Source organism: Aliirhizobium cellulosilyticum, from assembly GCF_014198105.1.
Classification (GTDB): Bacteria; Pseudomonadota; Alphaproteobacteria; order Rhizobiales; family Rhizobiaceae; genus Neorhizobium; species Neorhizobium cellulosilyticum.
This window is the reverse complement of sequence record NZ_JACIGW010000001.1, coordinates 57,672-173,014: the sequence shown is the minus strand read 5'-3', so window position 1 is coordinate 173,014 and position 115,343 is coordinate 57,672. Positions and strand designations below refer to the sequence as shown.

The following is a 115,343-nucleotide window of genomic DNA, read 5'->3' as shown; positions in this document are numbered from 1 at the left end:
TATCTGCCAACGGTTCAGACGATCGAGGATCGCGTTCTGGAGATGGAGCAGAAGATGCTCGCCAATTTCCTCGAACGTGAGCAAATCCGCCGCCTGTTCCGGCTGAGACGGCAACTGATCCTGTTCGGGCGCATTCTCGGACCGATGACGGAAGTGGCGGGCAAACTCGTCAATCTGGACCTGCCCTGCCTCGACAAGCACGCCAAGCCCTATTTCCGCGACGTTCTGGACCACTGCCGACGGGTGGAAAGCATGGTCGGCGGCCTTCGGGAAGTCATCACCTCGGTCTTCGAGGCCTCGAACCTTCTGGAACAGCAGCGCCAGGGCGTCATCACCAGGCAGCTTGCCTCCTGGGCTGCTATCCTGGCCGTGCCGACAGCTGTCGCCGGCATTTACGGCATGAATTTCGAGAACATGCCGGAGTTGAAGACCGAATACGGTTATTACGTCGTGCTTGCCGCAATCGTCCTCGTCTGCGGCGTGCTCTATCATCGCTTCAAGAAGGTCGGCTGGCTTTAGCTCCGGATCAATCCGGCGCGGCCAGGCGATAGCCGACGCCGGTCTCCGTCAGGATGTATCGCGGTTGGTCGGGCGTCGCCTCGATCTTCTGCCTGAGCTGGCGCACATAGACGCGCAGATACTGAACGTCGGTCAGCCCATCCCAGACATGCTCCAGCAGGAACCGGTGGGTCAGCACCTTGCCGGCATGCTGGACGAGAATGCGCAGGATGTCGTATTCCTTCGGCGATAGCTTCACGTCGCGGCCTGCCACCTTGACGATCCGCTTGACCAGATCGACCGACAGCTCACCGGTCTGGAAAACCGGCTTTTCGCCCTGCGCTTGCAGCCGGTGGCGTAGGGCCACGCGGATGCGCGCACCGAGTTCGCTCATCCCGAAAGGTTTCGTCACATAGTCGTCGGCGCCAAGTTCCAGCGCCTTGACGATGCCCGCCTCGTCAGTGCGGCTCGACAGGATGACGATCGGCAGCGTCATTCCCTCGCCGCGCCATTTAGCGAGCAGATCGTGGCCGGACATATCGGGAAGGCCGAGATCTAGAATGATAAGATCCGGCTTGTCGCTGACCGCCAGCTCCATGGCCACCTTCGCATTCATCGCCTCGCTGACGGCATAGGCCTGCGCGCTCAAGCCCACGCGCAACAGCTTGCGGATCGGCGGCTCGTCATCGACGATCAGGATACGTACGGCGTTTTCAGTCATTTTCGTCTCCCAAGATCGGCACGTCCATGGGAACCGGCATCCTGATGGTAAAGATCGCCCCAGAACGGTCGGACCGGTTATGCGCCCGGATCGTGCCGCCCATCGCTTCGACGAAACCGCGGCAGATGGCAAGCCCGAGCCCGGTACCCGCCCTTACCTGATCGCTTTTGCGCACCCGGTAGAAACTGTCGAAGATCCGCTCCAGGTCTTCTGGCGGCATGCCAGGCCCCTCGTCCATGACGGAGAGAAGGACGGCATTGCCATCCCTCTGCCCCCTTATGTCGATGACCGTGCCCTCCGGCGCATATTTGGCGGCGTTATCGATCAGATTGAACAGGACCTGCTCGAACAGCACTGGATCGACCTTCAGCATCGGCAGATCTGCCGGGATGCCAACCTCCACCGTGTGGCCCGATGCGATCTTCGCCGCCCGGCCAAGCGCCGTGCCCACCATGTCACCGGCGAAATGCAGGGCGTAGTTCGGCCGCATTGCGCCGGAACCGAGCCGCGTCATGTCGAGCAGGTTGACGATGAAGCGATTGAGCCGCTCGGACTCGTCGATGACGGTCGACAGAAGCTCCGCCCGCGTTTCTTCCTGCAATTGCGGTCCCAAATCCTTAAGCATGTCGGCCGAGCCCATGATCGCAGCAAGCGGTGTCTTCAGGTCATGGCTGATCGAGGTGAGAAGCGCAGTGCGCAGCCGGTCTGTTTCTGCCGCAAGCCTTGCCTTGTCGACATCCGACACCAGTTGCACCCGCTCGATTGCGAGAGCCGCCTGATCCGCCAGCGCATCGAACAGCCGCTGCTGTTCGGGCGTCAGAAGAGGCCCCTGACGATCGTTGTCGAGACCGATGACGCCGACCGCCTCACGACCGGTGCGAAGCGGCAGGTAGAGCCGTTTGGCGCCGGGCAGTGTGTCGGCTGCGCGGCCGGCGGGGCGATTGTGCTCCCAGGCCCATCTGGCGGCCGCGATATCGGCATCGACCAGCGTATCGTCCGGCGGATAGCCCGCTTTCACCGCGATCGTTCCACTCTCCGGCAAGAGGATGACAACCCTCACCTTCAACATTGAGGCGATCTGGAAGGCGGTAACCCACAGCACATCGTCCAGCGTGCCGGTGCTCGCAAGCTTCTTGGAGAAGAGATAGAGATCTTCCGTCGTACGCGCCCTTGCCCTGGCGGCAACCGCCTGCCGCTGAACCGCCGCCGTCAGGTTGGAGGCGACGAGCGCCACGCCGAGATAGAAGAGCAGCGCGATCACGCTTTCCGGATCGCGGATCGTGAATGTGTAGCGCGGTTCGAGAAAGAAGAAGTTGAAGGCGACGGCCCCGAGCAACGAAGCAAACAGCCCCGGCCCCAGCCCGCCCCGCACCGCCGAAGCAAGAACCGCCATCAGGAAGACCAGCGCAAGGTTGCGCACATCGAATGTCTGGTCGAGCGCAACGCCTGCAGCGATTGCCAGCGCAACGAAGACCGTGCTTTGCAGATAGTGTTTTACCCGGAAAGGTCTTGGCGCCTGCGCAACCTTCACACCGCGGTCTGCCTCACCATCCTTTTGATCACCGGAAATCACGTGGACGCTGATATGACCGGCATGCCGGATCAGGTCATGGGTGACGGAGGTTTGCCAGAACTGCCGCCAGCGCGGTTTTGCGGGCCTGCCGACAACGATATGGGTGAAATTGTTGGCATTGGCATAGGCAATGATTTCGCGTGACGGCGAAAGCCCCGGCAACGTGACAGCCTCGGCGCCAAGCTGCTGCGCCAGCCGCATGTTTGCCGCCAGCCGGTCCTTGTCCTCCTCCGAAAGCGCAGCATCCTGCGGCGTGTCGAGGTGCAATACTGCCCAGGGCGCCCTGAGCCTGTCGGCCTGCCTTCGGGCATAACGCACCAGGCTTGCACCATTGCGGCCGTGATCGAGGCAGACGAGCAGCCTGTCTCCCGCCGCCCACGGGCCGGAAATCGCATTCGCCTGCATGTGGTTGAGAAGTTGTTCGTCGACACGCTGGGCAGTACGCCGCAAAGCCAGTTCACGCAGCGCCGTCAGGTTACCCGGCGAAAAATAGTTCTCGATCGCCCGGCGCGCCGTCTTCGGCATATAGACCTTGCCGTCGTTGAGACGTTTGATCAGGTCGTCGGGGGTGATGTCGATGATCTCGACATCATCGGCCCGGTCGATGATCAGATCCGGCACCGTCTCGCGCACCCTGATGCGGGTGATCTGCGCCACGACATCATTGAGGCTCTCGACATGTTGGATATTGAGAGTCGAATAGACGTCGATGCCCTGCGCCAGCAGTTCCTGCACATCCATGTAACGTTTCGGATGGCGGCTGCCGCTGGCATTCGTATGCGCTAGTTCATCCACCAGAACGAGAGCCGGACGGCGGGCGAGGATGGCATCGAGATCCATCTCCTCGAGGCTCTGGCCGCGATAATCGATTTGTCGGCGGGCGATGATCTCGAACCCGTCGGTGAGGGCTTCGGTTTCCTTCCGTCCATGCGTCTCCACCACGCCGATGACGACATCGACACCATCGGCTTGCCGCGCCCTGCCGGACATCAGCATTTCATAGGTCTTGCCGACGCCGGGCGCGGCGCCGAGAAAGATCTTCAGCCGCCCACGCCCTTCCCGCTCCGCCCGCTGCAGGAGAGCATCCGGTGATGGTCTGTTTTCTGCGTCTCGGCCGTTCTCACGGGGGGCGTCGGGCATGAAATGCGGTCTCTCAGGATGGTGCTGCCCCTCACCCGGCCTCCGCTCCGCTCGGCCACCCTCTCCCCGCAAGCGGGGCGAGGAGGAACGGAGAGCTTGCGGCTTGGTCCTTCGCCCCGCTTGCGGGGAGAAGGTGCCGGCAGGCGGATGAGGGGCAAACGCCTGCATTCGTTACGTCTTAGAGCCATCCAGCGCCATGTTCAACGCCAGCACGTTGACCACCGGCTCGCCGAGGAAGCCCAGCTCTCGGACTTCGACATGCGCTTCGACCAGCGCCTTTACGCTCGCCTCGTCCATCTGGCGCGCCTTGGCCACACGCGCCACCTGGAAATAGGCGGCCTCCGGCGAGATATGCGGATCAAGGCCACTGCCAGAGGCGGTTACGAGATCAATGGGCACCTCGGCATTCGGGTTGGAAGCCTTGGCAGCCTCATAATCCGCCCTCACCCGGTCGATCAGTTTCTGGCTGGTCGGGCCGAGATTGGAGCCGGAGGACGAGGCAGCATTATAGCCGTCGCCTGCAGCCGAGGGGCGGCCGTGGAAATACTGATCGCCGGCAAAGCCTTGGCCGATCAGCGCCGAGCCGATCACCTGGCCGTCTCTCTCGATCAGGCTGCCATTCGCCTGCGCCGGAAAGATAGCCTGCGCCAAGCCCGTCATGGCGAAGGGATAGGCAAGGCCGGTAATGGCGGTGGTGGCCACGATCATGACGATGGCCGGGCGAAGTTGTTTCAACATGGTCGTATCTCCTTAAGCGAGGCCGAGCGTGGTGATCACCACGTCGATCGCCTTGATGCCGATGAACGGGACGACGATACCGCCGAGGCCGTAGATCAAAAGATTGCGGGACAGAAGCGCACCGGCGCCGACGGCGCGATAGGTGACGCCCTTCAAGGACAGCGGGATCAGAGCGATGATGATCAGCGCATTGAAGATGATCGCCGACAGGATGGCACTCTGTGGAGTGGCAAGGCCCATGACGTTCAACACGCCGAGCTGCGGATAAAACGCCAGGAACATCGCCGGGATGATGGCGAAATACTTGGCGATGTCGTTGGCGATCGAAAACGTCGTCAAGGCGCCGCGGGTCATCAGCAACTGCTTGCCGATTTCGACGATCTCGATCAGCTTCGTCGGGTCGCTGTCGAGGTCCACCATATTGCCGGCCTCGCGGGCTGCAACCGTGCCGGTATTCATGGCGACACCGACATCGGCCTGCGCCAGCGCCGGGGCATCGTTCGTGCCGTCGCCGCACATGGCGACCAGCTTGCCCTTGGCCTGCTCCTCACGAATGAGCGACAGCTTGTTCTCCGGCGTCGCCTGGGCGAGAAAATCATCGACGCCCGCTTCGGCAGCGATCGCCGCCGCCGTCATCGGGTTGTCGCCGGTAATCATCACCGTGCGGATGCCCATCTTGCGGAGTTCGGCAAAACGCTCACGAATGCCACCCTTGACGATATCCTTCAGGTGGATGACGCCGAGCAGCTTGCCGTCACGGGCAACGCCGAGCGGCGTGCCACCGGCCTTGGCGATCTCTTCCGCGATCGCCTGCAGCTCGCGCACGGTCTCCGACTGCGGGCTCGCAGCAATCGCCGTATTGCCGGCCACCGGCAACGTGCCACCATTGACATAGGCGAGCACCGCATCGACCGCGCCCTTGCGGATCTGGCTGCCGTCGAGATCGACGCCGCTCATCCGCGTCTGGGCGGTAAACGGAACGAACGTGGCCTTCAGGCCAGCCATATCGCGGCCGCGGATCGCGTATTTCTCCTTGGCAAGCACGACGATCGAACGGCCTTCAGGCGTCTCGTCGGCAAGCGAGGCAAGCTGCGCCGCATCGGCAAGTTCCTGTTCGGAAACGCCGCGCACCGGACGGAACTGGGTTGCCTGGCGGTTACCCAGCGTGATCGTGCCGGTCTTGTCGAGAAGCAGCGTATCGACGTCTCCGGCAGCTTCGACCGCACGACCGGACATGGCGAGCACGTTGAAGCGCACCAGACGGTCCATGCCGGCAATGCCGATGGCGGAAAGCAGCGCGCCTATGGTGGTCGGGATCAGCGTCACGAACAGCGCGACCAGCACGATGACCGGGATCGAGCCCCCCGCATAGGCCGCAAAGCTCGGGATCGTCGCGGTAGCCAGGACGAAGATCAGCGTCATGCCGGCAAGCAGGATATTGAGCGCGATCTCGTTCGGCGTCTTCTGCCGTTCGGCGCCTTCCACGAGCGAGATCATCCGGTCGATAAAGGTCGAACCGGCAGCAGCCGTGATCCGCACCCGGATGACGTCCGAGAGAACTTGCGTGCCGCCGGTGACGGCCGAACGGTCGCCGCCCGATTCACGGATGACCGGGGCGCTTTCGCCGGTAATCGCCGCCTCGTTGACGGAAGCAACGCCTTCGATCACCTCGCCATCTGAGGGGATGATATCGCCGGCCTCAACCAGCACGATATCGCCCACCTTGAGCGAGGTACCAGCGACTATTTTATAATCGCTGCCGTTGGCGCTGGTGACAAGCTTGGCCTGGGTTTCGGTCCGCGCCTTGCGCAGACTGTCCGCCTGCGCCTTGCCGCGACCTTCGGCGACCGCTTCGGCGAAGTTGGCAAACAGCACGGTGAACCAGAGCCAGAGGTTGAGCTGGAAGGAAAAACCGAGATTGTCGCCGCCGACGATAAGATCGCGCAGGAAGAGAACGGTCGTCAGGACCGACACCGTGGCCACGACGAACATGACCGGGTTCTTGGCGAGCGTGCGCGGATTGAGCTTGGTGAAAGCTGCGCCGATCGCGGGAATGAGAATGCGGCTATCGAGGATAGACGCGGATTTTGCCTGGCTCATGAAGAGGCTCCAGCTTTGATGAGGCGACCGATGGCCCTGATTAATCAGGGCCACACAGTCAGCCGTGTAGGATTTCGATGACGCAGACGATGGCGAGAATGCCCGCCATCATCGCGAGAATGGCATTGGAACCGCACCATCTCTGGCGCTCCCGGGAATTGCCCTGGACGTTCCCCTTGCCCCGCATCGACGAGGCAAGGTCTGATTGTCTGCGAAGGGCGTGACGAATGCTCATGTCGGATCTCCTTAGAACGTCTGTCCGGCGATCATCGCCAGATGCTCGACGATCGGGCCAAGTGCGAGTGCCGGGAAGAAAGTCAGGCCGCCGACGATCAGGATCGTGCCGACGAGAAGACCGACGAACAGGCCGCCATCGGTGGGAAATGTGCCGGCAGAGGCCGGAACCGTCTTCTTGCCGATCAGCGAGCCGGCAATCGCAAGTGCCGGGATGATGACCAGGAAACGCCCCATCAGCATCGCGATGCCGAGCGTCACGTTGTACCAGGGCGTGTTGCCGGTCAGCCCGCCGAAGGCCGAGCCGTTATTGGCCGCAGCCGACGTGTAGGCATAGAGGATTTCCGAGAACCCGTGCGGTCCACCGGTGCCTATCGAGGCGACGGCGGAGGGAAGCACGGTGGCGATCGCGGCAAAGACGAGCATGGCGAGCGGCAGGCACAGAACGGCAAGCAGCGCCATCTTCATCTCCTTCGCCTCGATCTTCTTGCCGAGATATTCCGGCGTGCGGCCGACCATCAGGCCGGCGACGAAGACGGCGACGATGATGAACATCATGATGCCGTAGAAACCGGCCCCCACACCGCCGACGACGACTTCGCCCAGCTGCATGTTGATGATCGGGATCAGCCCGCCAAGTGCGGTGAAAGAGCCATGCATGGCATTGACCGCACCGCAGGACGCAGCCGTGGTGATGACCGCGAACAGCGACGAAAGCACGACGCCGAAGCGGACTTCTTTGCCTTCCATGTTACCGCCCGACAGGCCCATTGCATGCATGATCGGGTTACCGGAAGCTTCAGCCCAATAGACGAAAACGACGCCAGCGAGGAACAGCACACCCATCGCGCCGAGGATCGCCCAGCCCTGACGCTGGTTGCCGACCATGCGGCCGAAGACATTGGTCAGCGCCGCGCCGATCGCAAAGATCGCCACCATCTGGATCAGGTTGGAGATCGCATCTGGATTTTCGAACGGATGCGCGGAATTGGCGTTGAAGAAACCGCCGCCATTGGTGCCGAGCATCTTGATGGCAAGCTGTGAGGCGACCGGGCCGAGCGCGATCGTCTGTTTCGCACCTTCCAGCGTCGTGGCTTCCACGTAAGCGCCAAAGGTCTGCGGCACGCCGAGAAAGACGAAGACCAGCGTCAGCAGAATGCAGAGCGGTAAAAGCAGGTAAAGCGTGGCGCGGGTCATATCGACCCAGAAATTGCCGACCGATTTGCCCGACGCGCGCGAGAACCCGCGGATCAGGGCAATCGCGATCGCGATGCCGGTCGCGGCCGACAGGAAATTCTGGACAGTCAGCCCCGCCATCTGGGTCAGATACGACATGGTGGCTTCGCCGCCATAGTTCTGCCAGTTGGTATTGGTGACGAAGCTGACGGCGGTGTCGAAGGAGAGTTCCGGCCCGACCGCGGCCATGCCGGCCGGGTTGAGCGGCAGCATATCCTGCAGGCGGAACAGGCCATAGAGAACCAGCACGCCGAGAAGATTGAACATCAGCATGGCGAAGGCGTAAGTCGTCCAGTGCTGCTCCTCACGCTCGCTGGTGCCGGCTAAGGCGTAAAGTCCCCGTTCAAGCGGAACGAGGACGGGGGAAAGAGGCGTACGCTCGCCGGAAAACACCCGCGTTATATAGGCGCCGAGCGGTTTGACGAGGAGAAGGACGATCCCGCAGAAGACGAGGATCTGAAGCCATCCGTTGAGGGTCATGGAGATAAACTTTCAGTTCCCGAAGGCTTGATCAGAAGCGTTCGGGGCGGATGAGAGCGTAGGTGAGATAGAGGGTGAGAAAGACGGTAACGGCACCGCCGAGCACATAGTCGAGTATCATCGCTCCCTCCTTCTAGAGCCTGTCGCAGGCGCGGGTGTAGGCGAAGCACAGGGCGAAGAAGACGATCGCCGTGCCGATTAAGATGAGGTCCAGCATGATCCGGGTTCCTTTGAACTGATCGAGACCAGACAAGCCGAATGGCGCCGTCCGGCAAGACGGCACCTCATGAGTGTCTGGCAGGGAGAGGATCTTTTGATCTCTCAGGGCCCGAATATGGCGCCGGAGCGCATAGGGGTTCGAGACGGACGGGAGAGCAAAGATATAGGAATTTTATAGGAATTTTCGAATGCGTCCGACGACTTGCCCCTCACCCTAACCCTCTCCCCGTAAACGGAGAGAGGGGACGTGCCCCATTGGCACGCTTGAGGAAAGCAGAGACGGCACGGCGGCGGTCCGGAGGACGGGACGGGGCAAGCGACCCGTCTCCGGTTGGTGCCGGTAGGCGGATGAGGGGCATCTGCGCGAAATGGCGCCTGCTCAGAACAGCGCCATCTCGAGCGCAAAGGCGACCCCGACAACAGCCAGCATCACCGCCATCATGCCAAGGATTGCATCCGAGCCACGCAATTGTCCGGAACAGATCAGGCGCTGCATATGGCCACGGGGGTAAACACATCCCCGCAGATACCGGAGCGGAAGAAACATGCCCTTACGCCCGGCCCGCAACACGGCTTGCCGCAGACAGCCGGCGCGGCTCGAAAGCCTCGCCCAGTGTCAGCGTCACATGCTCCGGCAGGCACCAGACGGCACCCGGGGTGTGGTCGCTTTCGAACATGGCGAAATGCACCGCCGAGGCGCGATCGGTGAAAAGCCCGCCGACCTTGCCCTGCGCGTCATTGACGATCCAGCGGCCACTCCTGTCACGACCGACAGTGAAACGGATGCCTGTCGCGGGAGGCTCCCGGTCGTTCATCGCAAACTTGCCCATATCATTCTCCTCAACCGACCATCACCGCGAGCGCCGCAATGGCGCAGAAACCGACGCTCAGGACGCCGATAAGGCGCAGGGCCATCGCAAGGCTCATGCCGGCAGCAGTGTCACCGGTGACAGGACGGGCCTGTGCCAGGCGGCGCTGTGCCTCGGCCTCGGTAAGGTGGAGAAGATTAATAACGCCCAGACGACCATACATGGGTCACTCCTTGTCGATCGAAGTTCCGCGCCAAAGGCTTACGGAACGGACATCGAATGCGATGCCTGATCGAAAGGTAGCGACTGCCTCATAGGCATTCGATTGGTGTGGAGACACCAAGAAATAGGGAAGTCATAAAGCCACCGCGACCGGATGGAACCGGCGCGGCGGGCAAATCGGAAGGCTCAGGCGTAGCGCGAGACTGCCAGATCGGTCGCGTCGATTTCCGGCTTCTTCCCGCTGACGATGGAGCTGATGACCTTGGCCGAGCCGCAGCTCATCGTCCAACCGAGCGTGCCATGCCCGGTATTGAGGAACAGGCCCTTCACCTTGGTCGCCCCGATCACCGGCGTGCCGTCCGGCGTCATCGGGCGCAGGCCGGACCAGAAATCGGCCTTGGAAACATCACCACCCGGGAAAAGATCGGCGACGGAATGTTCGAGCGTCGCGCGCCGTTTCTGGCCAAGATCGTTGGTATAACCCGAAATCTCCGCCATGCCGCCGACGCGGATACGGTCGCCAAGCCGGGTGATGGCGATCTTGTAGGTCTCGTCCATCACGGTGGATTCCGGCGCGCGCGAGGCATCAACGATTGGAATGGTCAGCGAATAACCCTTGACCGGATAGACCGGCAGCTTGATGCCGAACTGCTTGACCAGCATCGGCGAATAGCTGCCGAGCGCCACGACGACGGCATCACCACGCAGCGTCTCGCGATCGGTCACGACGCCCTTGATGGCGCCGCCCTCGACATCGAGCGCCTTGATATTGGTGCCGTAAAGGAATTTCACGCCCATTGCGGCGGCCTTCAGCGCCAGCGCATTGGTGAACTTGAAACAATCGCCCGTCTCGTCCTTCGGCGTCAGAAGGCCGCCGACGATCTTCTGTCGCACATGTTTCAGCGCCGGCTCGACGCGGATGCAGCCTTCCGGATCGAGCACTTCGTAGGGAACACCGTCCGCTGCCAGCGCCTTGACGTCCTTGGCCGATGCGTCGAGCTGCTGCTGGGTACGGAAGAGCTGAAGGGTGCCCTGCATGCGTTCGTCATAAGCGATGCCGGTTTCATCACGGACTTCGGCAAGCGAGATGCGCGCATAATCGGCGATCCGAAGCATGCGGCTCTTGTTGATTGCATACCGCTCGGACGTGCAGTTCATCAGCATCTGCGTCATCCAGGAGAGCATTGCCGCATCCATCTTCGGGCGCAGGATCAGCGGCGCATGCTGCATGAACAGCCATTTCATAGCCTTCAGCGGAATACCCGGTGCTGCCCACGGAGAGCAGTAACCGAAGGAAACCTCACCGGCATTGGCAAAGCTGGTTTCCAGCGCCGGACCTTCCTGCCGGTCGATGACCGTTACCTCATGACCGGCCTTTGCCAGCTGATAGGCGGATGTCACGCCGACAACGCCGGCTCCGAGAACGATGACTTTCATGGAATTCCCCGTTTTTTATCTGGTAAATGGCTAAAGATATTGGCGCTCGTAGCGCTGGCCGAGGCTGGTCAGCACCTCATAGGAAATCGTTCCGGCCGCTTGCGCAAGATCGTCCAGCGTCTGGTGCGGCCCGATCATCTCGACAAGACTGCCGAGCGTCAGCGCTTCTTCCGGCAGCGCGCTGATATCGACCGTCATGCTGTCCATCGAAACGCGGCCGACAATCGGCAGGCGGTGGTCGCCGAAATAGACCGCGCCCCGATCACTGAGGCTGCGCGGCAAACCGTCGGCGTAACCGGCTGCAATCGTCGCAAGCCGCATTTCGCGTGGTGCCACGAACGTAGCCCCGTAACCGACCTTTGTTCCGGCCGGTACGGTTCGCGTCTGAATCACCGCAATCTTCAGGCCGACGACGGGTTCCATAGGATTGGCCGCGGCCCCCATCGGATTGCCGCCATAAAGCGCAATGCCGGGACGCGCCATGTAGCCGTGATAGCTTTGCCCGAGAAAGATGCCGTTGGAGTTGGCAAAGCAGACTGGCAGGTCGGGAAATTCCTTGGCGATCCGCTGCATCTCCGCCAGCTGCTGATCGTTCTGCTCGCTCTCCACCTCATCGGCGGAAGCGAGATGGCTCATGATGAAGCGGATATCGACCAGCTCGTGATCGGCAAGTTCCGATTTCAGTTGTACCTGCTCGGCCGGCGAAAACCCCAGCCGCGACATGCCGGTGTCGAATTGCAGGGCGGCGGGCAGACGCTTGCCCAGCCCATGCGCGGCAGCCGACCAGCGCCGCAGCTGTTCGAGCGAGTTCAGCACCGGAACAACACCTGCTGCAGCACAGGCCAGCTCATTGCCCGGCTGCAGGCCATTGAGGACGTAAAGAACGGCGTTATCGGAAAGCACAGGCCTCACGGCTGCGACTTCCATAAAATGGGCAACGAAAAAGTCGCGGCAACCGGCCTTGTAAAGCGCTTCCGCAACCGGAGGGGCGCCGAGGCCGTAGGCGTCGGCCTTGACGACGGCAGCCGCTTTCGCCGGCGCAAGCACCTCGGCAAGTTTCAGATAATTGCGGCAGATCGCACCAAGATCGATCGTCAGATAACCGCAGGCCGCAGCAGCAATTCCCTGCGCCGCCGGCATGGTCATTCGCTCGTTCATTCACGCCCCTCTTTTTTAAGATGAGCATAATGAAATGATCGTTGAATTTCCTGCCGATCGATGGCAGGAAATTTCTCAAATGCAAATCTCTTGAAATTATCTTCGATATTTTGGAATAATATTCATGGCGACCATGGACCAGATCGACCGCAACCTTCTGCGCCTGCTGCGGCTCAATGCCCGCATGAGCAATGCGGCCCTAGCCGCGGAAGTGGGCCTGTCTCCCTCAGCTTGTCTTCGTCGCATCAGGCTGCTTGAGGAGGCCGGCGTCATTCGCGGATATACGGCGCTTGTCGATAACGACCAGAACGGCATCGCCGTCATCATCAACATCACGCTGGAAAGGCAGACGGAAGAGTATCTCAACCGCTTCGAGGCGGCCGTTCGCAAATATCCGGAAATACGGGAGTGTTTTCTGATGACCGGAGGCTCCGATTATCTTTTGCGCGTCGAAGTTGCCAATGCCGGAGAATTCGAGCGCATCCACAAGGAGATCCTGTCGGCACTTCCGGGCGTGCTGCGCATCCATTCAAGCTTTTCGATCCGCAACGTGCTGATGACGCGCAGCCGGAAAAGCCGGTAACCCCTACCCGAACGCGAAAACGCCGCCCGTGCAGGACACGGACGGCGTTTCGATTATCAACCTGATGGCGCTAGAAACGCCGGTTCGATCAGGGCTGCTTGCCGATATAGGCCAGGATACCACCGTCGACGTAAAGAACGTGACCGTTGACGAAGTCGGATGCCGAGGAAGCAAGGAACACGGCCGGTCCCTTCAGGTCCTGCGTCGTGCCCCAACGGTTTGCCGGCGTCTTGGCGAGGATGAAGGAGTTGAACGGATGACCCGGTTCGCGCAGCGGCGCGGTCTGCGGGGTTTCGATATAGCCCGGGCCGATACCGTTGCACTGAATGTTCTGCGAACCGTATTCAGAAGCGATGTTGCGCGTCAGCATCTTCAGGCCGCCCTTGGCAGCTGCGTAAGCCGAAACGGTCTCGCGGCCGAGTTCGCTCATCATCGAGCAGATGTTGATGATCTTGCCGCCACCGCGCTTGATCATACCCGGAATGACAGCCTTGGCGAGAATGAACGGAGCGGTCAGGTCGATGTCGATGACCTGACGGAAGTCCTTGACGTCCATTTCATGCATCGGAACGCGCTTGATGATGCCGGCATTGTTGACGAGAATATCGACTGAACCGAGGTCCTTTTCGATGTCGGCGATCATCTTCTGCACGCCCGGCTCATCGGTCACGTCGCAGATGTAGCCCTTGGCGTCGATGCCGGCAGCCTTGTAGGCTTCGAGGCCCTTGGCGAGGAAATCTTCGTTGATGTCGTTGAAGGCGATCGTGGCGCCGGCTTCAGCAAGCGCGCTGGCCAGTGCGAAACCGATACCGTAGGAAGCACCGGTAACCAGCGCGACCTTGCCCTTGAGCGAAAAGCTATCTGCGTAACTCAATATCTTAAATCCTTGCCTATATTGAAAGAAACCGGAGCGGCATATGATTGCCGCTCCGACGTAGACCGACTTAGCGCAGGTCGCTGATGGCGATGTGGTCCATGTCGTCGAAGGTCAGGTTTTCGCCGCACATTGCCCAGATGAACGTGTAGTTGGCAGTGCCGCAACCGGCGTGGATCGACCACGACGGCGAGATGACGGCCTGGTCGTTCTGCACGAGGATATGGCGGGTCTGATCGCCTTCACCCATCATGTGGAAGACGGCCTGATTTTCAGCAATGTTGAAGTAGTAGTAGATTTCCGAACGGCGCTCGTGGGTATGAGCTGGCATCGTGTTCCAGACATTGCCCGGATCGAGTTCGGTCAGGCCCATCGAAAGCTGGCAGGTTTCCAGAACGTCCGGATGGATGAACTGGTTGATGACGCGCTTGTTGGCCGTCGAATTGTCGCCAACCGGCTTCTTCTGGGCGTCGGCAATCGACAGGAAAGTCGTTTTGCAGACCTTATGGGCCGGAGCGGAGATCATGTAGAACTTGGCCGGGTTGGCCTTGTCCTTGCTCTTGAAGACAACCGACTTGTGGCCCTTGGTGACGTAGAGGCAATCCTTGAAGGCGAGATTGTAGACTTCGCCATCGACCTCGACAGAACCTTCGCCGCCAAGGTTGAAGATGCCGAGTTCGCGGCGTTCCAGCACGTAATTCGTGCCGAAATTCTTCATGCAATCGATGCCCTTGTCGAGCGGAACGGCTTCATTGACCGGCTTGCAGCCGAACACGACCATGCGATCGACGTGGCTGTAAGTGGCGACGATCTCGTCATCGGCGAAAACCTTTTCGATCAGGAATTCAGCGCGCGTTTCCTCGGTCGTATAGCGCTTGAAGTCCTTCTGGTTGGCCGAATAGCGGATGTCCATGATATTACTCCTCTAAGTATGATGGGATATGTACGGTGCAGGTCTATCAGGCCAGAAGCTTGATGACGACCTTGCGCACCTTACCGGGCGCCTCGGCGGCACAGCCGGGACGATGAATGTCGGTGGGATAGAACACGGCATATGCGCCGGCTCCGAGAAGAAGATCGGTTTCGTCGGTGACCTTGGAGTAGAACTTGACGTCCTTGCTCTCGAAGAGGTCTTCTTCGACCGTGTAATCGGCAGCAAGTGGTGCATAACCGATGATTTCGCGACCACTGAATACGAACTGGATGTCGATGTAGCGGGCGTGGGATTCTGGACGCTTCTCGGCCTTGGGGGCGGTGTCGTAGTCCTGGATCAGGGCGAAGATGGTATCGCCTTCGATATCGACACGTCCGGCAGGCAATGCAGCGATATCCGTTTCGGCCAGGAATTTGAGGCCTTTCTGGATGTTTGCCGGAAGAGTTGCGGCGTCGCGGTCGAGCGTGGCGAGATTGCTGAGATACATGACGTTATTCCTTAAATGAACTGGAAGGGGCCAGTGGCAAAGCACTGGCCCCGCTCAGAGCTTAATGGGCAACCTTTAGCTCGTCACCAGCCTCCGGCGCATCAGCCGCGACCGTTTCGACAACACCGCCGCGCTTCTTCATGTACTTGGCGTACATTCCGGTCAGGATCGGAACCAGGATAGCGGTAGTCAGGCATGCTGCGGCAACCAGCGAAGTGGCGGCGGCGGCGGCAGGCTTAAACTGCGGAGCCATTTCGGCGATGATCATCGGGTTGGCGACAGCAGCGCCGGCGGCCGACGAAGCTGCAAGACCGGCAGTACCATTACCGCCACCGATGAACTTGTCGGCAAGCATCAGCGGGATACCAGTGACGACGATGACGATGACGCCGAGCAGGATACCGCCAAGACCGGTCTGAGCGATGACGTGCAGGTCGATGCCGTTACCCAGAGCAAAACCGAAGAACGGGATCAGGGTGGTGACGCCGCCCTTGAAGAAGGCGCGCAGATCCTTATCGAGGTTGCCGAGGATGAAGCCGATCAGGAAGGGCAGGACTGCGCCGACGAACAGATGCGGTTCGAAGGTTGCAACACCTGCTGCACCGAGGATCAGCATCGAGACCAGCGGGCCCGATTCGATCGACATCAGGACGAAGGCGCCCGATTCTTCCTTGGTGCCGTATTGCTGCATGATCGCGGCGTAGAGACCACCGTTGGTCATATCCATTGCGGCGCAGATGGCCAGAGCCGAGAAGCCCATGAACAGGCCCGACTGCACGCCTTCGAGCGGCAGGAACTGAGCGGCGATGTAGGTGGCGCCCCAGGCAACGAGCGTCTTGACGACGACGAGGTTACCCGACTTGCGCAGAACCGTACCGGTTGCGCGAAGGTCGATAGAGGTACCCATGCAGAAGAACCAGACGGCCAGGATCGGCACGGTGCCGGCGATCAAACCATTGGTAAACGAACCGAAATAGCTACCGGCCCAGGGGAAGAAGGTCTTGCAAAGTGCGCCCAGGATGAGCGGCACGAGCATTAGTCCGCCGGGGACTTTATCAATTGCCTTTTTAATATTCATTTTTGTATTCCTCCTTAATAATGAGTTCGCTATTCCGCCGCGGTGATTAAATTGCCGCGGCTGGCGATCTCAGTTTTGAAGACGTCGGGTGTGGCGTCTTTCGGTATGATTGCACCATGGTGCTGTACGACCGCGCCTGCGACGACGTGGGCACGACGTGCTGCCTCCGCGGGTTCAATACCAAGGTTGCGGCCTAGAATATAGGTTGCTGAAAAACTGTCGCCGGCAGCAGTAGTGTCGACAACTTTCTCGACTTTGGTGGCTGGTACGGTTTCGACCTTACCGCCATGGATGAGCGTTGCAACGCCCGGCCCGTCCTTGATCACTACTTCCAGCTGCGGCATTTTTGCAAAATATTCAATGCCTGCTTCCATGGTCTGGGCAAGACCAAACACTTCGAGCTCCTCGATGGTGACGAGAACGCGGGTCGAAAATGCGATGACGCGTTCATAGGCCGCACGTGCATTTTCGATACCGCCCCAAAGCAGCGGACGATAGTTGCCATCGAAATCGACGGCGATGCCGGCACGTGCAAGTTCTTCCAGCCTCACGAGCAGACGCTCGCGGCTTTCCGGCTTCAACACGGCCAGACTGATGCCGGAGATGTAGACGCTCGTAAATCCTTCGAGTGCGGCAAGAAGTTCGTCGGAACCTGCCCCCTGGAAAGTTTCACGGGCGGCAGCCTCGCCGCGCCAGTAGAAGAAGCGACGCTCACCGGTTGGGTCCGTCTTGATAAAATAAAGACCGGGCCGCTGGCCTTTTCTGCGCAACACAAGATGATCGTCGACACCCTGGGAATTCCAGAACGCCGCCATGTCTTCGCTGAAAGGATCATCACCGATGGCGGTTATGTATGAGACGAATGATCCCAGACCCGCACCCAACCGTGCCATGTAGGCAGCAGTGTTGAAAGTATCACCTCCGAAAGCTTGCGTAATCGAGCCGTCCGGCTTGCGTTGCAATTCGACCATGCATTCGCCGATCGAAGCTACGCGTATTTCCAGTGGCATTTTGCCTCCCTTCCGCCCCCAAGGCGTGACGCTGTCCTGTAAAACTGGGGCGTGGATTAAGATTTCGTCCAGCGCTGGGCCGGACCATATTCACACTCATCAATTCCTACGTTGATCGGGATCAAACTTTGATGTCCACTACATTGGTAAGTTGCAGATGGAAGCCGCGGTCCTCTCAGGCTCTGTCTTAATGGGACCGCGGTTGGGAGGGCGCTTCACCAAATGCCGAAAGGCAAAGAAAGAGGAAGAAGACTAATGGGCATCCTTTCCCAAACAATCGTCCCCGCCGACGCTTGGGCCGGTTTTAAGGGCGACAAGTGGCGCGACGCCGTTGACGTCCGCGACTTCATCCAGAACAACTACAAGCCCTACGAGGCAGACGGCGCATTTCTTGCCGGCCCAACGCCACGCACCTTGAAGGTCTGGGAAACACTCGGAGTGCTCCTCGCTGAGGAACGCAAGAAGGGTGTTCTGGACGTATCTGCCGACCGTGCCTCGACGATCACCGCACATGATGCGGGTTATATCGCCAAGGACATCGAGTTGATCGTCGGCCTGCAGACCGACGCGCCGCTGAAGCGCGCCATCATGCCGAACGGCGGCCTGCGCATGGTCGAAAACGGCCTCGAGGCCTTCGGTTTCAAGCTCGATCCGTCGGTCCACGAAGTCTGGACGAAATATCGCAAGAGCCATAACCAGGGCATCTTCGACGTCTACAGCCCGGAAATCCTCGCCGCCCGCAAGTCCGGCGTCATCACCGGCCTGCCGGACGCCTACGGCCGCGGCCGCATCATCGGCGACTATCGCCGCGTTGCCCTTTACGGCACTGACGCACTGCGCGCCTTCCGCCTGAAGGACTTCCGCGCAATCGAGAACGAAGTCTTCAACGACGACGTCATGCGTCTGCGTGAAGAAATGTCGGAACAGTACCGCGCTCTCGACGAAACGAAGGAAATGGCCGCCAAGTATGGCTACGACATTTCCAAGCCGGCCACCAATGCCCGCGAAGCCATCCAGTGGACCTACTTCGCATACCTCGCAGCCGTGAAGGAACAGAACGGTGCGGCAATGTCGCTCGGCCGTGTCTCGACCTTCCTCGACATCTACATCCAGCGCGATATCGACGCAGGCGTCCTGACCGAAGAACAGGCTCAGGAACTGATCGACGACATGATCATCAAGCTCCGGATCGTCCGCTTCCTGCGTACGCCAGAGTATGACCAGCTGTTCTCGGGCGATCCGACCTGGGTTACGGAATCGATCGGTGGCGTTGGCGAAGATGGCCGTCCGCTGGTCACCAAGTCGAGCTTCCGCTTTCTGCACACGCTCTACAACCTCGGCCCGGCTCCTGAACCGAACCTGACCGTGCTGTGGAGCACCAAGCTGCCGGAAGGCTTCAAGAACTTCTGCGCCAAGGTGTCTGCCGATACCAGTGCCATCCAGTACGAAAACGACGACCTGATGCGTCCGAAATGGGGCGACGACTACGGCATTGCATGCTGCGTCTCGGCCATGCGCATCGGCAAGCAGATGCAGTTCTTCGGTGCCCGCTCCAACCTCGCAAAGGCCCTGCTCTATGCGATCAACGGCGGCGTCGACGAAAAGAGCGGTGCAGTCGTTGCCAAGGGCTTCGAGCCGATCACGGCTGACGTGCTCGACTATGACGAAGTCATGGCAAAGTTCGACAAGATGATGGACTGGCTGGCCAAGACCTACGTCAAGGCACTCAACACCGTTCACTACATGCACGACAAATACGCTTACGAGCGTATCGAAATGGCGCTGCACGACCGCGACATTCTGCGCACCATGGCTTGCGGCATCGCCGGCCTTTCGGTCGCAGCGGACTCGCTGTCGGCAATCAAGCATGCCAAGGTCAAGGTCATCCGCAACGAGGCAGGTCTGGCCGTCGATTACAAGATCGAAGGCACCTACCCTGCTTACGGCAACAACGACGACAGCGTTGACTCCATCGCAGTCTGGTTGACCGAAACCTTCATGAAGAAGATTGCGGCACAGCCCTACTTCTATCGTAACTCGATGCCGACCCAGTCGGTGCTGACGATCACCTCCAACGTGGTCTACGGCAAGAAGACGGGCAACACGCCGGACGGACGTCGCGCAGGCGAGCCCTTCGCACCGGGTGCAAACCCGATGAACGGTCGTGATACCAAGGGCTTCGTCGCTGCCGGCGCATCGGTTGCCAAGATACCCTACGACGCCGCCCTCGACGGAATTTCCTGGACGGCTTCGGCAACACCGGACTCGCTCGGTCGCACCAGCGAAGAACGTGCAAAGAACCTGGCAAATTGCCTTGATGCCTACACGGCAGCAGGTGGCTTCCATGTCAACGTCAACGTCTTCAATCGTGACACGCTCGTCCATGCAATGGAACATCCGGAACTGTATCCGCAGTTAACGGTTCGCGTGTCGGGATATGCGGTCAATTTCGTCAAGCTGACCCGTGAACAGCAGCTCGACGTCATCTCGCGCACGTTCCATTCAAAGATGTAACGTTTAGGCGTTAGGCTGGGCGCATATGGAACCCATATGCGCCCACGCTGTTAACCCGAAATCTATCTACAGATACGAGTTGCCCCATGGACATTCAACGAGCGATCACCCGCCCGCCGAAGGCGCATGCCCCCGCAGGCACCCACTCTTCGACGGACTTCGGCTACCTGCATTCCGTGGAAAGTGGTGCGGCCGTTGATGGACCGGGAATGCGTTTCGTATTCTTCATGGCCGGCTGCCTGTTCCGCTGTGTTTATTGCCACAATCCCGATACCTGGAAGCTGCATAACGGTCGCAAGATCACTCTCGATGACGCCCTGGCCGAAGTAAAGCCTTACGCGGGCTTCCTGCGGATGGCAGGTGGCGTGACCATATCGGGCGGCGAACCGCTGATGCAGGCGCCGTTCGTCGGCGAGATGTTCAAGCACTTCAAGAGCGAACTCGGCCTTCATACAGCACTCGATACACAAGGCTATCTTCATGCCTCGGTAGACGACGAGTGGTTTGATAATGTCGACCTCGTCCTTCTCGATATCAAGCACAGTGACCCCGAGGTCTATCAGCGCCTCACTGCACAACCGCTGCAGCCGACGCTCGACTTCGCCCACCGCCTGCAGCGGCTGCAGAAGAAGATGTGGCTGCGATATGTGCTGGTTCCCGGCTGGACCGACGGACATGACGACATAGCAAGGCTCGCCGATTTCGTTGCGAACCTCGGCTCGATTGTAGAGCGCGTCGAAGTTCTACCCTTCCACCAGATGGGTACGCAGAAATGGGCGCAGCTGGGAATGGATTATCCGCTCGCAGGAGCTCCGACGCCAACGCCGGAATCCACAGCTGAAGCAAGATCAATATTCGCGGAACGCGGGCTGACGGTCTTTTAGGACACGCAAGCATCGGGAAAGCGTTCCCAATTACATAAATGACAAGGAATACCAATATGATCGATATTCGCTCGCTCGTTCTCGTTGTGAACTGCGGCAGTTCTTCCGTTAAATTCGGCGTCTTCTCAGGTACCAACCGCGAGCCGCTTCTTTCGGCTCTGGCAGAAAACCTCGGACAGCCGGAAAGCCGGCTTGTTGTCAAGGAAAAGGGCGAGAAGACCGAAATGTCGCTCGACAGCGGCAGCCACGACGTTGCCCTGCAGAAACTCCTCGGCATTCTTGAGCAGAAGGGCTGGCTGAGCTCGATTGTGGCAGTCGGTCACCGCACGGTCCATGGCGGCGAGCGCTTCTCCGCATCCACGCTCATTACCGACGAAATCCTGCGCGAAATGGATGCGCTTTCCAATCTCGCTCCATTGCACAACCCGGCAAACATCCTCGGCATCAGGACCGCCATGGCAGCGCTGCCCAACGTCCCGCATGCAGCAGTCTTCGACACCGCCTTCCACACCACTATGCCACAGGCTGCCTTCACCTATGCCGTCCCGCAGGATTGCTACCGTAACCTCGGCGTTCGCCGTTACGGTTTCCATGGAACCAGCCACCGCTTTGTTGCAGCGGAAGCAATCGAGCTTCTCGGCCTCGACCCCAACGATCACGGCCTGGTTATCGCCCATCTCGGCAATGGCGCTTCGGCAACCGCTGTTCTGAACGGCAAGAGCGTCGACACGTCGATGGGTTTCACTCCGCTTGAAGGCCTTGTCATGGGCACCCGCTCCGGCGACATCGATCCGGGCGCACTCTTCCACATCGCCCGCGAGGACGGCCTGACGATCGACGAACTCGACACGCTGCTCAACCGCAAGAGCGGTCTGCTCGGCCTCTCCGGCCTGTCCAACGATTGCCGCACGCTGGAGAATGCAGAGAAGGAAGGCCATGAGGGCGCCAAGCTGGCTCTCGACGTCTTCGTCCATCGCCTGGCCCGTTACATCGGTGGCCTCGCAACCTCGCTCAACCGTCTGGATGCCGTCATTTTCACCGGTGGCATCGGCGAAAACTCGGCAACCATGCGCCAGCGGACGATCGAACGCCTGTCAGTTTTCGGTCTCAAGCTTGATGCGGACGCCAATGGCCAGATGTTCGGCGGACGTTGCGGCGTCATCACCGCGAAGGACAGCAAGGCAACCGCTGCCGTCATCGCCACCAATGAGGAATGGATGATTTCCCACGATACGCTGGAGGCCGTCGCAGCGTCCACCGCTGCGTAACAGTTTTTGCAGATCGCATTATTTCAACCAATTCATAATCACCGCGAACATACAGAAGGATAATTCTCAATGTGCGCACGTATAATTTTCCTTGCTGCGGCAGCACAGGACGTCGGCCTGACCTCGCTCTCGCTTGGCTTGGTGCGGGCACTGCAGCGAGACGGCATGAAGGTCGCCTTCGTCAAGCCGATCGCTCAGCCACGGTCTGAAAGCCGCGTCCAGAAGAAGGGCATCGATACGTCGAGCCACTTCGCCCGCACCCTGTGCATGACCAACTCTCCGGAACCGATCCCGTTCGAGAAGGCGGAAGAGCAGATCCGCAAGGGTGACCTCGCGGCTCTGCTTGAAGACGTAGCAACGATGACGGAAGCCCTGCGCGCCGATCATGACGTGGTTGTCGTCGAAGGCCTGATTCCGCTCGCCAGCGCACAGATCGCGCTTCGCCTCAACGTCGAAATCGTCCGCAGCCTTGGCGCTGACGTCATTCCGGTCCTGAGCGGCGTCGATTACGAGCCGAAGTTCATCGCCGAAACGGTCGCCTTGATTCATCGCCAGTATGCGCGTGAGGGAAATTCGCCGCTTCTTGGCCTGATGATCAACAAGATGAAGGTAGCTGCGGATCGCGAAAAACTGAAGGACGCTCTCGCTCCCTTCGGTCTCGCCTCGTCGACCATCCTCGGCGCGATCCCCTACGAGCCGAATCTGAACACGCCACGCCTGTCCGACCTCGTCTCGTCGCTTGATCTGAGCGTCGTGCAGGGTTCCAAGCTCGATGCCGTCCGGGTGCGCGAGATCGTCGTCGGCGCCCGTTCTGTCGAGAAGATGATCGACCGGTTGCGCCCCGAAACCCTGGTCGTCATGCCCGGTGACCGCAGCGATATCGCGCTTGCCTCGGCACTGGCTCACAGCCGTGGCGTACCGCTTGCCGGCCTGTTGCTCACCTGCGGCGCACCGCTTGCAACCCCGGTCGCAGACCTGATGGCCTCGGTCGGCTCAAACATCCTGCCGATCCTCTCCACCCCCGACGACACCTATGCAACGGCCTCGCGTCTGGCGCATCTGAGCTACCATGTCAGCCAGGATGACAGCCAGCACATGGAAAAGGTCATCGATTTCGTCGCCGAACATATCGACACGACATCGCTGCGTGACCGGATCGGCACCTCGACCGAAGCCCGGCTTTCGCCGCCGCGCTTCCGCAACCACCTGATCGAAGGCGCACGTCGCGCCAACAAGCGCATCGTTCTGCCCGAGGGTGAGGAACCCCGCACGCTGCAGGCTGCCGTCATCTGCCACCAGAAGGGCATTGCCCGCTGCGTCCTGCTCGGTCGCCCCGATGCCATCCAGATGATCGCCAGGGCCAAGGACATCGAACTACCCGCCGATCTCGAAATCCTCGACCCGGCCGCCGTGCGCGCCAACTATGTCGATGCCATGGTCGAACTGCGCAAGTCCAAGGGCATGACACCTCCCCAGGCAATGGCCCAGCTGGAAGACACCGTCGTTCTCGGCACGATGATGCTCGCCGTCGGTGAAGTCGACGGCCTGGTCTCCGGTGCGGTCCATACAACAGCAAGCACCGTGCGTCCCGCCCTGCAGCTGATCAAGACGGAACCGGGCCAGAGCATCGTCTCGTCGGTCTTCTTCATGCTGATGCCCGATCAGGTTCTGGTCTATGGCGATTGCGCCATCAACCCGAACCCGACGGCCGACCAGCTGGCCGAAATCGCCGTCCAGTCCTCCGATACGGCCAAGGCCTTCGGCATCGATCCGCGGGTTGCGATGATCTCCTATTCGACCGGCACGTCCGGCACGGGCGGTGATGTCGACAAGGTGCGCGAGGCAACCGAACTTGCAAAACAGCGCAAGCCGGACCTCCTGATCGACGGCCCGATCCAGTATGATGCGGCAAGCGTCGAAAGCGTCGGCCGTTCCAAGGCGCCCGACAGCCCGGTCGCCGGCCGCGCCAATGTCTTTGTCTTCCCGGATTTGAACACCGGCAACACCACCTACAAGGCCGTGCAGCGCTCGGCGGACGTCGTCTCCGTCGGCCCGATGCTGCAGGGCCTGCGCAAGCCCGTCAACGACCTGTCGCGCGGCGCGCTGGTTGACGACATCGTCTTCACAATCGCGCTCACTGCCATCCAGGCGGACCAGCAATCGGCGGGTGAAGCTGCTTCCGAGCCGGCACGGAAGGATGCGGTGAACGCATGAACATCGCACAACAGGACCCGGAGAGTCGGGACAAGATGACTTCGGCCTTCTTCAGAGGGCCGGAGGCTGGAGGCTCGCTGACACCCGACGCAATTGCCGTCGCGGCAGAAGAAATGGGCGTCAAGAAAGCCAGCTATGATACGCTGACCCTCCTGGGTCTTGCGGTTCTCGCCGGCGCCTTCATCGGGCTCGGGGCCATGTTTGCCACGACGACGGTCGCCGGGGCGGACGGAATGCTGTCCTACGGTCTCACCCGGCTTCTGGCCGGGCTTAGCTTCTCGCTCGGGCTGATCCTCGTCCTGATCGGTGGCGCGCAGCTGTTCACCGGCGACATGTTGATGGTCATGGCTTGGGCAAGCCGACGCATTGCAACCACGCGCATGGTCCACATCTGGGTCTTCGTCTGGTTCGGCAATCTGATAGGCGCCCTCGTCATCGCCGGCCTCGTCTTCTTGTCTGGCCAGTACACGTTCGGCGGCAACGCAATCGGTGTCGCTGCACTGCATTACGCAGAAGCCAAGTCTGCCCTTCCGGTCGTCGAAGCCTTCTCGCTCGGTATTCTCTGCAACATACTGGTCTGCTTGGCCGTATGGCTTTCACTGGCCGGACGCACGGTTGCCGACAGGATCCTTGCGATCGTCTTCCCGGTTACGGCCTTCGTTGCAGCAGGGTTCGAACACTGCGTCGCCAACATGTATTATCTCGGCCTCGGCCTGATGATCCGTTACGGTGCACCGGAAAGCTTCTGGACCGCCATAGGCCATGCGCCCGCCGAAATCCCGCTGAGTGGCGTCCTCACCAATCTAGCGGTCGTAACGGCTGGTAACTGGGTCGGCGGCGCTCTGCTCGTTGGTGGCGTCTATTGGTTCATCTACCGTCGTCCGGGTAAGCCCCACCACTGATCACCGATACCCGTGGCGCTGTTACACCCGCTCCAGCGCCACGGAGATTCCCTGCCCGACACCGACGCACATGGTTGCAAGCGCATAGCGCCCCCGGCGTCTGGCAAGCTCAAGCGCCGCAGTTCCCGAAATCCTTGCTCCCGACATGCCAAGCGGATGGCCGAGCGCAATCGCCCCGCCATTCGGATTGATATGGTCGGCATCTTCCGCGAGCCCAAGCTCGCGCAGAACCGCAATGCCCTGTGAGGCAAAAGCCTCGTTCAACTCGATCACGTCGAAATCCTCCGGTGAAAGCTTCAGCATCACGCAGAGCTTCTGCGTTGCCGGAACCGGCCCTATGCCCATGACACGCGGCGCGACGCCCGAGGCGGCCCCGCCCATGATGCGGGCAATCGGGGTCAGGCCATGTTTCTTCGCCGCAGCTTCCGAAGCAATGATCAACGCCGCCGCGCCGTCATTGACCCCCGAGGCATTACCCGCCGTCACCGTGCCACCATCCTGTTTGAACGGAGTTGCCAGTTTGGCCAGCGCCTCAATTGTCGTCGCCCGTGGATGTTCATCCTTCGAGACGACCACTACATCACCCTTGCGCTGCGGAATGACGACCGGCGTGATCTCCGCGGCAAGGTGACCATTTTCCTGAGCGGCTGCAGTTTTCGACTGACTGCGAAGCGCAAACGCATCCTGGTCCTTGCGGGAAACGCCATAGTCTTCCGCAACATGCTCGGCCGTCTCCGGCATAGAATCGATGCCGTATTGCCTTTTCATCAACGGGTTGACGAACCGCCAGCCGATCGTTGTGTCGTGGATTTCGGCATTGCGGGAAAAGGCGCTCTCGGCCTTGGGCAGAACGAACGGCGCGCGGCTCATGCTCTCGACGCCGCCTGCTATCATCAATTCTGCCTCTCCCGCCTTGATCGCACGGGCAGCGGCGATGACCGCATCCATGCCCGAACCGCAAAGCCGGTTCATCGTCGTGCCTGGGACGACAGCCGGCAGGCCTGCGAGCAGCGAAGCCATGCGGGCGACATTGCGATTGTCCTCACCTGCCTGATTGGCGCAGCCATAGATCACGTCATCGACCGCATTCCAGTCCACTGCAGCATTGCGCTCGATCAACGCCCTGATCGGGATGGCCGCGAGATCATCGGTTCTCACCGACGCAAGCGTGCCACCGAAACGGCCGATCGGAGTGCGGATATAATCGCAGATGAAGGCGTCAGGCATAGCGCAGCTCCCATGATGCAGAAGTCGCAGCCAACACCAACAATCGAAAAATTACAAGCTTCAAATAAATTGCCTGCGCATCCCGAATATCTGTTTCGCCACCCAACGCCCCAAGGGCTCTCAGTTGCCGCCATATTTAACCTTCAGCGCACCTTGAGATCCTGGCGGCTCGCGCAATCCATGAGGACTCGGGACCCAACAGCGCACGGGTTCTAGCCACCCGCTGATAATGAATTAATTATATTTCCGGCCTAAGTATCGGGACGGTAATCCTTTAGCCCTTTCAGCAGGGCTTCCGTACACACGGCGTGTCGGCTGCTCATGCAGCATGGGGCATTGTCGATCGCGACAATACAAGGGACAAAAATGACTGGTGCAACTGATCTGCGAGGCATTTTTTCGCGACCCGTCTTCTGGCTTTTCGCGGCTTTTGTCCCACTGATACTGCTCCTCATCTTGCCAATCGCTGCACCTATCGGTCCGATGTACTGGGATACCTATCTTTATCTCGATGCCGCACAACGGATCTGGATGGGACAGATCCCGAGCGTCGACTTCTCGACCCCGGTCGGCCCGCTCCCCTACTATCTCTTCGCCGGTGGATTGAAGCTGTTTGCGAATGCGCAGCCGCTGCTTCTGGCTCAATGGTGCATATTGCCGGTAGCGGCGCCGCTTCTCGCACTGGTACTTGCCAGGCTTTCCAGCCGTAACGTGGCTCAAGCTTTCGCGCTGCTTGTTCCCTTCCTCGTCTTTGCCACCTTCCCGTCGAATGTGGCCGCCTATCATCCGCTTCCGACGCTGGACGGTTTCGGCATCTACAACCGCCACGGCGTGATCTTTCTCTATGTGCTGACCAGCGGCCTCGTTTTCCTGAAAGACGGTCGCCGCATGGCGGTCTTGATCGCCGCAGCCATGCTGGCCTTGTTTCTGACCAAGGTGACGGGTTTTCTGGTTGGTGGGCTTTTCTGCCTCCTGGCGCTTTTGGCCGGCCGCATCTCGCTGCGTTACTGCATTCTGACCGTCCTGCTCTTTCTGATCCCGCTTGGCATCGCCGAACTCATGAGCGGTTTCGTATCTGCCTATATACGCGATATCATCGAGCTTGCCGGGATGAATGAGGATTGCCTGCTCCCCCGGTTCCTGACCGTCGCATCGCTGAAGCTTGACGTACTTCTTCCCGCGGGGCTTCTGGCGCTGCTGTTGATATGGCTGGACTGGACCCGCGCCGACAAAACGATCCGCTTCTTCGATCATAATTTCTGGTGGCTTTCGGTCGTCATCGCAGGCGGCTCAATCTATGAGACGCAGAATACCGGCAGCCAGGAATTCATCTTCATATGGCCGGTTCTGCTGATGATCTTCGAACGCATCAGGCTGCTTGAGCAGGGACCGAAAATGGCTTTCCTTGCGCTGGCCGCGTTCTGTGTCATCCCCACGTTCACCAAGGTGGCGCACAAGACGCTGCGCGCCGTGGTCGTTGCGCCGACCTATGAACGGCTGCACCTGCCGGACGTGAAAAACATGGCGCAGGTCTCCCAACGGCGGGAGATCATCGATCGGGCCGAATATCTGGAACCTCACTACGAGAATTTTGCCTCGGCCTACGCGGATCTTTCCGCCCACGGGCAGTTGCCGAGCTGGCAATATTATTCCGAACTCGACTTCCAGCTCTACTGGATCATTTCGGCCAACAGCCTGGTTAACTCCCTCAAGGCCTTCGAGGCGAAGAACAATATCCGGCTGGAAAGCCTGATGAACCTAGACTTCACCAACCCCTTCCCCTGGCTTCTGGATCGCGATGCAACCAGAAACATCCAGATCGGCGCAGATCCCCACCGCACCGTTCCGCCACTGACGGATAAGGCCATCCAGTCGATCCGGCAAACGGCAGCGGTCTTGCGCCCGAAATGCCCGCTGACGACCGGACGCCGTATGCTTTTCGACCATTACGCAGAAGCCCTGAAAGACCGGCAGGTCGTCGAAATTCATCCCTGCTGGGATCTCCTGCTCCACCCCGATATCCTGGCTGGAAAACAATAAAGGCCGGGCGCAAGCCCGGCCTTCCGTTTTCCCTGTATGAACGGCCTTACTTCACTTGGGCGGCGACGAAATCCTTGACGATGCGCACGATGCCGCGCGACATGACTTCGTCGAATGCCGTGATGAAATCATCCACATGGCGCTTCTCGCAGATGAGCGGCGGTTCCAGGCGGATGACGTTGCGATTGTATTCCGTGAACGCGACGAGCACGCCGTGATCGCGCAAGAGATGGCTTCCGATAAAGCCCGGCAGCGAGCCCTTCAGCTTGTCGTCCAGCATGGCGACGACCGGGCGCAGCACCAGCGGCATGGTTTTCGACAGGTCGTGGAATTCGATTCCGATCATCATGCCCTGACCGCGCACGTCTTTCAGCAGCGACGGGTAGCGGACCTGCAATTCCTTCAGGCGGGAAAGAAGGTAGTCGCCCGTATTCGCCGAATTGTCGATCAGGTGCTCGTCGTAAAGCACGTTCATCGCCTCGATGGAGGTGACGCAGGCTTCACCGATACCGCCGAAAGTTGCCATGGCATGGATCATCGCCGTCTTCGGCGTGCCGTAGGCCTTCATGTAGACATCGCGCTTGGCAATCATCGCACCCATGGCGGACTTGCCGCCACCGAGTGATTTGGCGAGCGCAGTCACGTCCGGCACGACGCCATGGTGCTCGAACGCATAGAACTTTCCTGTGCGGCCGAAACCACACTGCACTTCATCGGCAACCCACAGCACGCCATACTTGTCGCAAAGCTCGCGCAGACGCTGCCAGAAGGCGGTATCGGCCTGGATGATACCGCCGCCGCCCTGCACCGTTTCGAGCACAATCACGCCGATTTCCGGGTCCGTGCGGAAGGCCATCTCGATCGCGTCGATATCGCCGAACGGCACCTTCACCGTATTGTCGACCAGCTTGAATTCGCCGCGATAAAGCGAGCCGTCGGTGATCGACAAAACGCCCTTGGTCTTTCCGTGGAAGGAATTTTCCGCATAGACTATCTTCGGACGCTTCGGGCCGGCGGCGCGCTCTGCCACCTTGATCGCCGCCTCCATCGCTTCGGAACCGGAGGAGCCGAGGAACACCATGTCCAGCTCGCCCGGCGAGCAGGCGGCAAGATTATGCGCCAGCGCGGTTGCATATTGCGACATGAAGGCAATGGCGATTTCCTGGCGGTTCTCGTCCTGGAATTTCCGCCGCGCATCGAGGATGCGGGGATGGTTGTGACCCAGCGCCAGTGAGCCGAAACCACCGAAGAAATCGAGAATCTTGCGACCGTTCTGGTCGTAATAATACATGCCCTCGGCGCGCTCGATCTTCACCTTGTGAAAGCCGAGAAGCTTCATGAAATGAAGCTGGCCGGGGTTGAGATGGCGGGTGAAGAGATCGGTCATCTTCGCCACGTCGAGCGCCTTGGCCTCCTCGACCGACAGAAGCGCAGGCTTGGCGACCGGTTCGCGAGCAGGATTGGCAGAAATGTCGATCATCACTTCGTCATCGTGGTTGTTGAGGCTGATTGCATTGGCCATCGTAATTTCCTCTCAAGCTGCCTTGGCGTGGGCGACATTGTCCTGCGAACCGCCGGCAAGTCCCCTGCGATATTCGGAATAGGCGGCGATCAGCATGTCCTCGTCGCGATATTGCGGCACCCAGCCGAGCTCGCGCTCGCCCTTGGATACGTCGAGAACGCACATCTCGTCGGCGATCAGATACTGTTCCGGATCCATGATCGGCATGTTGATCAGGTCGAACAGATCAAGTGTCCGCTTCACCGCCCAGGCGGGCGTGGGCAAAAGGATCGACTTCGAACCGGCATGCTTGACGAGATCGCCCAGCAGTTTCCTGACCGGCGGCGGATTGAGCGAGCCGAGATTGTAGACCTCGTTCGGCACACCGGCATTAAATGCAGCATGAGCGGCCGACGCGCAGTCGAACACCGAAATGAACTGGTACGGGTTCTTGCCCGAGCCGATCATCGGCACCGGCAGATTGTTGTCGATCAGCTTGAACAGCTTGGACAGGATACCGAGGCGACCGGGACCGATGATCAGGCGCGGGCGGAACAGCGAGATGTTCATGCCGCGCTTGCGCCATTCGACTGCCAGTTCTTCGGTCTTCAGCTTGGAAAGCCCGTATTCACCGAGTGGCGCGACCGGGTGCTCTTCCGTCTGCGGCCAGACAAAGGTGTGGCCGTAGACCATGTCGGTGGTGAAATGGACGAGCGATTTCGCACCCGCCTGGTCCATCGCCTTGATGATGTTCTCGGTGCCATAATAGTTGACCGGGAAGAAGAAATCATGCCGCTTGGCGCGCACCTGCAGGGGCGACAGCATTTTTGCCGAAAGATTGTAGACCATGTCGTCGGCCTTGATGCCGACCCGGGCGATCGAGGCCGGATCGGTCACGTCGACGTTTTCGAAGCGGATCTCTCCATAATGCGGCAGATCACTCTTGGCGATATCCGCGACGATGACCTCGTGGCCTACGGCCTGCAGCCTCGGCGCGAGATGACGCCCTACGAAACCGTCACCGCCGAAAATGATATGTCTCATGGTTTAAATCCCCGTAGTTCTGTCGGTTCTAAATTGGGTTGGTCAGGAATTGGCGCGTTCGATGGATGCCGTCTGGTCCGATACTTCCCTGTGCCCGCTCTGCGCGATCAGCACCGTGCCGACGCAGATGAAGGCGATGCCGGCGATCTTCATCGCGCCAAGTTCTTCCTTGAACAGCAGCCATGCCAGAACCGCGACAGCGACATAGGCGAGGCTGAGGAAGGGATAGGCAAATGACAGATCGACCTTGGAGAGCACGTAGAGATGCGACGCCATCGAGATGACGAAGGTGGCAAGACCAAAAAAGACCCACGGATTGAAGACGATCTGGAAGATCCGCTGGATCATCGTGTCCGCCGAAAAGCTGATCGGGCCCAGCGACAGCATGCCCTGCTTCAAAAGCAGTTGCGCAGCCGCATTGGTCAGCACAGTGAAGAGGATGAACGGGATATATTTCATGGGCGTCCTCGTGGGTGATCCGTGGCAAGCGCCGTGCGGCGCCAGAAATCCGAGCAGAAGCTTTCGTCCCGAAGCTTTTCCAGTTGCAGCCATTCTGGAAAACCGGCCTTGAACACCTCGGCGCTCATGCGGCTGTCCTTGTAGGGATTGACCCGCCCGCCGGCCTCAAGCGTCATCCGGTCGAGAAGTGTCAGCAACTCAAGTGTCCGCGCGCCATGATTGGGAAAATCCATCGTCAGCGTGTAGCCGGGGCGCGGAAACGACATGAAGCCCGGTGAGGGCACATCGCCGAAACGCTTCAAGACGGTGAGGAAGGACGAAAATCCGGCCTTGCGGCTTGCCTCAAGCATCGCCGGAATGACCGTGCGCCCGGCCTCAAACGGAATCACGCTCTGGTGCTGGTAGAGACCACTCGGCCCATAAAGCCGGTTCCAGTCTCCAACACCGTCGAGCGGATAGAAGAACTTGCCGTAACCGGCCAGATGCGGGGCAGACTTGAGCCTGTTGACGGTAAAATAAGCCGTGTTGAACAGTCCGAGGCTTACTCTGTTGAGTGCCGAGAAAGGCAGCTCGAACGGAACGCTGACCTTCGCCTTCACACCTTCGGTGCGAAAATTGCCATTGTCGGCATGGTTGCCGGTAATCAGCACGCCACGGCCGGCCGATGTGCCGGATGCCAGCTGATCCAGCCAGGCGACGGAATATTCGTTTTCCTCGTCGGCATCTGCCGCGAGATCGAAATAGCCGTCGAGGCTGGAAAAGGCGGTGATCTTTTCGTTGATGTCGAGCGAGCCGACCTTCATCAGCTTCAGCCGTGCAGACAGGATAAGACCCGTTAGACCAAGCCCGCCGATCGTTGCCGAAAACAGGTCAGTATTTTCTGCGGCGCTGCATTGATAGGTATGACCGTCGGAACGCAGCAGTCGAAAACTTTCCACATGGCAACCGAACGTACCGCGACGGTGATGGTTCTTGCCGTGAACGTCATTGGCGATCGAACCGCCGAGCGTGACGAAACGGGTGCCCGGCGTCACCGGCAGGAAAAATCCGTGAGGAGCGATATGGGCAATGAGCTCTTCCAGCGAAATGCCCGCTTCCGCTTCGACCACGCCTGCCTCGGCATCAAGATTGAGTACCGACTTCTGTTGCCGCATCGGCACAAGCGAGCCGGCGTCGTTATGGCAGCTGTCGCCGTAGGACTTGCCGTTTCCAAACGCCAAAAGGTTGGACCTTCCGGCTGCGCCGCCGCGCAAGAGGCCAACCGCCTGTTCAAAGGCAATTGCCTGCCGGGAATGGCGATTGATACGGCCGAAACTGTCGAGGCTTGCCTGCATCACAACACACTTGCCGCGATGAAGAGTACGGCACCGGCCGCAATGATCAATTGGCTGCGCCAATCGGTTGCGATGAAGACGACCGGATCGTCGTCCAGCTCCTTGCGGTGGGCAAGGATCCAGATGCGGATGTTGATATAGAGCACCATCGGCACCAACGGCCAGATAACCCAGGGTTCGCTATAGAGCGCTCGGATGTCCGGGGACTGGATATAGAGGGCGAGAACCAGCGCAGCAGCGAATGCCGACGCCACGCCGCTCTGTGCAACGATGTGAATGTCTTCCGGACGATAACCGCGACCGGCGATACGGTCTCCCACATCGACCGTCGTGTAGCGTAGCTCGACATAGCGTTTGACCAGAGCCAGCGACAGGAAGAAGAACAGGCCGAAAGCGATCAGCCAGAAGGAAAGCGGCAGGTCGGTCGCCGCCTTGCCACCGAGTATCCGCAGGGCGTAGAGCCCTGCAAGGCAAAGCACGTCGATCAGCAACATCCGCTTCAAGGCCAGCGAATAGGCGGTCGTCACCACCAGATAGAGAACGATGACTGCCGCGAACTGCAATGGCAGCAGCGAGCAGATGGCAGCCGTCGCGACCAGCAGCAGCGCGGAAACCGTAAGGCCATAGGGAATGGAGATCGCACCGCTTGCGAAAGGCCGGTTGCGCTTCGTCGGATGCTGCCTATCAAGCGGAAGGTCGAGGATGTCGTTGATGATGTAGATGGCGGAGGCCGAAAAGGAAAATGCCACCATGGCCAGCGTTGTCGCAATGAAGGTCTGCGGCTCGACGACGGTGTGCGCAAGAACCGGAGAGGCAAAAACGAGAAAGTTCTTCAGCCACTGATGCACTCGCAGCATCTTGATATAGGTCTTGATACCGACGTACTTGGCATCGAAACGCATCGAGGCATGGGCTCTCTGATACCGGTCCGCGGCAGCATCGGGAGCAACGACGATTGCATTTCTCGCGCTCTGGAATACCGTGATATCTGCACGATCGTTTCCGGCATAATCGAAACCTTGCGATCCATAGAGTTTCGACAGCAACGCAGCTTTGTTATGCGCAGCAAGGTTGGTCGTTTCGTCCGTGTAATAGACAGCACTGAACAGGCCGAGATGAGCCGCAACGGCTTTGGCAAAAGGCTCCGCAGCTGCGGTGACCAGGATAAGTTCGCGCCCTCGCACCCGCTCTGCGCGCAAATAGGAAACGAAATCTTCGCGGTAGGGCAAATGGCTGGCATCAAGCGTCACGCGACGCGCGATTTCGGTCTTGAGACGTGCCTTGCCCGAAAGCAGCCAGATCGGCAGGAGAAACAGGTATAGGGGGTTTGCTCTTAAAAGCTGGAAAACGCTTTCCCACAACAAATCTGTCGAAATCAGCGTTCCGTCCAGATCAACCGCCAAAGGTATGTCAACGATGTTCTGTAGACGCACATTCATTGTCACAATGGTCCCTTTGCCGATAGTAGGAACGTCACCGCAACAGGGATGAAATAGCTTGGCGCCTCGTTGAGGCAGGCAGCTTTCCGTTGGCACATGACATCCGCCACAACCAAACATTGCGCTGCAGCTGACCGGAAAATATGCCGCAACCAAGAATCAGCAGTTAATAACATGCAGCCTTGCTTCGCTTTGGAGCGCGTTTTCTCAGTCAATTCCGATTAGGGTTTAGAATTCACTGGAAGGCGTTGCTAATGAAGCGTTACCTCGTTCCCGACAATTGTTCGGAAAAACGCGGTTACATTATCGGCCTTGCGTAACTTTGGCTCGTTTTACAACAACCGGGCCATTCACGGACAGAATTGTCGTAGGTTGAAGCATGGTTTACGATTCCCGCGATCCAGCTTGAACGCGGCATGTTGGTGAGCGTCGTAGCCACGAAATGCTCTAAGCGCGACTGACAAAGCGCCCGATCACGTCCATCAATGGCTTGGCCTTGTAATCGCGGTCCAGCGGAAGGGGACGGTTCGGGCTTCCGTCCTCGCGGGTAAACCACATAGGCACCCAGGTATAGCGATCGGTAATACCCCAGGTCAGGATCGCTGTTGGCCGGTTTACATCAAAAATTGCCTGGAGAAGATCGCTGGCTCGGCCGGCGATAACCTCGTCGCGCTGTTTTTCATCAGCAGGCAGGAGATTGTCGATAACATCGAGTTCCGTGACCAGCACATCGACATCCATCGCCTTCAGTTCGGCCACGAAGGCGGAAACGCCTTCCTTGTCGATCTCGTATTGCCCTTTCAGATGCCCCTGAAAACCGACGGCGTGGATCGGCGCGTCGCGATCACGAAGATCGCGAACAACGCGCAAAAGCGCATTCCGCCGGTTCTTGAACTGCTCACCGACACATTCGATATCGTACTCGTTGATCACGAGCTGAACCTTCGGATCGGCTTCCTGAGCCCGGCGAAACGCGGTTTCGATATATCCCTTACCCATGTTTTCCAGCCATAGATTGGGCCGCAGATAATCGGAACCACGCGGGTCCTCGGCGATCGCCTCATTGATGACGTCCCAGCTGGGAATCCGCCCCTTATATTGTCCGACAACGGTTCGAACATGTTTGCTCAGCGCTTTTTCGGCAGCCTTTCCGCCGCGAATGGAGGACGTCCATTCGGGCATCGCTGCATACCAGATCAGCGTGTGGCCACGCATCTTCATGCCGTTCTGGTCGGCAAAGGCGAGGAGCTTGTCACCTTCATAAAAATCGAACCGATCCTCTGAAGGCCTCACCGCCTCCCATTTCAGCCCGCCTTCAGGCACCACAAGCTGGCAATGATCCACGAGCGCGGTTCGGTACGCGAAGTCGTCCACGAGAGCATCGCCACGCACCGCCGAACCGTAGGCTATCCTGGGCGGTGGCGAAGCATGGGCGACAGGCGCCTGAAGTGCCGTATGTGCCGCAACAGCAAGACTTGCCTGAACGAAATCCCGTCTGCGCATGGACTTTCTCGCCTTGATCGGAGGGTAAGCCGCCATAGCGCGGCCACCGGCACGTCATGGGAAGCTAGCTGCCAGGCGTTATGATAATATTACCTTGCCCGACGAAGGTTCTTCACGGCCGGTTAACGTATATCGGTCTCCTGTTGAGATGAACCATGATGTCTCGCAGCACGACAGGACCCGTCATTTTGCGGCAAGCAGGAGCAATTTCACAAGGGAGAGCGTTGCCGGCCATGAATGCCGGCCGCGCGACATGGAGCGCTGGCTCCGTGATCCTGCTTTTGCTCCTTTGCTATTTCTGGATCGGCCTCACGCCATTTGCCCATTCGGATGGCAAGGGCGGCCTGCCTTCCACCGGCAACCTCCTGAACCAGATGGTGATCATAGTCCTGTTCACCATGGCGATTGCAAACCTGTGGCGCAATCCGGGCCGGAGCGCGCTCTTCAGCCCGCATGCGCTGCTGGTCTTGATACTTCTCTGGTTCTGCTTCGTCTCGCTATTGTCCTTCGATCCCGCAACGGCGTTTCGAAGGATCGTTTACGCGTTGCTCGTCTGCGGCTGCGCGAATGCAGCTTTACTGCTGCCGCGTGACAGCCGTGACTTTGCAAGAGTGCTTGCCACCGGCACGGTGGTGATCCTGCTGCTCAATTATTTCGCCGTGATAGCGATGCCCACCGTCGGCATCCACGGATCGAACGAAGTTGAAGCGGCCCTGGCCGGAGATTGGCGCGGAATTTTCGGCCACAAGAACGCAGCAGCGGCCGGCATGGTCTATCTGGTTCTGTTTGGTCTTTACCTGCGCAAAGCCTCATATCCGCGGCTAGGATCGATTATTGCGATCCTGGCCGTTATTTTTCTTCTTTTCGCCGGAGGAAAGACATCGACTGCGATGCTTCCTGCAGTTCTTTTGCTGAGCTGGTTATTCGAGCATTGCAGACCGCTGCGTGCTTTGCTCACGATCGGCCTCGTCATCGCGATGAACGTCATCCTCATCGGGCTTTCAAGCTCGCCCGCGACAAGTTCCATACTGGCAAGCGTCGGAATCGACGCGACCTTCACGGGTAGAAGCTCGATCTGGGCTTTCGCTCTTGCCCGCATCTCCGACGCCCCGATCATGGGTTATGGCTTCCAGTTGCTGTGGGGAAGCGAATTCCTGCGCGACATCACAACCGAATCCTGGGCCTTTCTCGCTGCCCATTCCCATAACTCATTCCTTGAAACACTTCTGAATGGCGGCTTTCCGGCTCTCATCCTGATGATCCTCTGGCTTCTCATCCTGCCGCTCAGGGATGCGGGGGAGGCCTTTGCCACGCAGAACGATGTGGGCCTGACGCGCCTTTTCCTGCGCATCTGGATCTTTTCGATCCTTCTGGCAGGCCTCGAAAATCTCTTCTTCGTCAACAACGGCCCTTTGTGGTTCACGATGCTCATCGCCGTGTTCGGACTGAGATTGCAGGCCGGCGCAAGCCTCCAGTCCCGGCAGTGATGTGGGCCGCACCCGTTAGCGCCACGTGATATTAACTGAAAGCCCAACATACATTTGTATTCGCTGATTTCCTTTCGTATTGAACCATCTGGTGATCAGCCTACGGACGCCCTCACAAGCGCGACAACGCCCCGGAGACAAAAGCGTGCAGGACGAAAGCAAAGCTTCGGTAGAAGCCGTCATTTGCATTCCGACCTTTCGCCGGCCGGACGGCGTGGCACGCACGCTTCAATCGCTGCTGGCGCAAAAGGGCGACCTGAGTTTCGCAATCGTCGTTATCGAAAATGACGCCGAAAAACCTTTAGGCGCCGCGGCTGCGCGCGAAACGCTCGACAGTTCCGACATCCCGTCTGCCGTCGTGATTGAATCCCGCCAGGGCAATTGCCATGCGATCAACCGCGCATTCGCAGAAGCACGCGAGCGCTTCCCCGCCGCCGATTACTTCCTGATGATCGATGATGACGAGATCGCAAGTCCCGACTGGCTGGCACATATGGTGTCGACGGCTCGCACGACCGGCGCCAGGATCGTTGGTGGCCCGGTCATCCGGCAATTCGACATACCGGTACCGCAATCCGTCAGCCAGCATCCCCTTTACGGCTTCATCGACGGGCCGAGCCGACAGGTACCGGCCATCCATGGCACAGGCAATTGCCTTATCCACCGCGAGGTTTTCGCACGGATGGAGCCGAACCTGTTCGACGTCGCATTCAACTTCCTCGGCGGCGGCGACATGGAATTCTTCGCCCGCTGCCGCGCCGCTGACTTCACTTTCTGGTGGTGTGAGGAAGCGGTCATTCACGAGACCGTCGCAGCCGAACGGACGACCCCCAAATGGCTGATGCGCCGTTCCATCCGCACCGGAAGCATCAACTACGTTATTGACGGCAAGCAGATGGCGAAACCTGCCGTTACCGCCAGGCTTCAGGCCAAGAATTTCATTTCGCTTGGCCTCAGCATTTTCAAGGCGATGGGGCTTCTGATCCGGACAAGGCGCCTTCTTCCTGCCAGCCATCCGGTGCTGATGTCGATCGGACGGATCACAGCAAGCTTCGGCTTCCTCCCGGTACCCTACAAGGCCAGTGAAATAAAGGCCGTCGAACGGCACCCGAACCTGAAGGCCGGCAATCACATCGCTGAAAACTGATCTCCAGTTCAGGTCATGCCGTGCGTTGTTTTACCGGCTCGGCCTCGGTCTCGGAGGACCGCTCTGGATGTTCAATGGCGTTCTGCGCCGTTAAAAGCGCCCGCCAGGCCAGAATAGCGATCACGATTTCCAGCATGTAGGTAGTCGCTATCACACCACTTACACTGGCGTAATACGCCGCCAGCGCCACAAGTCCGGCACCTACAATGTTAGAGACATTGAGAATTCGCGCCCGCACATTCTGCAGGCTTGATGCGCCGAGCGCTTCAAATGCGGTAGCGCTGATTGCGATCGGGATCACCGCCCAGCACAGGGCGTGCGTCATCCAGGTTAGCGAAACATATTCGTGGCCGAACAGAACCGGCAGCCACGGCGTGATGATCCAAACGAAGAGACCGGAGCAGATCCCGATTCCGGTCGTCAGAACCAGCATCTGCTTGGCGCGCCCCAGAACTGCGCCGATGCCGCTCAGGGCTGCAGCCGCATAGCTGGGATAGACGATCCGGTTCAGAGCTTCGACCGCCATATAGGATGCTTCGGTCAATCGACGCGCGATCGAATAGCTGCCGACGATTTCAGACCCGGCCACCGCGCTCAAGACGAGAATGTCGGCATTGCTGCGTCCGGCCTTGAAGAAGAACTGGCTGGCGAACATGATGCCGATCGGCACCTCTTCGCGAACGATCCTGAACTTCAGCCGGCCCAATCGGCGTATGGCTATCAGCGCAATGACCGCGACAACCGCATGCGCGCCAAAATTCCAGACCGCCCATTCCGCCACCGTCGTGATATTGAACACGAGGCAGCTGACGACAGCGGCGGCCATGCGCAGCACGGCAAACAGAAATTCGATCCTGTTGGCGACCGAAAAGCGCGAATGCGCGATGTAGCTGTTGGTTGCGAGCCAGATAATCTTCAACAGGATGATATTGGTGAAGAGTATCAGCGCCGTGGCGACAAGCGTCGTCAGCAGGTGATCCGAGACGGGAAACATCAGCGGGATCGCGATCATCCCGGCGATCACCAGCACCGCGCCCGAAACAAGATTGAGAATATGCACATGCCCGAGCATGTCGGGATAGAAGCCCGGTTCCTGCGCGACACGCCGCACCAGCGATTCTTGCGATCCCAGCCCGCAAACCTGAATGCCGAGATTGGTCAGCGCGGTGATCGTCGCATTGAGCGCGAACTGTTCATGACCGAGATGGCGGGCCAGCAGCGCGAAGGTCAAAAGCATGGTGACGCTCGACGCAAGCAGTGCCCCGCTCGATCCGACATAGGATCCGAGATGACGGGCGAACTGCCGGAATTCGTGCCTGGACCTCAATCCCACTCGTTATCTCCAACCGGCGGCCCTGATTTCGCCAGGGCCTGCATGCCGGTGCGGCTGTCTATCCACGGATAATCGCACCGGCCAGCACTATGCATGAACGGGATTAACGGAGCCTTAGGTCGAACCTTGGCAGTCTGGGCTCATCTGCCTCCGGAGCCATGATCATCGAATGACCGCCACTGTCAGTCTCGTGACACCAAGCTATTTTCGGGATTTCGAGTCATGCCGTCTCCTGTGTGATTCAATCGATGCTTTCGTTACCGGCTACGATCGGCACTATCTGCTTGTCGCCGATAGCGACCTCGAACTCTTCTCCCAACTCGGCAACGAAAAGCGGCTGGTGCTTCCCGATTCCGTTCTTCTGCCGGGCACGCTGCATGCGCTTCCGGGTTTTCTGAAATGGAAAGGGCGCCAATATTACTGGGCGCCCGGTATCGGACTGCCGGTCTATGGCTGGCACGTGCAGCAATTGCGCAAACTCGCGATGGCGCTTCTGCAATCCTGCGAACGGGTCATGTGTATCGACTCCGACAACTGCTTCGTGCGTCCCTTCGACGTGGGGAGATTTGCCGGCGATCTGCTTTCGCCCCTTTATGCCGATCTGGGCGGGGTGAACGAAACGCGCCCAAGCCACGTCCTCTGGCAGAAGAATGCCTACCGACTGATGGACACACAGGAACCTCCCCTGCCGGGTGACGACTATATCGGCCAGATGATCGTCTGGGATCGGGAAAGTCTGAACACGATCGTCGACAGGATAGAAGCCGTGACCGGCCTCCCCTGGTGGAAGGCGCTCTGCAAGGCCAGGGACTTTTCCGAATACATCCTCTATGGCGTCGGCGTTGCCGGCAATCCGTCACTGATGGGGCGTCATCGGATCGTCGAACAGAGCCTCTGCGCCACCTATTGGAGCGGGCCGGCGCTGGACGAAGCAGGCATCGGAAAACTGATCGACGCAATGGCCAAGGATCAATACGCCATCGCCATCCAGTCCCACACACGAACCGAGCCATCCCTGATCCGTCGTGTCGCCCTGACGCGTAATCTGTGGAGTTAGCCGGAGATTTCCATCGGTCGTGTCTTTGACTGACCGGCGCTCTCGACGCCCTCAAGTTTGCCGATGATTGCATACCAAAGCGATGCGATCTCGGCATCGATATTCAGCGGAGGCGGCACGCGTCCGATTACATCACGAATGGCATTTGCCATCGCACCGGCATCTGCATCATGCTGGCAGAGGACGATGTTTCCGTTTCCGATCAGGGATTGAAAAAGGGTATGGTGCTCAAGCCCCGCCGGATCGGCGGGCGCGTTGGTAACGACGATACGACCGCCCAATGCTGCCGCCAAAACGCTGCCGCGCCGCGCGGTCAAGCCTTCCGTAAACCTGTAGCAGAAGATGTCGACTTCGCGGCACGCCGCAAAAACCTCTTCATCGGTCGAAAGATAGCCCGTCACCATTACCCGGTCACCGAGATCCAGCGCCTCGACACGGGCGCGGAAATCCTCCTCGACATTGTCCATGCCCTTGATGAAGGAGCCGACAAAGGCAACCCCAACATCCTGCCCCTCGTCCACAAGCGCCCGAGCGATTGCGAGAAGTTCCGCGCAGTTCTTTTTGGGATAGATCGAACCGAACTGGCCGATGATCGTCCGTCCGCCGGCACGCAGCGCACGAATGGCAAGTGCCGCCGGACCGGCTTTCTCATGCCCGCTCGGCAAAAGATTGGGGGGGATCGGGATAACGGCGATCGCTTTTTTACCGACGGGATAACGGCTCCCCAGCCATTCCCGCCGGACCTCCGGAGCCGAAAAGAGAATGGCGTCGGCGAGCAGGATAACCGGCCAGAGGATCAGCCGCCGTTTCCAGTCGAGGCTCGCCCACTCGTGCAAAATGACGATCACCCGCTTGCGCTTCAGTTTTGCCAGTGCTGCCGTGGCGAATGGCTCCACCAGCCGCTTTTTCCAGGCAACGATCGGAAAGTTGAAAACGATTGCATCAGCTTCCGCCAGACGCTCCGACAAACGGCGAAAACTCCCGTCCATAACATCGCTGGAAGCGCGTGAACCAAGCTGGATGGCCAGGTTTCGGGTAAATGCCTCCACCCCGCACACGGTCGTTGCATCGGATCTAAGCACGAGATAGCGCGTCAATGTCGGCGATCCATCCAAATCGGGAAATTGCTCCAACCAGAACCGATAAATCTTAAACTTTTACGCCTAGTGTGAGGAACTATGTACCAATAACCGGTCCGTAGCGCGTTCTTCTGAGGCATGGTTTACCGCTTATTAGCGTAGATAGAGTTTCATTGGCCGCGAAAGGCAGGTCCGGCCCCATGTATGCCATGTTAAGACCACCCAAGTTTCTTCGGCGCGACGCAGATTCGAACAAGGCTCGCGATGACGAGGCTTACCATGTGCCTGCGCCTGGCCAGCGTTCCTTGCTTTCCTATCTTGGACCGAACGAAGAACTGCAGGCCGTCTCATCGCCGGCAAAGCTCGCGCCACAGCCGATGTCGCCATCGATAACATGGCCGGAAATCAGCACCGGAATGGCTATCAGCTGGCTTTGGGCCGGAAAATGGCTCGTTCTCCTGTGCATCATCCTCGGCGCTCTGGCGGGATATGGCTTTGGCAATTTCTCCGAAGCCAAATTCACCGTCGGCTCGCAGATCTTCATCGATCCGACCAATCTCAGGGTCATGAACGATGATATCTACGCTTCCAACAACCAGCTCGACATGCAGATCTATGATGTCGAAAGCAAGCTGCGGATACTGACTTCGGCAAACGTGCTCAACAGCGTCATCGATGCGCTTCATCTCGATCAGGATCCGGAATTCGGCGATACGAAATCCCCTGATGCGCAATCCGGCCGCCTGGACGCGCTGCGTTCGCTTGAAAAGCATGTCCTGGCAAAGCGCGAAGAAAACTCTTTCGTCGTCAATCTCGATGTCTGGAGCCAATCTGCACCCAAGGCGCTGGAAATCGCAAATTCGATCATTACCAACTTCCAGGACGAGTTGGTCAAAGCGCAGGCAGACGGCGCAGGCAGGGCCGCGACTGAGCTAACCGGCCGTCTCGATGCCCTGAAGAGTGAGGTCTCCAAAGCGGATGAAGCAGTTCAGCAGTTCAAGCGCGAACACAATATCCTTTCAAGCTCCGGCGAGCTCGTAAGCAGCATCGTCGCCAACCAGACCAACACCCAGCTCGTTGACGCCCAGGCCCGGGTCATTCGCGCTCGCAGCCGCTATCAGGAGCTTTCAACAGGAAGTCCGGACAATCGCTTGGACAGCGCATCAATCGAATCGCAGACGATGACCGCGCTGCGGACACAATATGCCGCGGCCAAGCGGGAACTCGACGCGCAATCTGCAGTCTTTGGTGCGAGGCATCCGAGAATCTCGGCAATGCGGCCACAGTTGGATGCCATCCAGGCGCAGATTACCGCCGAGCAGAACCGCATCCTAACGGCAGCTAGGTCGGAACTGGCTCAGGCTGAAGCCGCCCTGATGGCACAGCAAAATCAGGCGAATACGATGAAGTCGGTTGTCTTCGGTGACAATGACGCTCTCGTTCAGCTTCGTCAGCTCGAGCGCGAGGCGGAATCCAAGTCAACGATTTATCAGGCCTTCATGGCGCGTGCCAAGGAGATTGCCGAACGCCAGCAGATCAATACCACGAATGTCAGGGTGATCTCGCCTCCGACCATACCAAAAACCCGCAGCTATCCGCCCCGCACGCTTTATCTGACTGCGGGCGGCATGTTTGGCGGGTTTGTGCTGGGTTGCATGGCTGCCATGATCCTCGGCCTGGCGATGCTGATATTCAGGCAATCCGGGGAAGAGCGCCGGGCCTGAGCCGGTTCGTCGGCTAGGCGCTCGACGGGGTCGATGAGAGCGACCCAATCAGCAGCCGATACACCGCACACCTGAAGCAGAAATGAAAAAGGCGCCCAGAGGACGCCGTCTCAAATCGCGTAGACCATGTCAAACAGTCAGCGAATGCTATCGCGAATAACGCAGCAACGCATAAACCGCGACGGGATTTGTCAGCATGTATCGAAGCGTCAGACGCCTCGGCTCGTTATACATCCGATAGGCCCATTCCAGTCCCCGGCGTTGCATCCACATCGGCGCGCGCGGATTTTTGCCCGAGAGAAAATCGAATAACCCGCCAGATGTCTTGATCACACCGACGCCACGCAGCTTTTCCAGATTACGGCTGACGAATTTCTGTTCGAATGGAAAACCAAGGCCGATCCAGAGGATATCTGGGCGCTTGGCGCGGATATCCGCAACGACGTCTTCCTCTTCTTCCGGGCTAAAATAGCCATTGCGGCGCCCGACGAAGCGAAGGCGCGGATAGAGCTTCCGCATCGCGGCGACAGCCTTGGAATTGACCTCTTCACTTGCGCCTAGAAAATAAAAGCTAACGCTCTCATCCTGCGCCCGTTCGGCCACCGCATGTACAAGGTCGGTCGTCGCTACCCGTTCAGGCAGCGGTGTCTCGCAGAGAAGTTTCGAGCAATGAACCATCGGCATGCCGTCAGCATGGATCTGGTCTGCCTCCAGCATAAGCTGCATGAATTCGCGGTCACGAACGCACATGGCCAGAACCTGGCCGTTTGCTGAGGTCGAATAGAAGGGAAGATTATTCTGGCCTCGCGCGCGAAGCGCTTGTTCTATGAAGCCGGTCGCAGCCTGCTCCATAGTCGAACGCACGATAGGCAGCCCGCCCAGCATCACCTGGGGCCAGTCAGCCATCCTAGAGACATTTATGTCGTGCGCTTCAAGGGCCATAGAGAGCAAAGCAAAACATCCGCTGCGTTGTAAAGACGTCCTGTCTTCCACCCCATAGAACACAACACCGGCGTGCCATTCAAATACAAATGAAGGAAATGGTTACGATATATTTCCAGACATCCATTTAATACTTAAGTGAATTTTATTAAAATTGTATCATTCATAATAAGGACGGATTAAACCAGCTCCTGCGATCCTAATTGCGTTCATCCGCCTGATCACAACTCGCGGGACAGGCTACCCTGAGGGGATACGATCTCAGGTTACGACCACGACGCTCAACCCTGGTTTGCAGTACCTCACGAATCACTTATATATCTAGCGAATCTAAGTGCTTGGGAGAGTTTCTCCAGCCAATGGTGTCGCGTAGGCCGGTTCAGCTTTCGATTGTCGGTCTATGGAGACTAGATGCGTTCAGGTCGCACCATCAAACTTGGCCTCGTGATAACTGCGGCCGTCATCCAGACGGCCTGCAGCCAGACACCTGACAAGACTGCCGCCCAGAGACAGCAGGCCGCAAAAACGCAGATGCTTGCAGGATCAACGCTTCCCCCCTCGCCCGAAGTGACTGGATCGATAGCCAAGCCGGTACCGGTCACCGATATCGAGACTGCCGTGCGCCGGGTTGTCAGCTGGCATCCCTCGATCCAGGAGGCGGCCGGACGTATCAGGCAACAAAACGAGCTGATCGCGGACGCAAGATCGGGATATCTGCCGTCCATAGGAGGAGGGATCGACCTCGCCGCACAGAAAGGCGACAGCGGAGACTGGTCGCCGAGGTTTAATGCCACCGCCAGCCAGATGATCTACGACTTCGGAAAAGTGTCAGGTCGAGTCGAAGCGGAATCCGCCATATCCGGCGTCCGCCGGGCAGAATTTCTGGCCACTGTCGACGATATGATCCGGGAAACCGTACTTGCTTCCGTGGAGGTCATGCGCAACGCCAGGCTGGCCGCGATCGCCAGAGAACAGGTCCAGGACGTTTCTGCCATCGCTGAATTGGTAACCGCCAGAACCGATCGTGGCGCCAGCACGCGATCGGACAAGCTTCAGGCACAGGCCCGCATCCAGGCTGCACAGTCCACGGCGCTTGAGATCAACGCAGAAAAGCAGCGCTGGGAAGGCTCCCTGAACTCGCTTCTCGGCCAGATAAACGATGTGCGCCTGCGCCCGTCTTTCCCCTCCACCCTCAACAAGGCCTGCGCCGGTCCCGAACCAGCCTGGGAAACCGTTCCGACCGTCATCGCCGCCAAATCCCGCAAGCGCGAAGCTGATGCGCGCGTCAAGCTTGCACGCGCCGACATGCTTCCGACGATAGCATTGGAAGGTACGACCCGGATGAAGACTTGGGGTGGCGGCGACACTGATTACATGGTTGGCGTGACTATCAAGAGCGATCTCTATAACGGCAGTTCTTTCAGAGCCCGCCAGAACGCCGCCCGCTACGGTGCACAGGCAACAGAAGCAGCCATTGCGGTTGGAAAATACGACGCCCAGAGATCATGGATCCAATCGGCCTCTCAGGTAGGCAGCCTCAGCACATTGTTGAAGTCGCTCGGATCGCGGCAGACGATGATGCGTGAAACGCGAGATCTGTACCAGAAACAGTTTCTCGATCTCGGAACTCGAACACTGCTCGATGTGCTGAACGCAGACCAGGAGCTGCATTCCGCCCGTTTCGACGAGATCAACACCCGGTTCGATCTCTACAAGCTGAACGTCGAATGTGCCTATGCGGCTGGCAGGCTTCGCGACGCTTTTGGACTATCCTCGCCCTCCCCGGAACAAATCTCGGCAGACGCTCAGAAAGTACCGCTGCGCGCACCTCGAACCTGACTTGAATCTCACATTTTTCACAACTGCGTGACAAATGCATACCGAGATGATGCGCCCCCAAGCGCTGTCCGTCGCGTCACGGCACAGCCTCGCTTCATTTCAGGTCGCCCGTTTACCCTTCCTTAAGCCACAAAGACAAACATAAGCGACATCTAATTGAAGATTGCATGAATTACAGCAACTTCATTCTGGTGTGCTGCTAACGACATCCAACGAGCCGCGTCTGCCTGAACGGTGACGAGGAGCGGGAGAACTCGCCTACAAGGCGAGGGGCGGCGCACTGGAAAGGGCATGATGCCCGGCACCTCACAGGGAGAGTCAGATGGTCGCTGTAATACTGGATAAGGCAAGTGGGCAAACAACCACTGTAAACGAGAACAATATCGTCCTTTCCAAGCCAAGCACAGTCAAACTCTCCTTATCTCCCGATCAGATCACGGCCACCACACGCTCCGGCAACGATCTTATCATCGACGTCCGGAATGGGGCCGATATCCGTATCGAGAATTTCTATACTGGCGACGGCGCCGAACGTAGCGAACTCGTGCTCGAAGATCCCGCCGGCAATGTCTGGCAGGGCGAATATACCGACGAACTCGCCAATTTCGAGTTTGTCGAAGGTGCCCCGATCGACCAGCTGGCGGGTGCAGCGGCCGGTGCTGGCGGCGGCGGGGCTTCGGTGCTTGGCCTTGCAGCAGCACTCGGGCTCGGAGCCGCAGCAATTGGCGTCGGCGCCAGCTCTGGCGGCGGGAACTCCGATGATAGCGATTCCGACGCAGATTCGGATGCGGATGCCGACGCGGATGCAGATGCAGATGCTGACGCCGATGCCGATGCCGATGCGGATGCCGACTCGGACTCCGATTCAGATACCGAGGCACCAGAACCTCCGACCAATCTTTCCGTCAACGATGCCGGCACGACCCTGACCGGTCGCGGGGAACCGGGGGCGGAAGTCACCGTGACGAATGCGGCCGGTGTTGTGGTCGGCACCGGCATCGTCGGCGCAAACGGCTCGTTCAGCATCACTCTTGATCCCGCCCAGATCGATGGCGGCGAGTTGAGCGTCGTGCTGGAAGATGCGAGCGGAAACGTCTCCGATCCCGGAACCGCATTGTCCCCGGATTTGATTGCACCCGACGCGCCGACCAACCTTGCGATAGGCGACGGTGGCACAGTTTTGACAGGCAGGGGAGAGCCGGGAGCGACCGTAACGGTCCGAGATGACAATGGCGTAACCGTTGGCACCGGAACCGTGGGAGCGAACGGCACTTTCACGATAGACCTCGATCCGACACAGGACAATGGAGGAGAGCTTGAGGTTGTTCTCAAGGATGCAGCCGGCAATGCCTCGGAACCCGGCACGGTCGATGTAGACGATATCCAGGCACCGCCGCCGCCGACCAATCTCGGTGTAAATGACGACGGCACGGTGCTCTCCGGGCGCGGCGAACCGGGCGCGACGGTGACCGTGACCAACGCGGCCGGTGAAGACGTCGGCACCGGCACGGTCGCCGCCGACGGCACATTTGCAATCGACCTAGACCCGGCCCAGTTCGACGGTGGCGAGCTGGAGGTCGTGTTGACCGATGGCGCAGGCAATGCGTCCACCCCGGGCACGGTGCTTGCGCCGGATCCCGACGCACCCCCTGCCCCGACGGATCTGGATGTAAACGCCTCGGGAACAGTGCTTACCGGTGACGGACAGGCGGGGGCTCAGATCAGGGTTACCAATGCCGCCGGCCAGGTCGTCGGCACTGCGATCGTTGCAAATGACGGAACCTTCTCAGTCACGCTTGCGCCGGCCCAGATCGATGGCGGCGAGCTGCGTGTGATCCAGAGCGATGCCAACGGTACGTCGCAGCCCAGCCTAACGTCGGCTCCCGACCTGATCGACCCGGCTGCCCCCACCAATCTGGATGTAAACGACGCAGGCACTACGCTCACCGGCCGCGGCGAACCCGGAACGACGGTCACCGTCACCAATGCAGCAGGCGACGAGATCGGCACTGGGACGGTGCGCCCGAATGGCACGTTCACCGTCACGCTTGCCCCGGCACAGACAGATGGTGGCACGCTCGAAGTCACACTGACGGATACGGCCGGCAACACATCCCTGCCGGGAACGACCGACGCACCGGATTTGGCCGGCCCTTCCGCCCCGAGCAATTTGAGTATCAACGATGACGGCACGGTGCTGACGGGACGCGGAGAGCCGGGTGCGAAGATAACTGTGACGGATGCGGATGGTGTCGTGGTCGGCACTGTAACTGTCGGCGCGACCGGCAATTTCAGTATTCCGCTGAACCCGGCCCAGACAGACGGTCGCGACCTGCAGGTCGTTGCCGAAGACACTTCAGGAAATGACTCAGCGCCAGCTATCATAGCCTCCCCGGATCTTGTCGCACCCGACGCACCGACATCTCTCGACGTCAATGACGCCGGAACAATCCTCACCGGCCGCGGCGAGCCGGGAGCGACAGTGACAGTTCGCGATGCAAGCGGCGTGATCGTTGGAACCGGCACAGTTGCCGGCAACGGCAGCTTTACGATCAATCTTGATCCCACCCAGAATAATGGTGGCGAACTGAAGGTCGTGCAGCAGGATGCCGCAGGCAACGTCTCGGATCCAGCAACGGTAACGCTGGAGGATGACCAATCCCCGGCATCACCCGCCAATCTGGCAGTGAGCGACAGCGGAATGGTTCTGACAGGCCGAGGCGAGCCCGGAACCAAGGTCACGGTCACCAATGCGGCTGGCGATGTGATTGGCGAAGATACCGTCGACCCAGACGGCACGTTCAGTGTCGATCTCGATCCGGCCCAGCTGGACGGCGGCGAGCTGGATGTCGTTTTGACGGATGCGGCAGGAAACGCTTCCGCGCCCGGCACCGTGCTGGCACCGGATCCCGATGCACCACCAGCACCGACCGACGTGGACATCAATGGTACCGGCACGATACTCACCGGCGAGGGGCAACCCGGTGCAACGGTGAGGGTTACCAACGCCGCCGGCACGACGATCGGCACCGGAACCGTTCAGGGGGATGGCAGCTTCTCCATTACCCTCACCCCCGCACAGATCGATGGCAGCGAAGTGAGAGTGACGCAGACGGATGCCAACGGCACCTCGCAGCCGGCGCTGACGCTTTCCCCCGATCTGATCGATCCCGCGGCCGCGACCAACCTTGCTGTCAACGACGCCGGAACCACGCTGACCGGCCGCGGCGAACCTGGCACGACCGTCACCGTAACCAACGTGGCCGGGCAGCAAGTAGGCACCGGAACGGTGAACGGCAACGGCACATTCACCATCACGCTCGCCCCGGCACAGACCGATGGCGGCGATCTGACCGTCATTCTCGAAGATCGCGGTGAAAACCTGTCACCACCAGCAACGGTGACCACTCCCGACCTCGTTGCTCCGGAGGCACCGACCGGTGTGACAGTCAGCGGCGATGGCAGCCAGCTTTCCGGTCAGGGTGAAGCGGGAGCGACAGTAACCGTGAGAGATGCCAATGGAGTTATCATCGGCACAGGTGCGGCGGGCAGCGATGGCAGCTTCACCATCGACCTAACCCCCACCCAGGACAATGGCGGTCTGGTAACGGTTGTGCAGCAGGATGCTGCCGGCAATACGTCGCCGATAGTGACGGCAACCTCGCCGGATACAACCGGACCGGATCCCGCCTCGGACCTCGACGTCAATGCCGCCGGTACAGTCATAACCGGCCGCGGAGAACCGGGCGCTACCGTTACCATCACCAACCAGGCCGGAGATCCGGTTGGAACAGGCACGGTCGGGCCGAATGGCACATTCAGTATCGGGCTGACCCCGCCGCAAACGGATGGCGGCAATCTTGAGGTCATACTGACGGATGCTCAGGGCAACACGTCCGACCCGAGCCTTGCACCATCACCCGATCTCGTTGGCCCCGATGCGCCGACCGGCATTACTGTCGGCAATGGCGGCACGACACTGACGGGCCAGGGCGAAGCCGGCGCCACCGTCACAGTTACCAATGAAGCCGGAGATGTGGTCGGTACGGGCATAGTCGGGCCAACAGGCGCGATAAGCATCCCACTCAATCCTGCACAATCGGATGGCGGGGACCTGACTGTGGTCCTGACCGACGGCGACGGAAATGCATCGGATCCCCTCACCGTGACCGCACCGGACATCACCGAACCAGACCAGCCCGGAAATCTCGCCGTGAATGGCGCAGGTACGGTCCTGACCGGTTCAGGTGAAATCGGCACGACGGTAACGGTAACCAACGCAGCCGGCGATACGGTCGGCACCGGCACGATCGGTCCTGATGGAACGTTCACGATCGGTCTCAGTCCCGCCCAGATCGATGGCGGAGACCTGACCGTGGTCCTGACTGACGGAAGCGGTAACATCTCCGATCCGGGTACCGTCCCGACCACCGATGCGACGCCGCCTGCGGCACCGAGCGGCCTCAACGTCGAGGCAGGCGGCACGATCCTGAACGGCACCGGCGAACCCGGTGCCACCGTTGTCGTCACCAATGCCGCCGGCCAGCAGGTCGGCTCAGCAGAGGTCGGCACGGACGGTTCCTTCAGCGTGCCTCTCAGCCCGGCGCAGATCGACGGCGGCAATCTGCAGGTCGTCCTGACCGATGATGAAGGCAATTCATCGGCCCCGGGCATCATCACCTCCGTCGATGAAACGCCACCCGCCTTGCCGACCAATCTCAGCGTCAGTGCGGACGGAACGCAGATCACCGGCCGCGGCGAGGTCGGATCGACAGTGACGGTAACTAACGGAACGGATGAATGGACAGGCACGGTCGGCGCCAACGGCACCTTCACCATTCCGCTTTCACCGGCGCAGAATGACGGTTCCGGACTTGAGGTCACGCTGACGGATGGTTTCAACAACGAGACCGATCCCGTCCCTGTCGCCACACCGGACCTGACGCCCCCCGGCGCCCCGACCGGACTGGAGGCAAGCCCCGACAGAACCGAGCTTTTCGGCGAGGGTGAGCCCGGCGCCATAGTCAGGGTGACCGATGCGGAAGGCATTGTCGTCGGGAGCGGCGTTGTGGGGAGCGGTGGTACGTTCCTGATCGACCTCGACCCACCCCAGACCGACGCGGGCGAATTGAACGTCACCTTGACCGACGATGCCGGAAACACATCGCCCACGACGACCCTGCCGATCACCGACATTCAGCCTCCCGCGCCCCCGACCGAACTGGTTGTCAGCGACGACGGACTGACACTGACGGGTGTTGGCGAGCCGAACACCGAAGTGACCGTCCGGAATGCCGGCGGCACAATCATCGGCACCGGCACAGTCGATACGGACGGAACATTCAGCGTTCCGCTTGCACCTGCTCAGATCAATGGTGAAGCCCTGCAAGTGGTTCTTGAAGATACCGCCGGCAATATATCGGATTCCGCAGCCGTACAGGCCCCCGATCCCGATGCACCACCCGCGCCGACCGGACTGGTCGTCGATGCTCTTGGAGAGACCCTTACCGGTTCCGGCCTAACTGGTACGACCGTCACCGTCCGTAACGCTGCCGGCGAAATCGTCGGCACGGGTACTGTCGTCAGCGGTACATTCAGTGTCGATCTCGACCCACCCCAGACGGACGGCGGCAATCTGCAGGTCACCTTGACCGGCACCGGAGGCATCTCTCAACCGGGAACCGTCCCCACGCCTGATCTCGATGCGCCGGAGACCCCGACCAATCTCAACGTCAATGCCACCGGCACGATCGTCAGCGGCAAGGGCGAGCCGGGTGCAGCGGTAACCATCAGAGATGCGGATGATAACATTGTCGGGACCGGCACTGTCGGCACCAACGGCAATTTCTCCATCACCCTGACCTCACCGCAGACCGACGGTGGATCACTCGGCGTCGTCCTGAGCGACACTGCCGGCAATGAGTCCGGTCCGGGCACGGCCACAACGCCGGACCTCACACCGCCCGACGCACCGACCAATCTGGTCGTCACTCCAAACGGTGCCCAACTCACGGGTAACGGTGAAGTGGGCGCAGCCGTCACGGTGACGACGGCAGAAGGCGTTGTCGTCGGCACCGGTACCGTTGGCGCAGGCGGCACGTTCACGATCACGCTCAACCCACCCCAGGCGGACGGTGCCGAACTGGATGTCGTTCTGAGGGATGCCGCCGGCAATGTTTCGGACCCCGGAACCGCTTCCACGACGGACACGACAGCGCCGGATGCTCCAGCCAACCTTGTTCTCGACGATGATGGCATCGTACTGACGGGTGAAGGCGAACCCGGCGCGGACATCTCGGTCACCAATGCCGCCGGTACTGTCGTCGGCACGGGAACAGTCGATCCGGACGGCACTTTCAGCATTACGCTCAACCCGGCTCAGGCCGATGGTGGTGACCTGAACGTCACCCTGACCGACGATGCCGGCAACGAGTCCGATCCGGGCACCGTCGCTTCGCCGGACCTGACCGGACCCGAACCACCGACCAGCCTCGTCGTCAACAGTTCGGGCACGCTGATCGGCGGCGGCGGTGAACCGGGCTCCACGGTCACCGTCACCAATGCCACAGGCCAGGTCGTCGGCACCGGCACGGTCGCACCGGACGGCACGTTCAGCATCGGCCTTTCACCCTCACAGGTGAATGGCGGCGAACTCGATGTCGTATTGACGGATAGCGCCGGAAACCCGTCCGACGTGGCCTCGGTCAATTCTCCGGACCTGCTTGCGCCGCCTGCTCCGACCAATGTCGATGTCAACGGCACCGGCACCATTCTGACCGGCAATGGCGAAGCCGGGGCAGCGGTTCGGGTTACCAATGCCGATGGTATCGTCGTCGGGACCGGAACCGTGCTCCCGGGCGGTACATTCAGCATAACGCTTAACCCGACACAGGCCGATGGCCGAGACCTGACTGTGGTTCTGACCGACACGGCCGGAAACGTGTCACCGTCGGTCGTCACCGACACACCAGACCTGCTCCCCCCTGACCCGCCGGAAGATCTGGCTGTCAGCCCGGCCGGCAACGAGTTGACCGGCACCGGCGAACCGGGCGCCACCATCACGGTTACCGGCACCGGCGGTGCGGTTATCGGCACAGGAACGGTCGCCGCCAACGGCACGTTCAGCGTCGGCCTCTCGCCCGCGCAGGTAAACGGCCAGGAACTCGAGGTCGTGCAACGGGATGCTGCAGGCAATATCTCCGATTCGGCCACGACCACAGCCCCCGGCGTGGATTTCGCCCTGACCAACGCGGCCGACACCGCCATTCTCGACCAGACGATCACCCGCCAGAACGAATCGACGCCATCCACGGCCAGTTCCACTGTCACGGCGCTGCTTTCGCTTACCCTCACCAGCCTGCTGAACGTCAACCTGGGTTCGGCCACTAACCCCGTCGTCAACTTCAATCTCTCGGGCAGCACAAATTCGGTGGATCTCGATCTGCGGATCGGCGGGCTCGTTAATGTCGGCGTGCTCAGCAACTATTCGGTGATCATCGAGCGCTGGAACGGTACCGCATGGGTGCGGGGAGCCTATGGCACCGACGATGTCAATAATGGCATTCTGCAGCTGAACCTGCTTGGCGCGCCCACCGGCGAGATCACTCTGACCGACCTCGATGCCGGTCAGTATCGCGCCACGCTCGTCCCCAATCCCGGCATCACGCTCGGCATTGGAACGCTCCGCGAAATCTCCGTTACCGCAACCGATCAGGTCGAGAATGTCCAGATCACCGTGGGAGAAAGGGCGGACGGTAACTTCATCGACGCCGCGGCCACCGGCAATACGGATGATCTTCGCATCGGTGAGGTCGAGTTCAACGGCGTAACCCATGCTCTGGTCAACGGTACGGTGACGGTGGAAGGGGCGTTCGGCACCCTCGTGTTCAGCGCCGACGGCAGTTATATCTACACCCCTCACACCAATGCCACGGCCGGCGGAACCGATAACTTCACCGTTGTCGTCGTCGATCCGGTGACCGGAAACGAACTGTCTTCCGATCTCACCATAGATGTCGAGGTTCAGGATAGCAGCGCCATCACCATGGCATCGGCATCGGATGACATGACGGGCTTCGCCCTTGCCGACGATGGCAGCGGCGGTGATGTGGCTGACAGCCCCGACACCAACGCCAGAATGGCGGCGGACGGCGACACCTCATCCGATAGCTCCGATGCGCAGGATACCGATCCGTCCACCGCCGATGAGCCGCAGCCGGTCGAAGCATCCCTGAATACGGATGATGGCCTGAGCCTGCTTGTTCAGGGCGGCGAGGAAATCGATCTGAGTGCGCTCGACAGCCTGACCGGCGACACCTCGGTCTCCGTCGATACAGGCGACGGTTGGGGCGTCGACGTGTCGGCCAATGTCGATCTATCGAATACAGTCGATGCTGTTCTGGATCTGGTGGAGACCCCACCACTCGATCCGTTCGAACCGCTCAACCAGGACGATGATCTTGCGACACCAAGGCTGCCGGTGGTCTAGCGCGGAGGAGATGAGCTGATGGATGCCAGACAGGCTCCTTCCGAAAGGATGCAGGCAACGACAGGGGAAAGGGCAGCTGCCCTTCCCCCACCTAACCCCGAAACGAATGATCAGAAAAAGACCGAGGCAAATGCAGCCTCGCTGAGCCATGCAAAGGATTGGATCGAGATCATGGGGCTGCTGGCGCAGCACTATGGCATCGCCCATTCCAAATTTGCCACGAACTACATCTCAATCATGCAGGAGGCAGCGCCTCCCGTTCATCGGATAGGCAAGCTGGCACGGCGTTTCGGTCTCGATGCAAAGCCGGTCGAGCCGCTGGCCAAAGGCATTACGGCTCGCCGCCTGCCAATGCTGATCGAACTCAGCTACGGCGATATCGGGCTGATAACCGAGATCAACCGGGACGAGGTGAAGATCACCTTTGCCGGCGATAACGGTCACTGGACCTGGATCCCGCTTTCCGAGATCGATGGCCACATCACCCATCTTCTGATCGCCCGCGATGCACGGAACCGGCCCGACGAGCGCATTGATGCCTATATCGCGCCCGACACGCATGGCTGGTTCCGCAAGCTCGCGCTCAGCGATCTTCGCCCCTACAGCTACGTTCTCCTCGCATCCTTCGTTGCCAACGCTCTCTCCATCGCCGGCGTCATCTTCTCGATGCAGGTCTATGACCGGGTCGTGCCCGCCAATTCCATGAGCACACTCGTCGTCCTGTTCATCGGCGTCGGCGTGGCGGTCGTCTTCGACTTCATCATGCGCAAGGTCAGGACGGCCATTATAGACATCGTCGGCAAGCGCGCGGATATCCGCATCTCCGATGTCGTTTTCGGCCATGCGCTGCGGGTGAAAAACCAGAACCGGCCCAAGGCGACCGGCACCTTCATCGCCCAGTTACGGGAACTCGAACAGGTCCGCGAAATGCTGACCTCGACGACGGTCTCCGCCATCGCTGACCTGCCCTTCTTTCTCCTCTTCCTCGGTCTGTTCGCCTATATCGGCGGCTGGCTTGCCGTCATTCCGGCGGCAGCGCTGCTCATCATGGTTGCCCCCGGCCTTCTGGCGCAGGGCAAGCTGAAGCGGAATGCCAGCCTCGCGATGCGGGAATCGTCGCTGCGCAATGCCATGCTGGTCGAATCCATTCAGGGCATCGAGGATATCAAGGCGCTACAGGCCGAAAGCGTGTTCCAGCAGAAATGGAACACCTTCAATTCCGCAAGCGCCGATGCGCAGGTCAAACTGCGTTCCATCACCAGCACGCTGACGAGCTGGGGCCATGGTGTCCAGACCAGCGTCTTTGCCGTAATTGTCTTCTGCGGCGCGCCGATGGTCATGGCGGGCGACCTGAGCACCGGATCGCTTGTCGCCTGCTCCATTCTCGGTTCGCGCATGATGGCGCCGATGGCGCAGCTGACCCAGGTTCTGGGGCGCCTGCAGCATGCCAAGATCGGCCTGTCGAGCCTGAATACGATCATGAAAATGCCGGTCGACCATCCGCCGGCGGAATCAAGGCTTTCGGTCGGTTCGCTGCTAGGCGAATATCGCTTCCGCGGCGCCGTCTATTATTACGACGAACCGGCTGGCCGGCCGGCGCTGTTACTTGCGGATTTCTCGACCGAGGCCGGTGACACGATCGCCCTTCTCGGCAAGAACGGCGCGGGAAAATCCACCCTGCTGCAGGCGCTTTCCGGCCAGCTGCAACCCCATACAGGCGAGGCGCTGATCGATACCTTGGCGATCGACCAGATCGACCCGTCCGACCTGCGCCGGGAAGTCGGCCTGATCACCCAGAATTCCCGCCTGTTCCATGGCTCGATCCGCGAAAACGTGCTGATGGGCGCCCAGAACGCCTCACAACAGGCGATGCTGGAGGCGCTGCAGATGACCGGCGCAGATGAGTTCATCCGCATGCTTCCGAAGGGCATCGATCACCTGATCGACGAAGGTGGGCGCGGTCTTTCCGGCGGCCAGCAGCAGGCCCTGCTTCTGTCGCGGCTGCTGATCCGCAACCCGTCTGTCGTGCTGCTCGACGAACCGACGGCATCCATGGATGAGGCTACCGAAAAGCTGTTTATCCAGCGTTTCTCCGCCTGGGCGAAAAACAAGACGGTGATTATCGCCACCCACCGGATGCGTGTGCTGGATCTGGTCGAGCGCGTTGTCGCGCTAGACGGTGGCCGCATCGTGCTCAATGCCGATAAGGAAGAAGCCCTGCGGGTCCTCAAAGGCGAAAAGCCGGCCCAGCAACTGCGCAGCGTCAAGGGAGCGAACTAGCCATGGCCATGTCATTCCCCCGCCTCGTCGAAGAGAGCTGGCAATATGGCGGCGAGGACGAGGTACGGCTGTCCGGAGCAAAGACCGTCATCAAGGTCATGGCCCTCCTTATCGTCGTCGGCATGGTATGGGCCTATTTCGCCATCCTCGACGAGGTCTCGACCGGTGACGGCAAGGTCGTGCCGATCAGCAAGGAACAGGTCATCCAGTCGCTGGAAGGCGGCATCGTCTCGAAACTGATGGTTCAGGAAAACCAGGTCGTCGAACGCGGACAACTGATTGCCCAGTTCGATCCGACGATCACCGAATCCGGCGTCGGAGAATCCGCTGCCACATACCGGGCTGCATTGGCGAGTTCGGCCAGGCTGACGGCGGAAGTCAACCAGACCCCCCTCACCTTTCCGGATGAACTGACCGGCTATCCCGAGCTGGTCACCTCGGAGACCAGGCTCTATGAAGCCCGCCAGCATAACCTGAAAGAGACGCTGCAATGGATCGATGAATCACTCGCCCTCTCCCGTCAGGAGCTTGCGGTCAATGAAGACCTGTCGAAGATGGGGGCGGCCAGCAGTGTCGAGATCATCCGCCTGAAGCGCGAACGGGCGGAACTGGAACTCAAGAAGGTCGAGACCAGCACCCAATATGTCGTAGAAGCCCGCGAACAGCTGGCCAAGGCCAATGCCGAGGTAAGCTCGCTCATTTCCATCATCAAGGGCCGTTCGGACAGCCTCGCCCGCCTTACTCTTCGCTCACCGGTGCGCGGCATCGTCAAGAATATCGAGGTTTCCACCATCGGCGGTGTCGTGCCGCCGAATGGCAAGCTGATGGATATCATCCCGCTCGGCGACCAGCTGATGATCGAGGCCCGTATCCTGCCGCGCGACATTGCCTTCATCCATCCCGACCAACGCGCCACGGTGAAGATCACCGCCTATGACTACGCCATCTATGGCGGACTCGACGGCAAGGTCGTCACCATCTCGCCCGACACGATCCAGGATGAGGTAGACCCCGAGATCTATTATTACCGCGTCTTCGTGAAGACGGAAAAAGACGCGCTGGAAAATCATGCCGGCAAGATATTTCCGATCTCGCCCGGCATGGTCGCCACCGTCGATATCCATACCGGCCAGAAGAGCGTGATGGATTACCTGCTTAAACCCTTCAACAAGGCCAAAGAGGCGATGCGCGAACGCTAGGAAAACGGCGCTGGTGCAAGGAGGACTGCATGACGACGCCACCGGATATGACCCTGCTGCAGGACCATGTACGATCCGCATGCCATCCCTTGCCCGCGCCCTATCCGGCCTATGTGCTGTTCTTTTCCTGTTCCGACGGTGAGGAAAGGGCGAGCATCAGCATTGCACGCGGTTCGTCTTTTGATCAGGCCTGGCAGACGGGCATGGAGGCCGTTCTAACCATTCAACGCCGCCAATCCGGCCGGCATCGGTGGTTGCGGGTCGATTGGCCAACCGCCCTGCAAGCCTCGACTTGGGCCGAACTCCGCGATGTGCTGAACGACACGAAACGCAATTACTTCCGCCTCGGCATTTCACTGGACGACCGGTTCGAGATCGCCTTTCAGGAACAGGAACTGAACGCCAACGCGATGCTCTATGGCGGCAACCGCAATGTCTCAGCCGACCTGAACGAAAAGAACTTTCTTCTTTATTTCAGCTCCCGTTTCCCTGATCACCTACCGCCGGACTTTGCAGATGATCGAGTGATCTATCCCTTCGCCAGCACAGGCGCGTTTTTCGACGGAACGACGGTCTACCCGCTTCATCCCTCTGGCCTCAATGCCGGACACAGGATCATCGACAAGCTGGACGTCGGGCAGGTCACGTCACTGATCTATGACGCCTCCGAATTCCTCGCCCGCCAGGTCAGCCCCGACGGCCGTTTCGTTTACGGTTATCACCCCTGTTTCGACAGGGAGATCGGCGCCTACAACACGCTTCGCCATGCCAGCACGACTTATGCAGTGATCGAGGCGTACGAACTGACCTGCACACCGCTCCTGCGCGAGGCGATCAGCCGGTCGATTTCCTGCATGACGCGCGATCTCATCGTCCATGCGCTTTTGCCCAACGGCCGGATCGCCGCCTTCCTCGTCGAAGCCGACAACGAGATCAAGCTCGGCGGCAATGCCGTCGCGATCCTGGCGCTTGCCAAATATGCCAGCGTCTTTAACGACGACCGTCATGACGAACTGATGGAGAGGCTTGCCTCCGGCATCTGCTTCATGCAGGACGAAAAAACCGGCGCTTTCCGCCACGTCCTGACTTTTCCCAGCCTCGAAACCCGGCAGGAATTCCGCACTATCTATTACGAAGGAGAGGCTGTCTTCGCCCTGATGCGGCTCTACGACCAGCTTCGCGACGACCGCTGGCTAAGGGCTGTCGAACTCGCCTTCGGGCATTTCATCTGCAACAATCACGCGCGCCATCACGACCATTGGCTTGCCTATTGCGCCAATGAACTGACACGGCATCGCCCCGAGGAGGAATATTACCGCTTCGCCATAGACAACATTGCCGATCATCTCGATTTCGTCGCCAACAGGATCACGACATTCCCGACATTGCTCGAACTGATGATGGCGACGCGGCAGGTTTTGACACGGTTGAAAATCGACGGGCGTTTTACTGATCTCCTGAACCGCATAGATCCCGGCCGCTTCGAACGCGCGCTCGAAAAACGGGCGCATTACATGCTCAACGGGCATTTCTGGCCCGAGATGGCGATGTTCATGCGCAATCCGAGAAAGGTGCTCGGCTCCTTCTTCATCCGCCACCACGCATTCCGGGTGCGGATCGACGATGTCGAGCATTATCTGTCCGGATATGTCGCCTATCTCCGCTACCTGCATGAGCAGGAATCGAGAGAAGACGCATCCCAAAACGTCTCCGGCAGAAGCGAGCGTTAGCGCTAACCCTTTTCGCGCACCGCAGCAGATTTCCTGAGACACTCCGCATCAGGCGTGATTATCTGAGCCCCTGCACTACGTGACCGGGCCGCTCCGCCTTGGCTTTTTCAAAACAGAATTTCGCTAGAACGAAAACATTGGGGAATGCAGATGACGATGGTGATGAGCTGGGCCGAATGGTTCGGCAAAGACGGGCTTGGCCTTGCGGAACTGGTGAAAAACGGAGAGGTCACCGCATCCGAACTCGCAGCACAGGCGGCAGCAGCGATCAAGGCGGTCAATCCGCAGATCTGCGGCGTCGTCGAGATCTTCGAGGATGCTGTTTCCGACGCCACGGTCAACGGCGCAAATCCCGAAGGTGCATTTGCAGGCCTGCCCTTCCTCCTGAAAGATCTAGGCCCGACGCTTGCGGGCCAGCTGCAGGAGCAAGGCTCGCTCTACATGAAGGGCAATCGCCCGACCTCCGACACCTTCCTCACCACAAAAATGAAGACCGCAGGCCTCAATATCATCGGCCGCACCACGACCCCGGAATTCGGCTGCTGCAGCTCGGCGGAAAACCCGGCGCTTTATGTGACCCGCAATCCCTGGAACACAGATTTTACCAGTTGTGGCTCGTCCGCTGGTTCCGCCGTCATGGTCGGCGCCGGTGTTGTGCCGCTTGCCCATGCGACAGACGGCGGGGGCTCGATCCGCATTCCGGCAGGCGTCAACGGCGGCATCGGGCTGAAATCCTCCCGCGGCACCTTTTCCATCGCTCCTGCGGCTTCAGACTTCACCTCTGTCGTCTCGACACAGGGCTGCATCACCCGGACAGTGCGCGACACAGCCGCCTTCGTCGACAATTGCCGCGGTGGCGCACCGGGCGAATTCATGCCCTACTGGTCGCCCGACGAGCCTTTCCTAAACTTGATCAAGCGCGATCCGAAACCACTGCGCATCGCGGTCTCCCACGAATGGGGACCATATAAATCGACGCCGCATATCGTCTCCGAGCTGGAGCGTGTGGCCCATTTCCTCGACAGCCTCGGCCATCATGTCGAATGGATCAAACCCTCGATAGACTTCGAGAAAGCCTATACGGCACAGACGGCTTGCTACATCACCAACTTTGCCCAGACTGTGAACAATCTCCTGCGCATGCGAGGCCTAGAACGACCACCCGGCGATCTCATCGAACCGATGAACATCCGCATCTGGGAACAGGGCAAGGATGCGACCTATACCGAACGCGCAGACATGCAACTCGCCTTCAACGAAACCGCCCGCGCCTTCGGTGAATTCTACGAGAAATGGGACATCGTGCTGACGCCGATCACCGCCCGGGAAACACCGCCGATCGGCACGACCGAATATCTGACAATGACCGACAATCCCTCTGCCCTCGACTGGTTTTTCAATCTCTGGGGCTTCTTCGCCTATACCCCGTTCAGCAATCTTTGCGGCACGCCAGGCCTCAGCCTGCCACTTGCCCGACATGCCAATGGCCTACCGCTCGGCATGCAGATCCAGTCCGGCCTTGGTCGTGATGGCCTATTGCTGCAGCTGGCAGCCCAGATCGAACGGGCAATCGACGGCAAGTGGAATCTCGGCGACCTTCCCAAAATACACGTAACCGCCATAGCCTGACCGAACAGCTCAACGCTGGCGCGAGATCTTCTGAAAGAGAAGCTCGGCAAACTATCCCACGGCAAGAATGTGCCAGCGACCTATCGTCGCTGGCGACACTCCGATTGTCCTGCAAAACCGCGCAGCCTTGCCAGCAAACGGCAGGCGAAGCGAGGAATCCGACAGAAAAGGCCTGTTTACGGCAGTAAAGGCCTTGTGTTCACCGTACCCGCACGTACCATCGCCAACCTTTCCGCTCGAAAATCCCTGTCGTAACACTGTCCGACAAGGAATGCCGGTAACCGACCGGCTTGAGCATGATGAAAACGAACTGGGGACGAAACGATTGAAGATTGGGGTTCTTAAAGAGCGCGGGGACCGCGAGGCGCGTGTCGCGATGACGCCGGAAAGCGCGCTTGCCTTGCAGAAGCTTGGCTATGACTGCGTAATCGAAACCGGTGCCGGCAAGGCTGCGGGCTTTTCCGATGACGCCTATCGCGCCGCCGGCGTGACGGTTGTCGATACGCCGGATGCGCTGATCGAAGCCTCCGACGTGATCGCCAAGGTGCGTCCGCCGGAAATCTCGGAAGTCGACAAGCTTGGCCCGGAAAAGACGCTGATCTCGTTCTTCTACCCGGCTCAGAACAAGGAACTGCTCGAGCAAGCCAAGGTGAAGGGCGCGAACGTCATCGCCATGGACATGGTGCCGCGCATTTCGCGCGCCCAGAAGATGGACGCCCTGTCGTCGATGGCCAACATCGCCGGTTACCGCGCCGTCATCGAGGCCGGCAACAATTTCGGCCGCTTCTTCACCGGTCAGGTCACGGCTGCAGGCAAGGTGCCGCCGGCCAAGGTTCTGGTCATCGGCGCAGGTGTTGCAGGTCTCGCCGCCATCGGTACCGCAACTTCGCTCGGCGCCATCACCTACGCTTTCGACGTGCGCCCGGAAGTGGCTGAGCAGATCGAATCCATGGGCGCCGAATTCGTCTTCCTCGACTTCAAGGAAAGCCAGCAGGACGGCGCGGCGACTGGCGGTTATGCCGCTCCTTCGTCTCCCGAGTTCCGCGAAAAGCAGCTGGAAAAGTTCCGCGAACTGGCACCTCAGATCGATATCGTCATCACCACCGCGCTGATCCCCGGACGTGATGCGCCAAAACTCTGGACTGCCGACATGGTAGCCCTGATGAAGCCGGGTTCGGTGATCATCGATCTTGCGGCCGAACGCGGCGGCAACTGCGACCTCACCGTCGCCGACGAACGCGTAGTTTCGGAGAACGGCGTCATCGTCATCGGCTACACGGATTTTCCGAGCCGCATGGCCGCCCAGTCTTCGACGCTCTATTCCACCAATATCCGCCACATGATGACGGACCTGACGCCGGCCAAGGACGGCGTTGTCGTCCACAACATGGAAGACGACGTCATCCGCGGCGCGACCGTCACCAAGGACGGCGAGATCACCTTCCCGCCGCCGCCACCAAAAATTCAGGCGATTGCCGCCCAGAAGCCGAAGGAGAAAGCCAAGGAGCTGACGCCGGAGGAAAAGCGGGCGAATGAAGTTGCAGCCTTCAAGGCGCAGACCAAGAACCAGGCGATCCTGCTCGGCGTCGCGACTGTGCTGCTGCTAGTCGTCGGTGCCTATGCACCGGCAAGTTTCATGAGCCATTTCGTTGTTTTCGTGCTCTCCTGCTTCATCGGCTTCCAGGTCATCTGGAACGTCTCGCATTCGCTGCACACGCCGCTGATGGCCGTCACCAATGCCATTTCCGGCATCGTCATCCTCGGCGCGCTCCTGCAAATCGGCTCGGGCAACTGGCTGGTCGTCGTGCTCGGCGCTTTGTCGGTTCTGGTCGCGACGATCAACATCGTTGGCGGTTTTCTCGTGACACGGCGCATGCTCGCCATGTTCCAGAAGTCTTGAGTGCGTAGGGGGTAATCATCATGACGATCGGTATCGTTTCGGCCGCCTACATCTCTTCGGCTGTTCTCTTCATCCTGTCGCTCGGCGGCCTTTCCGGCCAGGAAAGCGCCAAGCGCGCCGTCTGGTACGGCATCATCGGCATGGCGCTCGCCGTCATCGCCACATTCTTCGGTCCGGGTGTCGCCACCAGCTTCGGCATCGGCCTCATCATCCTGATCATGGTCGCTGCTGGCTCTATCGCCGGCTACTACGTGGCAAGCCGCGTGCAGATGACGGAAATGCCGCAGCTCGTCGCAGCGCTGCACTCCTTTGTCGGCCTTGCCGCCGTCTTCATCGGCTATAATGCCCATATCGAGGCATGGCGGGTCGGCGGCCTGGATGAGGCTGCCCGCGCAACGCTCGAAGGCTTTTCCGCCATTATCGCCCACAAGGATCCGGTCGAACTGGCCATCATGAAGGTCGAGGTCTTCCTCGGCGTCTTCATCGGTGCGGTCACCTTCACCGGTTCGGTAGTCGCCTTCGGCAAGCTGGCCGGCAAGGTCGACGGCAAGGCGAAGAAACTGCCCGGCGGCCATTTCCTCAATGCCGGTGCGGCAGCGCTCTCACTCCTCTTGCTGCTTGCCTATTGCAACGGCGCGGGCGCCTGGACGCTGATCCTGATGACGCTTCTCGCCTTCTTCATCGGTTACCACCTGATCATGGGCATCGGCGGCGCCGATATGCCGGTCGTGGTCTCGATGCTGAACAGCTATTCCGGCTGGGCGGCTGCCGCCATCGGCTTCACGCTCGGCAACGATCTTCTGATCGTCACCGGTGCATTGGTCGGCTCTTCGGGTGCGATCCTCTCCTACATCATGTGCAAGGCGATGAACCGCTCCTTCGTTTCGGTCATCCTCGGCGGCTTCGGCGGCACGACGGGACCTGCGATGGAAATCGAGGGCGAACAGATCGACATCGATGCCGAAGGTGTCGCCAATGCCTTGAACGATGCCGACAGTGTCATCATCGTTCCCGGCTACGGCATGGCCGTGGCGCAAGCGCAGCAGGCCGTGTCTGAACTCACCCGCAAGCTGCGCGCCTCCGGCAAGGAAGTGCGTTTCGCCATCCATCCGGTCGCTGGCCGTCTGCCGGGCCACATGAACGTGCTGCTCGCCGAAGCCAAGGTGCCTTACGACATCGTCATGGAAATGGACGAGATCAACGACGATTTTCCGAGCACCGATGTCGTCATCGTCATCGGCTCCAACGACATCGTCAACCCGGCAGCCCAGGAAGACCCGAACTCGCCGATCGCCGGCATGCCGGTGCTCGAAGTCTGGAAGGCCAAGCAGGTCTTCGTCTCCAAGCGTGGCCAGGGCACCGGTTATTCCGGCATTGAGAACCCGCTCTTCTACAAGGAGAACACACGGATGTTCTACGGCGACGCGAAGAAATCCGTCTCCGAACTCCTGCCGATGATCAAGTAACACACGCAAAATGGGTTCGGGGTTGCGCAAGCGATCCCGGACCGAAACACCGAGAACCGGGAAGAAGCGCCAGCCCGGTATTGCGACAGGTCAATGCACGGCCCGTCAGCGGGTGACCTTGATGGCGGATCAGATCAAAACGATCCGCTTGCCGTGATGGACACATGCGCTTACGCTTGACCCCGACCGATGATACTGCCTCGACCGAAACCGACGGTTCGGCTTCGCTTGAACGTGTAAAACGTCAATGTGAAGCGCGTGGCAGCTGTTGCGCGCCGCCTTCTATTGCGGCAGTCGCGATTTATGGCATGGATCGTCTCGGTGCGGTGATCGAACGCCTCATCCGCTGGCGAAGATAGAACGAAGGACATTTCATGTTCGGCTGGACGAACCTTGTCATCGGCCTTTTGCAGCAGACCTGCGTCTATCTCGTCATCGCCTACCTGTTCAGCAAGACCCCCCTGTTTCTGCCGCTGATGCAGGTCACCGTCCGGCCGTCCCGAAAGATTGCCTGCTACGTCATCTTCTCGATGTTCTGCATCATGGGCACCTATTTCGGCCTGCATATCGACGAGGCTATTGCCAATACGCGCGCGATCGGCGCTGTGCTCGGCGGTATTTTAGGTGGCCCGCTGGTCGGTCTTGCAGTCGGCCTCACCGGCGGCATGCACCGCTATTCGCTCGGCGGTTTCACAGCACTTGCCTGCGCGATTGCGACGACGGCCGAAGGCCTGATTGGCGGGCTGGTTCACAGCTATCTCATGCGCCGCAAAAGGACCGATCTCCTCTTCTGGCCTCCCCTGATCGCCGGCGTCACGCTTGTTGCCGAAATCGTCCAGATGTCGATCATCCTGATCGTCGCCAGACCCTTTGTCGATTCAGCCCATGTGGTCGAGACGATCGTTTTGCCGATGACGGTGGCAAATACCATCGGTGCCGCGATGTTCATGAACATCCTTGGCGACCGGCGCAAACTTTTCGAAACTCACTCGACGGTCTTCTCCGGCAAGGCGCTGAAGATCGCGGAACGCGCCGAAGGCGTTTTGCGCAACGGCTTCAATGCCGAAAACAGCACCAAGGTCGCCCGCATCCTTTACGAGGAAGCCAATGTCGGCGCCGTCGCCATCACCGACCGCGAAAAGATCCTCGCCTTCATCGGCATCGGCGCCGATCACCATCTGCCCGGCCGCGCCATCACCTCCGCCCAGACCATGGAGGCGATTGCCGAAAACAAGGTCATGTATGCCGATGGTGACGAGGTCAGCTATCAATGCTCGATCCACCCGAATTGCCCGCTCGGATCGTCACTCGTCATCCCGCTGAAGGGTGAAGACAACGCCGTTATCGGCACGATCAAGCTCTATGAGCCGAAGACCAAACTGTTTTCGACCTTCAACCGTTCGCTCGGCGAAGGCGTCGCGCGCCTGCTCTCGGCCCAGATTCTCGCCGGACGCTACGAGCGCCAGAAGCAGATGCTGGTCGAATCCGAGATCAAGCTCCTGCACGCGCAGGTCAATCCGCATTTTCTCTTCAACACGCTCAACACGCTGTCGGCCATCATCCGGATCGATCCGGGCGAAGCGCGGGGTCTCGTGCAGAATCTTTCAACCTTCTTCCGCAAGAACCTGAAGCGGACGAACGACATCGTCACGCTGTCCGACGAGATCGAACATGTGAACGCCTATCTGCAAATCGAAAAGGCACGTTTCCGCGAACATCTGCAGATCGAGATCGATGTTCCGGACGACCTGGCAGAGGTCCGTCTCCCGGCTTTTTCGCTCCAGCCTTTGGTGGAAAATGCCATCAAGCATGGCACGTCACAACTGATCGGAGAGGGCCGGATCACGATCTCGGCAAAGCCGGATGGCGATGATCTGCTGATATCGGTGACCGACAATGCCGGCCTGTTCGTCCGCAAACCGTCCGTCGATGGCGGGCTTGGCATGAATATCGTCGACCGCCGCACCAAGGGGCATTTCGGCGATGCCTATGGCATCGATGTAAAATGGGAAACGGAAGCTTTTACCACCGTGAACCTGCGCGTGCCGATGAGTGAGCCCGTACACGACCATAGCCACCATCATGATGGCCGGCATGACCATCATCACGATCATTCACATGATGACGTTATACCCGCACGCACACCTCTTCGCGGCCGCCTGAAGGTCGCCCGCCTGTGGTCGGCGACAAAGTAAACGGCCTTCAGGAAACGGTCTGCCGCGCCGCAGCCTTCAAAAGGCCAAAACCTCTCCACCGCTTAAGGTTCATTCTCCGCCGCTCGCGCCGCGATGACGCCGCTGGCCGAAACACCCACTCCCGCTTCTTACACGCGCGTGTAAGCGTGACGTCATTCTTACGGAGGACGTACCATGAGCAATGCTTTATCGATTGTCATCGGGTCGGCCTGCATCCTTGCCATCTGCTACCGCTTCTACGGTATCTTCTTTGTCCGCAAGGTGCTTGGCATCAACGACGCCGAAACCACTCCATCGCACTCGCTGGCGGATGGACGCAATTACGTACCCACCAAGAAGTGGGTGAATGCCGGCCAGCACTTTGCGGCCATCGCCGCCGCCGGCCCGCTTGTCGGTCCGGTTCTTGCCGCCCAATACGGTTACCTGCCCGGCCTGATCTGGCTTCTCGTCGGCTGCGTCATCGGCGGCGCAGTGCATGACACGGTCGTGCTTTTCGCCTCGATGAAGCACAAGGGCTCGTCGCTGTCGGAAGTCGCGAAGGCCGAACTCGGCCCGGTCGCCGGCTGGTGCACCGGTCTTGCGATGCTGTTCATCATCACCATCACCATGGCAGGCCTTTCGATGGTCGTGGTCCATGCGCTGGAACGCAACCCCTGGGGCACGTTTGCCGTCTTCATGACCATCCCGATCGCCATGATCGTCGGCCTTTATGAGAAGATGGGAGGCAACGGCAAGATCGCAACCTATGTCGGCCTTGCCGCCATTCTCGCCTCGGTCTTCGCCGGCCCCTATGTCCAGGAATCGGCACTCGGCCAGTGGTTCACCTTCCACTACGATACGCTCGGCATCATGCTGCCGATCTATGCCTTCCTCGCCAGCGCCCTGCCGGTCTGGCTGCTCCTGACCCCACGCGGTTATCTCTCGAGCTTCCTCAAGATCGGCGTGTTTGCCGCCCTCGTCGTCGGCGTCGTCATCATCAACCCTGAAATCAAGATGCCGGCCCTGACCGAATTCATCCATGGCGGTGGCCCGGTTCTGGCCGGCCCGGTCTGGCCGTTCATCTCGATCACCATTGCCTGCGGTGCAATCTCGGGTTTCCACGCCTTCATCGGTTCGGGTACCACGCCCAAGCTGGTCGACAAGTGGAGCGACATTCGCCCGGTCGCCTTCGGCATGATGCTGGTCGAATGCCTCGTTGCCGTGCTCGCCCTGATCGCCGCAACCGCCCTGCCGATGGCCGATTACTTCGCCATCAACGCTTCGCCTGAAGTCTTCGCCAAGCTCGGCATGACCGTTCAGGACCTGCCCCGCCTCGAACAGTCGATCGGCATGGACCTCGCCGGCCGTACCGGTGGCGCCGTGACGCTCGCCGTCGGCATGACCGAGATCTTCACCAGCATTCCCTGGTTCAAGACACTGGCTGCCTACTTCTTCCAGTTCGTCATCATGTTCGAAGCCGTCTTCATCCTGACCGCGATCGACTCGGGAACTCGCGTCGCCCGCTATCTGATCCAGGACATCCTCGGTGACCTCTGGGCTCCGATGAAACAGATCAACTGGCTGCCCGGCTCGATCTTCGCCAGCGTCGTCGCCTGCCTTCTCTGGGGTTATCTCCTGAATTCGGGCGATATCAACTCGGTCTGGGCCCTGTTCGGCGTGTCGAACCAGATGATGGCCTCGCTCGGCCTCACCATCGGCGCAACCATCATCCTGCGGCTCTCGGCCAAGCGGATCTATGTGCTGACTTGCCTCATCCCGCTCGCCTACCTGTTCGTGACAGTGAACTATGCAGGCTATTGGATGATCGCCAATGTCTATCTCAACGAAGCAGCCAAGGGCTACAACCCCATCAACGCCGTCCTTTCGATGATAATGATGGCGCTGGGTGTCATCATCCTCGTCACCGCGATCTTCAAGTGGAAGGACATGCTTCGCACCAACAGAGCGGGTGGAACCGAGAAATATCTCGGTACACCGGCCGAATAAACGGCTCTCCAAAATTCCTCCCGAGCCGGAACCGGGCGCATGTGAGACCCACATGCGCCCGGTTCGAATTTTTTGGGAGATGCATAATATAAAGTGTCGGGGATCGTCGGCGTCAGAGGATGCCGAGCTGTTCCTTCAGCGGCCCGAGAAACCGCCGGCTGACAGGAATGGAGCGCCCACCAAGGGTCAGGATATTGGCAACGCCGTTTTCGCCAAGCGCGATATCCTTGATATGCTCCGGATTGACCATGTACTGGCGATGACAGCGGATAAGCCGCGTCCGCTCCTCCAGCGTCCGAAGGGTCAATTCGGTGAAATGCTCATGCCCGTCATTGCCGAGCACATAGATACCGCCGGGCTTTGAGAAAATCGCCTCGACCTCTTCGAGCTTCATCAGCCGTATCCGGTTAAGGCCGGTGCACGGGATATGGCGCAGCGGCGGCGCAACATCGAGCAGCTTTTCCCGCTGGTCCGAAGTCGTCTTGCGAAGACGCGCCAGCGTCTTCTGCAGCCGCTCCTCCTGGATCGGCTTCAACAGGTAATCGAAGGCATTCTCCTCGAAGGCCCGCACCGCATATTCCTCATAGGCGGTGAGAAACACGACACGCGGCATCCTTTCGGGATCGATCATCCTGAGCATTTCCAGCCCGGTGACCTGCGGCATGTGAATGTCGAGAAACATGATCTCCGGCGACAGCCGGTTGATCGCCGCAATCCCTTCGATCGCATTGGCGCATTCGCCGACGATTTCGATATCGCTCTCTTGCGCGATGAGCGATTTCAGCTCGTCGCGTGCCAAAGTTTCGTCGTCTACGATCAGAACTTTCATGCGCTCCAGTCATCCCGCGGGAAAGAACATGCTCTTAACCGACATCGCCAATGTACGAAATGTCGCAGCACCGTCCTAGTCGGCCGCAAGCATGTCAACCTTGCGGCAGATCAACGGCCGCCACCGCTCGAAAACAGCGTCGTCTTGCATGGCAGCCGAAAACAAAACGATGGCCCGGCGCCATCAAGACACCGAACCATCGACTTAATCAGCCACGATAACTGGCTGAGCCTGTGGAAACCACCGCCAGCCAGCCGCCCAAAATCCTTACATCACGGCACCGATCTGCCACGGCACGAATTCCGCGCCGCCATACCCCAGCTCTTCGCTCTTCGTCTGCTCGCCGGATGCGACCCGGATGATCAGTTCGAAAAGCTCTTTGCCCTTTTCCTCGATCGTCACCCCCTGCGTAACGATATCGCCGCAGTTGAGGTCCATGTCGTCCTTCATCCGCTCATACATCTCGGAATTGGTCGAGATCTTGATGCAGGGCGTCGGCTTGTAGCCGGAAACCGAACCACGGCCGGTGGTAAAGACGATCAGGTTGGCACCCGACGCGACCTGTCCGGTCACCGAGCACGGATCGAAGCCGGGGCTGTCCATGAAGACGAACCCCTTGCGGTCGATCTTCTCGCCGAACTTGTAGACACCGAGCAACGGCGCCGTGCCGCCCTTGGCGACTGCACCGAGCGATTTTTCAAGGATCGTGGTCAACCCGCCCTTCTTGTTGCCCGGCGACGGATTGTTGTCCATTTCGCCGCCATTGCGGGCGCAATAGTCTTCCCACCACTTCAGCCGCTCGATCAGCTTGTTGCCGATCTCCGCCGTTTCGGCGCGACGGGTCAGAAGGTGCTCTGCACCATAGACTTCGGACGTCTCGGAAAGAATGGTCGTGCCGCCATGCCGGACAAGAAGGTCGGACGCATAACCGAGTGCCGGATTGGCGGTGATGCCGGAATACCCGTCCGAGCCGCCGCATTGCATGCCGATGGTGATTTCCGAGACCGGGGCCGGCGTGCGCGTCGTGCGGTTGGCAAACTCGGCAACGCCGCGCAACTCTTCCAGACCTCTTTCGATCGTCTTCCTCGTGCCGCCTTCCTGCTGGATCGTCATGTAGCGCAGCATGCCATCCTGGCGGATGCGCCGGCCGCCGACCAGATCCGGGATCTGCATAACCTCGCAACCGAGACCGACCAGAAGGATGCCGCCGAAATTGGGGTTCTGCGCATAACCGGAAAGCGTACGGAACAGCGTGGCATAGCCTTCACCGTCGGTCGACATACCGCAGCCGGTGCCATGCGAGATCGGCACGATACCATCGACATTCGGAAATGCGTCAAGAAAACCCGATTTCTCGGCCGCTTCGGTGATGAAACGGGCGACCGAACCGGAACAGTTCACCGTCGTCAGAATGCCGATATAGTTGCGGGTACCAACCTTGCCGTCCGCCCGCTTGTAACCCATGAACGTCCGCGCTTCGGTGGCAGCCGGCAAAGGCGTGTTGGCGCTGGCGAACGCGTAATCCTGCGCATGCTCGCCCATGCCCAGGTTGTGGACATGAATATGATCGCCGGCGGCGATGTCGACCTTAGCCTGGCCGATGATCTGTCCATAGCGCAATACATTGCCGCCGGCGGGAATTGCAGCGGTCGCAATCTTGTGTCCGCGCGCAATGGCCTGGCCGGTCGCGACACCGCTTGTCGTCAGGATGTCGCCAGCTTTGAGATCGCGCAATGCGATCTCGATATTGTCGGCGGGATGAAGGCAAATGCTGTTCTTGATCATAGCTATCTTTCTCCTGATCCGGCTTCCATGCCGGGTGCATTGCCGGCCGGTCTCCAGGCCATGCATCGAAGTCTTTGAATTATCGCCTGCCTCAGCCCTCAGGCTGAGATTGCATCAGGCGTCCTGTGCTGCCGAATTGCCTCTGCCACCGCGCTTGCGGGACGGCAGGCGAGGCCGGGGATCGTCCAGCCCGAGGCCGTCGAGATGCCCGAAAACGGTTCGAAGGTGAGAACGCATGTGGGCCACCGTAACATCGACATCACCGGCAATCATCGCGTCTGCGATCATCTGGTGTTCGATCAGGGTGACGGCCATCCGGTCGCTGTCCTGCGTCGTCAGATATCGCACGCGATCAAGCTGTGTCTTGGCCCGCAAGATCGCATTCCACGCACCCGCATAGCCACTGAGTTCGGCGATGAGGGAATGGAAGACGTTGTCGAGCCTGTAGAACGCGTCACCGTTTCCGACCACTGCAGCCTGCTCTCGCAAGTTGGCACGAATGCGTTCGCGCCCATCGTCATCCATGCGTTTGATCGCATCCTCGACAAGTGCGCATTCCAGCTTCTCGCGAATATACTGCCCAACAGTGACGGCTTCGAGCGAAATCGGCGCAACGAAAGTCCCGAAATGCGGATAGATAACGACCAGCTCTTCTTCGGCAAGCTTGATAAGTGCCTCACGCACAGGCGTCCGGCTCACTTCCAGCTGCTGGCAAAGGTCTGCCTCGGACAAGGGGGCGTCCGGAGCAAGACGGCCGCATACGATATCTTCCCGGATCTTGTCGAACACCTGGCTCGTCAAACGGGAACGGCTGCGATCCACCATTCAGTCACTCATCTTCTTTGTTGCAGTCAGGGCGAGTTATCCTCTTTTGCGAGATTTCCGACGTATCGGCAACATTGATGCCGTTGCAGGCTGCGAAACTGTAATCTGTCTGTTATGCCACGCGCCCCTCCCTGAAAGCCTGCACGGTCTGCATGACGCCCCGAAGCTCCGCCAATCCCTTGAGACGGCCGACAAAAGAGTAACCGGGATTTGATTTCTGGCCGATATCGTCACCCAGAAGATGTCCGTGATCAGGGCGCATCGGAATCTGCGGCACCGGATGACCAATCGAAGCACGACGGTCTTCTTCCGCCATCAGAGCCGCCGTCACTGCAACGAGATCCGTATCGCCACCGAGATGATCCGCCTCGTAGAATGATCCATCCGGCTCGCGGGTCGTATTGCGCAAATGAGCAAAATGGATGCGCGGCGCGAATTTCTTCGTCATGGCCACCAGATCATTCTTCGGGTTGGACCCGAAAGAGCCGGTGCACAAAGTCAGGCCGCAAGCATCCTGGGGAACGCCTCTGAATAACGCGCGCACATCATCCGCAGTGGACAGAACACGCGGAAGACCGAAAATCGGGAAAGCCGGATCGTCGGGATGGATGCACAGCCGTGCGCCTTCCTCTTCCGCCACCGGCGTGATCTCACGCAGGAATTCGATCAGATTGGCGCGAAGATCCTCGACCCCGATCTGCTGATAGAGTTCGAGCATCTCCTTAAACGTCGAGCGCGTATAGGCAAAGTCGCGCGCCGGAAGCCAGTCGATAAGGTTACGTTCCAGTTCCGAAATCTTCGCCTCGTCCATGGCCTCGAACCGAGCCTTGGCGGCAGCGAATTGTTCAGCCGAATAGGATGCCTCGGCCCCGGTTCGGCCAAGAACGAAGAGATCATAGGCGGCAAAATCGACGCTGTCGTAACGAAGCGCATAACCGCCATTCGGCAGCCGGTACATCAGATTGGTACGGCTCCAGTCGGTGATCACCATGAAATTGTAGCAGATCACCTTCACGCCGGAACGGGCGACATTGCGGATCGATTGCTTGTAGTTGTCGATCTTCTCCCGGTAATTGCCGCTGCGGGTCTTGATCTCTTCACCGACCCCGATGCTTTCCACTACCGACCACGTCAGGCCCGCGGCCTCGACTTCGGCCTTGCGCTTGGCGATTTCGTCAGACGGCCAGACGCCACCCTGGTTCATGTGATGAAGAGCAGTGACGATGCCGGTTGCACCCGCCTGGCGAATCTTTTCCAGGCTCACCGGATCATCCGGGCCGAACCAACGCCATGTCTGTTCCATTTGGTATTCTCCTACCCTAATTATGTATCGCCCTAAGCTGCACGCTTCAGGCTTCAGCTTCGCCCAGGAAAGCTCTCAGGGTTTTGCGGACCCCACGGCTCATCAGGCTCGATAAATGTTTGGTGACTTCGGCTCGGAAATGCGCATTGGCGGGCAGCACGTCTCCGAAGATTTCGCGAATGTCGAAAAGGGTATTGGCCAGCTTGACGGCATCAGCGCCGGCATCCTTGGCAATGCTTGTCAACCGCGCCGCATGCGGATCGGTGACGACATAATCCAGTCCGAGCTCATTCCTGCCCGACAGAAACCTCATCCACGCCGCAACGGTCAGCGGAATGACCTTCGGATCTCGACCGGAAGAATAAAGTTCGACGGCTGCTTCCAGCAGTCGCGGCGGAAGCTTTTGCGATCCATCCCAGGAAATCTGCAGGGTCAGATGGCGTACGCCCGTATTACGGAACCGCGCTTCAAGGTCATGGGTGTAAGCCACGACATCGGTCCCCGGAACCGGCGGCAGGGTGCGGATCAGATCCTCGTCCCACAATCGGCGGATCACCTTGGGCAGATCCTTGTCCATCATGGCGTCAGCGATCGCTTCGATACCGGCGATCACCGAGAGATAGGCAAGCGTCGAATGAGACCCGTTGAGGCAGCGCAGCTTCATCAACTCATAGGGAAGAACATCCTCGGCCATGATTGCACCGGCTCTTTCCCAATCCGGTCTTCCAAGCGGAAAATGATCCTCCACAACCCACTGGCGGAAGGGCTCGGTAACAACCGGCCAAGCATCCACGATCCCAAGACCATTCGCGACCTTCTGCCGATCGGCGTCCTGCGTAGCGGGCGTGATCCGGTCAACCATCGTGCAAGGAAAGGCAACGTTCTGCGAGATGAACTGCCCCAGCTCTTCATCGCGGAGCGAGGCAAAGCGGGTTACCGCGTTGCGAACTTTGATTCCATTCTGCGCCAGATTATCACAAACCAGAACCGTAAAAGGCGCCTGCCCTGCCGCACGCCGCAGGCGAAGCGCTTCAGTCAGGAAGCCGGGAACACTTTGCGGGTCGGTAGGATTAGCGAGATCCGCAACGATTGCCGGATGTGTTTCATCAAGGCCGCCGGTCGCACCGTCCAGGCAATATCCCTTTTCCGTGACCGTCAGCGTCACGATACGAATCTCCGGCCTGCAGAGCAGCTCGAAAACTTCGGACTTCTGCTCCGCCGTCACCATGACATCAAGGACGGACCCGATGATGCGCAGCACATCCGTGTCATTGTCACGGCTTAGCAGCGTGTAAAGTCCATCCTGTGGTTTCAGGGCGTCCCGCATGGCGGGCGACATGAGGCACACTCCGACAATACCCCAGTCCGTCGCCCCGGCCTGCAGAACGTCATCCGTGTAGACCATGGCATGGGCACGGCAGAAAGCTCCAAGACCGATATGCACGATGCCGGGGGAGACCGCCTCGCGGTCATAGGTCGGACGCTCGACTGCATCCGGAAGGCCGGCCAGCGCGGCATTGCCCAGACGTTTCGGGACAACATCATTCCTCAAATCGCTAGTCATGAAAAATCCTCGAATATCTCAGGAGGAGATACGGGGCGTCAAACGTAACTCACTGTCTTTCGGCAGTCCTTGCAGACACAATAAAGCCTCGGGTTTTCCGCTTCAAAATTGCACTTTTTGCGTGTATTTTATCTAGCAGACAAATCGGCCGACTACACGGCACGACGCCCCTGCAAGCTTCGACCTTCACTCAAAATGAACCAATGGATAACGAGCCATCGTGACCTGACACCGTACCGAACGAAGCACGGCAGTAACCACTATCTTCTCGCTGATCATGTCGATGGTCAGCCGATGCATATGCCGGTGGACCAGGCCTCAAAACCAGCAGCTTCTATATTTTCTGACCTCGAAATCCATGCACTGCCGTAGTCACACCAGCCGCGTTTTCCTCATCCTCGATCCTCACTACCATATACGTATACTACCATATGGGTGAACTTGAATAGCAAAATTCATAACGAGCGTGCGACATTTTGAAAGGCACCCAGAAATTGACATTTGTCACGGACAGAGCGATTTAATTATAATTATCAATGAGATGTATAAAATTGCCGTTCGCTGCAGCCTGATTTTTCATGGGACCGAGGCGAAAGCCACCTCAACACCTATCCAATTCGCCAAATGATGTTTCCGCGAACCAGCCGTGAAAAAATCCCCTCAACTCGAATTTCCGAACGCAGGAAAACCAATCTCCGGCCCCAGGAAAAAGCTGCGACACCTTCGACTGGACACGACAAGTACCTGCGACAATTTCGCACACCCAATCTGGCATGAAACCGATTTTCGCGATTTTTTGGACACTGCCGATAGGGATTTTATGACCATGATTCAATGCGGATTTCCCGCAAAAAAGACGTTCGCAAGAATTGACGAAAATCAAGAAATGCGACCTCTACATTGCTGCAACGAGATCATTGACATCCCAATTCACAGCAATCTAGCGTTGATGTTGTCGAAAGGAGGTCGGCTCCCCAATGAAATCACTTATACATTCTGACGTTTTATTTCCGGCCGAAAACAGTATTCGCTCTATTGCTCAAGCACTTTACAAAACTGTCTCGGATCTTCCGATCATAAGCCCTCATGGCCATACCGATCCCAAATGGTATGCACTGGATGAACCATTTCCGGATCCGGCTCAGCTTCTGATCGTTCCGGATCATTACATTTTCCGGATGCTCTTCAGCCAGGGTATCCGCCTCGAGGATCTTGGCGTACGCCGCCTCGACGGCGCGACCGTGGAAACCGATGGTCGCCGGATCTGGCGGCTTTTCGCTGAAAACTATTATCTTTTCCGCGGTACGCCGACGCGTCAGTGGATGGACTTCGTCCTTTCCAACCTGTTTGGCATCGATGAACCGCTCACGGCAAAGACTGCGGACAAGAGCTACGACCAGATCGCCGAGAAACTCGCCCTGCCGGAATATCGGCCTCGTGCACTCTTCAAGCGGTTCAACATCGAAGTCATCGCAACCACCGAAGGCGCTCTCGACGACCTCCGCTGGCACAAGGCGATCCGCGACAGCGGCTGGGACGGGCGTGTGGTTACCGCCTATCGGCCTGATGCCGTGGTCGACCCGGACTTCGAGGGCTTCTCCGCCAATCTCGACCAGCTGGGCGACATCACGGGCGAGGACACTGGTTCGTGGACGGGCTATCTCGCCGCTCACCGGAAACGCCGTGCCTATTTCAAGTCTTTCGGCGCTACGTCGTCGGACCATGGTCACGCTACAGCCGATACCGCCAACCTGTCGGACCAGGAAGCTGCAGCGCTGTTCAACCGGATCCGCGCGGGCAAGTCCGATGCGGATGATCACAAGCTGTTCCGCGGCCAGATGCTGACGGAAATGGCCAAGATGAGCCTCGACGACGGGCTTGTGCTGCAGATCCACCCGGGTTCCAGGCGCAACCATTCGCCGACCGTGTTCGCCAATCATGGCCGCGACATGGGCTTCGATATTCCGGGCCGCACCGACTATGTCAGCGCCCTGAAGCCGTTGCTCGATGCCGTCGGCGCGGAGCGCGACCTGACCGTCGTGCTCTTCACGCTCGACGAAACGTCCTATGCCCGCGAACTGGCTCCGCTCGCAGGCGCCTATCCGGCACTGAGGCTTGGCCCCGCATGGTGGTTCCACGACAGTCCGGAAGGCATGCGGCGCTTCCGCGAGATGACCACTGAAACCGCCGGTTTCTACAACACCGTCGGCTTCAATGACGATACGCGCGCCTTCCCGTCCATACCGGCGCGCCACGACGTTGCTCGACGGGTGGATTGCGCTTTCCTGGCGCGACTCGTCAGCGAACACAGGCTCAGGGAAGAAGAAGCTTTCGAGCTCGCCACGGAGCTTGCCTATACGCTTGCGAAAAAGGCGTATCGGCTCTGACCGACGCTTAAAGGCGTCGGCTTGAGGAGACTATCAAAACTGGCTTCCGGAAAGCCGGGAATGGAGCAACAGCATCCATTTCCGGCACCGGATCCGGCTGGCCAGATTTCTGATTAAATCATTTATTAATGGAGGAAATACGAATGAAACCAACTTTCAAGGCGATCCGCACGATGCTCCTGGCTGCCGGGGCAGTAGGTGTCCTTCTTGCGTCTCCGGCTATGTCTCGCGACTTCAGGTCGGCCGACATTCACCCGAATGACTATCCGACAGTTCAGGGCGCCATGTATATGGGCAAGATCCTGTCCGAGCGCACCAACGGTCGCCTCGGCGTCAAGGTTTTCCCGAACGGCGCACTGGGTGACGAACGCGGCACCATCGAACAGCTGCGCATCGGCGGCCTCGACATGCTGCGCATCAGCGCCGCCGTGGTCAACAACATGGTGCCGGAAACCATCGTCATCTCGATGCCTTTCATCTTCCGCTCGACGGCCCATGAACGCGCCGTGCTTGATGGCCCGATCGGTGAACAAGTCCTGAAGGCACTTGAGAAGCAGGGCATGGTCGGCCTTGCCTTCTACGACAGCGGCGCACGCTCGATGTACACCAAAAAGCCGATCAAAACGCTTGCCGACCTTCACAACATGAAGATCCGCGTCCAGCAGTCCGACATGTTCGTCGCAATGGTTCAGGCTCTCGGTGCCAACGCAACGCCGATGCCGATGGGCGAAGTCTATACCGGCCTGAAGACCGGCATCATCGATGCCGCCGAGAACAACTACCCGTCCTATGAATCGTCCCACCATTACGAAGCAGCCAAGTATTACACCCGTACCGAACATGCCATGGTGCCGGAACTGCTGCTCTTCTCCAAGCCGATTTGGGACAAGCTGCCGCCGGAAGACCAGGCTCTGATCCGTCAGGCGGCCAAGGACTCGGTGGTTGAACAGCGCCGTCTCTGGGATGCACGCGAAGCCACTTCGAAGGAAATTGTCGAAAAGGCCGGCAGCATTATCGAGGACGTCAATGATAAGCAGGAATTCGTCGATGCGATGAAGCCTGTCTACGACCAGTTCGCCAAGACGCCTGAACTTCAGGACCTCGTCAAGCGGATCCAGGCAACCAAGTAAACCATGAAGGAAGCAGCTTCAGACCGGAGCTGCTTCCTCCTCCAAAGCCTGCACGCCGGATAAGAGGCGCCGGGCACTACAAACCTCAAGACACCGCGCATCGTACACTCCGAAGACCGAGCCAGGTATTCGGGCGGGTGCGCCCGGGGGATAATATGAACACTCACAGCAAATCTGAAGCCGCTCATCCACCTGCGATGACTGGCTGGCTGACGAGCATCAACGCACCGCTTGCCAAGATCGGCATGATCCTGGCCATTTCCGGTCTGCTGACGCTTGTGGCCGTCGTTTTTTACCAGGTCTTCGGCCGTTACGTGCTGAACGACTCGCCCAGCTGGACGGAAAACCTCGCAATCGTGCTCATTCTCTATGTCACCATGATCGGGGCCGCCGTTGGCGTTCGCGATGCCGGTCACATTGCTCTCGATTCGCTGACCGTTCTCCTGCCGCAATATATGCAGCGTTATGTAGAGCTGGTCATCTACATCGCCATCTGCCTGTTCGGTGCCGCCATGGCCTATAATGGCTGGATCCTCGGCTGGTCGGTCGCTCCCTACCTGATGCCCAATCTCCATGTGACGGAAGCCGTGCGCTACATTCCGCTCGCGGTCTCGGGCGTCCTGATCATCATGTTTTCAATCGAACATATCCTGGCCATTTTCCGTAAGGCGGAGGTCGTACCGTCATGGCACTAACCATTCTTTGTATCACTTTTGTCGGCTTCCTCATTGCGGGGATCCCGGTTGCTTTTGCGATCGGCCTGTCGGCGCTTTGCACCATTCTTTACGAAGGTCTTCCGATCGCCGTCGGCTTCCAGCAGATGATGGCGGGCATGAACGTATTTTCGTTTCTCGCCATTCCTTTCTTCATTTTCTCCGGTGAATTGATGCTGCATGGCGGCGTTGCCGACAAGATCGTCAATGCAGCCAAGGCCATGGTCGGCCATGTTCGCGGCGGCCTCGGCATGTCGAACGTCGTTGCCTGCACCCTCTTCGGCGGTGTCGCCGGCTCCCCCGTTGCCGACGTGTCGGCCATGGGCGCCGTCATGATCCCGATGATGAAGAAGGAAGGTTATGACGCCGACTACGCGGTCAACGTCACGACGCACGCCGCTCTGGTTGGCGCACTGATGCCGACCAGCCATAACATGATCATCTATGCACTGGCCGCCAGCGGCAAGGCATCGATCGGCGCCCTGATCGCAGCCGGCATCATGCCTGCACTGCTTCTGATGGTCTGTAACCTCGGTGCAGCCTATTACGTCGCAAGAAAACGCGGTTACCCGGCAGGCACTTTCCCCGGCTGGCACATCGTCATGCGCTCGCTTGCAGCAGCGGCACCCGGCATGTTGATCGTGGTGATCATCCTCGGCGGTATCATCTCGGGCATCTTTACCGCAACGGAATCCGCTTCCATCGCCGTGATCTACACGATGCTTCTGACCTTCTTCATCTATAGGACGATGACCTGGGAAGCATTCCTTGCGGCAGCAGCCAAAACGGTCAAGACGACCGGTATCGTTCTGCTGCTGATCGGCGTGTCGACAATGTTCCAGTATCTCATGGGTCTTTACGGCGTTGCCGATATGACCGGTGAGCTGATGAGCAACATTTCGACCAACCCGATCGTCATCTTCCTGATGATCAACATCATCCTGTTCCTGCTCGGCACGTTCATGGACATGGCCTCGACCATCCTGATCTGCACGCCGATCTTCCTGCCGATTGCCATGCAGTATGGCATGGACCCGGTGCAGTTCGGCATGGTGATGCTGCTCAACTGCGCACTTGGTCTCAACACGCCGCCGGTCGGCACCACGCAGTTCATCGGCTGCGCCATCGGTGAAATTTCGGTCGGCGAGGTGATGAAGTCCATTCTGCCCTTCTACAGCGCACTCTTCCTCGCCATGGCATTGGTCACCTATGTGCCGATGTTCTCCATGTGGCTGCCACGCCTGCTGATGCACTAAAAGCAACAGCCCGCAGTTCGAAAATCCAGCGCCCGGCTTCCACCGGGCGCTTTTTCGTTCAATCTGGTCCCGACCGGAACGCTCGTGAAGGCTCAGACATCACCGCCAAACAAAAGCCGGCCGCGACGATGCGACCGGCTTTTATTGGCTTCAACCGCAACCGCGGCCGAGAAACATTACTTCAGAAATTCGGCACGATGCGGGTTGAAAACATCGATCAAACGACCGGCCTCCAGCGCCTTGACGCCATGGACCAAATCCGGCGGCACGATGAAGCTGCCGCCCTTGTTCAGCACTTCCGTCCGACCATCGATCGTGACTTCGAAACTGCCCTCTGCGACATAGCTTGCCTGGATATGCGGATGAGAATGTTTCGAGCCGATCGCCCCCTTCTCGAACACAACCTCCACCATCATCATCTCCGGCAGATAGGTCATGATACGGCGCCTAACGCCGGGCTCCGGGTTTACCCAATCGGCTTTGTCCGCCGAAACAAAAAAATCGCTCGCTACCATTATTGTCCTCACCTGAAAATGCACTTTTGCCTTGCGATAATACATGTCGCAGAGCCTACAACAACCGCTGCCCCGACTAGAAATGACGAAACACAAGCCATTGTTTTAATATGGCTATATCCGTTGCCATCGATCGCTCTCGCGCGTCTTTCAAGCCATCTTCCGCAGACCTCTCTCATTTCTATCGCACAGAAAGATCGGCCGATTTCCAACTCGCGTCCGACCGCTGGCATGTGGTTTGCTTGATTATTTCCCGAGTGTCGCAAACGCGGCTTGCCCGCGACAATTTGACATGAAATGCTGTCTGGAGTTGCAATGACGAGCAACGAAATGTGAGGCGTGCTTGAGAAAACAGCAGGAACTTGCAATCGAAGTCAGAGGCGTGGGCCGTGTTTATGGTGACGGCGCCGGTCAGGTCACCGCCCTCAGCAACATTTTCCTGAATATAAGGCAAAACGAGTTTTTCACCCTTCTGGGACCATCGGGCTGCGGCAAGACAACGCTTCTGCGGCTGATCGCCGGTTTCGACTTTCCGACAGACGGCGAAATCCTGCTTTATGGTGAGGATATAGCCCCGCTGCCGCCCTTCAAGCGCCCAGTCAACACGGTTTTCCAGAACTACGCCCTCTTTCCGCATATGACGGTTGCACAGAATATCGGGTTCGGGCTGGAAATGCTGGGCAAGCCAAAGCACGAGATCGCCGCTCGCGTCGAAGAAATGCTGGCGCTGGTTCACATGGAAGCGATGCGCAACCGCAAGGTCATGCAAATCTCCGGTGGCCAGCAGCAGCGCGTGGCGCTTGCCCGCGCGCTTGCCCCCAAACCGAAGGTCCTGCTTCTCGACGAGCCATTGTCGGCACTCGACTACAAGCTGCGCAAGGAAATGCAGGTCGAGCTGAAGCGGGTACAGGCAGAAACCGGCATCACCTTCATCTTCGTCACTCACGATCAGGAAGAAGCGCTCGCCATGTCCGACCGGATTGCCGTCATGTCCCATGGCGAAGTCCGGCAGGTCGGGGCGCCCTGGGAAATCTATGATCGCCCGGCAGAACGCTTCGTCGCCGACTTCATCGGAGAGACCAACTTCCTCGCCGCCGACGTGATTTCCATCGATGGCCCCAGGACCAGAGTTCGCCTGTTCAATGGCAGCCTGCTGGACGCCACCTACCCCGTGGACCTCATGCCGGAAGGTAAGGTGACGATCGTCATTCGGCCCGAACATGCGCAGCTCGACACACCGTCCAGCACGGCAATGCTCAATGGCCAAATCGAAGATCTCACCTATCTCGGCACCGACACCCATATCCGCGTCAGGCTGCCCGACACATCGCTCTTCACCATAAGACAGCAGAACAATCGGGTCGGGCCGATCGGCTTTTCCGCCGGCGACCCCGTGTCCCTGAATATAAGCGAAGGCGCAGCACAGATCCTGAAGGATTGAGACGATGACCGAGCGGGCGAGACAGGCCGCTTCGGCGGCGCAGAAGAAGGAGATTACCAATCGCTGGCTGCTCAGCGCTCCGGCCCTTGTCTTGATTGCCGTCGCCTCCGTCGGCCCTCTCCTGATCGTGCTGCTTTATTCGGTGCTGGCGCCCGGCTCCTATGGCGACGTGAAATGGGAGCTTTCAGGCCAGGGCTGGTTCAATGTCTTTCTTTCGCGTGACATATTCGATGACACGATCTCATTGGCGGACGCCCATGTGATGATCCTCTGGCGCAGCGCCAAGCTCGCCGTCATCACCACGCTGCTTTGCCTGATCGTCGGCTTTCCGACGGCCTATTTCATCGCCAGCCGCGCACCGCATAACCGATCGATCTGGCTCTTCCTGATCACCATCCCCTTCTGGACCAACATGCTGATCCGCGGCTTTGCTATCCAGGAGATGATCCGCAACGAAGGTCTGACCAATACGATCCTGATGAAGTTCGGCATCATCTCGGCCCCGATCCAGATGCTCTATACCGATTTCGCCATTCTGCTCGGCATGGTCTACGTACACCTGCCGCTGATGGTGCTGCCGCTTTATGCCAGCCTCGAAAAGCTCGACTTCCGCCTCGTCGAGGCGGGTTACGATCTCTATGCGACGCGGCTGAAAGTCCTGTGGCGGATTATCATCCCGCTGGTCAAACCCGGCATCATCGCCGGCTCCATTCTCGTCTTCATTCCGGCTCTGTCATCCTACGTCATTCCGCGCATTCTCGGCGGCGGCAAGAACCTGATGGTCGGCAATCTGATCGAGCTGCAGTTCGGCCAGGGCCGCAACTGGCCGCTTGGAGCAGCACTCTCCATCACCCTCGTCATCATCGTCCTCTTCGCCATGCTGTATTACGTGAAGAATGCCGGAAAGACCGGAGGCGGCCATGCGTAAACGCTTCGACATCCGCGTCCAGCCCGGCTTTGCGATGATCGCGATGTTCTGCTTTTTCCTGCTTTACGTGCCGATCTTCACGCTGGTCGTCTATGCCTTCAACTCCGGCATCTCGATCGCCCGCTGGGAAGGTTTTTCGTTCCGCTGGTTCGTCGCCGCCTGGAACAACAACCTCGTCATCGAGGCGGCTATCCGCTCGGTCCAGATAGCAGCCATCGCCGCCATCATCGCCACGGCCGTCGCCACGCTTGCCGCCATCGCCACCACGCGAACGGCCGGTTATCGCGGCCTCACCTTCAAATATTCCTTCATCAACATGCCGCTGATGGTGCCGGAAATCGTCACCGCCGTAGCCCTGCTCATCCTCTTCTCGCGCATAAAGGTCTGGACCGGTTATTCCGGCCTCGGCTACCTCATCCTGGCGCATACCGCCTTCTGCATCCCGTTTGCCTATCTGCCGATAAGAGCACGGCTGGAGAACATGGATCTGGCGCTGGAACGGGCGGCGGCCGATCTCTACGCCACGCCCTTCAAGGTGTTCCGCTACATCACCTTGCCGTTTCTCTGGCCCGGCATCCTTGCCGGCCTCATGCTCTCCTTCGTCATCTCCCTGGATGACATCGTCATCACCGAATTCGTCAAGTCAGCCGGCCAGGAGACGCTGCCGACCTACATGCTCGGCCAGCTGCGCCGCGCCATCACACCCGAAATGAACGCCATCTCGACAGTGTTTCTGCTGCTGTCGCTGGCGATAGTGACGATCTTCTTCTTCCTCAGCAGATCCAACGAAAAATCCGATTAAACAGGAGTGGGAACAATGAAGAATGTCTTGAAACTTGCCGCCGGTCTGGCAGCGCTCTTTGCCTCGACCACGCTTGCCCATGCAGAGGGCGAACTCAACCTCTTCAACTGGGGCAATTACACCAATCCCGAACTGATCAAGAAGTTCGAGGAAGCCTACAAGGTCAAGGTTACGCTGACCGACTACGATAGCAACGACACCGCGCTCGCCAAAATCCGTCAGGGCGGCCACGGCTTCGATATCGTCGTGCCGTCCGCCAGCGCCATGCCGGTCTTCATCAAGGAAGGGCTGCTCATGGAATCGCGCCCTGACCAGATGGAGAACTTCAAGAACATGGACCCGCAATGGGTAGATGTCGCCTATGATCCGGGCCGCCATTATTCGGTTCCGTGGCAGTGGGGCACGACGGGCGTGACCGTCGACAAGTCCATCTATTCCGGCGATCCGAACACGTCCGCGATCTTCCTCGACCCGCCGCCGGAACTGGTCGGCAAAGTCAATGTAGTACCGGAAATGTCGGACGTCATGCACATGGTCGTCACCTATGCCGGCGGCGAGCCCTGCACGGGCGATCTGACGATCCTGAAGAAAGCTCGCGACATCCTCGTCGCCGCCAAACCGAAATGGATCTCGATGGATTACGGCACGGTGGAAAAATACACCAAGGGCGATCTTGCAGCCAGCGTCGACTGGAACGGCGCCGCCTTCCGGGGAAGGCTTGCCAACAAGAACATCGTCTACGGTTATCCGAAAGAGGGGTATCCGGTCTGGATGGACAATGCCGCCATCCTTGCCGATGCAAAGAATGTTGAGAACGCAAAACTCTTCATCAACTTCATTATGGTGCCTGAAAACGCGGCCCTGATCTCCGCCTTTGCCCGCTATTCGAATGGCATCAAGGGCTCCGAGGCCTTCATGCCTGAGGACATGAAGACGGCGCCGGAAGTGAACATTCCGGAAGCCTCCAAGGCCGCAGGCAAGTTCAATCTCGCTTGCGCGCCGGAAGTGCAGGAACTCTACACCAAGATCTGGACCGAGTTGCAGAAGTAAGCCGAACAAGGGAGGCCGGCAGCGTAGGCAGTTCCTGCGCTGTCGCGACCGCAAGGATATGGACAGCATCAAAAACATGACCACCGTTGACCGGGCGTCGGTGACGCTTGCCAATTGGCGCGAGACACCCTTCAGCCGCTGGAGTTTCCAGAATGTCCGCGACCTGGTGCCGACCTCGGAAATTTCCTGCGGCACCGAGCAGCCGGAAGAGGCCCTCCCCTCACCGCAATTCCTCGCCCGCGAAATCGAAACCGGACTGGATGGCATCTCGACCATCGAAGGCTTTCTGAAATACGCCCATACCGACGCCTTCCTGCTGATGAAGCGCGGCAAGATCGTCGGCGAATATTACGCGCCGCATGCAGATGTGAACGCCAAACATCTCGTCTTCTCGATCAGCAAGTCGCTCACCGCCATCCTTTCCGGCATTCTCGAACAACAGGGACTGATCGATCCGGAAAAAACGGTCTCAATCTATCTGCCGGAAGCCAGGGGCAGCGCCTATGAGGACTGCCGTTATCGGGATGTGCTGGACATGCGCGTCAGTCTCGATTTCGAGGAAACCTATCTCGACAGGAACGGCCCCTTCGCGCGCTATCGCCGCGCCATGTTGTGGAACCCGGTCGAACCGAACTTCGAGGTCGAGACACTCGCCTCCTTCCTGATGACGTTGAAAAAGGCCGCCCGCCCGCATGGCGGCGGACATGCCTATCTCTCGCCCAATGCCGATCTTCTTGGCGTCGTCATCGAGCGCGTTACCGGCCGCCGCTATGGTGAACTGCTGTCGGAGCTTTTGTGGAAACCGATGGGTGCTAGAAACCATGCCTATGTCACGGTCGATAGTATCGGCACAGCCCGCACCGCCGGCGGCGTCTGCCTGACGGCACGCGATTTGGCCCGCGTCGGCGAACTGATCCGCATTGGTGGCGCAACGGACGGACGGCAAGTTCTCCCGAAAAGTTGGATCGCGGACATGCTGACCAACGGCGATCCCGAGGCATGGAAGGCATCCAACAGCACCACCATGCCGAACGGCCGTTACCGCAGCCAGTGGTACCAGACCGGCGAGCCGGACGGCGCCTATTGCGCCATCGGCATCCACGGCCAGTGGCTTTACGTCGATCCCGAAAACGAGGCCGTAATCGTCAAACTCTCGTCCCAGCCAAACCCGCTCGACGACGAGCTAAAACAGGACAATCTCGCCTTCTTCCGAACCCTTAGTCGCCTGGCACTGTGAGGACGCAAGATGCAGACTTTCGCCGACATCATCATCGTCAACGCCCGTGTGCTGACAATGGACGATACTGCACCGAAAGCCGAAGCCCTTGCGATCTCCGGCAACAGGATCGTGGCGGTCGGCTCTACAGCCGAGATAGAGCCCCTCAAAGGACCGGCGACGCGGGTGATCGATGCGGCGCAAGGCACGGTCCTGCCGGGCTTCAATGAAGCCCATATGCATATCTTCATGGGCTCGGTCGGCCTGCGTCAGCTGTCGCTCTACAAGGTCAAAGGCTTTGACGAGTTGAAGGCCAAGGTCGAGGACTATGCGGCGAGGAACCTCGACCTGAAGCTGCTTCTCGCCCGTTCCGCCGACTACACGATCCTGTCGGAAACCGAACGCACCACCCGCCATGATCTCGACCGGGTTATATCCGACCGGCCTTTCGCGATGATTTCTCCGGACCACCACACCGCCTGGGCCAATACCAGGGCGCTCGAACTCGCCGGCCTTCTGCACGGCAGGCAAGTCGGCGTCGGCAACAAGGTTGTCATGGGTGAGGATGGCCTTGCCTCCGGCGAGTTGCGCGAGGCCGATGCCATGCAGCCGGTCTTCGACCTGAGCGAAACCGGCGGTCGCGAGGGCCTGGGCATTGGCACCGGTGGCGAACCGGACAGCCTGACGCCGCAGGAGCGCGCGATCGACCTCGATATCATCAGGAATGGCCTCGCCTATTGCGCCTCGCTGGGCATAACCTCGATTCAGAACATGGACGGCAATTTCTATCAGCTGGAAATTCTGGACGAGATAGAGAAGACCTCCGGCCTGCCGGTGCGGGTGCGCATGCCCTATCACATGAAGAATTTCATGCCGATCTCGGACCTTAAAGAAAAGGCCGCCGCATGGCACGACCGTTTCGACACCGACCGGCTGCGCTGCGATTTTGTCAAAATGTTCATCGATGGCGTGACCGAAGGCGAAAGTGCCGTTTTCCTCGACGACTACGCCCATCGCCCCGGCTGGAAGGGCGATCCACTGTTCAGCCAGCAACATCTCAACGACATCGTCACCGAAGCAGACCGGCTGAAACTTCCGGTCGCCGTCCATGCGATCGGCGACGGCGCGGTGCGCATGGTGCTCGACGCCTACGAGGCCGCATCGGAGGCGAACGGCAAGCGCGATGCGCGCAACCGTATCGAACATATCGAGGTCATCCACGAAGATGACATTCCGCGTTTCAAAGAGCTTGGCGTCATAGCCTCGATGCAGCCGACCCATCCACCCGGCAATGCCGGCCTGCCACTAGAACCCTATCTCTCCTTCATCGGCCGCGATCGCTGGCCGCTCGCCTTTGCCTGGAGAACGCTCGCCGATGCCGGAGCAGAGATTGTCTTCGCCACCGACTGGCCGGTCTCGCCACTCGACCCGATGGGTTGCATCCACGATGCCATGACGAGAAAACGCTGGGCCGACGACCTGCAGGACCAGCGGCTGACACTCACAGAAACACTCGCCGCGTATACCAGCACCGGCGCGCACGTGGAGTTCATGGAAGACCGGAAAGGCAGGCTGAAACCCGGTTACCTCGCCGATGTCGTCATTCTCTCTGGTGATGTCGAAGCAACGGCGGTGGAAGATCTCGATGCTATCCGGCCGGTGTTCACCATCTGCGACGGCAAAGTCACCTACGAGAAGGCCCCCACGTGAGCCAAACACGCCGCAAAAATGCGCTGCAAAGTTGGTTGAACACGGCCTCTTTGTTTGTATCTTCGTGCGGCCGCAAATCAGTGCCTTACCGGCGACGCAAGGAGAATGACATGACCAAAGCCGCCGACATCCATCTCTCCTATGCCGATCTCGTGGCGCTGTTGCAGAAGATCTTCGTGAAGAATGGCGTGTCCGAAAACAACGCGAAGATTCTGGCGGAAAACTGCGCGTCCTGCGAACGCGACGGCTCGATCAGCCACGGCATTTTCCGCATGGCCGGTTATGTTTCGTCGCTAAACAGCGGCTGGGTCGATGGCAAGGCGGTGCCGGAAGTCGAGGATGTCGGACCGGCCTTCGTCCGTGTCGATGCCAAGGGGGGCTTCACCCAGCCTGCCATGCTTGCCGCCCGCCCGCTGCTGATCGAAAAAGTCAGGCAGAACGGCGTTGCCGTTCTCGCTATCCGCCGCTCGCATCATTTCAGCGCGCTCTGGCCGGATGTCGAACCCTTTGCCGACGAGGGATTTGTGGCCTTGAGCGTCGTCAACAGCATGGCCTGCGTCGTGCCGCATGGCGGCAAGACGGCGGTGTTCGGCACCAACCCGGTCGCCTTCGCATCACCGCGTGCAGGGGCTGCCCCCTTCGTCTTCGACCAGGCCTCGAGCGCGATTGCCCATGGCGATGTGCAGATCGCCGCCCGCGCTGGCCATGAGCTGAAACCGGGCATGGGGGTCGATCGCGATGGCCAGCCGACCAATGATCCGAAAGCCATCCTCGATGGCGGCGCGCTTCTGCCCTTCGGCGGCCACAAGGGCAATTCCATCGCCCTGATGGTCGAGATCCTCAGTGCCGCGCTGACCGGCGGTTATTTCTCCGGCGAGTTCGACTGGAGCGGTCACAAGGGAGCGCAGACGCCGTTCACCGGCCAGTTCTTCATCGTCATCGATCCCGCCCGCGGCGGCAACGACGTCTTTGCAGAACGTGTCGCCGGCATCTGCGATCTCGTGCTGGAAGCCGGCCAGGAACGCCTGCCCGGCGACCGCCGGCACGTGACCCGCGCCAAGGCGGAGACGGACGGCATCCCCCTGTCCGCCGAGAATTATAAGAAGCTGAAGGCCCTGGCCGACACCTGAAGATTCGCCGCCTGCGACGTCTTCCGACCGCTCTCGATCAGAGCCTTAGTGTATTCCTCGCGTGGCGCGAGGAAAATCTGCTCGGTATCACCCTGTTCAACGATCTCGCCACGTTTCATCACGATTGTGTGGTCGCAGATCTGCCGGATGACGGCGAGATTGTGCGAGATGAACACATAGGTGAGGTTCAGCTCGGACCGCAGTTCCTGCAGAAAATCGAGCACCTGCGCCTGAACCGAGATATCGAGCGCCGATGTCGGCTCGTCGAGGATCAGCAGGCGCGGGTTGAGCGCAATCGCCCGGGCAATGCAGACACGTTGCTTCTGCCCGCCGGAAAGTTCATGCGGATAACGATACTTGAACATTTTCGGCAGTTGCACGATGTCGAGCAGCGCTTCCGCCCGTGCCTCGATATCCCGCCGGCTCATGTTCGTCTGGATGCGCAGCGGCTCACCGATTGCATCGCCGATCGTGTGACGACCATTGAGCGCCGAATGCGGGTTCTGGAAGACGAACTGCATGTGCCGGCGCATCTGCCGCAAGGGCTCGCCCGACAGGCCGGAAATATTCTGCCCGTCGAAGATGATGTCACCGGATGTCGGTTCGATCAGGCGCATTAGCATGCGTGCAAGCGTCGACTTGCCCGATCCACTTTCGCCGACCACGCCGAAAATTTCGCCGGTCTTCACTGCAAGGCTGATCGAGTTGACCGCCGTGAAATCTGTGCCGGACTGGCTGCGATAGACCTTCTTCAGATCGATGGCTTCGAGAAGATTGCCGCGCTTGGCCGGCTTTGCTTCCGAGACTTCGGCCGCAACCCTTTCCGGCGCGACATCGATATCCGGCACGGCGGCAAGCAGGCGCTGCGTATATTCATGCTGCGGACGGTTGAGGATGTCCTGCGTCAGCCCCTGCTCGACGATCTCGCCCTTGTACATGACGGCACAGCGCTTCGCGACGGTTGCGATCGCGCCGATATCGTGGCTGATCATGATGACGGTCAGGTTGAGCTTTTCGACCAGCGAGTTGATCAGATCCAGCACCTGCGCCTGAACCGTGACGTCGAGCGCCGTCGTCGGTTCGTCGGCGATCAGGATATCCGGCTTTCCGGCCAGCGCCATGGCGATCAGCACGCGCTGGCGCATGCCGCCCGAAAGCTGGTGCGGATATTGCGAAAAAAGCATGGACGGGTTCGGCAGACCGACTTGATCCAGCAGTTCCTCGGTTCGGGCACGGCGTGCCGCCTTGGAAGAGACGCCCTGCCCTGCCGCCTTCTCATGCGCCGCGATGACATTGGAAATCTGCCGCCCGATCGTAAACAGCGGATTCAGATAGGTCATCGGGTCCTGGAAGATCATCGAAATGCGGATGCCGCGAATCTTCGTCCAGTCCTTCTCCGGCAGGTTGGTTATGTCCTGCCCGTCAAATGAGATCGAGCCTTCGACGACTTTCGAATTGCGCGGGCCGATGCCGAGCACCGAGCGCACCAGAACGGTTTTGCCCGAACCGCTCTCGCCGACAATGCCGAGTGTGTCGCCGCGGTTGACGGTAAGGTTGATGCCTTTCAGCACATGCACAGGGCCGTCGAACGTGCCGATATCGAGCCGATAGTCCTTTATGTCGAGCAGAGCTGTCATCGGTCGCGGCTCCTTGGATCGAGAATGTCACGCAGGCCATCGCCCAGAAGATTGAAGCCGAGCACGGTGAGGAAGATCGCGGCACCCGGGAAGAGCGAATACCACCACCAGTCGGGCATATAGGTGCGGGCAACCGAGATCATCGAACCCCATTCCGGCGAAGGCGGCTGGGCGCCGAGACCGATGAAGCCGAGGCTGGCGGCAGACAGGATCGCCATGCCCATGTCCATGCTCATCTTGACGATGATCGGCGACATGCAGTTCGGCAGGATATGATGCCAGAGGATCCACGGCGTTTTCGCGCCGATCGAACGGGCGGATTCGATGAACAGCTCTTCCTTGATCGACAGCGTTTTTGCCTCAACCAGTCGCACGTAACCGGGCCACCAGACGATGGCGAGCGCCAGCACGCAATTGGTGATGCCGGGGCCAAGCGCCGCAACGATCGCGAGTGCCAGAGCCAGGCCGGGAACGGCAAGGAACAGTTCGGTGAAGCGCATGATGACAGCACGAACCCAGCCACCACGATAACCGGCGATGATGCCGAGCGTGATGCCGACGATCGCCGCGATGCCGGTGATGACCACACCGATCCACAGCGACGTGCGTGCACCAATGATGACGCGTGAGAAAATGTCCGCGCCCATTTCATCCGTGCCAAACCAGTAGGTGCTGCTCGGCGGCTGCAATTTGGCCGACATGTTGATCGCACCGCTTGCCGCTTCCGGATAAGGCACGATCAGCGGGCCGATGGCGGCAAGGATCAGGAACAGCACGACGAGCGAGAGGCCGAGCATCGACGAAAAGCTCTTGCGGAACATATGCGCATAGAGCCGCCACTGGCGGATCTGGCTTGCATGGCGTTCCCGGAAGGTCAGCGGACGTGTGTCTTCAGACGAGGTATCGATAGGTGTCATGGGATGAGCCGTCATCACGCTTTCCTGAGACGCGGGTCGATCCAGGCATAGGCCAGATCAACGAGGGTGTTGGCGACGATAAAGAAGAAACCGATCATCAGCGTCACGCCGACAACGGGCTTGAAGTCGGAGGACAGTGCCGACGAGACCGCATAAAGTCCGATGCCCGGCCAGTCGAAGACCGTTTCGACGAGAACGGTCGAACCGAGCATCCAGCCGAAACGCAGGCCAATCATCGCAAGCGTCGGCAACATGGCATTCTTCAGCGCGTAAAGCGCGACGATGCGGAAGGACGAGATGCCATGCGCGCGGGCGGCCACGATATAATCCGACTGCAGCACTTCGATCATCTCGGCACGGTTGACGCGCAGGATCGAGGCGAGACAGGGGAAGGAAAGCACGATCGCCGGCAGGATGATATGCTGTAGCGAAACCCAGAAGGTCGAGAAATTACCGGCAATCAGGCTGTCGACCAGAAGCAGGCCGGTGACGAATTCCGGCGGACGGGTAACGAGCGGCAGGCGCCCCGAAACCGGCAGCCATTCCAGATCGACGGCAAACATCAGTTGCAGCAGGATACCGAACCAGAAGGCCGGGATCGCAACGCCGGAAATCGAAAAGATGCGCGTCACCTGGTCGAGCGGCCCGTCCTTGTAAACGGCCGATAGCATGCCGAGCGGGACGCCGATGACGATGCCGAGGAACATCGCGACAAAGACGAGTTCCAGCGTCGCGGGCGCATAACGCATGACTTCTTCCAGCACCGGGCGTGTGGTGACGATCGAAGTGCCGAGATCACCGCGGACGAGTTCGCCCATATAGACGATGAACTGTTCCGGCAGCGACTTGTCGAGACCATATTCCGTGCGGATCGTCGCGACCATGTCCTCGGTCGCATTGGGACCGGCCACGAGACGGGCCGGATCGCCGGGCGCGACATTGGTGATGAGAAATGTCAGCGCCGCAATGCCGATCATCGTGCCGACCAGCGTCAGCAATTTGCGGAAGGCGAATGTCAGCATCGTCTTCTCCGTTTGTTATGATTGGCGCATGGCCCGCGGTAGGGAAAGCGGACCATGCGCACCATTCTGGCTTACTTGAGGGGACTTCAGCCAGTGTTTATTCGGCCTTCACCCAGAGCGGGTAGATGTCGACTTCGCCGGTGAACCGGACCGGGCTGAACTGGAAGCCCTGCAGGTAGTCACGGCGTGCCCAGCGGCGGTTCTGCAGCATGCCGAACACTTCCGGCTGGTCTGCAACGATCTGGGTCTGGATGTCGGCATAGAGCTTGGCGCGTTCATCCCAGTTCGACGAGGAACGGGCCTTGTCGATCATCTCGGTGACCTTCGGATTGTCGTAGAACATCATCGCGAAATACTGGCCCCAGCTGTTCTTGTGATACTGGTAGGCGACAGCGTCCGGATCGGTCGAAACCGGGGTCGTGTAGACCGAGGTCATCGACGGCGACGTCTCGACCTTGGAGCCGTTGGCGACCATGTTCGGCCACTGTTCCGGCTTGATCTCGACATTGATGTTGAGCGGCTTCAGGCTGTCGAGCAGCACGAGGCCGATGCGGCGGGCTTCTTCGAGGCCGGCAACGTGAACGTAAGGCAGGGTGATGCCGCCGTTCGGATAACCGGACTTCGCCAGATATTCCTTGGCCTTGGCAAGATCCTGGCGCGGAATGCCGGGCACGTCGATATGGCCCTTCATCGCATCCGGGATCGGGCTCGTTTCGAGAGACGCAGCACCGTTATAGACCTGGATCAGCGCATCATAGTCCATCGCATAGGCGATTGCCTTGCGCAGGTTGATGTCGGCGGTCGGCCCCTGCTGCGTGTTGAACTTGATGCCGAAGGTCGTCATGCCCTTGTGGTCTTCGATGGCGATGCCCTTGGCGCGCGCGATCTGGACATAGTCGTCCGGCGTCAGGCCTTCGACGATATCGGCTTCGCCGCGCTGAAGAGCTGCCTTCTGGGCGGCAGGCTCGCGGATGATCTTGTAGATCACGCCGGCCGGACGGTTAGCGTCGCCCTGCGGCCAGCCCTTCCAGTAGTCGGCAACGGCTTCGGCTTCATAAAGAACGTTCGGTTCCCAGCGGCCGAGCTTGAACGGACCCGAACCGGCTTCGTTGTCGGTCAGCCACTTCTGACCGTAATCGCCGTCAACTTCATTGGCCTTAACCTGGGCCGGGTTGACGATGTACCACCAGGGCAGGAAGGAGAGGAAAGGCGTGTAGGGAGCCTTCAGCTCGAACTTGACGGTGTAATCGTCAACGACGCTGATACCTTCCGGCGCCAGAAAGTCCTTGAGCATCCAGGCGACGCCCTTGTTGAGCTTCAGGCCGCGCTCGAAGGAATAACGGATGGCTTCGGCATTAACCGGGTCGCCATTGTGGAACTTGGCATTCTTGACCAAGTGGAAAGTCCAGGTCTTGCCGTCTTCGCTGGTTTCCCACTTTTCGGCGAGCCAGGGCTTGATGACGGCCGGATCGCCTTCATACTTGACGAGGCCATCATAGACGGCCTGCTGCATCATGCGGGTCGACCAGTCGTAACGGATATGCGGATCGAGAACCGGGATAGCCTGACGGCCGCCGAACACGATGACATTGCCCTTGTCGGTGCGCTCGAAAGCACCGGCAGGAGTGGCAAGAACCGACGAGGCGAGAAGCCCCGCGATTGCGATATTCCTGATGATTTTGCCGAACATGTAGTTCCCTCTCTTATTAAACGGCTTCCCGATCAGACTGTATGCAAGTTCTAAAGCATTTGACGAACCACACCCGCCACCAGCCGGCGCGACAGAAGCACCGGCGCATCGATGGATTTGCGCACTTCCTCATGCATCTCGGCCGAGTAGCCCATGCAATGCATGACGATGAGATCGCAGCCTTGAAGCAGCTTCGCCCGCTCACCCATCTCGTCACCGGCATAAGGCGACGCGGAAACGAGGCTCGGATTGCCCGGCAGCACATGGCGCTCTTCGAAATCCTGGATCTGCCGTTCGAGCGGCACAATAACGCCGAGCTTGCGGGCAGAAGCGGCAAGCGCCTCGACGGTGGAATCGACGATCCGCTGGGCCTCGACCACGAGCGTATTCTTCAACGGCTCAATCTTCGTGCCGGTGCAAAGAAGGACGATCAGATCGAAACCTTCACCATCGATCTTCTGAAGCAAAACGTTCAGCTTCTCTTCCGTCAGAGCCTTCGAGGAAACGATCTCCTCGCCGCTCGCCAGACGGGTCGCAAACGAATGTTCGCCATCCCTGGCGCGCATAGCATCGAGTTCCGCCGGGCTCATGCCGTCCAGCACACCGAACTCCTGATGCGTGATGCGGCCTTCCGGCAGTCCGACTGTGATCTCGGCCATCATCTCAGGTACGAGGTCGACGCGGGGCGTCTGACCGATAGTCACGAAGGCAATCTTGGATGTGGAAGGCATGCTCTCGTTCATTCCCTGCTTTATCTTGTTGGCAGGGAGCCTAGCGCTCGAATATGCGACTTCACTATAGGGTAATGCCCCTAGTGGGTAACAATTCGGAAAGATCTTTTGCGATCATTTTTTAGGCAAATCGCATTTTTCACGCAACTTTCTTACGCAAATTCGATTATTTTTGTTATGGATGGCCCGCAGCGACGACCATGCGGATAAGCGCGTTCGATGACGTCACTTCCATTTTCGCCATCACGTTCGAGCGGTGGATCTCGACCGTCTTCGGGCTGATCCCGAGCTGGCGCGCGATCGCCTTGTTCGACAGACCTTCAGCCACCAGCGAAAGCACTTGTCGCTCGCGCGGCGTCAGACGCTGCAATTTCTCCGAAAATTCCGCCGGCACGCCGGGCAAGGTCACCGGATGCGTACCGTGCAAAAGCAGGCGAATGGCGCTGACGACGATGCGTCGCGCCAGCACCACCGGCTTGCCGCTTGCCTTGGCAACCGTCTGCCTGTCGGCCTCGGTAAAACTCACAGAATTCAGCACGATGATCTCGGCATCCGCGAGATCGAGCAGTGCCCCCGCCAGCAACCGCTTGTCGCCATCCGCGGCATAACTTGCGGTAATCTTGTAGGGCGAAAGCGCCGGGATATCGAGTTCGTCGATCTGTTGTTCCAGCGGCTGAATCAGACCCACCGCAGACCCATGCGCCGCAAGCGAAATCACCGTCGATTCCATCGCGCGCTGGGCATTCACGGTCGGACATGTGCTCTCGAAATCCCGGAACAAGCCGGTCGACAGGATCACCACCAGATCGAATTCGTGCGGCTGAAAGGCGGCTGCGATCTTCGCCATCCGCTCGGCGATCCGCGGCTTGGAGACGACGATATCGCTGCCATCCGCCAACCGGGTGACGATGCTCGTCTCACCCGGTCGAACCTTGAGGTCGTTGATCTCGGCCTGCGAAAGACCATCCAGAGCGCCAATTTCGAGCGCCTCGATCGGCAGATCGAGGTTCTCCAGCATATCGTCGATAATGTCTGCGCGCGGCGTCTGCCCGACGCTCAAGAACATTACGCGATGGGGCGGTTCCGCTGCTTCCGCGATGGTCGAAGACGGAGTGTGAGGATGCTTCGTCACGGGCAGTGAATCGGTCCTTCTGATCGTATCGCTATAGCCGTTCTAGACATGCACAAATTAAAGGCAAGCCCATTCTAGGGGCAGTCCCCTATAGGCATTCTTCGTCGCACATGGCTAGGTTCTAGCACAATATTCGGAGGCAAACATGATCCGTGATTTCGAAGCAAGCGAGATCGACCCGCTTGCCGTTGGTGCCTGGATTCTCGGGACCGGCGGTGGTGGCAGCCCGTATCTGGCGCAGCTCAACCTGAAAAAGCTCTACAAGGACGGCAAGCGCGTCAAGCTTATCGATCCGAACGCGCTGGACGATGGCGATGCCGTCGCAGTCGTATCGAAAATGGGCGCCCCCTTGGTGGGCCAGGAACGTCTGGTCGACCCGGCCCATCTTGCCCGCGCCATGCAGCTGATGGAAGAATATACCGGCCGCAAGTTCCGCGCCGTGATGAGCGTCGAGATCGGCGGCGGCAACGCGCTGTCGCCCTTCCTCGCCGCCGCAATGCTGGATATCCCGGTGGTTGACGCCGACGCGATGGGCCGTGCCTATCCGGAAGCGCAGATGACCAGCTTCGCCATCGGCGACCTGCCAATGTACCCACTGACGCTCGTCGATTGCCGCGATAACGAAGCGATCGTCGCCAAGGCAGCATCCTGGAAATGGATGGAGCGCATCTCGCGCAAGATCTGCACCGAAGTCGGTTCAACCTCGGCCACCTGCAAAGCCCCGCGCACCGGTAAGGAAGTCAAGGAATGGGGCGTGCTCCATACCGTGACCAAGGCCGTCAGCCTCGGCCGTGCGGTTCTCGAAGCCCGCGCCGCCCATACAGACCCGATCGCGGCAGTTCTCGCTCACGAAGGCGGCAAGGTCCTCTTCAAGGGCAAGGTTGCCGATGTGGATCGCACCACGACCGGTGGCTTCCTGCGCGGTGCAGCCATGATCGACGGCCTTGATGACGATCGCGGCGCACGTGTCGAACTCGCCTTCCAGAACGAATGGGCAGTCGCCTTCCGCGATGGCCAGCCGATCGCCATGACCCCCGACCTGATCTGCCTGCTCGACACCGTGTCGGGCGAAGCAATCGGCACGGAAACCGTGCGTTACGGCCAGCGTGTGACGGTCGTAGCCCTGCCGGCACCGGCGGTTCTGACCAGCCCCAAGGGCCTCGAACATGTCGGCCCTCGCGCCTTCGGGTATGATCTTGATTTCAAATCGGTGTTTGCAGCATGAAGCGGATCGGAATTGACGTCGGCGGCACCAATACGGATGCCGTGCTCATCGATGGCGAGAAAGTCGTCTCCGCCATCAAGTTTCCCACCACCGCGGATGTGATGCAGGGCGTCGTCAACGCCATCGGCCACGTCGTCTCTTCGCAGGCGCCAGGCGCTTCGCCGATCGACGCCGTGATGATCGGCACGACGCATTTCACCAATGCCGTCGTCGAGCGTGCCCGCCTGGAGCGCATCGCCGCAATCCGCATCGCCATGCCGGCCGGCGCATCCCTGCCGCCGATGATCGACTGGCCGGATGACCTGCGCGAAAGCGTCGATCCGCTGTCCTTCATGGTCCATGGCGGCCATGAATATGACGGTCGCCCACTGGTGCCGCTCGCCCGCGACGAAATCCGCGACGCAGCGATGAAGATTCGCGACGCCGGCATCTCTTCTGTCGGCATCACCGCGCTCTTCTCGCCGCTGACGGCCGAATGCGAGCTGGAAGCTGCCGAGATCGTGCGTTCGGTCATCCCGGATGCCCGTATCACGCTGTCCCACACGCTCGGCCGTATCGGTCTTCTGGAGCGCGAAAACGTCACGCTGCTGAATGCCGCCCTTCAGGGCCTCGGCCGCAAGACGATCGACGCCTTCAAGGATGCACTCGTCAAGGCCGGCGTCAACGCGCCCTTCTACCTCACCCAGAACGACGGCACCGTGGTTCTGGCGGATGTTGCAGCGGCAAACCCGGTCTACAGCTTTGCCTCCGGCCCGACCAACTCCATGCGCGGCGCGGCCTTCCTCACCGGCCTGAAGGAAGCCATGGTCATCGATGTCGGCGGCACCACGTCGGATGTCGGCTGCCTCGTCGGCGGTTTCCCGCGCGAAGCCAACAACGTCGTCGAAGTCGGCGGTGTCCGCACCCTGTTCCGCATGCCCGACCTTCTGCCGATGGCACTCGGCGGCGGCACGATCATCGATCCGGAAACCCGCAAGATCGGCCCGCGCTCGGTCGGGTATCGCATCACCGAAAAGGCGCTCGTCTTCGGCGGTGACACACTGACCACGACCGACGTTGCCGTAGCTGCCGGTCTCGTCGAAATCGGCGACCGTGACCGCGTCAAGCATCTCGACAAGGCAATGGTTGCCGACCTCCTGAAGCGCATCGAAGCCATGGTTGAAGACGGCGTCGACCGGATGAAGACCTCAGCCGAAGGCGTGAGCCTGATCGCAGTCGGCGGCGGTGCCTTCCTCATCCCGGAAAAGCTGAAGGGCGCCAGCGAAGTGCTGCGCGTCGAACATGCCGGCGTTGCCAACGCATTGGGTGCAGCCATGGCGCAGGTCTCCGGCGAAGTCGACCAGGTGTTCTCCGACATGTCGCGCGACAAGGCGATTGCCGAAGCCGAGCGTATCGCCCACGAGCGCGCCATCGAATCCGGTGCCGATCCGAAATCGATCGTCACGCTGGATACGGAAGACATCCCGATCGCCTATCTGCCGGGTGATGCCCGCCGCGTGCGCGTCCGCGTCGTCGGCGATATCGCCTTCATGAAGGATCAGCAGAAACAGGCTTCGTAAACGCAGTTTGTCGCGCTACGGTAACACAAAATCATTGTCCCCGGTCCGAAAGCGGATCGGGGACTTTTCCATATTGAACAGGCGAGGATGCGTCATGAAGGCCATGTATTACGAAGCGTTCGAACAGATGCCCGAGATCAGGACACTTCCCGATCCCGAGCCGACATTCGGCGGTGTCGTGATCAAGGTCGGCGCGACCGGCCTTTGCCGCAGCGACTGGCACGGCTGGAAAGGTCACGACCCGGATATCAGGCTGCCCCATGTTCCCGGCCACGAACTGGCCGGGAAGGTAGTGGCGACCGGCAAGGGCGTGATGCGCTTCAAGGTCGGCGATCGCGTAACCGTACCCTTCGTTTCCGGCTGCGGCCATTGCTCTGAGTGCCATTCCGGCAACCAGCAAGTCTGCCCCGACCAGTTCCAGCCCGGCTTCACCCATTGGGGCTCGTTTGCCGAATATGTCGCGATCGATTACGCCGATACCAACCTCGTGCATCTGCCGGAAGAGATCGACGACGCGACGGCCGCAAGCCTCGGCTGCCGCTTCGCCACCTCCTTCCGCGCCGTTGCCGATCAGGCCCGCACCGGCCCCGGCGATTGGGTCGCCGTCCACGGCTGCGGCGGTGTCGGCCTCTCGGCGATCATGATCGCGACGGCCCTTGGCGCAAATGTCATCGGCATCGACCTGACCGAAGATAAGCTCGCATTTGCGCGGCAATGTGGAGCAGTTGCCACGATCAATGCCGGTTCGGTGCCGGATGTCGTGGAAGCCGTGCGCGAAATTACCAAAGGCGGCGCGCATGTCTCGATCGACGCGCTTGGCCACCCGACAACCTGCTTCAACTCGATCAAGAACCTGCGCCGCCGCGGTCGCCACGTTCAGGTCGGCCTGATGCTCGGTGCGCATTCGACGCCGCAGATCCCGATGGCGCAGGTCATCGGCCACGAGCTGGAAATCTACGGCAGCCACGGCATACAGGCCTGGCGCTACGATGCGATGCTTTCCATGCTCACCGCCGGCAAGATGAAGCCGCAGCAATTGATCTCGAAACGAGTAAGCCTTGCCGAGGGTGTTTCCGAACTGGTCAATCTCGACAAGGCCGAGACCCCCGGCATCGCCGTCATCACCAGCTTCTGAGCCGGCCCGAATATATGGGAGGCCGAAACATCAGCTTCCCACAAAGGCATCCTGATTGTCCTGCACCAGCGCGGTCAGATAATCGGCAACGGCCCGCACGCGCGGAACCCGGCTCATGTCGCGATGGCGCACGATGTAGTAGTGCCGGGTAAGCTGCACCTCGCGCGGCAGCACGATCTGCAGTTCGCTCTGACGGCTGGCGATGAAATGCGGCAGGATGCAAAGCCCCAGCCCGTTCAGCGTCGCCGTTAATTGCGCGAAAATGCTGGAACTCTGGAATTTCGGCTTGATGCCGGGATGCACGTCACCGAGATAATCCAGCCCAGGCGCAAAGATCATGTCTTCGATATAACCGATAAATGGATGGTCGAGCAGGTCTTCCCGGCGCTTCAGCGGGGCCGCACCCGCCAGATAGCGCTTCGCCCCATAGATGTTGAGCTTGTAGTCGGTGATCTTCTCAATGAGATAAGGCCCGGCCTTGGGTGGATCGAGCGCCACCGCGATATCCGCCTCCTTGCGCGACAGCGACATGATCTGCTGGATCGTCACCAGTTCCAATGACAGGCTCGGATGCCGCTCGGTAAAATCTCCGAGATGATGGGCGAGAAAGAAGTTCGAAAAACCTTCTGGCGCGCTCAGCCGCACCACACCCTGATGCGCTGCATTGCCCGACGTGATCTCCGCCTGCAGCCGATCAGCCTCCCCCTCCATCCGCTCCGCCGTTTCGACGAACCGCTGGCCGACCGCTGTCAGCACATACCCGCGCGGATTACGTTCGAAAAGCTTGACCTTGAGGGCAAATTCCAGCCGGTCGATGCGGCGCGAGACGGTAGCATGACTGGTGCGCAGGTGGCGCGCCGCAGTCGACAATTGCCCCGTTCGGGCAACCGCTAGAAAATACTGCAGGTCATCCCAGGTGAAGATGGGATTGCCGCTCATAACCCCTCCCCGGTCCGAGCCGATCTGTTCAAAAATGCACAGATGCTGTTTGCAATTAATAGTGGCGGGCTTCTTGCGTCAACGGCCGTTTTCCTCAACCATGTGCTTATGGAAGTGCTGCTTTGAGGAGGGCGGCCTGCCAATTTTGAACAGATTAGCGCTCTGCAATCTCTGGGAGGAGACCTTATGCGTAAGACGTTCCTGACGTCGCTGGCAGTGCTGCTGGCGAGTGGCACTGCATTTGCTCAATCGCCATCGGACGGCAAGGTAAAGATCGGCATCCTGAACGACCAGTCCGGCGTCTATGCCGATTTCGGCGGAAAATCGTCCGTCGAGGCCGCGAAAATGGCGATCGAGGACTACGGCGGCAAAGTGCTCGGCGTCCCGATCGAACTCGTCAATGCCGACCACCAGAACAAGCCGGACGTCGCCTCCAACATCGCCCGCCAGTGGTATGATACCGAGCAGGTCGATGCGATCATGGACCTGACAACATCGTCGGTCGGTCTCGCCGTCCAGGCGCTGTCGAAAGACAAGAAGAAAATCACCATCAATACCGGTGCCGCCACGGTCGACCTGACCGGCAAGGCCTGCACCCCCTACGGCTTCCACTGGGCCTATGACACCCATGCGCTCGCGGTCGGCACCGGCGGCGCCATGGTCAAGCAGGGCGGCGATACGTGGTTCTTCCTGACCGCCGACTACGCCTTCGGTTATTCGCTGGAGCAGCAGACCAGCGATTACGTCAAGGCCAATGGTGGACAGGTGCTCGGCTCGGTGCGCCATCCGCTCTCCAGCCAAGATTTCTCGTCCTTCCTGCTGCAGGCCCAGTCTTCCGGTGCCAAGGTCATCGGCCTTGCCAATGCCGGCCTCGATACGGCGAACACCATCAAGCAGGCCGCCGAATTCGGCATCACGCAAGGCGGCCAGAACCTTGCGGCGCTGCTCTTCACGCTGGCCGAAGTGCATGGCCTCGGACTCGAAGCCGCACAGGGCCTGACACTCACCGAGGGCTATTACTGGAACCTCGACGACCAAAGCCGCGAATTCGGCAAGAAATTCTTCGCCAAGACCAACAGGATGCCGAACATGGTTCACGCCGGCACCTATTCGGCCGTCACCCACTACCTGAAGGCGGTGGAAAAGGCTGGCACCGACGATGCCGATGCGGTGGCCAAGGCCATGCGCGACATGCCGGTGGACGACTTCTTCGGCCGCGGAGGCACGGTGGCTGCCAATGGCCGCATGATCCACGATATGTATCTCCTGCAGGTCAAGAAGCCGGCCGACAGCAAGGAGCCATGGGATTATTACAATGTGCTTGCCACCATTCCCGGCAAGGATGCCTATCTCGATCCTGCCAAGGCCGGCTGCGAGCTGGTGAAATAATGGCAGCGCCTCTTCAGGACCTGCACGAGGAGCCGCGGGTGGTCTTGTCCGCCCGCGGTCTCTCGAAGAGTTTCGGCGCCTTCGCAGCGGTAAGGGATGTCGATCTCGACATCCACCACGCCCGCGTTCACGCACTGATCGGTCCCAACGGCGCCGGCAAGACGACGGTATTCAACCTTCTCACTAAATTCCTGCAGCCGACCGCGGGTTCGATCACCCTTCTCGGCACCGACATCACCAAAACCCCGCCGGACAAGGTGGCCCGCATGGGCCTGGTCCGTTCCTTCCAGATCTCCGCCGTATTCCCGCATCTGACCGTTCTAGACAATGTCCGCGTCGCCTTGCAGCGCCCGAACGGCTTGTCGACCCAGTTCTGGCTGCCCACTTCCTCGCTCGACCGGCTGAACGCGCGCGCCGACGAGCTGATCGAAAATGTCGGGCTGAAACGCGAGCGCGACGCGATGGCCGCCGACCTCTCTTACGGCCGCAAGCGTGTCCTTGAAATCGCCACCACGCTGGCGCTCGATCCGAAAGTGTTGCTGCTCGACGAGCCGATGGCCGGAATGGGCCAGGAAGATATCGGCACCGTCTCCGGCATCATCCGCGAAGTGGCGAAAACCCGCGCTGTGCTGATGGTTGAACACAATCTCTCGGTCGTCGCCGACATCTGTCACCACGTCACGGTTCTGCAGCGCGGCGAAATCCTTGCGGAAGGCGACTATGCGGCGGTCTCGCAGGATGAGCGGGTGCGGCTCGCCTATATGGGCACGGAGGACGCATAATGGCAAAACCGCTTTTCGAAGTCTCCAATCTCAACGCCTGGTATGGCGAAAGCCACATCCTGCACGGCGTAAACATGACCGTCGGCGAAGGCGAGACGATCACCATTTTAGGCCGCAACGGCGTCGGCAAGACGACGACGCTGCGCACCATCATGGGCATCATCCGCGAGCGCAAGGGCGAGATCCGCTTTGCCGGTAAGGATATGCTGGGTGTTCCCCTGCACCGGACCGCCCATGCCGGCCTCGGTTTCGTGCCGGAAGAACGCGGCATCTTCTCGACGCTCACCGTCGACGAAAACCTGATGCTGCCGCCTGTCGTCGCCGAAGGCGGGATGCCACTAGACGAGATCTACGCGCTTTTCCCCAATCTCCATGAACGACGCGCGAGCCCCGGCACGAAACTGTCGGGCGGCGAACAGCAGATGCTCGCCATCGCCCGCATCCTGCGCACCGGCGTCAAGCTGCTGATCCTCGACGAACCGACGGAGGGCCTCGCTCCCGTCATCGTCCAGCGCATCGGCGAGGTTTTGAAGACGCTGAAGCAACGCGGCATGACGGTGCTGATGGTCGAACAGAATTTCCGCTTCGCCAGCAAAGTGGCGGACCGTTTCTACCTGATGGACCACGGCAAGATGGTGGCGGATTTCCCGGTCGGCGAACTCCCTGAGCGGATGGATACGCTGCACAAGGTTCTGGGGGTGTGAGAATGGCGACTGAAACTGCTTTCGGATCGGCAAAGTCCCCCTCTGGCCTGCCGGCCATCTCCCCCACAAGGGGGGAGAATACCCGCGGCAACCGCAAGCCTCAAATAGGCCTCGAGGATGCGGGCGGGTTAAGCCCTCCCCCTTGTGGGGAGGGTTGGGAGGGGTCTTTCTTCATATGCAACGAGCAGTTCAGAGGAAGTGTTCTGCCCATCAGCATAGAAAGAGGGCTCACCCCATGACCATGATCTTCGGCATCCCCCTCCAAGCCTTCATGGGCCAGCTCCTCATTGGCCTGATCAACGGCTCATTCTACGCGCTCCTGAGCCTCGGCCTCGCCGTCATTTTCGGCCTGCTGCGCGTCATCAACTTCGCCCACGGCGCGCAATATATGCTCGGCGCCTTTGTCGCGATGCTGATGCTGCAGTATTTCGGCATCAACTACTGGTTCGCGCTTCTTCTGGCGCCGATCGTCGTCGGCCTCTTCGGTGCGGTCATAGAGCGCCTGCTGCTGTCGCGGCTCTACAAGCTCGATCATCTCTATGGCCTGCTCTTCACCTTCGGCTTGGCACTGACGATCGAAGGCACGTTCCGTTATCTCTACGGTTCCTCCGGCCAGCCCTACGCACCGCCGCCGGCACTCACCGGCGCCACCAATCTCGGCTTCATGTTCCTGCCGAACTATCGCGGCTGGGTGGTCGTCGTATCGCTTATCGCCTGTATCGGCACATGGCTGCTGATCGAGAAGACCAAGCTCGGCGCTTACCTACGTGCCGCCACCGAAAACCCGACGCTGGTGCAGGCGTTCGGCGTCAACGTGCCGATGCTCTTGACGCTGACTTATGCGCTCGGAGCAGGCCTTGCCGCCTTTGCCGGCGTACTGGCCGCCCCGGTCTACCAGGTCTCGCCGCTGATGGGATCGAACATCATCATCGTCGTTTTTGCCGTGGTGGTGGTCGGCGGCATGGGCTCGATCATGGGCGCTATCGTCACCGGCTACATGCTCGGCATCGCCGAGGGCCTGACCAAGGTCTTTTATCCGGAAGCTTCGAATATCGTCATCTTCGTAATCATGGCGATCGTGCTTCTCATCCGCCCTGCCGGCCTTTTCGGCCGGGATGCTTGAAGCGAGGCAAAGTCATGAGCCATGTCGCCCATTCGACCACAACGACCACCGCCCGCACCGAGCGTTCGGCAAGCGCCTCGAAAGCCTATGCGGCCTTTCTCGGCATCGGCCTCGTCCTGTTGATCGTGGCCCCACTGTTCTTCTACCCGATCTTCCTGATGAAGCTCCTATGCTTCGCGCTTTTCGCCTGCGCCTTCAATCTCCTGCTCGGCTATACCGGCCTCTTGTCCTTCGGCCATGCGACCTTCTTCGGCGGCGCGGCCTATTTCACCGCCCATGTGGTGAAGGAATGGGGCGTCACACCGGAAATCGGCATCCTCATCGGCGTTGTGGGGGCAGCAATGCTCGGCCTGGTCATGGGCTTCTTCGCCATCCGCCGGCAGGGAATCTATTTCGCCATGATCACGCTGGCACTGTCGCAGATGTTCTTCTTTTTCTGCCTGCAGGCATCCTTCACCCATGGAGAAGACGGCATCCAGTCCGTGCCGCGCGGCCATCTCTTCGGATTTATCGATCTCAACAACACGACCAGCATGTATTACTTCGTGCTTGCCGTATTCCTGATCGGCATGATCGTCATCTGGCGCTTCATCAACTCGCCCTTCGGCATGATCCTCAAATCGATCCGCGAGAACGAACAGCGCGCCATTTCGCTCGGTTATTCTGTGGCCCGCTACAAGCTCGGCGCCTTCGTCATGTCGGCAGCACTCGCGGGGCTTGCCGGCGGCACCAAGGCGCTTGTCTTCCAGTTTGCAACCCTCACCGATGTCGGCTGGCAGATGTCCGGCGAAGTCATCCTCATGACGCTGCTGGGCGGCATCGGCACGCTGATCGGCCCGATCTTCGGCGCAGGGTTGGTCGTGGCATTGCAGAACTATCTCGCCACCTCGCAATTCCCGGTCACCATCATCACCGGCGTCGTCTTCATGGTCTGCGTCCTGGTCTTCCGCCGCGGCATCATAGGGGAGTTCTATGCCTCAAGGCTGGGTCGGAAGCTTGGCTTCGAGCACAGGCGGTGAGTGAGCCTCGAAATGACGGACGTTTCGTATTCCCTCATTCCTGTGCTTGTCACAGGAATCCAGCCACGGCGCGTCCGCGACGTGAAAGGGCTCACATGACGAAGGGCAATAGTCTCACGCGCCCAAGGACTTGGGCGCACTGGTTTCCTGTGACAAGCACAGGAATGAGGGAGAATTGGGCGCTGCGGAGTGGCCCCAAGTCGGAACAGTAGAGCAATGGACACCTACGATTACATCATCATCGGTGCAGGCAGCGCCGGCTGCGTGCTCGCCAACCGCTTATCAGCCGATCCGAGAAACCGCGTCCTGCTGCTGGAAGCCGGTGGCAATGACAATTACCACTGGGTCCATATCCCGGTCGGTTATCTCTACTGCATCAACAACCCGCGCACCGACTGGTGTTTCACCACGGAGAAGGAAGATGGCCTGAACGGCCGTTCTCTCAGCTACCCGCGCGGCAAACTGCTCGGCGGATGCTCGTCGATCAACGGCATGATCTATATGCGCGGCCAGGCGCGCGACTATGATCTCTGGCGGCAGATGGGCTGCACAGGCTGGGGCTGGGATGATGTTCTGCCGCTCTTCAAGAAGAGCCAGGATTTCTACAAGGGCGCCGATCAGATGCACGGCGCAGGCGGCGAATGGCGGGTGGAAAAGGCACGTGTCCGCTGGGCCGTGCTCGACGCCTTCCAGAAAGCGGCCGAAGAAGCTGGCATCCCCGCCATCGACGATTTCAACCGCGGCGATAACGAAGGCTCCAGCTATTTCGACGTCAACCAGCGCTCAGGCATCCGCTGGAACACATCGAAAGCCTTTTTGCGCCCGGCGATGAAACGCCCGAACCTCAACGTCCTGACCAAGGCGCATGTGCGAAAACTGATCGTCGAGACCGGCGAAGTGAAGGGCGTTGAATTCCAGCATGACGGCATCACAAAGACCGCACATGCCCGTCGCGAGACCATCCTCTCCGCCGGTGCGATCGGCACGCCGCATGTGCTGGAGCTCTCCGGCATTGGCCGCGGCGACATACTCTCCGAGGCCGGCATCGAGACGGTGAAAGAGGTCAAAGGCGTCGGAGAAAACCTGCAGGACCACCTTCAGCTTCGCCTCGTCTACAAGGTCACCGGTGTCCCGACGCTGAACGAAAAGGCATCCCGGCTGCTCGGAAAGGCGGCAATCGGGCTGGAATATGCGCTTAAACGCTCCGGCCCGATGTCAATGGCCCCGAGCCAGCTCGGCATCTTCACCAAGTCCGGGCCGGACAAGGAAACCGCCGATCTCGAATATCACGTCCAGCCGGTCTCGCTCGACCGGTTCGGAGAACCCGTCCACGCCTTCCCGGCGATGACGGCAAGCGTCTGTAATCTCAGGCCCGAAAGCCGCGGCTCGGTCCATCTGAAAGGCCCGGATTTCGCTGCCGCGCCTGCGATCCGGCCGAACTATCTCTCGACCGCCGCCGACCGCGACGTGGCCGTTCGCTCTATCCGCTTGACCCGTGAAATCGTCAAAAAGCCTGCCTTTGCGCGCTACAATCCTAAGGAATACAAGCCCGGCCCGAGCTACGACACGGACGCCGATCTGGAACGCGCTGCCGGCGAGATCGGCACGACGATCTTCCACCCGGTCGGCACGGCCCGCATGGGCGCTGATCCCGACAGCGTCGTCGATCCGCGGCTAAAGCTTCGGGCACTCGGAAAACTGCGCATCGCCGATGCATCGATCATGCCGACGATAACATCCGGCAACACCAATTCGCCGACGATCATGATTGCCGAAAAGGCGGCAGAAATGATCCTCGCGGACAATCGCTGACGACAATCGGCGCAAGACGAAAGGGAGAGAAGACATGACCCGGATCGCATTCATCGGCCTCGGAAACATGGGCGGCCCCATGGCCGCAAATCTGGTGAAATCAGGACATGCGGTCTCTGGCTTCGATCTCTTCGAAGCCTCGGTGAAAGCCGCCACTGAGGCGGGCGTCGATCCGGCCGCATCGCTCACTGAGGCGGTACGGGACGCCGAATGCGTCATCACCATGCTGCCCAAGGGCCAGCATGTCGTCTCCGTCTGGACCAATCTTGCAACGCTGGTTGTGGAAGGCACGCTTCTTATCGACTGCTCGACGGTGGATGTGGATAGCGCCCGTCAGGCCCATCGCCTTGCCGGCGCCATGAACTGCCCCTCGCTGGACGCTCCGGTCTCCGGTGGCACGACGGGTGCTGCGGCCGGCACGCTCACCTTCATGGTCGGAGGTTCGAATGAGGCCTTTGCCGCGGGCAGACCGATCCTCGAAGCCATGGGCAAAAAGATCGTCCATTGCGGCGGCAATGGTGCGGGTCAGGCGGCAAAGATCTGCAACAACATGATCCTCGGCATTTCGATGATCGGCGTCGCAGAAGCCTTCGTTCTGGCCGAAAAGCTCGGCCTGTCGCATCAGGCCTTGTTCGACGTGGCCTCGACCTCGTCCGGCCAATGCTGGTCGCTGACGACCTATTGCCCCGTCCCCGGCCCGGTGCCGACCTCACCGGCAAACAACGATTACAAACCGGGATTTGCTGCAGCCCTGATGCTGAAGGACCTGCTTTTGTCGCAGGAGGCAGCAAGTCACAGCGGCGCCAGAACGCCGCTTGGTGCCCATGCGGCTGAAGTCTATGCGGCATTCGAACGTGCGGGCCACGGCGCAGAGGACTTCTCGGCCATCATCCGCATGTTGCGTCAGACGCAGGACACATGACGTCGAACCAAAAAGAGAGGGCGACCGCATCGCCCTCCCCCAAAATTTCGATCGACAGCAAATCGCCTTAGCCGAGATCGACGCCGCAGAAGTTGACCTCAATCCCGAGTTCGGCCGCCAGTGCCGCCTTGGCGAGCGCTGCGCGATCCGCCTCGGCCGCCGAGTTCGCGTAGGCCACCTGGATGTGGTTTGCCTTGTGACGGGCCATCATCTGGTCGCGAGAAACACCCGTCAGCACCGCATGCATCATCGGCCATTGTTCGTTGGTGGATTTCCACCGGCGCTCGGTTTCTTCCTTCGGCAAGGATACGGCCTGACCGCGGCCGATATCCATCTTCAGCCGGTTATCCTCGACGAAGATGCGCGACCAGACGATTTCGCCGGGTTTTGCAATGCCACGCAAGGTCCCTCCGCCTGCGGGGAAGAACATCGGCGGCTGGCGCATACTGTCCGAGCCGGCCCAGCCGCCCTCGTGATGGGCAGGCGGGGCCGCGCCGGAAATCTCGAACACCCAGACGAAACCATCGACCGTACCGGTCGGATCGACGCCGCCCCAGCGCAGGTCATGCAGGGTGTTTTCCACCGGCTGGCCGAGCGCCCGATGCAGCCGGTTGGTCATCAGCCCGTCGAGACCGGCGCATTCATCCACCTCGTTGAAATGTACGATCGCCTTGCCCTGCCGGATAACCTTGCCGTCCCGGTCCTTGACATCCGGTCGCCCGTCATCATTGAGGATACCCTCGACAAGATCGGATGCCGGCAGCAGATCCTTGAGGCCCTGCTGATACTGGATGCCGATCGCCTCGCAGCCGAAATCCTCGGCGATGCGAACGGCCGCGATATACATGCGGCACTGGTCGATCACCTGATCCTCGGTCAGGTCCTGCGTCGGATCGGTTCCCAGATGGAACGTCATGCCCTTGGCGAGCAGGTCCTGATAGACCGCACGGCCTTCCTCCACCGGCACCTGATTGGTGGCGAAATAAAGCGCCGACTGCGACAGGCGCTCCTTGAAGATACCGAGCGGCATCAGCAGTTCATCCGGCACGATGGCATTGTACATGCCCATGCAGCCCTCGTCGAAAATCCCGAGGATGACCTTGTTGGTGCGGAAATCCTGCGCAATTTCCTTCGCGAGGTTCTTGAGATCCCGTGGCACATTGCCGGCCTTGAACGGCGTCACATGGCTCGTGTCGTGGTCGACCGTGCCTTCCGACAGCCACTGGGCAAGACCGCTGCGGAAGAAGTCGTCGTCGAATGTCTCGCTCCACAGCGAGGAATAGGCAACGCCCGCCTTGGTCAGCGAGCCGTTGAGATTGAGCAAGCCGACCAGACCCGGCCACTGGCCGGACCAGTTGGCGACGGTCAGGATCGGTCCCTTGTGGCTGGTGAGACCGGCAAGCACATGATGCGAATATTGCCAGACGGACTCTGCGACGATCACCGGCACATTGGGATCGATCTTTGCAAACGCATCCATGCCTTCGCGTTGCGAGGCGAGAAAACCGTGGCCTTCTTCCGGCTTGTAGGCGTGAGCGCGCTTCACCGTGTAGCCGAGGCTGGCGAGCACGTCTCCGAGTTTCTTTTCCATCGCATCCTGGGTCGCCCAGCATTGCTGGTTGGCGGACAGGCGAAGGTCGCCGCTGGCGAAAAGTGCAATTTCCTTGGTCATGTTCCTCATCCCTCAAATCAATGATCAGTGCCGGCCATCAGCGCGGCATAGGCAACAAAGTCCTCCTGCATGCGGCGGAAGACGCGGTATTTGCGGTCGTGATAGGTGGCGATCTCGCCCCCGCGCGGAGAAATGCGGCTGCCGGGGCCGCTCATGGCACGCATGGCGGCAGGCAGGTCGGCATAATGGCCGCTCGCCACAGCACCCAGCATGGCGCTGCCGACCAGAACCGGCTCGCGCTGGTCCGGCACCACGATCGCACAGCCCGTCGCATCCGCATGCTCGCGCAAAAACAGCCTGTTCTGAGCCAGACCGCCGCTGACGACCAGCGTATCGACGGTGACGCCATTGGCCCGCATTTCCGCGATGATATGTCGGGTGCCGTAAGCCAAGGCTTGCAGCGTCGCGAGATAATCAAGCGCCAGATCGTCAAGCCCGCGGTCGAGCGACAGGCCGGTAATCCCGCCCTTGCGCAGCGGATCGGCAAGTGGCGAACGGTTGCCGTGAAAATCCGGCTGCACATGCCGAGATTTGGTCAGCGTGGCCGTCTCGCCATCATCGGCCATCACCTCGAGCCGACGATCGAACAGGGCAAACACGGAAATGCCTTCCGCCTTCGCTATCTCACGCGCTTGTTGGATGGCGGCATGGCCTTCGATCACCCGGTCGATCAGCGCACCGGCCGCCGATTGTCCCGCCTCGTTTGCCCAGAGACCCGGCAGCAGGACGGAGAAATAAGGTCCCCAGACGCCCGGCACGAAGGCCGGTTTTTCGCTAACTGTGATATGGCAGGACGATGTGCCGGCGATCAGCGCCAGCCGTTCATCGAGCGCGCCGTCGCCAAGATCCACCCCCATCGTGCCGAGCGCACCGGAATAGGCATCGATCAGGCTCGCGGCAACGGCCGTTCCAGGCGCAAGTCCGAGGTCTGCGGCCGCGGCATCGGAAAGCGAACCGACCCTGTCTCCGGGTGCCGCAAACCGGTTACCGATGGCGCGAAAATTATCCGCGCCAAGTTCGGCAATCCCGGCGCTTTCGAAATAGGCCTTGTCCCAGCCCTCGCCCTTCGTACCGTTCTGGCCAAGATAGGTCCATTTGCACACGGTGCTGCAAAGCGAACGGATATCTTCACCCGTTGCCTTGTGGACCAGCCAGTCGGGCAGATCGAAAAACGCATGCGCGCGGGCGAAACTCTGCGGCATCTCGCGTTTCAGCCAGCGCAGTTTCGGCGTCTCCATCTCCGGCGAGATGACGCCGCCGACATAATCGAGAACCGGGCTTTTCAGTGCGTTGATCTGGTCCGCATCGCCAATGGCGCGGTGGTCCATCCAGACGATGATGTTCCAGTCGTCATCACCACCGGGGCTGACGGTCACCGGCCCGCCCATCTCATCGACCACGACCAACGAGCAGGTGGCGTCGAACCCGATACCCGCGATGTCGGAAGCCACAAACCCGGCATCCGACATCGCCGCCTTCACGCAAGCTGAGATCGCCGCCCAGATGTCGCGCGAGGATTGATTGACGAAATCCGGCTTCGGCTTTTCGGTGGCGATCGCCTGCGAATGCGCCGCAAGCAGCGTGCCGCGCTGGTCGAAAATCCCGGCGCGGGCGCTTCCTGTGCCGACGTCAATTCCGATGAAATGGGTCATGTCAGTTTATCCGCTGCAATATGGAGCCGGACGACAACTGGCTTTGAACTTGGGAAAAGTCCCCCTCTGGCCTGCCGGCCATCTCCCCCACAAGAGGGGAGAATACCCGCGGCAAGGTCCAAGCCCAATTCGCCTCGACGGCTCGGCTAGGTTAAGCCCTCCCCCTTGTGGGGGTCCGTTAGGACGGGCAGAGACAAGCGGCTCTGCCCCGGGCAGTTTGTGAGGGGTCTTGCCCCTGAAGGTTCAAAGTCGCTGGCCGCTCGCTTTGTCGAACAGATGCGCCTTGCTCGGATCGACAGCCAATCCGATCTCGTCGCCGAAATGGATGCTCAGGCGCTCACGGAACAGGCAGGAAATCTGCTCGCCATGGCTGACAACGCGGGCAAAAATTTCCGAACCCGTCCCTTCAACGATCTCGACACGTCCCTGCACACCGCCGGCATTGTCCGCACGGATATGTTCCGGGCGAATGCCGTAAACCAACGACTTGCCGCCGAGCTTTGCCGGATCAGCGCCGGCAGGCAGCGGCAGGACAAGGCCTTTTTCGCTGCGGAACACGCCTTCCTCGATCTTTCCATCGATGAAGTTCATCGCAGGAGAACCGATGAACCCGGCGACGAACAGGTTGGCGGGGCGATCGTAGAGATCGAGCGGCGCACCGACCTGCTCGATATTGCCTTCCTGCAGCACGACGATCTTGTCGGCCATGGTCATGGCTTCGATCTGGTCGTGGGTGACATAGATGATCGTCGTGCCTATCCGCTGATGCAGCGCCTTGATCTCGGCACGCATCTGCACGCGGAGTTTGGCATCGAGGTTGGAAAGCGGCTCGTCGAACAGAAACACCTGCGGATCGCGGACCAGCGCACGGCCCATCGCGACACGCTGGCGCTGGCCGCCGGAAAGCTGGCGCGGATACCGGTCAAGCAGCTTGTCGAGCCCGAGAATGCCGGCGGCATTCTCCACCTTCTTGCGCGTCTCTTTGACATCAGCCTTCTTGAGCTTCAGCGCGAAGGCCATGTTTTCCGCCACGGTCATATGCGGATAAAGTGCGTAGTTCTGAAACACCATGGCGATGTCGCGGTCGCGCGCCGGAAGATGAGAAACCTCCCGCGGCCCGATACGGATCGCGCCGCCGGTAACGTCCTCGAGACCCGCCACCATGCGCAGCAGCGTGGACTTGCCGCAGCCGGACGGACCGACCAGCACGACGAACTCGCCGTCGGCAATATCGACGCTCAGGTCGCGAATGATTTCGACGGCTCCGTAGCGTTTCTGAATGTTCTGGATATTGACTGTTGCCATTTGAAAATCCTCCCGATTTTCGGGTCGTTATCTGTTGCTCTCAGCCGCCCTTGACCGCACCTGCGGTCAGGCCCGCGACGATCTGCTTCTGGGCAAACATGGTCAGCACCAGAACCGGCAGGGTGACGATCAGGGCGGCAGCGGCCAGCGGCCCCCAGCTGACCTGCTCGAAGGAGAGCATGTTGTAGACGGCCACCGGCAGGGTTCGTGTTTCGCGGCTGGCGAGCACGATGCCGAAGACAAAGTTGTTCCAGGAGAAGATCACCGCCAGAATGAAGGCGACGACGATGCCGGGCTTGGCGATCGGCAGCGCCACCAGGCGAAAGACCTGCCAGGATGTCGCGCCATCGATGCTTGCAGCCTCCTCGAGCTCCTTCGGTGTCGTCTCGAAATACCCGATCATGATCCACACGACGATCGGCACGGTGACGACCAGATGGATGATGATCTGCGGCCACAGGGTTCCGAGCAGGTTCATCCATTGGAACAGCAGGAAGAGCGGGATCAGGAATGACAGGCCGGGCGTCATGCGCGCGATCATGATCACCATCGCCGCCTTTTCGGCCTTCAGCCGCGCTATTCCGTATCCGGCGGGAACGCCGATCACGAGGGCGAGAATGGTGGCGGCGCCGGTCACGAGGATCGAGTTCCAGAAATAGAGGAGGAAATTGTTCTCCTCGAACACTTTCGCATAGTTGGACCAGGCGATGTTTTCCGGGATCAGGATCGGCGGATAGGCGCCGTTGTCGATCTCGTATTTGAGCGACAGCGAGATCATCCAGACGAAGAACAGGATGACCGGCGAAATCATCACCAGGGCGACGAAGAACAGGCCGAGACGGTTCCAGGCTCGATGGGTGAGTTTGGGTATCATCAGCGATCCTCCATGTCCGACCAGTTGGTGCGTGCGCGAACCATCATCAGGACGAAGGACAGCGCGATGATGACGAAGAAGAAGACAACCGCCATGGCCGAGCCGTAACCGATGTCGTAATAGGAGAAGGCGGTGTTGTAGAGATAGATGTTGATCGTCTCCGATGCCGTACCCGGC

The 115,343-nt window shown here is 59.7% G+C and carries 88 protein-coding genes (2 of these 88 cut by a window edge); 43 read left to right on the top strand and 45 right to left on the bottom strand.

Annotated elements, in window-relative coordinates; genetic code table 11:
* A protein-coding gene (locus GGE33_RS00670) for a magnesium and cobalt transport protein CorA (protein ID WP_148143010.1) crosses the window boundary here: on the top strand, positions 1 to 519 show its 3' portion. The gene continues 447 nt to the left of window position 1, outside the view; the window shows 519 of its 966 coding nt (coding positions 448-966); its start codon lies off the left edge, out of view; the stop codon is at positions 517 to 519.
* Between the two features lie 7 nt (positions 520 to 526).
* On the opposite strand, the gene GGE33_RS00665 is transcribed toward GGE33_RS00670, so the two are convergent.
* From GGE33_RS00665 to alr, 12 genes are all read right to left on the bottom strand, one after another.
* Entirely contained in the window at positions 527 to 1,219 is a 693-nt protein-coding gene (locus GGE33_RS00665; RefSeq protein ID WP_183820861.1) for a response regulator transcription factor, read from the bottom strand.
* Positions 1,212 to 3,932 (bottom strand): sensor histidine kinase, encoded by a 2,721-nt coding sequence (locus GGE33_RS00660; protein WP_183820860.1) that lies wholly within the window; start codon positions 3,930 to 3,932, stop codon positions 1,212 to 1,214. The genes GGE33_RS00665 and GGE33_RS00660 overlap by 8 nt, the downstream gene beginning before the upstream one ends.
* 171 nt (positions 3,933 to 4,103) lie before the next feature.
* Entirely contained in the window at positions 4,104 to 4,670 is a 567-nt protein-coding gene (gene kdpC, locus GGE33_RS00655; protein ID WP_183820859.1) for a potassium-transporting ATPase subunit KdpC, read from the bottom strand.
* A 12-nt stretch (positions 4,671 to 4,682) separates the two neighbouring features.
* The gene (gene kdpB, locus GGE33_RS00650) at positions 4,683 to 6,770 is read right to left on the bottom strand and encodes a potassium-transporting ATPase subunit KdpB (RefSeq protein ID WP_183820858.1); all 2,088 of its coding nucleotides are present in this window, start codon (positions 6,768 to 6,770) and stop codon (positions 4,683 to 4,685) included.
* 58 nt (positions 6,771 to 6,828) lie between these two features.
* On the bottom strand, positions 6,829 to 7,005 hold the full coding sequence (locus GGE33_RS00645; RefSeq protein WP_183820857.1) for a hypothetical protein: 177 nt from the start codon (positions 7,003 to 7,005) through the stop codon (positions 6,829 to 6,831).
* Positions 7,006 to 7,016: 11 nt separating this feature from the next.
* Positions 7,017 to 8,720: a potassium-transporting ATPase subunit KdpA gene (gene kdpA, locus GGE33_RS00640; protein ID WP_183820856.1), complete on the bottom strand. Its 1,704-nt coding sequence runs from the start codon at positions 8,718 to 8,720 to the stop codon at positions 7,017 to 7,019.
* A gap of 31 nt (positions 8,721 to 8,751) precedes the next feature.
* Complete coding sequence (locus GGE33_RS00635) at positions 8,752 to 8,841, bottom strand: K(+)-transporting ATPase subunit F (RefSeq protein WP_183820855.1); 90 nt, start codon at positions 8,839 to 8,841, stop codon at positions 8,752 to 8,754.
* A 477-nt stretch (positions 8,842 to 9,318) separates the two neighbouring features.
* Positions 9,319 to 9,486 (bottom strand): hypothetical protein, encoded by a 168-nt coding sequence (locus GGE33_RS00630; RefSeq protein WP_183820854.1) that lies wholly within the window; start codon positions 9,484 to 9,486, stop codon positions 9,319 to 9,321.
* 4 nt (positions 9,487 to 9,490) lie between these two features.
* Positions 9,491 to 9,769 (bottom strand): hypothetical protein, encoded by a 279-nt coding sequence (locus GGE33_RS00625; RefSeq protein WP_183820853.1) that lies wholly within the window; start codon positions 9,767 to 9,769, stop codon positions 9,491 to 9,493.
* A 10-nt stretch (positions 9,770 to 9,779) separates the two neighbouring features.
* Positions 9,780 to 9,971 (bottom strand): hypothetical protein, encoded by a 192-nt coding sequence (locus tag GGE33_RS00620; RefSeq protein WP_183820852.1) that lies wholly within the window; start codon positions 9,969 to 9,971, stop codon positions 9,780 to 9,782.
* Positions 9,972 to 10,156: 185 nt separating this feature from the next.
* On the bottom strand, positions 10,157 to 11,407 hold the full coding sequence (locus tag GGE33_RS00615) for a D-amino acid dehydrogenase (RefSeq protein WP_183820851.1): 1,251 nt from the start codon (positions 11,405 to 11,407) through the stop codon (positions 10,157 to 10,159).
* A 30-nt stretch (positions 11,408 to 11,437) separates the two neighbouring features.
* Positions 11,438 to 12,565: an alanine racemase gene (gene alr / locus GGE33_RS00610; protein WP_183820850.1), complete on the bottom strand. Its 1,128-nt coding sequence runs from the start codon at positions 12,563 to 12,565 to the stop codon at positions 11,438 to 11,440.
* A gap of 124 nt (positions 12,566 to 12,689) precedes the next feature.
* Here alr and GGE33_RS00605 point away from each other — a divergent pair, with 124 nt between their 5' ends.
* Positions 12,690 to 13,148, top strand: coding sequence for an Lrp/AsnC family transcriptional regulator (locus GGE33_RS00605; RefSeq protein WP_148143000.1), 459 nt, complete (start codon positions 12,690 to 12,692; stop codon positions 13,146 to 13,148).
* Between the two features lie 88 nt (positions 13,149 to 13,236).
* Here the strand turns inward: GGE33_RS00605 and GGE33_RS00600 are convergent, their stop codons facing one another.
* The 5 genes from GGE33_RS00600 to GGE33_RS00580 all read right to left on the bottom strand — a co-directional run bounded on the left by GGE33_RS00600 (position 13,237) and on the right by GGE33_RS00580 (position 17,531).
* Positions 13,237 to 14,022, bottom strand: coding sequence for a gluconate 5-dehydrogenase (locus GGE33_RS00600; RefSeq protein ID WP_206823677.1), 786 nt, complete (start codon positions 14,020 to 14,022; stop codon positions 13,237 to 13,239).
* A gap of 70 nt (positions 14,023 to 14,092) precedes the next feature.
* Positions 14,093 to 14,935, bottom strand: coding sequence for a 5-dehydro-4-deoxy-D-glucuronate isomerase (gene kduI / locus GGE33_RS00595; protein WP_148142998.1), 843 nt, complete (start codon positions 14,933 to 14,935; stop codon positions 14,093 to 14,095).
* 46 nt (positions 14,936 to 14,981) lie between these two features.
* On the bottom strand, positions 14,982 to 15,443 hold the full coding sequence (locus GGE33_RS00590; RefSeq protein WP_183820849.1) for a NanQ anomerase/TabA/YiaL family protein: 462 nt from the start codon (positions 15,441 to 15,443) through the stop codon (positions 14,982 to 14,984).
* Between the two features lie 61 nt (positions 15,444 to 15,504).
* Positions 15,505 to 16,521, bottom strand: a complete 1,017-nt coding sequence (gene kdgT / locus GGE33_RS00585) for a 2-keto-3-deoxygluconate transporter (protein ID WP_148142996.1) — start codon at positions 16,519 to 16,521, stop codon at positions 15,505 to 15,507.
* 29 nt (positions 16,522 to 16,550) lie between these two features.
* Positions 16,551 to 17,531, bottom strand: a complete 981-nt coding sequence (locus GGE33_RS00580) for a sugar kinase (protein ID WP_183820848.1) — start codon at positions 17,529 to 17,531, stop codon at positions 16,551 to 16,553.
* A gap of 255 nt (positions 17,532 to 17,786) precedes the next feature.
* Between GGE33_RS00580 and pflB the strand changes: the two genes are divergently transcribed.
* The 5 genes from pflB to GGE33_RS00555 all read left to right on the top strand — a co-directional run bounded on the left by pflB (position 17,787) and on the right by GGE33_RS00555 (position 25,313).
* Positions 17,787 to 20,045, top strand: a complete 2,259-nt coding sequence (gene pflB / locus GGE33_RS00575; RefSeq protein ID WP_183820847.1) for a formate C-acetyltransferase — start codon at positions 17,787 to 17,789, stop codon at positions 20,043 to 20,045.
* 86 nt (positions 20,046 to 20,131) lie between these two features.
* On the top strand, positions 20,132 to 20,929 hold the full coding sequence (gene pflA / locus GGE33_RS00570; RefSeq protein ID WP_183820846.1) for a pyruvate formate-lyase-activating protein: 798 nt from the start codon (positions 20,132 to 20,134) through the stop codon (positions 20,927 to 20,929).
* Between the two features lie 56 nt (positions 20,930 to 20,985).
* Positions 20,986 to 22,197 (top strand): acetate/propionate family kinase, encoded by a 1,212-nt coding sequence (locus GGE33_RS00565; RefSeq protein ID WP_148142992.1) that lies wholly within the window; start codon positions 20,986 to 20,988, stop codon positions 22,195 to 22,197.
* A gap of 69 nt (positions 22,198 to 22,266) precedes the next feature.
* Positions 22,267 to 24,411: a phosphate acetyltransferase gene (gene pta, locus GGE33_RS00560; RefSeq protein ID WP_183820845.1), complete on the top strand. Its 2,145-nt coding sequence runs from the start codon at positions 22,267 to 22,269 to the stop codon at positions 24,409 to 24,411.
* Entirely contained in the window at positions 24,408 to 25,313 is a 906-nt protein-coding gene (locus GGE33_RS00555; RefSeq protein WP_244654327.1) for a formate/nitrite transporter family protein, read from the top strand. Before pta ends, GGE33_RS00555 begins: the two co-directional genes overlap by 4 nt.
* A gap of 21 nt (positions 25,314 to 25,334) precedes the next feature.
* Here GGE33_RS00555 and pcaF read toward each other — a convergent pair whose 3' ends face one another.
* A complete protein-coding gene (gene pcaF / locus GGE33_RS00550) occupies positions 25,335 to 26,540 on the bottom strand; it encodes a 3-oxoadipyl-CoA thiolase (protein WP_183820844.1) in 1,206 nt (401 codons plus the stop codon).
* Positions 26,541 to 26,906: 366 nt separating this feature from the next.
* Here pcaF and GGE33_RS00545 point away from each other — a divergent pair, with 366 nt between their 5' ends.
* Positions 26,907 to 28,580, top strand: coding sequence for a hypothetical protein (locus GGE33_RS00545; RefSeq protein WP_246435657.1), 1,674 nt, complete (start codon positions 26,907 to 26,909; stop codon positions 28,578 to 28,580).
* Between the two features lie 46 nt (positions 28,581 to 28,626).
* Here the strand turns inward: GGE33_RS00545 and GGE33_RS00540 are convergent, their stop codons facing one another.
* The 6 genes from GGE33_RS00540 to GGE33_RS00515 all read right to left on the bottom strand — a co-directional run bounded on the left by GGE33_RS00540 (position 28,627) and on the right by GGE33_RS00515 (position 35,860).
* Positions 28,627 to 30,060, bottom strand: coding sequence for an aspartate aminotransferase family protein (locus GGE33_RS00540; RefSeq protein WP_183822206.1), 1,434 nt, complete (start codon positions 30,058 to 30,060; stop codon positions 28,627 to 28,629).
* Positions 30,061 to 30,114: 54 nt separating this feature from the next.
* Positions 30,115 to 31,125: an NAD-dependent epimerase/dehydratase family protein gene (locus GGE33_RS00535; RefSeq protein ID WP_183820843.1), complete on the bottom strand. Its 1,011-nt coding sequence runs from the start codon at positions 31,123 to 31,125 to the stop codon at positions 30,115 to 30,117.
* A 42-nt stretch (positions 31,126 to 31,167) separates the two neighbouring features.
* A complete protein-coding gene (locus tag GGE33_RS00530) occupies positions 31,168 to 31,584 on the bottom strand; it encodes an EamA family transporter (protein WP_183820842.1) in 417 nt (138 codons plus the stop codon).
* Positions 31,581 to 32,918 carry an FAD-binding oxidoreductase gene (locus GGE33_RS00525; protein WP_183820841.1) on the bottom strand — a complete coding sequence of 446 codons (1,338 nt, stop codon included), beginning with the start codon at positions 32,916 to 32,918 and terminating at the stop codon, positions 31,581 to 31,583. The genes GGE33_RS00530 and GGE33_RS00525 overlap by 4 nt, the downstream gene beginning before the upstream one ends.
* Positions 32,918 to 34,357: a UbiA family prenyltransferase gene (locus tag GGE33_RS00520; RefSeq protein WP_183820840.1), complete on the bottom strand. Its 1,440-nt coding sequence runs from the start codon at positions 34,355 to 34,357 to the stop codon at positions 32,918 to 32,920. The genes GGE33_RS00525 and GGE33_RS00520 overlap by 1 nt, the downstream gene beginning before the upstream one ends.
* A gap of 447 nt (positions 34,358 to 34,804) precedes the next feature.
* Positions 34,805 to 35,860 (bottom strand): endo-1,4-beta-xylanase, encoded by a 1,056-nt coding sequence (locus GGE33_RS00515; protein WP_183820839.1) that lies wholly within the window; start codon positions 35,858 to 35,860, stop codon positions 34,805 to 34,807.
* Between the two features lie 233 nt (positions 35,861 to 36,093).
* On the opposite strand from GGE33_RS00515, the gene GGE33_RS00510 reads away from it, so the two are divergent.
* Together GGE33_RS00510 and GGE33_RS00505 are read left to right on the top strand one after the other, a co-directional pair.
* Positions 36,094 to 37,347 carry an O-antigen ligase family protein gene (locus GGE33_RS00510; RefSeq protein ID WP_183820838.1) on the top strand — a complete coding sequence of 418 codons (1,254 nt, stop codon included), beginning with the start codon at positions 36,094 to 36,096 and terminating at the stop codon, positions 37,345 to 37,347.
* A gap of 145 nt (positions 37,348 to 37,492) precedes the next feature.
* Complete coding sequence (locus GGE33_RS00505) at positions 37,493 to 38,494, top strand: glycosyltransferase (protein ID WP_183820837.1); 1,002 nt, start codon at positions 37,493 to 37,495, stop codon at positions 38,492 to 38,494.
* A 13-nt stretch (positions 38,495 to 38,507) separates the two neighbouring features.
* On the opposite strand, the gene GGE33_RS00500 is transcribed toward GGE33_RS00505, so the two are convergent.
* Complete coding sequence (locus tag GGE33_RS00500) at positions 38,508 to 39,827, bottom strand: lipopolysaccharide biosynthesis protein (protein ID WP_343062169.1); 1,320 nt, start codon at positions 39,825 to 39,827, stop codon at positions 38,508 to 38,510.
* 169 nt (positions 39,828 to 39,996) lie between these two features.
* On the opposite strand from GGE33_RS00500, the gene GGE33_RS00495 reads away from it, so the two are divergent.
* On the top strand, positions 39,997 to 40,884 hold the full coding sequence (locus GGE33_RS00495) for a DUF6492 family protein (RefSeq protein ID WP_148145158.1): 888 nt from the start codon (positions 39,997 to 39,999) through the stop codon (positions 40,882 to 40,884).
* Here the strand turns inward: GGE33_RS00495 and GGE33_RS00490 are convergent.
* Positions 40,881 to 41,981, bottom strand: coding sequence for a glycosyltransferase family 4 protein (locus tag GGE33_RS00490; protein ID WP_183820836.1), 1,101 nt, complete (start codon positions 41,979 to 41,981; stop codon positions 40,881 to 40,883). The genes GGE33_RS00495 and GGE33_RS00490 overlap by 4 nt on opposite strands.
* Positions 41,982 to 42,268: 287 nt before the next feature.
* On the opposite strand from GGE33_RS00490, the gene GGE33_RS00485 reads away from it, so the two are divergent.
* Positions 42,269 to 43,687, top strand: a complete 1,419-nt coding sequence (locus GGE33_RS00485; protein WP_183820835.1) for a GumC family protein — start codon at positions 42,269 to 42,271, stop codon at positions 43,685 to 43,687.
* Positions 43,688 to 43,834: 147 nt separating this feature from the next.
* Here GGE33_RS00485 and GGE33_RS00480 read toward each other — a convergent pair whose 3' ends face one another.
* Positions 43,835 to 44,593: a WecB/TagA/CpsF family glycosyltransferase gene (locus GGE33_RS00480; protein WP_148145161.1), complete on the bottom strand. Its 759-nt coding sequence runs from the start codon at positions 44,591 to 44,593 to the stop codon at positions 43,835 to 43,837.
* A 447-nt stretch (positions 44,594 to 45,040) separates the two neighbouring features.
* Here GGE33_RS00480 and GGE33_RS00475 point away from each other — a divergent pair, with 447 nt between their 5' ends.
* The 10 genes from GGE33_RS00475 to GGE33_RS00430 all read left to right on the top strand — a co-directional run bounded on the left by GGE33_RS00475 (position 45,041) and on the right by GGE33_RS00430 (position 69,341).
* Positions 45,041 to 46,468 carry a TolC family outer membrane protein gene (locus GGE33_RS00475; protein WP_183820834.1) on the top strand — a complete coding sequence of 476 codons (1,428 nt, stop codon included), beginning with the start codon at positions 45,041 to 45,043 and terminating at the stop codon, positions 46,466 to 46,468.
* A 322-nt stretch (positions 46,469 to 46,790) separates the two neighbouring features.
* The gene (locus GGE33_RS00470) at positions 46,791 to 54,956 is read left to right on the top strand and encodes an Ig-like domain-containing protein (protein WP_183820833.1); all 8,166 of its coding nucleotides are present in this window, start codon (positions 46,791 to 46,793) and stop codon (positions 54,954 to 54,956) included.
* 18 nt (positions 54,957 to 54,974) lie between these two features.
* Positions 54,975 to 57,236, top strand: coding sequence for a type I secretion system permease/ATPase (locus GGE33_RS00465; RefSeq protein WP_246435655.1), 2,262 nt, complete (start codon positions 54,975 to 54,977; stop codon positions 57,234 to 57,236).
* Positions 57,237 to 57,238: 2 nt separating this feature from the next.
* Positions 57,239 to 58,435, top strand: a complete 1,197-nt coding sequence (locus GGE33_RS00460; protein ID WP_246435652.1) for a beta-barrel domain-containing protein — start codon at positions 57,239 to 57,241, stop codon at positions 58,433 to 58,435.
* 29 nt (positions 58,436 to 58,464) lie between these two features.
* The gene (locus GGE33_RS00455) at positions 58,465 to 60,165 is read left to right on the top strand and encodes a Mur ligase (RefSeq protein WP_183820832.1); all 1,701 of its coding nucleotides are present in this window, start codon (positions 58,465 to 58,467) and stop codon (positions 60,163 to 60,165) included.
* A gap of 150 nt (positions 60,166 to 60,315) precedes the next feature.
* Positions 60,316 to 61,794, top strand: a complete 1,479-nt coding sequence (locus GGE33_RS00450; protein WP_183820831.1) for an amidase — start codon at positions 60,316 to 60,318, stop codon at positions 61,792 to 61,794.
* Between the two features lie 325 nt (positions 61,795 to 62,119).
* Entirely contained in the window at positions 62,120 to 63,694 is a 1,575-nt protein-coding gene (locus GGE33_RS00445) for a Re/Si-specific NAD(P)(+) transhydrogenase subunit alpha (protein WP_183820830.1), read from the top strand.
* Between the two features lie 20 nt (positions 63,695 to 63,714).
* On the top strand, positions 63,715 to 65,160 hold the full coding sequence (locus GGE33_RS00440) for an NAD(P)(+) transhydrogenase (Re/Si-specific) subunit beta (RefSeq protein ID WP_183820829.1): 1,446 nt from the start codon (positions 63,715 to 63,717) through the stop codon (positions 65,158 to 65,160).
* Between the two features lie 374 nt (positions 65,161 to 65,534).
* Positions 65,535 to 67,355, top strand: a complete 1,821-nt coding sequence (locus GGE33_RS00435) for a LytS/YhcK type 5TM receptor domain-containing protein (protein WP_183820828.1) — start codon at positions 65,535 to 65,537, stop codon at positions 67,353 to 67,355.
* Positions 67,356 to 67,529: 174 nt separating this feature from the next.
* On the top strand, positions 67,530 to 69,341 hold the full coding sequence (locus tag GGE33_RS00430) for a carbon starvation CstA family protein (RefSeq protein ID WP_148145168.1): 1,812 nt from the start codon (positions 67,530 to 67,532) through the stop codon (positions 69,339 to 69,341).
* Between the two features lie 112 nt (positions 69,342 to 69,453).
* Here GGE33_RS00430 and btsR read toward each other — a convergent pair whose 3' ends face one another.
* The 5 genes from btsR to GGE33_RS00405 all read right to left on the bottom strand — a co-directional run bounded on the left by btsR (position 69,454) and on the right by GGE33_RS00405 (position 75,647).
* Positions 69,454 to 70,170: a two-component system response regulator BtsR gene (btsR, locus tag GGE33_RS00425; RefSeq protein WP_183820827.1), complete on the bottom strand. Its 717-nt coding sequence runs from the start codon at positions 70,168 to 70,170 to the stop codon at positions 69,454 to 69,456.
* Positions 70,171 to 70,437: 267 nt separating this feature from the next.
* A complete protein-coding gene (locus GGE33_RS00420) occupies positions 70,438 to 71,955 on the bottom strand; it encodes a UxaA family hydrolase (protein WP_148145171.1) in 1,518 nt (505 codons plus the stop codon).
* A gap of 114 nt (positions 71,956 to 72,069) precedes the next feature.
* The gene (locus GGE33_RS00415) at positions 72,070 to 72,780 is read right to left on the bottom strand and encodes a GntR family transcriptional regulator (RefSeq protein WP_148145172.1); all 711 of its coding nucleotides are present in this window, start codon (positions 72,778 to 72,780) and stop codon (positions 72,070 to 72,072) included.
* A gap of 112 nt (positions 72,781 to 72,892) precedes the next feature.
* The gene (gene uxuA / locus GGE33_RS00410; RefSeq protein ID WP_183820826.1) at positions 72,893 to 74,083 is read right to left on the bottom strand and encodes a mannonate dehydratase; all 1,191 of its coding nucleotides are present in this window, start codon (positions 74,081 to 74,083) and stop codon (positions 72,893 to 72,895) included.
* A gap of 46 nt (positions 74,084 to 74,129) precedes the next feature.
* Positions 74,130 to 75,647 (bottom strand): mannitol dehydrogenase family protein, encoded by a 1,518-nt coding sequence (locus GGE33_RS00405; RefSeq protein WP_183820825.1) that lies wholly within the window; start codon positions 75,645 to 75,647, stop codon positions 74,130 to 74,132.
* Between the two features lie 977 nt (positions 75,648 to 76,624).
* On the opposite strand from GGE33_RS00405, the gene uxaC reads away from it, so the two are divergent.
* The 4 genes from uxaC to GGE33_RS00385 all read left to right on the top strand — a co-directional run bounded on the left by uxaC (position 76,625) and on the right by GGE33_RS00385 (position 81,133).
* On the top strand, positions 76,625 to 78,034 hold the full coding sequence (gene uxaC, locus GGE33_RS00400) for a glucuronate isomerase (protein WP_183820824.1): 1,410 nt from the start codon (positions 76,625 to 76,627) through the stop codon (positions 78,032 to 78,034).
* 143 nt (positions 78,035 to 78,177) lie between these two features.
* On the top strand, positions 78,178 to 79,164 hold the full coding sequence (locus GGE33_RS00395; protein ID WP_183820823.1) for a TRAP transporter substrate-binding protein: 987 nt from the start codon (positions 78,178 to 78,180) through the stop codon (positions 79,162 to 79,164).
* A gap of 155 nt (positions 79,165 to 79,319) precedes the next feature.
* On the top strand, positions 79,320 to 79,859 hold the full coding sequence (locus GGE33_RS00390; protein WP_148145177.1) for a TRAP transporter small permease: 540 nt from the start codon (positions 79,320 to 79,322) through the stop codon (positions 79,857 to 79,859).
* Entirely contained in the window at positions 79,850 to 81,133 is a 1,284-nt protein-coding gene (locus tag GGE33_RS00385) for a TRAP transporter large permease (protein WP_183820822.1), read from the top strand. Before GGE33_RS00390 ends, GGE33_RS00385 begins: the two co-directional genes overlap by 10 nt.
* 176 nt (positions 81,134 to 81,309) lie before the next feature.
* Here GGE33_RS00385 and GGE33_RS00380 read toward each other — a convergent pair whose 3' ends face one another.
* Entirely contained in the window at positions 81,310 to 81,648 is a 339-nt protein-coding gene (locus GGE33_RS00380) for a cupin domain-containing protein (RefSeq protein WP_148145179.1), read from the bottom strand.
* A gap of 343 nt (positions 81,649 to 81,991) precedes the next feature.
* On the opposite strand from GGE33_RS00380, the gene GGE33_RS00375 reads away from it, so the two are divergent.
* The 7 genes from GGE33_RS00375 (at position 81,992) to GGE33_RS00345 (ending at position 89,925) form a co-directional block, all read left to right on the top strand.
* Positions 81,992 to 83,089, top strand: coding sequence for an ABC transporter ATP-binding protein (locus tag GGE33_RS00375; RefSeq protein ID WP_183820821.1), 1,098 nt, complete (start codon positions 81,992 to 81,994; stop codon positions 83,087 to 83,089).
* 4 nt (positions 83,090 to 83,093) lie between these two features.
* Entirely contained in the window at positions 83,094 to 84,017 is a 924-nt protein-coding gene (locus GGE33_RS00370) for an ABC transporter permease (RefSeq protein ID WP_183820820.1), read from the top strand.
* The gene (locus tag GGE33_RS00365; protein WP_183820819.1) at positions 84,010 to 84,819 is read left to right on the top strand and encodes an ABC transporter permease; all 810 of its coding nucleotides are present in this window, start codon (positions 84,010 to 84,012) and stop codon (positions 84,817 to 84,819) included. The genes GGE33_RS00370 and GGE33_RS00365 overlap by 8 nt, the downstream gene beginning before the upstream one ends.
* A gap of 15 nt (positions 84,820 to 84,834) precedes the next feature.
* Entirely contained in the window at positions 84,835 to 85,869 is a 1,035-nt protein-coding gene (locus tag GGE33_RS00360; RefSeq protein ID WP_183820818.1) for an extracellular solute-binding protein, read from the top strand.
* A gap of 76 nt (positions 85,870 to 85,945) precedes the next feature.
* Entirely contained in the window at positions 85,946 to 87,106 is a 1,161-nt protein-coding gene (locus GGE33_RS00355; RefSeq protein WP_246435649.1) for a serine hydrolase domain-containing protein, read from the top strand.
* Between the two features lie 9 nt (positions 87,107 to 87,115).
* Positions 87,116 to 88,795 carry an amidohydrolase gene (locus GGE33_RS00350; protein WP_183820816.1) on the top strand — a complete coding sequence of 560 codons (1,680 nt, stop codon included), beginning with the start codon at positions 87,116 to 87,118 and terminating at the stop codon, positions 88,793 to 88,795.
* A 110-nt stretch (positions 88,796 to 88,905) separates the two neighbouring features.
* Positions 88,906 to 89,925: an Ldh family oxidoreductase gene (locus GGE33_RS00345; RefSeq protein ID WP_183820815.1), complete on the top strand. Its 1,020-nt coding sequence runs from the start codon at positions 88,906 to 88,908 to the stop codon at positions 89,923 to 89,925.
* On the opposite strand, the gene GGE33_RS00340 is transcribed toward GGE33_RS00345, so the two are convergent.
* The 6 genes from GGE33_RS00340 to GGE33_RS27905 all read right to left on the bottom strand — a co-directional run bounded on the left by GGE33_RS00340 (position 89,892) and on the right by GGE33_RS27905 (position 97,054).
* A complete protein-coding gene (locus GGE33_RS00340; RefSeq protein WP_183820814.1) occupies positions 89,892 to 91,562 on the bottom strand; it encodes an ABC transporter ATP-binding protein in 1,671 nt (556 codons plus the stop codon). The two genes, GGE33_RS00345 and GGE33_RS00340, sit on opposite strands and share 34 nt — an antisense overlap.
* Positions 91,559 to 92,494 (bottom strand): ABC transporter permease, encoded by a 936-nt coding sequence (locus GGE33_RS00335; RefSeq protein WP_246435646.1) that lies wholly within the window; start codon positions 92,492 to 92,494, stop codon positions 91,559 to 91,561. The genes GGE33_RS00340 and GGE33_RS00335 overlap by 4 nt, the downstream gene beginning before the upstream one ends.
* Positions 92,494 to 93,501 (bottom strand): ABC transporter permease, encoded by a 1,008-nt coding sequence (locus GGE33_RS00330; RefSeq protein ID WP_183820813.1) that lies wholly within the window; start codon positions 93,499 to 93,501, stop codon positions 92,494 to 92,496. Before GGE33_RS00330 ends, GGE33_RS00335 begins: the two co-directional genes overlap by 1 nt.
* A 97-nt stretch (positions 93,502 to 93,598) precedes the next feature.
* A complete protein-coding gene (locus GGE33_RS00325) occupies positions 93,599 to 95,191 on the bottom strand; it encodes an ABC transporter substrate-binding protein (RefSeq protein ID WP_183820812.1) in 1,593 nt (530 codons plus the stop codon).
* 50 nt (positions 95,192 to 95,241) lie between these two features.
* Positions 95,242 to 95,922, bottom strand: a complete 681-nt coding sequence (locus GGE33_RS00320; protein WP_183820811.1) for an AroM family protein — start codon at positions 95,920 to 95,922, stop codon at positions 95,242 to 95,244.
* Between the two features lie 175 nt (positions 95,923 to 96,097).
* Positions 96,098 to 97,054: an AroM family protein gene (locus GGE33_RS27905; protein ID WP_394353627.1), complete on the bottom strand. Its 957-nt coding sequence runs from the start codon at positions 97,052 to 97,054 to the stop codon at positions 96,098 to 96,100.
* Between the two features lie 145 nt (positions 97,055 to 97,199).
* Between GGE33_RS27905 and GGE33_RS00310 the strand changes: the two genes are divergently transcribed.
* The 3 genes from GGE33_RS00310 to GGE33_RS00300 all read left to right on the top strand — a co-directional run bounded on the left by GGE33_RS00310 (position 97,200) and on the right by GGE33_RS00300 (position 100,973).
* Positions 97,200 to 98,279, top strand: a complete 1,080-nt coding sequence (locus GGE33_RS00310) for an S-methyl thiohydantoin desulfurase family protein (protein WP_183820810.1) — start codon at positions 97,200 to 97,202, stop codon at positions 98,277 to 98,279.
* Positions 98,276 to 99,838 carry a hydantoinase/oxoprolinase N-terminal domain-containing protein gene (locus GGE33_RS00305; protein ID WP_183820809.1) on the top strand — a complete coding sequence of 521 codons (1,563 nt, stop codon included), beginning with the start codon at positions 98,276 to 98,278 and terminating at the stop codon, positions 99,836 to 99,838. Before GGE33_RS00310 ends, GGE33_RS00305 begins: the two co-directional genes overlap by 4 nt.
* Before the next feature lie 94 nt (positions 99,839 to 99,932).
* Positions 99,933 to 100,973 (top strand): zinc-dependent alcohol dehydrogenase family protein, encoded by a 1,041-nt coding sequence (locus GGE33_RS00300; RefSeq protein WP_183820808.1) that lies wholly within the window; start codon positions 99,933 to 99,935, stop codon positions 100,971 to 100,973.
* A gap of 30 nt (positions 100,974 to 101,003) precedes the next feature.
* Here the strand turns inward: GGE33_RS00300 and GGE33_RS00295 are convergent, their stop codons facing one another.
* Positions 101,004 to 101,912: a LysR family transcriptional regulator gene (locus tag GGE33_RS00295; protein ID WP_183820807.1), complete on the bottom strand. Its 909-nt coding sequence runs from the start codon at positions 101,910 to 101,912 to the stop codon at positions 101,004 to 101,006.
* 186 nt (positions 101,913 to 102,098) lie between these two features.
* On the opposite strand from GGE33_RS00295, the gene GGE33_RS00290 reads away from it, so the two are divergent.
* The 7 genes from GGE33_RS00290 to mmsB all read left to right on the top strand — a co-directional run bounded on the left by GGE33_RS00290 (position 102,099) and on the right by mmsB (position 109,663).
* On the top strand, positions 102,099 to 103,301 hold the full coding sequence (locus tag GGE33_RS00290; protein WP_183820806.1) for an ABC transporter substrate-binding protein: 1,203 nt from the start codon (positions 102,099 to 102,101) through the stop codon (positions 103,299 to 103,301).
* Complete coding sequence (locus GGE33_RS00285; protein WP_183820805.1) at positions 103,301 to 104,083, top strand: ABC transporter ATP-binding protein; 783 nt, start codon at positions 103,301 to 103,303, stop codon at positions 104,081 to 104,083. The genes GGE33_RS00290 and GGE33_RS00285 overlap by 1 nt, the downstream gene beginning before the upstream one ends.
* Positions 104,083 to 104,787, top strand: coding sequence for an ABC transporter ATP-binding protein (locus GGE33_RS00280; protein ID WP_183820804.1), 705 nt, complete (start codon positions 104,083 to 104,085; stop codon positions 104,785 to 104,787). The genes GGE33_RS00285 and GGE33_RS00280 overlap by 1 nt, the downstream gene beginning before the upstream one ends.
* A gap of 235 nt (positions 104,788 to 105,022) precedes the next feature.
* Complete coding sequence (locus GGE33_RS00275; protein ID WP_148170480.1) at positions 105,023 to 105,910, top strand: branched-chain amino acid ABC transporter permease; 888 nt, start codon at positions 105,023 to 105,025, stop codon at positions 105,908 to 105,910.
* 14 nt (positions 105,911 to 105,924) lie between these two features.
* Positions 105,925 to 106,929, top strand: a complete 1,005-nt coding sequence (locus GGE33_RS00270; RefSeq protein WP_183820803.1) for a branched-chain amino acid ABC transporter permease — start codon at positions 105,925 to 105,927, stop codon at positions 106,927 to 106,929.
* Positions 106,930 to 107,145: 216 nt separating this feature from the next.
* Positions 107,146 to 108,741: a GMC family oxidoreductase gene (locus tag GGE33_RS00265; RefSeq protein WP_183820802.1), complete on the top strand. Its 1,596-nt coding sequence runs from the start codon at positions 107,146 to 107,148 to the stop codon at positions 108,739 to 108,741.
* 34 nt (positions 108,742 to 108,775) lie between these two features.
* On the top strand, positions 108,776 to 109,663 hold the full coding sequence (gene mmsB, locus GGE33_RS00260) for a 3-hydroxyisobutyrate dehydrogenase (protein WP_183820801.1): 888 nt from the start codon (positions 108,776 to 108,778) through the stop codon (positions 109,661 to 109,663).
* 67 nt (positions 109,664 to 109,730) lie between these two features.
* On the opposite strand, the gene GGE33_RS00255 is transcribed toward mmsB, so the two are convergent.
* The 5 genes from GGE33_RS00255 to GGE33_RS00235 form a co-directional block, all read right to left on the bottom strand.
* Complete coding sequence (locus GGE33_RS00255; protein WP_183820800.1) at positions 109,731 to 111,335, bottom strand: fucose isomerase; 1,605 nt, start codon at positions 111,333 to 111,335, stop codon at positions 109,731 to 109,733.
* 17 nt (positions 111,336 to 111,352) lie between these two features.
* Entirely contained in the window at positions 111,353 to 112,987 is a 1,635-nt protein-coding gene (locus GGE33_RS00250) for an FGGY-family carbohydrate kinase (protein ID WP_183820799.1), read from the bottom strand.
* Between the two features lie 243 nt (positions 112,988 to 113,230).
* On the bottom strand, positions 113,231 to 114,292 hold the full coding sequence (locus GGE33_RS00245; RefSeq protein WP_183820798.1) for an ABC transporter ATP-binding protein: 1,062 nt from the start codon (positions 114,290 to 114,292) through the stop codon (positions 113,231 to 113,233).
* A gap of 40 nt (positions 114,293 to 114,332) precedes the next feature.
* On the bottom strand, positions 114,333 to 115,166 hold the full coding sequence (locus GGE33_RS00240) for a carbohydrate ABC transporter permease (RefSeq protein WP_183820797.1): 834 nt from the start codon (positions 115,164 to 115,166) through the stop codon (positions 114,333 to 114,335).
* Positions 115,166 to 115,343: the 3' end of a carbohydrate ABC transporter permease gene (locus GGE33_RS00235; protein ID WP_183820796.1), read on the bottom strand. 761 nt of this gene lie beyond the right edge of the window; only the last 178 of its 939 coding nucleotides appear in the window; its start codon lies beyond the right edge, outside the window — the gene reads right to left on this strand; the stop codon is at positions 115,166 to 115,168. The genes GGE33_RS00240 and GGE33_RS00235 overlap by 1 nt, the downstream gene beginning before the upstream one ends.

Coding starts and splice junctions, on each gene's coding strand:
- pta (WP_183820845.1), top strand. CDS start 22,267: ATGTGCGCACGTATAATTTTCCTTGCTGCGGCAGCACAGGACGTCGGC.
- GGE33_RS00480 (WP_148145161.1), bottom strand. CDS start 44,593: ATGGCTGACTGGCCCCAGGTGATGCTGGGCGGGCTGCCTATCGTGCGT.
- kdpA (WP_183820856.1), bottom strand. CDS start 8,720: ATGACCCTCAACGGATGGCTTCAGATCCTCGTCTTCTGCGGGATCGTC.
- GGE33_RS00245 (WP_183820798.1), bottom strand. CDS start 114,292: ATGGCAACAGTCAATATCCAGAACATTCAGAAACGCTACGGAGCCGTC.
- GGE33_RS00370 (WP_183820820.1), top strand. CDS start 83,094: ATGACCGAGCGGGCGAGACAGGCCGCTTCGGCGGCGCAGAAGAAGGAG.
- GGE33_RS00555 (WP_244654327.1), top strand. CDS start 24,408: ATGAACATCGCACAACAGGACCCGGAGAGTCGGGACAAGATGACTTCG.
- GGE33_RS00390 (WP_148145177.1), top strand. CDS start 79,320: ATGAACACTCACAGCAAATCTGAAGCCGCTCATCCACCTGCGATGACT.
- kduI (WP_148142998.1), bottom strand. CDS start 14,935: ATGGACATCCGCTATTCGGCCAACCAGAAGGACTTCAAGCGCTATACG.
- GGE33_RS00510 (WP_183820838.1), top strand. CDS start 36,094: ATGAATGCCGGCCGCGCGACATGGAGCGCTGGCTCCGTGATCCTGCTT.
- GGE33_RS00340 (WP_183820814.1), bottom strand. CDS start 91,562: ATGACAGCTCTGCTCGACATAAAGGACTATCGGCTCGATATCGGCACG.
- GGE33_RS00475 (WP_183820834.1), top strand. CDS start 45,041: ATGCGTTCAGGTCGCACCATCAAACTTGGCCTCGTGATAACTGCGGCC.
- GGE33_RS00605 (WP_148143000.1), top strand. CDS start 12,690: ATGGCGACCATGGACCAGATCGACCGCAACCTTCTGCGCCTGCTGCGG.
- GGE33_RS00265 (WP_183820802.1), top strand. CDS start 107,146: ATGGACACCTACGATTACATCATCATCGGTGCAGGCAGCGCCGGCTGC.
- GGE33_RS00625 (WP_183820853.1), bottom strand. CDS start 9,769: ATGGGCAAGTTTGCGATGAACGACCGGGAGCCTCCCGCGACAGGCATC.
- GGE33_RS00285 (WP_183820805.1), top strand. CDS start 103,301: ATGGCAGCGCCTCTTCAGGACCTGCACGAGGAGCCGCGGGTGGTCTTG.
- GGE33_RS00530 (WP_183820842.1), bottom strand. CDS start 31,584: ATGAAATATATCCCGTTCATCCTCTTCACTGTGCTGACCAATGCGGCT.
- GGE33_RS00290 (WP_183820806.1), top strand. CDS start 102,099: ATGCGTAAGACGTTCCTGACGTCGCTGGCAGTGCTGCTGGCGAGTGGC.
- mmsB (WP_183820801.1), top strand. CDS start 108,776: ATGACCCGGATCGCATTCATCGGCCTCGGAAACATGGGCGGCCCCATG.
- GGE33_RS00520 (WP_183820840.1), bottom strand. CDS start 34,357: ATGAATGTGCGTCTACAGAACATCGTTGACATACCTTTGGCGGTTGAT.
- GGE33_RS00320 (WP_183820811.1), bottom strand. CDS start 95,922: ATGCCTTCCACATCCAAGATTGCCTTCGTGACTATCGGTCAGACGCCC.
- GGE33_RS00545 (WP_246435657.1), top strand. CDS start 26,907: ATGACTGGTGCAACTGATCTGCGAGGCATTTTTTCGCGACCCGTCTTC.
- GGE33_RS00405 (WP_183820825.1), bottom strand. CDS start 75,647: ATGACTAGCGATTTGAGGAATGATGTTGTCCCGAAACGTCTGGGCAAT.
- pflA (WP_183820846.1), top strand. CDS start 20,132: ATGGACATTCAACGAGCGATCACCCGCCCGCCGAAGGCGCATGCCCCC.
- GGE33_RS00620 (WP_183820852.1), bottom strand. CDS start 9,971: ATGTATGGTCGTCTGGGCGTTATTAATCTTCTCCACCTTACCGAGGCC.
- GGE33_RS00455 (WP_183820832.1), top strand. CDS start 58,465: ATGACGACGCCACCGGATATGACCCTGCTGCAGGACCATGTACGATCC.
- GGE33_RS00250 (WP_183820799.1), bottom strand. CDS start 112,987: ATGACCCATTTCATCGGAATTGACGTCGGCACAGGAAGCGCCCGCGCC.
- pflB (WP_183820847.1), top strand. CDS start 17,787: ATGGGCATCCTTTCCCAAACAATCGTCCCCGCCGACGCTTGGGCCGGT.
- GGE33_RS00420 (WP_148145171.1), bottom strand. CDS start 71,955: ATGATCAAGAACAGCATTTGCCTTCATCCCGCCGACAATATCGAGATC.
- kdpC (WP_183820859.1), bottom strand. CDS start 4,670: ATGTTGAAACAACTTCGCCCGGCCATCGTCATGATCGTGGCCACCACC.
- GGE33_RS00665 (WP_183820861.1), bottom strand. CDS start 1,219: ATGACTGAAAACGCCGTACGTATCCTGATCGTCGATGACGAGCCGCCG.
- GGE33_RS00305 (WP_183820809.1), top strand. CDS start 98,276: ATGAAGCGGATCGGAATTGACGTCGGCGGCACCAATACGGATGCCGTG.
- uxaC (WP_183820824.1), top strand. CDS start 76,625: ATGAAATCACTTATACATTCTGACGTTTTATTTCCGGCCGAAAACAGT.
- GGE33_RS00325 (WP_183820812.1), bottom strand. CDS start 95,191: ATGTTCGGCAAAATCATCAGGAATATCGCAATCGCGGGGCTTCTCGCC.
- pcaF (WP_183820844.1), bottom strand. CDS start 26,540: ATGCCTGACGCCTTCATCTGCGATTATATCCGCACTCCGATCGGCCGT.
- GGE33_RS00525 (WP_183820841.1), bottom strand. CDS start 32,918: ATGCAGGCAAGCCTCGACAGTTTCGGCCGTATCAATCGCCATTCCCGG.
- GGE33_RS00270 (WP_183820803.1), top strand. CDS start 105,925: ATGAGCCATGTCGCCCATTCGACCACAACGACCACCGCCCGCACCGAG.
- GGE33_RS00535 (WP_183820843.1), bottom strand. CDS start 31,125: ATGAGACATATCATTTTCGGCGGTGACGGTTTCGTAGGGCGTCATCTC.
- GGE33_RS00335 (WP_246435646.1), bottom strand. CDS start 92,494: ATGACGGCTCATCCCATGACACCTATCGATACCTCGTCTGAAGACACA.
- GGE33_RS00460 (WP_246435652.1), top strand. CDS start 57,239: ATGGCCATGTCATTCCCCCGCCTCGTCGAAGAGAGCTGGCAATATGGC.
- btsR (WP_183820827.1), bottom strand. CDS start 70,170: ATGAAAGTTCTGATCGTAGACGACGAAACTTTGGCACGCGACGAGCTG.
- GGE33_RS00430 (WP_148145168.1), top strand. CDS start 67,530: ATGAGCAATGCTTTATCGATTGTCATCGGGTCGGCCTGCATCCTTGCC.
- GGE33_RS00515 (WP_183820839.1), bottom strand. CDS start 35,860: ATGCGCAGACGGGATTTCGTTCAGGCAAGTCTTGCTGTTGCGGCACAT.
- GGE33_RS00255 (WP_183820800.1), bottom strand. CDS start 111,335: ATGACCAAGGAAATTGCACTTTTCGCCAGCGGCGACCTTCGCCTGTCC.
- GGE33_RS00355 (WP_246435649.1), top strand. CDS start 85,946: ATGACCACCGTTGACCGGGCGTCGGTGACGCTTGCCAATTGGCGCGAG.
- GGE33_RS00495 (WP_148145158.1), top strand. CDS start 39,997: ATGACCGCCACTGTCAGTCTCGTGACACCAAGCTATTTTCGGGATTTC.
- GGE33_RS00330 (WP_183820813.1), bottom strand. CDS start 93,501: ATGCTGACATTCGCCTTCCGCAAATTGCTGACGCTGGTCGGCACGATG.
- GGE33_RS00385 (WP_183820822.1), top strand. CDS start 79,850: ATGGCACTAACCATTCTTTGTATCACTTTTGTCGGCTTCCTCATTGCG.
- GGE33_RS00415 (WP_148145172.1), bottom strand. CDS start 72,780: ATGGTGGATCGCAGCCGTTCCCGTTTGACGAGCCAGGTGTTCGACAAG.
- alr (WP_183820850.1), bottom strand. CDS start 12,565: ATGAACGAGCGAATGACCATGCCGGCGGCGCAGGGAATTGCTGCTGCG.
- GGE33_RS00360 (WP_183820818.1), top strand. CDS start 84,835: ATGAAGAATGTCTTGAAACTTGCCGCCGGTCTGGCAGCGCTCTTTGCC.
- GGE33_RS00280 (WP_183820804.1), top strand. CDS start 104,083: ATGGCAAAACCGCTTTTCGAAGTCTCCAATCTCAACGCCTGGTATGGC.
- GGE33_RS00645 (WP_183820857.1), bottom strand. CDS start 7,005: ATGAGCATTCGTCACGCCCTTCGCAGACAATCAGACCTTGCCTCGTCG.
- GGE33_RS00630 (WP_183820854.1), bottom strand. CDS start 9,486: ATGTTTCTTCCGCTCCGGTATCTGCGGGGATGTGTTTACCCCCGTGGC.
- GGE33_RS00440 (WP_183820829.1), top strand. CDS start 63,715: ATGACGATCGGTATCGTTTCGGCCGCCTACATCTCTTCGGCTGTTCTC.
- GGE33_RS00300 (WP_183820808.1), top strand. CDS start 99,933: ATGAAGGCCATGTATTACGAAGCGTTCGAACAGATGCCCGAGATCAGG.
- GGE33_RS00635 (WP_183820855.1), bottom strand. CDS start 8,841: ATGATACTCGACTATGTGCTCGGCGGTGCCGTTACCGTCTTTCTCACC.
- GGE33_RS00615 (WP_183820851.1), bottom strand. CDS start 11,407: ATGAAAGTCATCGTTCTCGGAGCCGGCGTTGTCGGCGTGACATCCGCC.
- GGE33_RS00395 (WP_183820823.1), top strand. CDS start 78,178: ATGAAACCAACTTTCAAGGCGATCCGCACGATGCTCCTGGCTGCCGGG.
- GGE33_RS00310 (WP_183820810.1), top strand. CDS start 97,200: ATGATCCGTGATTTCGAAGCAAGCGAGATCGACCCGCTTGCCGTTGGT.
- GGE33_RS00365 (WP_183820819.1), top strand. CDS start 84,010: ATGCGTAAACGCTTCGACATCCGCGTCCAGCCCGGCTTTGCGATGATC.
- GGE33_RS00565 (WP_148142992.1), top strand. CDS start 20,986: ATGATCGATATTCGCTCGCTCGTTCTCGTTGTGAACTGCGGCAGTTCT.
- GGE33_RS00540 (WP_183822206.1), bottom strand. CDS start 30,060: ATGATCGACATTTCTGCCAATCCTGCTCGCGAACCGGTCGCCAAGCCT.
- kdgT (WP_148142996.1), bottom strand. CDS start 16,521: ATGAATATTAAAAAGGCAATTGATAAAGTCCCCGGCGGACTAATGCTC.
- uxuA (WP_183820826.1), bottom strand. CDS start 74,083: ATGGAACAGACATGGCGTTGGTTCGGCCCGGATGATCCGGTGAGCCTG.
- GGE33_RS00590 (WP_183820849.1), bottom strand. CDS start 15,443: ATGTATCTCAGCAATCTCGCCACGCTCGACCGCGACGCCGCAACTCTT.
- GGE33_RS00380 (WP_148145179.1), bottom strand. CDS start 81,648: ATGGTAGCGAGCGATTTTTTTGTTTCGGCGGACAAAGCCGATTGGGTA.
- GGE33_RS00345 (WP_183820815.1), top strand. CDS start 88,906: ATGACCAAAGCCGCCGACATCCATCTCTCCTATGCCGATCTCGTGGCG.
- GGE33_RS00350 (WP_183820816.1), top strand. CDS start 87,116: ATGCAGACTTTCGCCGACATCATCATCGTCAACGCCCGTGTGCTGACA.
- kdpB (WP_183820858.1), bottom strand. CDS start 6,770: ATGAGCCAGGCAAAATCCGCGTCTATCCTCGATAGCCGCATTCTCATT.
- GGE33_RS00580 (WP_183820848.1), bottom strand. CDS start 17,531: ATGCCACTGGAAATACGCGTAGCTTCGATCGGCGAATGCATGGTCGAA.
- GGE33_RS00240 (WP_183820797.1), bottom strand. CDS start 115,166: ATGATACCCAAACTCACCCATCGAGCCTGGAACCGTCTCGGCCTGTTC.
- GGE33_RS00275 (WP_148170480.1), top strand. CDS start 105,023: ATGACCATGATCTTCGGCATCCCCCTCCAAGCCTTCATGGGCCAGCTC.
- GGE33_RS00435 (WP_183820828.1), top strand. CDS start 65,535: ATGTTCGGCTGGACGAACCTTGTCATCGGCCTTTTGCAGCAGACCTGC.
- GGE33_RS00660 (WP_183820860.1), bottom strand. CDS start 3,932: ATGCCCGACGCCCCCCGTGAGAACGGCCGAGACGCAGAAAACAGACCA.
- GGE33_RS00450 (WP_183820831.1), top strand. CDS start 60,316: ATGACGATGGTGATGAGCTGGGCCGAATGGTTCGGCAAAGACGGGCTT.
- GGE33_RS00465 (WP_246435655.1), top strand. CDS start 54,975: ATGGATGCCAGACAGGCTCCTTCCGAAAGGATGCAGGCAACGACAGGG.
- GGE33_RS00295 (WP_183820807.1), bottom strand. CDS start 101,912: ATGAGCGGCAATCCCATCTTCACCTGGGATGACCTGCAGTATTTTCTA.
- GGE33_RS00470 (WP_183820833.1), top strand. CDS start 46,791: ATGGTCGCTGTAATACTGGATAAGGCAAGTGGGCAAACAACCACTGTA.